This is a genomic window from Brevibacterium sp. FME17 (assembly GCF_014897515.1).
Lineage (GTDB): Bacteria > Actinomycetota > Actinomycetes > Actinomycetales > Brevibacteriaceae > Brevibacterium.
Genome location: NZ_JABUYD010000004.1, coordinates 1 through 113,594, shown reverse-complemented (window position 1 = coordinate 113,594; position 113,594 = coordinate 1). Strand labels below are relative to the sequence as shown.

Sequence of the window (113,594 nt, the reverse complement as noted above, 5' to 3'; positions counted from 1 at the left end):
TCGGTGCTGTCCTTGTGCGCGCTCAGCAGTTTCCTGGCGGCGGGCATCTCGGCGGTCGGGTTGTCCTCCACCCGATAGGTGCCCGCGAGCACGCGCGAGGTCACGCGGTTGTTCTCGACACCGATGAGCAGCTCTGGGGTGGAACCGATCAGGCCGGCGACATCGAAGGTCCAGCAGCTGGGGTAGCTGCGGTTGAGCGCACCCAGCACGGACCGGACGTCGATGTCATCGTCGGTGGTGACCAGCTCATCACGGGCCAGCACGATCTTTCGCAGGGTGGCATCGTCGGCGAAGGCGTCCACCTCGGCGGAATCTCCGACGGGCGTGAGCATGTGCGAGACCTTCGCGACCAGATCTGCCCAGGACGTGCTGTCGAGGTCACCGGGCGAGGACTTCGCCGAGGTGACCTGGCGCAGCGGTTCGGACTTCAGCAGGGGTGGGGTGGGGGTGGCGCCTTCGGCGATGATCGATGTCATCCAGACGCGACCACCTCGGCGTCCGAGAACGAATTCGGGGACGTGGATGAGGGAGTCGACCTCGGATTCGCCCGAGTAGGCGACGGTGGCGAAGCACATGAGGCCCGAGCCGAGCAGGTCGACCTCGTCCTCGATGGTCGCAGCACACGTGATGGCCTTCCACGCGTCGGAGAGCTCGGTGAAGCGATTGGGGCCGCGGGCGCGGATGCGCAGAGTTCGGCCGAACCCGATGAGGCCAGAAGTGTCGCGGACCCAGCAGGAGAACGCCGAGGTGGGCAGCAGCTCCAGCGTCTCTTCGACGGTCGTGGGCAGTCCGGATTCGAAGGGGAAACCGGGCCCCGGTTCGACGTCGTCGACAAAACGTGAGCGCACGTGCAGGCGCGGGGGTGCCGTGCAGATGTCAGAGGTACTGAAGGTCGTAGTCATTTCAGGTCCACTCTAGTCGAGAAATTCGGCTTCCCAACGCGCGCGAATCCACTATCGAGCGCGAGCCAATACGGAAGCGAACAATGTCTGTGGCCAGTTCCACACTGCAAAGAGCGTGGAAACAGGTCCGCGAATTCGCCCCCTGGGTTCAGGTGTTGAGAGAATGGTGGCATGAACCGTGCTCAGCTGGACAAGCAGCCCGACGACGTCGCATCGATGTTCGATGACGTCGCGTCCCGTTACGACCTCACCAACGATGTGCTCACCTTCGGCCTGGCGCGCACCTGGCGTCGGACGGTGGCACACTCGGTGGCTGCCGGACCTGGTGAGCGCGTCCTCGATCTCGCGGCCGGAACCGGAACGTCGTCGATGACGTTCACCCATCACGGCGCCGAGGTGGTCGCCGGCGACATCTCGCAGGGCATGCTCGCCGAGGGGCGTCGCAGGCACCCGAAGATCGACTTCATCTACGCTGACGCGATGGATCTCCCGTTCTCCGATGCCAGCTTCGACGTCGTCACGATCTCCTTCGGCATCCGCAACGTCAACGATGTGGATGCTGCGCTGTCGGAGATGCTGCGCGTGCTACGGCCCGGCGGTCGTCTCATCATCTGCGAATTCTCGACCCCGACATTCGATCCGTTCAGCCTCGTCTACAAGGAATACCTGATGCGGGCACTGCCCGCCGTGGCGAAGGCTGTGTCCTCGAACCCCGAGGCCTACGTCTACCTTGCCGAATCGATCCGCGCCTGGCCTGACCAGGACGAATTCGCTCAGCAGATCCTCGACGCCGGCTTCGACCAGGTCAAGCACCGCAACCTCACCGGCGGGATCGTCGCCGTCCACCACGCACTCAAACCGTGAATAACTTCTCCGCCGAGGTCATCGTCGTCGGGGCAGGCCCTGCCGGTTCGGCCATCGGCACCTACCTCGCGCAGGCCGGCCATGAGGTCATCATCCTGGAGAAATCCGGGTTTCCACGTGACAAGATCTGCGGCGATGCCCTGACCCCACGCGCGGTCAAAGAGGTCGGCTTCTTGGGGATGGACACCCCCGAATCCGAGGGTTGGCACAAGAACAGGGGACTGCGTCTCATCGGCGGCGGTCACCGTCTGGAACTCGACTGGCCGGATATCGAGGGCACCCCGAACTATGGGCTGACGAAGCCGCGGATGGGCATGGACGAGGCCTTCGCCCGCCACGCCCAGCGCAGCGGTGCAAGACTGTTCGAACAGGTCAAAGCCATGTCCCCGGACATCGGCGAGGACGGCTGGATCAGGGGCATCCACGCCTCCGGCACCGACCATCGTGGTCGTCGGGTCGGACCTGAAGCTCATTTCAGCGCCCCGATCGTCATCGCCGCAGACGGTGTGTCATCGCGCTTGGCCGTGTCCATGGGGTTGGAGAAGCGTGATGACCGCCCGATGGGTGTGGCCGTGCGGGCCTATCACACCTCGCCGAGGCATGCCGATGACTACATCGAGAGCTGGGTCGAGATGCGTTCGCGCAATTCGGCGGGCGAGTCCGAGGCTCTGCCCGGGTACGGCTGGCTCTTTCCGCTCGGCGACGGCACGATCAACATCGGGGCTGGTCTGCTGGACTCCTCACCCCAGTTCGGTTCCGTGGACTTCCGCACCATGATGGAACAGTGGATCGCGGACATGGGACTCGAATGGGGCATCGATGAGTCCACCTCGTTGGGCCCGATCAAGTCCGCGGCACTGCCGATGGCCTTCAACCGCACCCCGCATTTCCACAAGGGGCTCCTCCTCGTCGGCGATTCGGGCGGGATGGTCAACCCCTTCAATGGCGAGGGCATCGACTATGCCCTCGAATCCGCTCGATTGGCCGCCGAGGTGATCTCCACCTATTCCCGCTACCCGCAGCATGTGATGCGGGAGAAACTGCAGGAATACCCGGCGCTGGTGGGCGATTCCTTGGGCGGCTATTTCACCCTGGGGCGCGTTTTTTCCGCCATTATCGGCCACCCTGCACTCATGCAGTTCGGAATCAAGTACGGTATGGGTGTTGACGTTGTGATGGAGTTCGTCGTGAAATTGTTGGCGAACCTCTACCGCGACCCGAAGGTTTCTGAGGCCGATCTTATCGACCGGGTGATTTCAGCTCTCACCCGAATCGTGCCGGCTACCAGCAATGTCTGAGCTCACCAGCGACTACAACACTGACTACGATGAATGACGAGGACATGAGCCACCTAGCCTCTCCGGCGACTTTTATCGGTGCCGATGCCCAGCTTGCGGCGGATATCTCCACACAGTTGGAAGCCGTCGAGCGCAGGCTCTACGAAGTGACCGAGCAGACGCGTAAGCTGCCGGACACCACGTCCAAACATCTCCTCGCTGCCGGCGGAAAGCGGGCCCGTCCCAACCTTCTGCTGCTCACGGCCCGCCTCGGCGAGGCCGATTGTGAGGCGATCATCGACGCGGCTGTCGCAGTGGAGCTCATCCACCTGGCCTCCCTCTATCACGATGATGTGATGGACGATGCTCCCGTGCGCCGAGGTGCTCCGGCCGCACATGAGGTGTGGGGCAACTCCGTGGCCATCCTCACCGGCGACCTCCTGTTCTCGAAGGCCTCTGGTGTGACGGCGAAGCTCGGCCCCGAGGCCGTCGCCATCCAGGCTGAGACCTTCGAACGCCTCGTCCTGGGCCAGCTCAACGAATTCGCGGGCCCGCCGGAGGATGCGGATGCGATTGAGCACTACATTCAGGTGCTCGGGGACAAGACCGGATCCCTCATCGCCACCTCGGCGCAGTTCGGTGTCATGTTCTCGCAGGCGGACCAGGCACTGGCCGAGCCCGTGCGGGTGTTCGGTGAACGCGTCGGAATCGCCTTCCAGCTCGCCGATGACATCATCGACCTGACGACCACCTCATCGGTGTCGGGCAAGACCCCAGGTACCGACCTGCGTGAACGGGTTCCGACCCTTCCGGTGCTCTACGTTCGAGCTGCCGCAGCCGCCGGCGACGAAGCCGCCGCCGAAGTGGTCGAGCTGCTCGACGCGGACCTGAATTCGGATGAAGCCCTGGAGTCGGCTCGGGTCGCACTCGCGGCTCACTCGGTGACCGAGAAGGCTCGCGCCGAGGCGGTTCGCTGGGCCGATGACGCGAAGTCGGCGCTTGCGCCCTTGCCCGACGGGCTCGTCAAGGAGTCGCTGTTCTCATTCGCTGATTCCGTGGTCTCGCGCAGCGCCTGACCACCCTGCAGGCACGATTGCGAGGTGGGAATCATGTCAGGTGCAGCACAGGCTCAGCCCGATGAGGCTGAGCCGGTTGAGGCTCAGACCGAACATCGGTCGAGCGTTCGGCGACGGCTGACCCCGGTCGATCGGATCGGATTGGGCGTGCTCCTGCTGTTCCTCGTCGTGGGTCTGAGCTGGTCGAAGTGGATGCCCTATTGGGGCAAGGCGCGGACGATGAGCCAGACCTCGGTCTGGGACGGCAGTCCGCTTTTCGAAGCTGCTGGGGAGACGTTCTCGCTGGCCGGAGCCTGGGACTTCACTCTCGTGTACTTCACTGCGGTGTGGAAGGCGCTGCTCGTGGCGCTGCTCGTGGCGGCGGCCATCGATGCGCTGGTGCCGCGCGATTGGCTGCTGCGCGTGATGAATCGGCCCAGTCACACCGGCCAGTCGCTCGTCGGCGCGGTACTGTCGCTGCCGTCCATGATGTGCACCTGCTGCGCGGCCCCGGTGGCCGCCGGATTGCGGAGCACAGGGGTCAAACGAAGCGCCGCCCTCGCCTATTGGGTGGGCAACCCGCTCCTCAACCCCGCCGTGCTGATATTCCTCGGACTCGTCCTGCCCTGGCAGTATGTGGTGACGCGCCTGGTGTTCGCCGTCCTCATCGCGGTCGGGGCCAGCGCGCTCATCGGTCGTTGGATCAAGGGCCGCACCGAGGTGGTTCCCGCGCAGAGTCCCGAACCGCCGAGGCTGTCGTCGCTTCCGCTGCGTTATCTGCGGTCGCTGGCGCGGTTCACGCTCATCCTCGTGCCCGAGCACCTGGTTCTGGTCTTCGTCGTCGGGCTCATCAGCCCCTGGCTGACCGGCGTCTATGGACTCGAAGCCCAGGTGGGCGCGATTGCGGTCCTCATCGCCGCGGTGGTGGGCACGCTCCTGGTGATCCCCACCGGAGGTGAGATCCCCATCATCATCGCACTGCTCGCCGTCGGAGTGGGTGCAGGCATCACCGGAGCTCTGCTGATCGTCCTTCCTGCACTGAGTATCCCGTCGAAGGTGATGGTCGGAAAGTCCCTTGGCTGGCGCACCACGACTGCGATGGGCATTGCCGTCGCTCTCGGCGGGGTGCTCTCCGGGGTCGTTCTCATGCTCGTGAGCTGAGCCAGCTGTCCCTGCAGATTTTCAGCTCACTATCATACTTTTGACAATGTGTGAGGTGAACCATAGCCTGGAAGCTCTTAGATAACTACAGATGAGCTTTATTTGAGGGGTTCGCGTGAGCTACAGAAAACCATTGTTCGCTGGTCTGGCTATGATCGGGTCCTTGGCCATGGTGGCAGGACTTTCCGCGTGTTCCAGCGGTGAGGACGACGCCGACGCGCCTCTCGAGGACTCATATACCTACGCCACGGACACTTCCTTCGTCCCCTTCGAATTCAAGAAAGATGGAAAGTACGTCGGGTTCGACATCGATATCATCAACGCCGTCGCCGATGAGGCCGGATTCGAGTTGAAGCAGGAAGTCACCAATTTCGACGGCATCATTCCAGGTCTGCAGACCGGCTCCTTCGATCTCGCCGTTGCCGGTATCAGCATCACCGACGAGCGCAAGCAGACGATTGACTTCTCGGCTCCCTATTACAAATCGGGCCTGATCGTGGGCGTTCCAGAGGACAACGACGATATCAAGAGCGTGGACGACCTGGATGGCAAGAAGGTTGCCACTCGCCTGGGTTCGACCAGCGCGGCCTACATCGATGAGAACATCAAGGGTGCGAAGGCCAAGACCTACGAGCAGTTGGATCAGGCCTATCTCGCAGTCGAGTCCGGCAGCGCCGACGCGGTGCTCTACGACCAGCCGAACGTCGCCTACTACATCCGCACCGAGGGCGAGAGCAAACTGAAGACTGTCGGTGACCTCCTGGAAGCTCAGGACTACGGCATCGCGATCTCCAAAGACAACGAGAACCTCGTCACCGCGGTGGATGAGGGACTCGCGACGATCAAGGAGAACGGCACATACGACAAGCTGTACAAGGAATGGTTCGGGGAAGATCCTCCCAGCGAAAACTGACCGCAGCAACTCAGACTCTCATGCGGGCACGGGGCATCTCCCGTGCCCGCTGTTCTGTGGAAGGAACATATGTCCCGGTTAACCCAATTCAACTGGCTCGGCGTCGTCGACTACCTGCCTGCCCTTGCGCTGGGCCTGTACTACACGCTGCTGGTGTCGGTGATAGGTCTGATCATCGGCTTCGTCCTCGGTGCCGTATTCGGCCTCGGTCGGCTCTCACATAAGAAGATCATCTATGGGCTCTCGACCGCCTATGTCGAGCTGCTGAGAGGAACCCCGGTCCTGGTCCAGGCCATCTGGGTGTACTTCGCGCTGCCGCTGATCGTCGGATTCAACATTCCGTCCCTGGTCGCAGGCATCCTGGTGATCGGGCTGAACTCCGGTGCCTACATTGCTGAGATCGTCCGCGGTGCCGTTCAATCAGTGGAGAAGGGACAGTCTGAGGCGGGGCGCTCCCTCGGCCTCTCACAGCATCTGACGATGCGCTATGTGATCTGGCCGCAGGCTTTCAAGAGGATGATCCCACCGCTGGGCAACCAGTTCATCATCAGCATCAAGGACACCTCTCTGCTGTCGGTGATCTTGGTCCCCGAGCTGATCTTCCAGGGCCGACTGGTCGCATCGAATCATTTCAACGCGGTAGAGATCTACACAACCGTGGCGGTGTTCTATCTGGTAGTCACCCTCACTCTGTCCAAAGTCCTTAGCGTTGTGGAGAAGAGGTTGACTCACTGATGATCATCCACGTATCAGACCTGCATAAATCGTTCGGTGACAATGAAGTGCTCAAGGGCATCGACTGTGACGTAGAGGCCAAGGAAGTCGTGTGCGTGATCGGACCCAGCGGTTCGGGCAAAAGCACCTTTCTGCGTTGCCTGAATATGCTCGAGGACATCACCAGCGGAGACGTCGTCATTGACGGGCAGAGCCTGACGGCCCGCGAGACCGACATCAACGCTGTCCGCACAGAGATCGGCATGGTCTTCCAGCAGTTCAACCTCTTCCCTCATATGAGCGTCATCGATAACATCTCACTGGCTCCACGGAAGGTCCGCGGACTCAGCGACGCGGCTGTGCGCGATAGGGCCCTGAAACTCTTGGACAAAGTGGGACTGAGGGAGAAGGCTAATTCCTATCCGAATCAGCTCTCCGGTGGCCAGCAGCAGCGGGTGGCGATTGCCCGTGCCCTGGCCATGGAGCCGAAGATGCTGCTCTTCGACGAGCCCACAAGCGCCCTCGACCCAGAGCTGGTCGGAGAGGTCCTGGCTGTGATGAAGCAGTTGGCTCTTGAAGGAATGACGATGGTCGTCGTCACGCATGAGATGGGCTTCGCGAGCGAAGTCGGGGATCGTGTGCTGTTCATGGACGATGGCGTCATCGTAGAGGAGGGCACTCCCGATCGCATCTTCAAAAATCCGCAGTCGGCGCGGACTGAGGAATTCCTCAACAAGGTGCTCTGAGCACGGCAGGCTAGAGTTTGCGGCGGCTCTGGCGGATCAGGTCTGTGCAGAGCAAGAGCACGGCGATCCAGATGACGAAGAAGCCGATCCACCTCGTCGTCGACATCACTTCTCCGAGGATGAAGACGCCGGTGATGAACTGCATCGTCGGCGTGATGTACTGCAGCATGCCCACCCAGGACAGGGGGATGCGCCTGGCTGCGGCGCTGAAGAGGATCAGCGGAATCGCGGTTGCCGGTCCGGTGACGAGGATGATGATGACATGGCTGGCACCGAAACCTGTGAACGTGGACAGGCCCTGGGCTCCGAGGATGAGGAGATAGATGGCGCTGGGCACGGCCAGCACAGCGGACTCGATCGTCATCCCCTCGAGTGCACCGACTCGATTGCCCACCTTGTTCTTGACGAGTCCGTAGAGTCCGAACGACAGCGCCACAGTGAACGAGAGATACGGCATCCGACCGAGGCCGACACCGACGATGATGACGGCGATCAGGCCGAATCCTGCAGCGGTCCACTGCAGAGGCCGCAGCTTTTCGCCGAGGAAGATGACGCCGAGGCCGATGGAGATGAGCGGGTTGAGATAGTAGCCCAGAGACACCTCGACGAGGTGGCCGGTTTCGACTCCGTAGACGAACGCCGTCCAGTTTATGGCGATGAGGACAGCGGCCAAAGTCAGCAGCCAGAATGTGCGACCGGACTTGATGACCTGCCACGTGCGTGCGACTCCGCCGGTGAAGAGCAGGAGAATGGCGCAGAAGAGCAGTGACCAGATGACGCGATGTGAAACGAGTTCAAGGGCTCCGGTGGGTGCCGCGGCTGCGAAGAGCAGGGGGATGAGACCCCACAGCAGGTAGGCGGAGAGTCCATTGGCCAATCCGGTTTTGCGAATGGCGTTCATGTCGGGGGTTGGATCTGGGTTCACATACAGAGTCTAATGATGCCGAGACACGGCGCGGCCGCCGGTCTGTCAGCTGGGATATGAGTGCGAGTTTCGTCACGTGTTTGTTAGGAGGACCTTCATTGCCGATACAATTGGTGATGACTTACTAGAGAGGTGTGAGAATGACGCGTCCCTTCCGTGTGGCTATTGTGGGTGCCGGTCCTGCCGGGATCTATGCGGCCGATCTGTTGACTAAGGCTGAGCGTGACTTCGAGGTCAGTATTGATCTCTTTGAGCGTTTGCCGACTCCGTTCGGTTTGGTCCGTTACGGTGTGGCTCCGGATCATCCTCGGATCAAGGGCATCATCAACGCTTTGATCAAGGTCCTCGACCGTGGTGATATTCGTTTGTTCTCCAACGTGGAGTACGGGGTAGACATCAATCTCGAAGAGTTGACTGATCGCTATGATGCGGTGATCTTCTCTACCGGTTGCTTCATTGATGCGTCTTTGAATCTGCCTGGTGTGGATCTGCCTGGTTCGTATGGTGCTGCTGATTTCGTGAATTGGTATGACTCGCATCCGGATGTGGCTCAGACCTGGCCGCTGGGTGCTGAGAAGGTTGCTGTCATCGGCAATGGCAACGTTGCTCTCGACGTGGCGCGGGTGTTGGCGAAGCAGGCCGATGATATGCACACGACTGAGATTCCTGATCACGTGTATGAGGGTCTGAAGTCGTCTCGGGTTACGGATGTGCATGTGTTTGGTCGTCGGGGTCCGGCCCAGGCGAAGTTCACTCCGCTGGAGTTGCGTGAGCTGGGGCATGTCAAGGATGTCGATATCATCGTCTATCCCGAGGACTATGAGTTCGATGATGGGTCTTTGGCTGCGATTGAGCCGAATAATCAGACGAAGCAGGTTGCGAAGACTCTGGCTGATTTCACGATGCGTGAACCGGTGGGGGCTAAGCGTCGTCTGCATCTGCATTTCTTGCATTCCCCGGTTGCGATCTTGGGTGAGGATCGGGTGACGGGTCTGCGTACGGAGCGGATGGAGCTTGATGGCAGTGGTGGTGTGGTTGGTGCCGGTACGTTCCATGATTGGGACATCGATGCCGTGTATCGGGCCATCGGGTATGCGGGTACAGCGCTGCCGCAGTTGCCTTTCGACTCGAGCAGGGGAGTTATTCCGAATCATGAGGGTCGTGTCGTCGACGCGGATGATCAGCAGGTCTCTGCGCAGGCGGATGTGGTCCAGGGTGTGTATGCCACTGGTTGGATCAAGCGTGGTCCGGTGGGTTTGATTGGGCATACGAAGGGTGATGCTCTGGAGACGATTGGTCATATTTTGGATGATCGTTCTGCTGGTGTGTTGACTGAGCCGGTGTATCCAGATGACAGTGCCATCGTTGAGTTGTTGGAGTCTAAGGGTGTTGATTATGTGGATTGGGAGGGGTATCACCGTGTGGAGTCGGCGGAGAAGGCTCTGGGTGAGGCTGAGGGGCGTGAGCGGGTGAAGATCGCGACGCGTGAGGGCATGTTGGCTGAGGCGCGCAGTCATCTGCAGGCCGAAGCCGCCAGCCAGCCCGCCTCCGGGCACTGAGTTTAAGTAACTCGATCCAGAAATCTGCGAGCGCGTCACCGTATCGGTGGCGCGCTCGTGGTTTGATGGAAGCAGTGATGAGCCCTGTGACAGAGGAGGTACGTTGAGCCCGGATTCGGCAATGAGGGAAGTAATCTCGCAGGCGTATGCGCAGCGACGCGATGCCTGGGAGTCTGCCGCCGTGCGGATCAAGCGCTGGCTCAAACAGCAGCAGAGGGGTCTGCTGAAGGACAAGGACATCTCTCGCCTGGATGTCGACGGCCATCGAATCAAAGATCCGGCTCGCACCCTGGCCAAGCTCGGCGAAAAGATCGCCGACGACCCGTCGTTGCAGATATCCTCCCCACGCGATGTGGAGAATCACATCCGCGACATCGTCGGGGTGAAGGTGCTGTGCAAATCGCCGCGTGATCAGAAGATGATGTTCGACTCTCTCACGGACCCGCAGCAGCTTGGACCCTTCGTCCTCATCGAGCAGAAGAACTACGTCGACCCGCCCAAACCCAGCGGCTATCGGGCCTGTCACGTGACCTTGCAGATTCCCTCTGATCAGGGGGAGCCGGTCTTTGCGGAGATCCAAGTCAAGACCAGGCTCCAAGACGCCTGGGGCGAGTTGACCCACGAGGACATGTACAAACCCGGCGCGGCAATGAAGCCCAGTGAGCTGCACGGTGAGTTCGCCCGTGCGATGGCGAACATGCTGGCAACCGTTGATGACATGGCCGATACTCTTGCGGTCGAGCTATCTGCATTGACGAACCCCGATCTCGAAACGTCGGTGCCCTCTGCCGCAGACGACACCATCGAGGTCAAGGTCAGGGCCACCGGTCCGAAATACGCTTTGGCTGTCGACACCGATGGCCGACAGGGACTCATCCCTGCCTTCGCAGTCCGCAAGCTCAGCGACTCCAAGGGCACCATAAAAGTCAACGACTTCATCAGTGTCGATGACCGCCTGCGTGTCACCGTCGAAGAGGACTCGAAGGGTCTGTACTACATCCCGATGGCACTGGCCGACGACTGAGCTCCGGCCCAAGGGCTCTTGTGGAGCATCTGCTCCAGAGTTGCTTGTGGAGCAGGCGCTCTATAATGAAAAGGTGGAAGCGAACAACCGCGGTCGACCTCCCGAATTCGACCGGGCCCAGGCCGTGCTCGAGGCCGCACGACTGTTCTGGCGTCGTGGCTACAGCGGTACCTCGACACGGGATCTGACCTCGACGATCGGCATCTCGACCTCGAGCCTGTACTCGGCATTCGACAGCAAGGCGGGTCTGTTCGACGAGACCGTTGGAGTCTACGCGCAGCGGTATACGGCCATCTACGAAAAGGCAATGGCGGCGCAGTCCATCAGCGTGGCCGTCGATGGGCTGTTGAGGTCCTCGGTCCTCGAATTCACTCAGCCAGCCGATTCTCATCCCGGCTGCCTCATCACCAGCGCAGTCATGTCCGATGTCCCCGCAACGCAGAATGCGCGCGGGGACATCTCGACCATGCTGAAGAAGAACGAAGGCCTCCTCCGTGCTCGCATCGGCACGGCGATCGACGAGGGCGAGATCTTGGGCGGAACCGACGCAGATGTCGTCACCGGCTTCGTGCAGGCGAACTGGCATGGGCTGGCTGCCCAATCGCACCACGGTGTCGAACGCAACGAGCTGCTGCGAATCGCTGACTTTTCACAGCGGGCCATGTGGTCGACCTATTCTCGGTGACCCGGTGCTGTGCTGCCCATCCAACAGGTCGTCTCAGGCCCGCACGCTGACTCAGACCAACACGTGGTCTGCGCGGTCACCGGCCAGCACCGCGTCTCGGGCGGCCACCAGATTGGTCAGTGCCTGTCTCACCTCGGGATAGCCGCGAGTCTTCAATCCACAGTCAGGATTGATCCACAGGCGTTCGGCGGCTACGTTGGCCAAAGCTGCCTCGATGAGTTCAGTGAGCTCCGCGACCGAGGGCACACGTGGTGAGTGGATATCGTAGATTCCCGGCCCGATGCCGCGGACGAAGTTGAAATCAGCGATGTCGTTGAGCACCTCCATGCGTGACCGTGCCGCCTCGATGCTCGTGACATCGGCATCGAGCGCATTGATCGCCTCGATGATCTCACCGAATTCCGAATAGCACAGATGTGTATGGACCTGCGTGCCCGCATCGACCTGCGCATTCACCAGGCGGAACGACCTCACCGACCAGTCGAGGTAAGTGGCACGGCTGTCCTCGCGGAGGGGGAGGAGTTCTCGCAGCGCAGGTTCATCGACCTGAATGATCCTGATGCCGGCAGCCTCGAGATCGGCGACCTCATCGGCAAGCGCCAAGGCGATCTGGTCGGCCGACTGTGCCAAGGCCACATCATCGCGGACGAAGGACCAGGCGAGGATCGTCACCGGGCCGGTGAGCATCCCCTTCACCGGGCGGCTGGTTCTCGTGCCGGCATAGGTCGACCATTCGACGGTGATCGCCTCTGGCCGCGAGACATCACCGAAGAGGATCGGCGGTCGGGTGCACCGTGAACCATAGGACTGGACCCATCCGTTGTCCGTGGTCGCGAAGCCGTCGAGATTCTCTGCGAAATACTGGACCATGTCATTGCGTTCGGGTTCGCCGTGGACGATGACATCCAGGCCCAGCTCCTCCTGTAGCCCGACCACACTGTCGATCTCGGCTCTCATCGCAGCAGTGTATTCCTCGGAATCGATGCGCCCAGCACGGTGGTCCGCGCGCGCGAGACGAACCTCAGCAGTCTGCGGGAACGAGCCGATCGTCGTTGTCGGCAGTCGGGGCACATCGAGGGAGGACTGCGCCGCAGCGCGGGTCTCGAAATCCGTGCGGTAGCCAGCGTCCCCGGCCACACCTGCAGTTCGCGCCGCCACCTCGGCGTTGTGGACCCGGGATGATTCCGTGCGAGTCCGCTGCACGCGATCGGCTCTGGCGAACGCCTCCGGGCGTGCATCGGGTCCGTTGGCCAGCGCGGTGGCCAACGCGTCGACCTCGGTGACCTTCTCCTCGGCGAAGGAGAGCCAGGAGGCGACATCGACCGGCAGGTTCTTCTCATCGTTCACGGTGTGGGGGACGTGGAGCAGCGTGGTCGAGGTGGAAACGCTGAGCGACTCACGGCCCAGATCGTCCAATACTTTCAGACTCGTGCGCAGATCATCGGCCCAGACGTTGCGTCCGTCGATGACACCGGCGACGAGGTCGACCGAAGCTGGAACCGTGGAGGCGATGCGGCGCACATAATCCGGATCGATTGCGCGAGTAGCTGCTGAGACATCCACGCCGAGCGCGTCGATGCCCGAATTCGCCAGCGCGGGCAGCCCGGCTCGCAGGCTTCCGTACGGGGCGGTGACGAAGATCTGCGGGTGGGTGCTCGACCCGGTCAGGGCAGCATAGGTGCGCGAGACCGCCTCGGCGAGCTCCTCATCTGTGTGCTCGGTGAAGTCGGTGACGAGGGCCGGTTCGTCCAGCTGGACCCAGTCGACCCCGGCCGCGGCGAGGATGCTGATGACGTCACGGTAGACGGCCGTGAGTTCGTCGAGGCGCTCGAATGCCGAGGTGGTGCTGCCGGGTGCGCTCTTGGCCAGTGCCAGCAGGGTCACGGGCCCGACGAGGACAGGCCGGACGGTGTGACCGGCGGCTCGGGCTTCCGAGACGAGGGAGAGCAGGTGCTGAGGGTGAGCCTTGAAGCTCGTGGAATCCTCGAGCTCGGGCACCAGATAGTGGTAGTTGGTGTCGAACCATTTGGTCATCTCCAGTGGTGAGCGTTGCGCCGTGCCACGTGCCAGGGCGAAGTATTCATCGAGGTCGAAGTCGGTGCCGTTCGTCTCCGAAGCGATGAGTCCGACGCTCAGCGCGGTGTCGAGTACATGGTCATAATGGCTGTAAGAGGCGGGGATCGAATAGTCCTCATCCAGGCCCAGATCCCGCAGTCGGTGGTAGGTGCTCAGCCGCAGTGTGTGCACCGACTGGGCGAACACTTCGGCGTCGATGCGTCCCGCCCAGAAGCTTTCGAGGGCCTTCTTCTGCTCGCGTTTCGGGCCGATGCGCGGATAGCCGGTGATGGTGGCCGTGGGAAATGCGGTGGTCATATCTGTGTGTCCTTCTCTTTCGTGGGTGTGTGGTTCGGTGAGGGCGGCCACCGCCGAGGTGGTGGTGACGGTTGGAACGACGTGAGACTGACTCCCGCACGCTGGAGTGCGGAGAGAAGGTCCTCGGTCGTGTGCAGGTCGTTGAATGTGTAGAAGTGCAGCCCGTGAGCGCCCTGTTCGAGCAGTGCGGCGGTGTGCTCGGCCGTGATTTCAAGGCCGATCCGGCGTGCGGTCGCCTCGTCGTGGGCGCGATCGAAGCGGGCCAGGAGCGATTCGGGGACCGGGAGGCCGGCGAGTCGGCCCATCGTGTGCAGGCGTTTGGCATCGGTGATGGGCAGGATGCCGGGAATGATCGGGATCGTGATGCCAGCGTGATCGGCCCGCCTGCACAGGTCTGCATAGGCGTAGGGGTCGAAGAAGAGCTGGGTGATCGCGAAGTCAGCACCGTTGCGCTGCTTGGCCGCGAGGACGTCGAGGTCTTCGTCCGGGCCTGATGACTCGCAATGCCCCGAAGGGTAGGCCGCGACTCCGATACCCAAGCGGCCTGCGGCCAGGCACGCCACATTGTCCCCTTCGATTTGCCGCAGCAGTTGCACGAGAGCATCGGCATGAGGCAGATGATCGGTGGGCACTGCGCTGACTCCGTCGGGGAAGTCTCCGCGGATGGCGAGGAAGCCGCGCACGCCGACTCCCAGGAGGTGATCGATCCAGCCCAGCAGTTCGGTCTGTGTGCCGGCGGTGCAGGCCAAGTGTGCGAGGGGTCGCAAGGAGGTGTGGGCGCGGATGTGCTCGATGAAGTCTGCGGTGCCCTGCAGCCAGTTGCTCCTCGCCGAGGAGGTCACCGCCAGATAGTCGGGGTTCAGCGAGTCCAGGAAACGCAGGAGCTCGGGCATTCTCGCCGCCTGCGTCGCCGAGCGCGGTGGGATGACCTCGAAGGACAGAGCGCGGCGCAGGCGGTGAGACGGCGCGGGCGCCGGTTCGGCAAGGGTCAGCGGGGCCGAAGCCGAGACCCTTGGTGTGGATGTCGCCGGGGAATAGGTAATGGACATGCCGCCATCCTGCCGCCGAGCTCAGAGCAGTGCGCGAGGGAGGCGCGATCGGCGTCGCAGTCCGTCATGAACGCGTCAGAGAACGACCGAGTCGGTCAAAAGGGGACTTGTTGCGTCATGAAGACTGGGGAGAAGCTGGCTTGGGGTATGGAGATGGGGTCGCGGAGGAGAGGAGCGCTGCCCTGGCTGAGTGCTGAGTCAGGGGTGGCTCAGCGGTAATTGACGAACTGCAGGTCGAGATCGAGGTCCTTGCCCTTGAGCAGGGAGATGACTTCCTGCAGGTCGTCGCGCTTCTTCGAGCTCACGCGCAGCTCCTCACCCTGGATCTGGGCCTTGACGCCTTTGGGACCCTCGTCCCGGATGTACTTCGAAATCTTCTTCGCGTTGTCCTTGTCGATGCCCTCCTTGAGACTGGCATCGATGCGGTATTCCTTGCCCGAGGGGTAGGGCTCGCCGTCGTCAAGGGATTTCAGGGAGATGCCGCGCTTGACCAGTTTGGACTGGAAGACGTCGAGGATCGCCTTGACCCGGTCTTCGCTGACGGCCCTCATTTGGATGGCTTCTCCGGTCCAGGCGATCGAGGCGTCGGTACCGCGGAAGTCGTAGCGTGAGTTGATCTCTTTGGCCGCCTGGTTCAGGGCGTTGTCGGCTTCCTGCCGATCGACCTTGCTGACGACGTCGAATGAGGATTCGCTGGCCATGAATGCTCCTTGTGTGGTGAGTGGATGGACGAGTATCTGGTCACCGAGTGTAGTCGAGACGCATAATTGTGATCTGCGTCTATCGAGTTGGTGATTCCGGGTGCGGGCTTGTAGTATTTTCAAGTGCTCATCGAGCGCACACTGCGGCAGATTGCCCGAGCGGCCAAAGGGAGCTGACTGTAAATCAGCCGGCATTGCCTTCGAAGGTTCGAATCCTTCATCTGCCACGCAGACAGGGGAAGCCCTGTGATCATCACCTGATCACAGGGCTTCTTCGCATTCATCCCCATTGCGCGGACCGAGATACCTGCCTACTGTGGAGGAAAAGCCGAATGGATTTCTCGCCATGACCGAAGAACAGCCTCCCCGCCGCATAGGTTCGATTCAGGATCGCAACGCGATCGTCGAGTCCGCGCTGGACAAAGCGATCAGGCGCGGCGACTTCGAAAACCTCCCCGGCCTTGGCAAACCCCTGACAGGTCTCCACAACTCCGAGGATCCCGATTGGTGGATCAAGCAGAAGATGGAGCGGGAAGAGCTCAGCGGTGTCGCCCCCGCCGCCTTCCAGCTGCGCAAAGAAAACGCAGTCCTCGAAGACACCCTCGATGCGTTCTCAAAAGAGGCCGACGTCCGCGACTATCTCGCCAGCTTCAATGCACGGGTGCGGGAGGCCGTCATGGACCTGCGTGAGGGGCCGCCCGTGTTCACTCCACCACGGAAGGTCGATGAGGAAATCATCGCCTGGCGTCAGCGCCGGGAAGCTCGCCACGAAACGCAGAACCCGCACCGGGCCCCGACAGCCGAACAACCGCCTCGGCGATGGTGGCGCAGAAGGCGCAGTTAGAGTTCCTTGCGCAGTCGTTCCAGGGCCAGGTGGGCCAGCAGTGCTGCCTGATCACCGAGGACGCTGTCGTCGAAGACGACGAAGGGGGAGTGGTTGTCGCCTTGGAGTTCCTCGGGCACGTCGGTGCGTTTGGCACCGAGCATCATGTAGGTGCCCGGAACCTCCTGCAAAACGAACGAGAAGTCCTCACTGGGCATGATCGGATGCGGTGAGACCTCCAAGCGGTCCTCGCCCAACAGGCTGCGGACCTGGTCAACGGTCCATTCTGTCTCTGCCGCGTCGTTGACGGTCACGGGATACTGCACCTGGAAATCCACCTCGGCGGTGCATCCGTGAGCCTCCGCGATACCCCGAGCAAGCTGTTTCGACTGGACCCGCACAATGTCCAATGTTTCCTGGGACAGGGTGCGGACGGTGGCACCCAGGCTCGCCGAGGCGGGGATGACGTTGACCGCTTCACCTGCCTTCAGCTGGGTCACGGACAAGGCGATCGGGTCGAAGGTGCTGATCCGTCGGCTGACCATGTTCTGGAGTGCGGTGACGAGTTCGGCCAGGGCCGGGACCGGGTCCACGGCCGACTGCGGTTGGGAGCCGTGGCCCCCGCGTCCGTGGAGGGTGATGTGAAGGACGTTGGAACCGGCCTGCAGCGTTCCGGGCTTCGTCGACACGAGACCCTTGGGGCCCATGTGAACATGTGCCCCGAAGGCGGCGATCGCACGGGGCCCCGCAACCTCGAGAACGCCCTCGTTGATCATCACGGAGGCGCCGTTGTGGCCCTCTTCGCCAGGCTGGAACATGAAGACGACATCGCCAGCAAGATCCTCGCGGTGGGCATGCAGCAGCAGTGCGGCACCGACGAGTCCCGCGGTGTGCAGGTCATGGCCACAGGCGTGCATGTTCCCATTCGTCGACTTGAACGGCTCCTCGGTCATCTCCTCGACGGGCAGTGCGTCCATGTCCCCGCGCAGCAGGACGGCGGGAGCATACGCGGGCCTATCCGGGTGGGTTCCGCGCAGAACCGCCACCACCGAGGTGGTCCCAACGCCCGTGCTCACCTCCAGATCGAGGCCCTCCAAGGCAGCGAGCACCGTGGCCTGCGTCTGCGGCAGGTCGAGCCCGACCTCGGGGTGGGCGTGCAGGTTGCGTCGGAGTTCCTGCAGCCGAGGCAGGAGGGTGTTCGCCTCGGCCAGTAGGCTGGTCACAGCATTCCGACGAGGACGCTGGCGATGACGACAGAGCCGGCACTGACCGAGGTGAAGCCGCCGACGAGCATCGGCGGCAACATGACGTTGAGGAGTGCTTCCTTCTCATCGTCGTCACGGGCGATCGAGCGTGCGACCTCGTTGGTGAGCAGGTAGTCGGCCGGGAAGCCGTACATGGCGGTCAGGGCCACCGACATTCCCAGCGAAGACTTCCACCTCAGCAGCTTCGTAGCGATGAAGCCACCGACGAGAATGCCGATGCCGCCGATGACGAGGATCGAAATGGTGGGCACGAACGCGTTGATGACGTCTTGCACTGAGGCTGAGACCAGTGGGGCCATGACGATTGCGATCACGCCGGACATGGCCACGCCGAAGGAGTTCGACCGTTCCATCGCCTTGTCCGGGGACAGGCCCGCTGCAGTGGCGGCGATGCCGAGGATGAGCGCGATGATCGATGACGGGATGTGTGTGGGAGCCTCCAGGAGGGTCGCGATCGAACCGCCGACGAGGATGAGGAAGAGCATGAACAGCTGGTTGTCGACGAGAAATGCCGGCAGGGTCACGAGTTTCTTTTTCGTGGCGGCGTCCGCCTCGTCCTCGTGGTGAGCCGCGGCGAGTTCGTGGAGTTCGCCGCTGTCGCGCAGGTTCTTGGCGTAGCGACGAAGCAGGAAGTTCGTCAGCGGCATCGACGGCAAAGACTGCAGCATGAGGACGAGAGCCGGAAGGACGATGATCGCCGAGGCGGCCCCGTGAGCTGTCAGGCCCTCCGTCGTGAGGCTGGTGGCGACGATGCCGCCGGCCAGCGGGCCTGAACCGGCGACGAAGGTCTCGAACCCGAAGATGGGCGCGATGATGAAGAAGATGAGCAGTACGGCCACGAGCATGCCGGAGACGGCGATGATGACCGAACGCCACTGTTTGAGCATCACACGCAGGGGAATGAGCGTACCCATGTGGAAGAGCAGTGGTGCCACGAGAATGGAGTAGACCTGGACGAGCATCGAATCGTCGACGACGGTGTCGGGGACGATGCCGATCTTGGCGAAGATGAAGATACCCAACATCGCCACGAGGAGACTGGGGACGCGGGCCTTGGACCAGATCGAGACCAATTCGCCGATGGCGATGAAGCCGAGCACGATCGCGGCAGCGTAGATGCCTTCCATTGCGATCCTTTCAAAGGTGGTGGGTGGTGTGTGGGGTGCTTCTCATATCTACGACAGTGAAGATATGAAGTAACTCACAGTGAGTACGTTATTGCCTGTTCCGACTTTGCGCCCAGGCCCTTCTCAGCATTCAAGATATTGAAGACACTTCAGGGCCGCGTCACCGTGTCTCTGGTGCGGAACTGGAATGCATTCGGATTGAGACGAGGGCCAGGGCAGGGCATAGTCTGGGCGTATGAGTTTTCTGCAGTTCCTGCACGAACGTGGGATCACCGAACGCCCCGGTTCCTCGAAGCGGCCCTTGGTGATCGCACACCGTGGATATTCCGGGGTGGCCCCGGAGAACAGCCTCGCCGCTGTGGATGCGGCACGAGCCCTCGACGTGGACTTCATCGAAGTCGACACCTCGACGAGCGCCGATGGAGTCCCAGTCATCCTCCATGACCCGGACCTTGACCGGACCACTAACAGGAAAGGTCCGGTCGCGAATCTGACGGCGGAGGAACTCTCCTTCGTCGACGCAGGCTCCTGGATGGGTCCCGGATTCACCGGCGTCCGGATTCCGACGCTGGCGGCCGTGATGCGAGATATTCAGCACCGAGGCGGCGAACTCCTGCTTGAGCTCAAGGGGGAGTGGTCCTCCGGTGCGGTCGCGCAGATCTCCGAGCTCGTCGTCGAGACCGGCACCGCCGATCGGATGGTCGTGCAGTCGTTCAACACTGAGACCCTCGCAGCCTGCCGAGACATGCTGCCGATGGTCTCGCGGTTCTTACTGCGCATGGTCCCGCGGCCCGAGGACATCGAGATCGCACGGGCGCTGGGGGCTGTTGCAATCAACCCCTCGTACAAGGGATTCTCGATGCGCAGGTCCGTCGTCACCGAGATTCGCGACAATGACCTGGGCGTATTCGTCTGGACGGCAGATTCCATGAACGAATGGCGCGAGCTCCTCGATGCCGAGGTCGATGGCATCATCACAAATCAACCCGGCCGTCTGCAGGGGTTCCTGGCGGGCAGATTCGACCCGGTGAAGTGAGGTTCTGCGATCTGTGAGTGACGTCACTGATCGCCGATTTGCCCTCGTTGCGCGAAGCCGTGTAAATTCTTACCTGTTGCCCCGATAGCTCAGTCGGTAGAGCATCTCCATGGTAAGGAGAAGGTCAAGGGTTCGAATCCCTTTCGGGGCTCTCGTGCCGCTTAAATGCGGTGCTGGGGCGGGGTAGCTCAGCTGGTTAGAGCGCACGACTCATAATCGTGAGGTCGGGGGATCGAGTCCCCCTCCCGCTACTCTGACAGAAGAACCTCCATCTAAGGGATGGGGGTTCTTTCTGATTCGCCACTCAAGCCTGTGGTTTCGCAGTGGCATCGTCCTCCGTGAACTTTCGAAGCGAATTGGTCAGCGCCCAGTAGATGGCAGCGGCTACAGGGGCCACGAGGATGACCTGATACCAGGACTGATCTTGTGAGCCCCAGTGAAGAAGTTTGAAGCTGGACAGGACAATTAAGACGAGGACCATCACGATGATGGATTCTCGCAGCTTGCGTCGGCGCTCGGAGATCGGCTCCCTCATAAAAAGCAAGGTTACCTGAGAAATGGAAATTCCTGTGTGATCGGACACGTTCAGATGTTGGACTCGGGGCTGGGGGCGAAGCTACGCTGGCTGTTACTCAATTTGTTGACTAATGGAGCCTGTGATGAACGATCCTCTTCCGCTGCGCTACGTTGCGATCGGTGACAGCTTGTCCGAAGGCGTCGGTGACGAGCCGTGGCCTGATGGCAGCGCGCGAGGCTGGACCGATCGCCTGGCCTCCCTTCTCACCGCGCATTACGGCAATGAACGGCCGATCCACTATGCGAACTTGGCTGTGCGTGGGTACAAGACTGCCCAGGTCGTCGACACTCAAGCTCAGACGGCTACTGATATGCGGCCCGACTTTGTGACCCTCACCGCCGGAATGAATGACATCATGCGGCCCCGGGTCGACTTCGACGCGCTGAAGAGCGACCTCGTGGGGCTCGTCGAGCCCCTCACCTCGGCCGGGGCCAAGGTCTTCGTCGTTCCCATCCCCAACATCGCCGGAGTCTCACCAGCCGGTCCACTGATCAACACCCGTCGACTGCGTCTCAACGCGATCTACCAGTACCTCGCCGACGAATACGGAATCCAGCCGCTCACCAACACCACCAACTCGGTTTTCGAAGATCCCCGTGCATGGGACGATGATCGACTTCACCTCGCCCCGCTAGGCCACGAACGGCTCGCCTGCGCGGCGGCGGAAAGTTTCGGCCTGCCGGTCGACTTCGATGTGCTCAGTGCACCCGAGGGGCCAGCACCGCTGCGCACGGCCAGGACCGAAGCACACTGGTGGTGGACACACGTACGACCGTGGATCTATCGGCGGCTCACTGGCAAATCATCCGGGGACGGCCGGGTGGCCAAGAGACCACACCTCGAGCCGATCGTTGCCGACGGACGCTAAGGGGTTGCAGTCCGGTCGGCGAGAATCGTCAGAACGAACTCGCACCAGCGGATGTTCTCCTGTTCGAAAGTGATGCCTCTGGCCAACGTGAGGTAAGGACCGAGGTGATCCGCCTCGGACAGGAAAGTCTGCTCGCTCCGGCCCTCGAGCAGGTTGCTTTGAGAGCGTTCGTAGCGTTGGAGCTTTGACTCTGAAGCCGCGAGCTTGTCCTGCACATTGGCTGCGATCGCTGCGGCGTCTCCCAGGTTCATGGCCTCGACCTGGACGAGCAGCTCGTCACGGATCGCAGTTGGTTTGGGCGCGCGGACGGTGAAATTGCGCAACTCCTCTCGGCCACGGTCGGTGAGGGAGAACAGTCGCTTGTTCGGTCGCTTCACCTGCTGGACCACTTGAGCCTCGATCAGGCCGGCGGTCTCCATCTTGTCGAGTTCGCGGTAGAGCTGCTGCGGAGAGGCGGTCCAGAAGTTCGAAACAGTCACATCGAAGGCCTTCGCCATGTCGTATCCCGATGACTCGCCATTGGAGAGAGCGGCCAAAATTGCATCCTGAAGTGCCATAGCCGACACCATAGCCCGGTGCCCGGAATGATCACAAAGCTGATTATTCCCCACCTCGGCAATGAACAGATTCGCAGCGCCCGTCATGCCGATACGACGTAGACTCGGGCTCACACACCTGCCCACAGTAAGACACCTGCCGACAGTAGGAAATCAATGATGATTGACACTTCGCTCAGCGACTGGCTTCTGGACTCCGACCCTGCACTGCGCTGGCAGGTCGAGCGCGACCTCTTAGACGTCGACGAAGACACCTGGCAGGAGACTCGGAAACGGGTCCCTGCCGAAGGGTTCGGCCGTGAGCTCCTCAGCCGCCAAGACGCAGACGGGCAGTGGGCGGGAGGCGCGTACTTCCCAGCCGACTTCAGGGGAGAGGGCCCGCAGCCGTGGACGGCCACCACCTGGGCACTCAACGAGCTTCGTGAATGGGGAGTTCCTGCCTCGGCGCTGGAGGGAACCGCGGCACAGCTGGTCCCGGTGAAGTGGGAATACGAGGACATGCCCTACTGGGGCGGGGAGGTCGATGTCTGCATCAACGCGATGACCCTGTCGAACGGCCTGTGGCTCGGTGCCGACGTCGATGAGATCGTGGATTGGTTCCTCGACCACCAGCTCGACGATGGGGGTTGGAACTGCGAATGGGTGGACGGCTCGACAGTGGCTTCCTTCCATTCCACGCTCAATGCCCTGATCGGACTCCTCGACTACCAGGTTCGCACCGGTGACGCCGAGCGGGTCGCGGCCGCGCGTGCCCGAGGAGAGAAGTATCTGTTGCGGCGCGAACTCTTCCGCAGACTCTCGACGGGGGAGCCCTTCTACAGTCGAGTATTCAGCTTCGCCCATCCTCGGCGGGCCTATTACAACGTGCTCGCCGCGGCCGACTACTTTCGGGCGGCGGCAGACGCGGACGGAGCCTCGCCCGACTCACGAATGTCCGTGGCGATCGAGGCCATCAGATCCCAGCGGCAGTCCGACGGGACCTGGCTGCAGGGGCACCGGCTAGACGGCGATGTCTGGTTCCACGTCGACGTGCCGACCGGTGAACCGTCGAAGTGGGTGACCCTCCAAGCCACTCGTGTTCTGAAATGGTGGGACTCGACGCAGTCCGCGCAATGACCTAGAAGTCCACTTCGTCCTTATCGAGCCCGGGGAACTTGACCTCGTACTTGATCATATTGTCTTTGTGATCGACGAGTTTGACCGAGCCGAAGTAGGTCTTCTTCTTCGTATGAACCTCGCAGCTTGTCAGACCCCACCAGCCCATGACCTTCATATCATCACGGCATTCGACCTTCGAGACCTTCATATCGAACTTGTTTGTGAACAGGTCGTCGATATCAGCTTCCAGGGATGCCGTGGGGATCTTTCCATCGCCTTCTTTGTCGACCTTGATCCCGTCATCACTGGCCCAGGACGTGGTCCGCGGGGCATCGGCGAAGAGATCCTTCGATTTGCTCGGCTCGGACTCGGCAGACTTGCTGGGGGCTACGGCTGGCGCACTTTCCGACTCGCTCGGCGCAGCCTTGCCCTGCATGCCGCCCTTCTCTGTCTGCGCGGCCTCATCGGACTTCTTCGCCGGCTCGTCCTTCTCCCCGCCGCCGCAGCCTGTCAGGGCCAGGGCCAGGGCGATACCGGCAGCGGCAGTGATGGTACGGGCTGAGAATGCGGCCTTGGGCATCGATTTCATCGTCATGCTCCTCAGAGAAGTTCGGTGATGGCCTCTCCGGCAACCACGGGCGTTGTGCGTTCACTGACGATTCTGCCATCACTGCGGCGACGACGAAGGATTTCGCTGTTCAGATCCGGAGACACATGTGTCCATCCGGGCACATGACGCAACGCGGTCATCATCGCGGGACGCTCGACTACGATGACCGGATGATCCCCACGACGACAACAGCGAACGGCACGGCCCTTCCTCTCCTCGGGCAGGGCACATGGCATATCGGCGACGACCCTGCGCAGAGGAAAGTCGAGATCGCGGCCCTGCGTGAGGGCATCGAACTAGGCGTGAACCTCATTGACACCGCGGAGATGTATGGCTCCGGACGCTCCGAGAACCTCGTTGGAGAGGCGATCGCACCTGTGCGCGATGACGTGTTTCTCGTCGATAAGGTTCTGCCCACGAATGCCTCGGAATCCGGGACCATTGAAGCCTGCGAACGGTCACTGGCTGTCCTCGGAACCGACCACATCGACCTCTACCTCCTCCACTGGCCCGGCGCCTACCCCGTGGACGAGACGATCGCAGCCTTCGAACAGCTCCGCGAGCGGGGGCTCATCGGCGCCTGGGGCGTGAGCAACTTCGACTCTGACGAGATCATGGAGCTGCCTGCTGTGCCGCAGGTCAACCAAGTTCTGCTCAACCCGTCCCGCCGCGGACCCGAGTTCGATCTTCTGCCCACCCACCGCCGCAACCGTCCGCACATCACGACGATGGCGTACTCGCCCGTCGAACAGGGGCGACTGCTGACGGATCCCACCCTCGCCGAGGTGGCCCGCCGTCACGACGTCACCACCGCCCACATCCTGCTGGCCTGGGCAATCCGGTCAGGGGACGTCATCGCCATACCGAAGGCCTCGACACCAGAACACGTGCGTGCCAACGCCGCTGCAGTCGATATCGAGCTGGGGAGCGGCGACCTGGCTGATATCGATTGTGCTTTCCCTGCACCAAGCTCACCGATGCCACTGGAGGTGATCTGAATGCCGCTGCCATCGATCGGACTCATCTCCCACGGCACATCGTCGGGAGAGGGGCGCAGAGTCATCGAAGCTCTCGCCTCCGCCGTCACCGAAGACCTGCTCTCCCGTGGGCTGGCCCAGGAGGTGATGCTCGGCCACGTGGATGTTCAACAGCCCGATGTCGCCGAGGTGCTCTCGGCGTTGCCCCACGACTCACCGGTGATCCTCGTGCCGCTGCTGCTCTCCCCGGGGTATCACGTGCATGTCGACCTGGCCGAAGCCATCCGTGCCGCGGGAGGCGCAGATGGACGCGGTGCGCAAGGCGGTGGTGAACGCGAAGCGCGAAGAACCTCCGAAAGCCGTGACATCCGACTGACGTCGACTCTGGGACCTGACCCGCGCCTTGCCCAGATTCTGGCCGCGCGTCTGCCGAACCTCGAAGACGAGGACCAGGTGGTGCTAGCAGCCGCAGGATCGAGTGACGACAGGGCCAACGACGCCTGCCTGGAGATGGCTGAATCACTGGCTCATGAGCTCTCGAGGCCCGTCGTTGCGGGGTTCCATGCCGGCGGGGGAGACCGCCTGGGCGATATTGTTGAGCAGAAACGTGGGTCTGGTGGACGTGTAGTGCTCTCGAGCTATCTCCTGGCCCCGGGATTCTTCCAGGACCTCGCCTCGGCGCTCATTGCTGAGTCCCGCGACATCCTCACCCCACCGCTGCTCCTTGACCGCGCGGAGGCCCCGTCATTGCTGGTCGAGATTGTTCGCGATCGGATAATCTCAGCACTCTGACTCGGCGTCAATTCTCTCGACCCGGATCGTCATCGTCCAGACTTATGACGTCATGTGTCACGAAACGACATGATTGGGGACCCTGAGTTGTTGAGCAATCCAATTCTCTTGTAGCGTGACGCACCAAAGGTTCACAGCAGCGTTTGGAGACGACCGTGTCCGCACATGTAGATGAAATCAAGCAAACCCGGGGTTCCGGTGCTTCCGTGAAGCCTGCCCGACAGAAGAAGTCGAATGGTCAGTGGAAGGTCGACGGCTCAGAACCGTTGAACAAAAACGAAATCGATAAGGCCGAAGACAACGGACTCAACGTCCGAACCCGGATCGAAGAGGTGTATTCGAAGGGCGGCTTCGCATCAATCGATCCCACCGATCTGCACGGGCGCTTCCGGTGGTGGGGGCTGTACACACAGCGCAAACCCGGCATCGACGGCGGCCGCACCGCTACGCTCGAGCCACACGAGCTCGAGGATGAGTACTTCATGCTCCGGATCCGCATCGACGGAGGCAAGCTCACCACCGAGCAGCTGAACACCATCGCGGGCATCTCGAACGACTTCGGTCGTGGCAGTGCCGACCTCACCGACCGCCAGAACATTCAGCTCCACTGGATCGAAATCGAGAATGTGCCCGAGATATGGGAGCGCCTCGAAGCCGTGGGCCTGCAGACAACCGAGGCCTGCGGCGACGTCCCACGTGTCATCCTCGGTTCTCCCGTGGCGGGCATCGCAGCGGATGAGCTCATCGACCCGACACCGGCGATCGAAGAGATCTCGCGCCGCTACATCGGCGACCCGAGCCTGTCGAACCTGCCCCGCAAGTACAAGACGGCGATCACCGGCCACCCCAGCCAGGACGTCGTCCATGAGATCAACGACTGCTCGTTCGTCGCCGTCGAACATCCTGAGAAGGGCATCGGCTACGACCTGTGGGTCGGCGGAGCCCTGTCTGTGGTTCCCCGATTCGCCGAGCGACTCGGTGTGTGGGTCGCGCCCGACCAGGTCGTCGAGACCTGGCTCGGGGTGACGGAGATCTTCCGCGACTACGGTTTCCGCCGTCTGCGCAACAAGGCACGTCTGAAGTTCCTCCTCGCCGATTGGGGCCCGGAGAAGTTCCGCGAGGTCCTCGAGACCGAATACCTCGGCTACAAGCTCGCCGACGGTCCCGCCCCGGAGAAGCCTATGACAGCGGGCGATCACGTGGGCGTGCATAAGCAGGCCGACGGAAAGTATTACATCGGAGTCAGTCTCATCGCCGGCCGCGCCTCGGGCACCCTGCTGAACCAGATCGCCGATCTGGCCGAGAAGTTCGGATCCACGCGACTGCGCACGACTCCGCATCAGAAGGTCCTGCTCCTCGATATCGACGAAGCAGACATCGACGAGGTCGTCGCAGGCCTCGATGCCCTCGGCCTCTCCAGCCGTAAGGATCTTTTCCGCCGTTCGACGATGGCCTGCACTGGCATCGAATACTGCAAGCTCGCGATCGTCGAGACTAAGCAGACGGCAGCAGACGCCGTGGCGACGCTCGAAGAGCGCCTCGCGGGTATCGATCTGCCGCACCCGATCAGCCTGCACCTCAACGGCTGCCCGAATTCGTGCGCACGCATTCAGACCGCCGACATCGGGCTCAAAGGCCAGATCGTTACGACAGATGAGGGTGAGCAGGTTCCCGGGTTCCAGGTCCACGTCGGCGGGGGGCTGGCCTCGAAGGACCGCGACGAAGCCGGCCTCGGCCGCACAGTCCGCGGCCTCAAGGTGACGGTCGACAACCTCAGCGACTACGTCGAGAAACTCGTCCGCCGGTTCCTCGACGGTCGCGGCGAGACCGAGACGTTCTCCGAATGGGCACACCGCGTCGACGATGAGGAGCTGGCATGAACACGACACAGTCACACGACACTGCCGCCAGGGCGCGCAGTCTTGATGAGCTCAAGGCCCTCGCCGAGGCCGGGGCGAAGGAACTCGCCGGCGATCCCGATAACGGCGTGGCCGAGGCCAACCCGGCCGACGTCATCCGCTGGGTCTCGCGCAACTTCGACACCTCTTCCTGCGCGGTGGCCTGCTCGATGGCCGACGCCGCACTGCCGCACTATGTCGCCCAGTACCTGCCCGGCGTCGATGTGCTCTTCCTCGACACCGGCTACCACTTCGCGGAGACCTATTCGACCCGCGACGAGGTGGCCAGCAAGGTCGACGTCAACATCGTCGATGTTCTCCCGGAGCAGACCGTGGCCGAGCAGGATGCGGAATTCGGTGCCGAACTCTTCAACCGTGACCCAGGACTCTGCTGTGCCCGGCGCAAGGTCGCACCTCTGAAGAAGTCGCTGGCCGGTTACGAACTCTGGTTCACCGGAGTCCGCCGGGATGAAGCACCGACCCGTGCGAACACGCCGCTGGTGACCTTCGATGAGAAGAACGGACTGGTCAAGGTCAACCCTCTGGCCGCCTGGTCCTTCGACGACCTTCTCGACTACGCCGGTGCGTTCGACGTGCCGGTCAATCCACTGCTGTCGCAGGGCTATCCGTCCATCGGCTGCCAGCCCTGCACCAACCCCGTGGCCGAGGGTGAGGACCCTCGTGCCGGACGTTGGGCTGGAACTAACAAAACAGAATGCGGGCTGCACGTATGAGCATCGATCACACACCTCTGTCTACCCAGAAACCACTGTCCGCCCTTGACGTTCTCGAATCCGAGGCGATCCACATCATCCGCGAGGTCGCGGCTGAATTCGAGAAGCCCGTGCTGCTGTTCTCCGGTGGCAAGGACTCCGTCACTGTCCTCCACCTCGCAGCCAAAGCCTTCTGGCCCGCGAAGATCCCGTTCGGTCTTCTTCACGTCGACACCGGCCACAACTTCCCGGAGATCCTGAAGTTCCGCGACGAGACGGCCGCCCGTTACGGCATTGACCTGAGCGTGGCGAAGGTCCAGGACTACATCGACGACGGCCGCCTGCGCGAACGTGCCGACGGCACCCGCAACACCCTGCAGACCCAACCGCTCATCGACGCGATCGCGGCCGGCGGTTACGACGCGGTGTTCGGCGGTGCCCGCAGGGATGAGGACAAAGCGCGGGCCAAAGAACGCATCCTGTCCCTGCGCGACGAATTCGGCGGATGGGACCCCAGCAACCAGCGCCCCGAACTGTGGAACATCTACAACGGCCGCCATGTGAACGGCGAACACGTGCGAGTGTTCCCGATCTCGAACTTCACCGAACTCGACGTGTGGAGCTACATCGAACGCGAGAACATCGCACTGCCGCACCTCTACTACGCCCACGAACGCGAGGTCTTCAACCGCGACGGCATGTGGTGGTCCACCGGAGAATTCTCGACCCCACGCGCCGGCGAAGACGTCATTCGCAAGTCCGTGCGCTACCGCACCGTCGGCGATATGAGCTGCACCGGTGCCGTGGAATCGGAGGCGAGCGACATCGCCTCCGTCCTCGCCGAGGTGGCTGTGACCACTGTGACAGAACGTGGAGCCACCCGAGCCGACGACCGGATCTCGGCCGCGGCGATGGAAGATCGCAAGAAGGACGGATACTTCTGATGACGACAACACCAGACACCACCGCTGCAACGCAGACGAAGACTCTGCTGCGCTTCGCGACAGCCGGTTCCGTCGACGACGGCAAATCGACGCTCGTGGGTCGCCTGCTCCACGATGCGAAGGCGATCCTCGCCGATCAGCTCGAAGCTGTCACGCGCACCAGCGAAGAGCGCGGCTTCGTCGGCGGCGAGTTCGACTTCGCCCTGCTCACCGACGGTCTGCGCGCCGAACGCGAACAGGGCATCACGATCGACGTCGCTTACCGCTATTTCGCCACCGACAGGCGATCGTTCATCCTCGCCGACTGCCCCGGCCACGTCCAGTACACCCGCAACATGGTCACCGGCGCCACCACCGCCGATGCCGTCGTCGTCCTCATCGACGCCCGCACCGGCGCCACCGAGCAGACACGGCGTCACCTCACCGTCGTGCAGAGGTTGGGCATCCGGCATATCATCGTCGCGATCAATAAGATCGACCTCCTCGACTACGACCACCTAGCCTATGCCAAGGTCGAGCACGAGGTCGAGGAACTCGCCACCGAGATCGGGCTCGACACCGCCCACCTCATTCCGGTCTCGGCACTGGCCGGAGACAACGTCGCCGAAGCCTCGTCCAACACCCCCTGGTACTCGGGGCCGGCCCTGCTCGAACTCCTCGAAACCCTTCCCAGCAAGGAGGAGGACACCGCCGATCTCGAACCCTTCCGCCTCGACGTCCAATCGGTTCTGCGCCCGCAGGGCGGACTGGCACCGGGACTTAACCCCGAGGAATTCCGAGACTACCGGGCCGTGGCCGGACAGGTCACCTCCGGCCGGGTCCACCTCGGCGATGAGATCGATGTCCACCCGGCAGGGATCAGGACAAAGGTCGTCGGCATCGACACCGCCGACGGCCCTCTGGAATCGGCGGGTGCGCCACTGTCGGTGGCGCTGCGACTGGCCGATGACATCGACATGGCCCGCGGAAGCGTGCTGGCCGCGGCCGGAACCCTGCCGATGCCGCGCAAACTTCTGCGTGCCGAGGTCTTCCCGTTCACGACACAGGGCCTGCGCTCGGGTGACAGGGTGCTCGTCAAGGCTGGGACGACGACGGTCAAGGCCCTCGTGACGATCGAATCGAAGCGGAACCTCACGACCTCGGTGTCCGAACCCGCCGAGGTGCTCGCCGGCAATGACATCGGCCTCGCCGAGGTGAAGCTGGCATCCGCACTGCCGCTGGCGGATTTCCGCGAGCATGGTCGGTCCGGCGGCTTCCTCATCATCGACCCGCAGACCGGAGCCACCGTGGCCGCGGGCATCCACACCCCAGCGGAAGAAGGTGCGGAATGAGTCTCTTCACCCGGCAAGTCCCCGGCAGCGTCCTCCTTATCGGGGCCGGCCCCGGTGATCTGGGCCTGCTGACCGTCAAGGGCCTGCGCGCCCTGGAATCGGCCGAGGTCATCGTCGCCGACCGCCTCGGCGCCCGCACGGTCATCGATCAGCTCGAAGTCGAACGGGGCGAAGCGCTCGCAGCCCAGATCATCGACGTCGGAAAGTACCCCGGCCACCATCCGGTGCCACAGACCCGGATCAACGAGATCCTCGTAGAACAGGCGCGACTGGGCAGAAGAGTGGTCCGGCTCAAGGGCGGCGACCCGTTCGTCTTCGGACGCGGCGGTGAAGAGGTCGCCCACTGCAGAGAGGCCGGCGTCGAGGTCCAGGTCGTCCCCGGTGTCACCAGCGCGAACTCGGTCCCCGCCGTCGCCGGGATTCCGTTGACCCACCGCGGTCTGGCCACTGCCTACACCGTCATCACCGGCCACGATCAGCTCGCTGAGCTCGGTGGCTGCCGCGATCACACGGTTGTCGTGCTCATGGGCATCGGCACCTTGGCCCACTCGGCGATGATCCTGGCCCGTGGGAGACGCGGAGGCGACTGCCCCGTCGCGATCATCGAGGACGGGTTCGGCGAGAACCAGCGAGTGACGATCGGGACCTTGAACACGATCGCAGGCCAAGCAGCTCGCCGAGGTGTGCGCTCGCCCGCCATCGTCGTTGCAGGTGATGTCGTGACATTGAGCCCCTACGCCGTCGGTGCCTTCGCCCGGGCGCAGACCTCCGAACCGGAACTCGTGAGGAACCCATGACCTACATCATTGCCCAACCCTGCGTCGACGTGAAGGACCGGGCCTGCATCGACGAATGCCCCGTCGACTGCATCTACGAAGGTGCTCGCTCCCTCTACATCCACCCCGAAGAGTGCGTGGACTGCGGCGCCTGCGAACCCGTGTGTCCCGTCGAGGCGATCTTCTACGAAGACGATGTCCCAGACGAATGGGAGGCCTACTACTCTGCGAACGTCGACTTCTTCGACACCATCGGGTCCCCGGGAGGCGCTGCCGCCCATGGCGTCATCGATTCCGACCATCCCCTGATCGCGGCACTGCCGCCCCAGAACACAGGAGAACTATGACTACGAATCCCTTCCGTGTGGCTATTGTGGGTGCCGGTCCTGCCGGGATCTATGCGGCCGATCTGTTGACTAAGGCTGAGCGTGACTTCGAGGTCAGTATTGATCTCTTTGAGCGTTTGCCGACTCCGTTCGGTTTGGTCCGTTACGGTGTGGCTCCGGATCATCCTCGGATCAAGGGCATCATCAACGCTTTGATCAAGGTCCTCGACCGTGGTGATATTCGTTTGTTCTCCAACGTGGAGTACGGGGTAGACATCAATCTCGAAGAGTTGACTGATCGCTATGATGCGGTGATCTTCTCTACCGGTTGCTTCATTGATGCGTCTTTGAATCTGCCTGGTGTGGATCTGCCTGGTTCGTATGGTGCTGCTGATTTCGTGAATTGGTATGACTCGCATCCGGATGTGGCTCAGACCTGGCCCCTGGGTGCTGAGAAGGTTGCTGTCATCGGCAATGGCAACGTTGCTCTCGACGTGGCGCGGGTGTTGGCGAAGCAGGCCGATGATATGCACACGACTGAGATTCCTGATCACGTGTATGAGGGTCTGAAGTCGTCTCGGGTTACGGATGTGCATGTGTTTGGTCGTCGGGGTCCGGCCCAGGCGAAGTTCCCGCCGCTGGAGTTGCGTGAGCTGGGGCATGTCAAGGATGTCGATATCATCGTCTATCCCGAGGACTATGAGTTCGATGATGGGTCTTTGGCTGCGATTGAGTCGAATAATCAGACGAAGCAGGTTGCGAAGACTCTGACTGATTTCACGATGCGTGAACCGGTGGGGGCTAAGCGTCGTCTGCATCTGCATTTCTTGCATTCCCCGGTTGCGATCTTGGGTGAGGATCGGGTGACGGGTCTGCGTACGGAGCGGATGGAGCTTGATGGCAGTGGTGGTGTGGTTGGTGCCGGTACGTTCCATGATTGGGACATCGATGCCGTGTATCGGGCCATCGGGTATGCGGGTACAGCGCTGCCGCAGTTGCCTTTCGACTCGAGCAGGGGAGTTATTCCGAATCATGAGGGTCGTGTCGTCGACGCGGATGATCAGCAGGTCTCTGCGCAGGCGGATGTGGTCCAGGGTGTGTATGCCACTGGTTGGATCAAGCGTGGTCCGGTGGGTTTGATTGGGCATACGAAGGGTGATGCTCTGGAGACGATTGGTCATATTTTGGATGATCGTTCTGCTGGTGTGTTGACTGAGCCGGTGTATCCAGATGACAGTGCCATCGTTGAGTTGTTGGAGTCTAAGGGTGTTGATTATGTGGATTGGGAGGGGTATCACCGTGTGGAGTCGGCGGAGAAGGCTCTGGGTGAGGCTGAGGGGCGTGAGCGGGTGAAGATCGCGACGCGTGAGGGCATGTTGGCTGAGGCGCGCAGTCATCTGCAGGCCGAAGCCGCCAGCCACGAATTCAGCCCCCGCTGAAGCCCTGAACAGAAAATAGGCGAATAGCCAGGTTCTGCGGCGACGCCGGGCGGGTCAGAGAGGACTGCTCTTTGGCTATGACAACGCCCGGCGTTTCACTGCATAAGAATCATCGCGGTACCTACTGTCCCGAGGGTCCGCACGGCTTCCCGCTGCTCGTCGCCGCCCACCCTGGACCGCCTTCGTCGCCCTGACCGGAGTGGTGCTGGCGATCACCGGCGCCGAAGCACTGTTCGCCGATATGGGTCACTTCGGTCGCCTGCCCATCTCCCGGGCCTGGCTCTTCATCGTCCTGACGGCACTCGTCCTCAACTATCTGGGATAGGTCGGCCTGGACCTGCGCACACCGGGGGACATCGGCCATCCCTCCTTCGACCTCGTTCCCGACTGGGCGATGATCCCTGCAGCGGTCCTTGCGACCATGGCCACGGTCATCGCCTCACAGACTGTCATCGCTGCGGCCTTCTCCGCGATCCAACAGGCCGGACGACTGCAGCTCCCTCCACCGTTCGGCGTCGTGCGCGTGTCCCAGTTTTCACCCGGTCAGATCTACGTTCCGCTCGTCAACGCACTGCTCGCCGTCGCCGTCATCGCCGTCGTCGTGGTCTCCAACCTGACGAAGTTCCTTTCCTGCGGTTGGCTGCCGATCGCCATCGGCCGCGTCATCTTCGTCGGTGGTCTGGCCGGGCCGAGGGCACCCACCAGGATGCCCGGCACCGCGGTGTACCAGTGCCACTCCGTGAAGCTCGTTCCCGCGGCCATGCAGACCCTGATCAGACATCAGTCGGTCGTCCATGAGAGGGTGCTCATCGTCAAGATCATGACCGGGCACAAACCGTTCACCACCGAGGCGAGGCTCATCGAGCGAGGGCATGGAGTCACCACCATCGAACTGGACGACGGTTTCAGCCTGCCGCCCAAGGTGCCCGACCTCCTCAATCGAATTGAGCAGGCACAGTCGCGGCCGGCCGGCTCGCCGAGTGTGGCCGACGCGGTGTACTTCGTCCCCGAGGTCGCCCCTATCCGGGGGAGAACTCTCCGATGCGCCGCTGGCAGCGGGCCATCTTCATCAACTTCATGCGACTGCGTCCGGATCTGCTCAACCAATACCACCTGTCGCGTGATCACAGCATCGTGGTCAACCGCGAGGTCCCGATCTGAGCCGTCCCTTCGCACCGCAGCAGGGAAGCGCAGGGAGTACTGTCAGTCCAAGAGCAGGAAACCCTCTGACCGGAAGGACACCGCCCATGAGCGAAACCAGTGCACGCGTCGCCGTCATCGGCAGCGGAATCGCCGGAGCCAGCGTTGCCTTCGGGCTGGCTTCACGCGATGTTGCGGTCACCGTCTTCGACGATGCCATGGCCGGTCAGGCGACCGCCGCCAGTGCCGGGATCATCGCGCCGTGGGTCTCGACGAGCACCGGCGCCTACTACGAGACCTACGCCGCCGGCGGCAATTTCTACCCCGAATTCCTCGACCGGCTCAGCGCGCTCGGGATCCCCGAGCTGGGCTACCGCCGGTCCGGCGCCCTAGTCGTCAACGAGGATCCCACTTTCCTCGCCGAGGCGGCCCATCTCATCCGTGATCGCATCGCGGCTGCCGGGGCAGTCGCAGGCGAGGCGCATGAGTGTGACTCCGCGAATCTCAGGGAGCTGTTCCCACCGATCGCAGCGGACATGTCCGGGCTCTTCATCAGCGGGGGAGGCCGGGTCGATGGGCGCACCCTGCGCGACGCGGTCCTCACCGGGGCGAAGGCCTACGGGGCCGGACTCGTCGCGGACACGGCCCGAACGATCACCGCTGGAACTTCGGGCACATGGTCCGTGGGGACCACCTCGGCGGTGGAGGACTTCGACGCCATCGTCATCGCCGGTGGCGCGCGCAGCTCGGAGATCCTGGAGCGCCTGGGCCATACGGTGGCGATCACAGCGCAGCGCGGGCAGCTCATCCATCTGGGCCTGCACGGGGCCAACACCTCGTCGTGGCCGACGCTGCATCCGCTCGACCACCATTACATCACGCCCTTCGACGGCGGCAGAGTCGTCATCGGCGCCACCCGTGAGGACGGTGTCGGCTTCGACGTGCGCACAACGGCGGCGGGGCAGAAGCAGGTCCTCGATGACGCCCTGAGAATCGCTCCCGGGCTGGCCGAGGCGACGATTCTGGAGACAAGAGTCGGAGTCAGGCCCATGTCCACGCGTCCCAGTGGGCTGCCCTACGCCGGAGCCGTTCCAGGGGCACCTGGGCTGTGGCTGGCCTCAGGCTTCGGCGCCGGCGGGTTGACGATGGGTCCGCTCATCGGCGACGGCCTAGCCGCAGCGATCCTCGGACAGGAGGCACCGGCGATCGCACACCTGGGGCTGTGACCTGCGGCACGTCTGGCTTGGTAGTCTGAGGTCATGAAACCGGTGCTGCCCCGAGCCTTCCGATGGTTCTGGGCGGGCGAAGCCGTCTCCGGATTCGGTACCTGGATCACATTCCTCGCCCTGCAGGTCATCATCGTCGACCACTTGCACGCAGGAACCGTGGGCCTGGGCTGGATGAACGCCGCGAGGTGGCTTCCGTACCTGCTCTTCGGACTCATCCTCGGTGCACTCATCGACCGAGTCCGACGTCGACCCGTCATGATCGCAAGCGACCTTCTTCGAGCTCTGCTGCTGTGTGCGATCCCGGCGCTGTGGGCACTTGGCCTGCTCAGCCTGGTACCGCTGCTCCTCATCGTGGCCATCCTGGGAACGGCAACGTTGGTCAACGACAGTGCTTCGCAGGCATTCGTGCCCCGGCTCGTTCCCGTCGGCGGCCTGCAGGCGGCTCACGCGCGAATCGATGGCACGAACGCGGTTGCCCAGACCGCGGGGCCAGCTCTGGGCGGCGGGCTGCTTGCCGTCATCGTGGCACCGGTCGCTGTGTCGGTCAACGTGGTGACCTATCTGTTCTCCGCCGTCGTCGTCTCCCTCATCCGTGTAGACGAGCCGAGGAGCTCGCGCACGGAGGATTCTGTGAGACCGAATCTGCGCAGGGAGATCTGGGCAGGGCTGAAGTGGGTGTACCTGACGCCGAGTCTGCGTGACCTCGCGGTCTGGACGCATGTCTGGTTCGGCGCCCAGGCTATTCTCGCCGCGGTCAGCGCCGACTACTTCCTCGGAGCCATCGGCATCGACGCCCTCTGGTTCGGCATCGTCATGGCCGGAGGCGGGCTGGGGGGAATCATCGGCGCACTGATCTCACCACGCGCAGGGGAGAAACTGGGCAGTGGGCGAGTCGTCATCTTCGCCCACCTGTGCTCGGCCGCTGGCGCACTCATCCTGTTCGCGGCCACACCGCTCGCGGGCCAGCTGCACGGCGAGATGAGTTCGGTGGTCGTTCTCTTCGCGGGGGTGGGCCTGCACGGATTCGCCATCGGTCTGAGCAATTCACACGAGATGGCCTACCGGCAGTCGATCACCCCGGACGCGTTCCAGGCGCGGACGAATACGACGATGCGTTCAATGAATCGGGCCGTGATCGTCGTCGCCTCACCGTTGGCGGGAATATTCGCTGCCCTCACCAGCACGCAACTGATGTTGGTTATCGCTGCGGTGATCTTCGCACTGAGTGCGATCGGTCTTTGGTTCTCTCCGTTTCGCACGGCGAGAATCGGTACCTGAACCGCACAGGCCCTGTGTAGGGCACGATCAGTCGACGAATGGTGTGGTGACCGCCTTCGCCAGGGCATCGAAGGCACGGATCGTGGGGAAGAGCTTGGCAGCATCCTGCGGCAGGCCCCAGCTGGAGAGCTTGACGCCGACGAAGTTGGCTCCTGGGTTCATGTAGATCATCTGTCCGTGGATGCCCAGGGCGAGGAAGGCGTGCGAATCAGGAAACGGGAACCAGAACTGGTTGCGATACATTCCACCGGGCATCCGATTGTCATCGGGGCCCTCGGCGAAGGCCTTCCTGGTGTCGACATCGCCGGTGAGGGTGTCGCCGATCCACGAGGTCGGTGCCACCTGTTCACCTGTCAGGGAGACTCCGCGGTTCGCATACAGATACCCGAAGCGGGCAAGGTCGCGCAGAGTGGTGTTGATGCCGCCGTCGAACATGCCCACGCCGTACTGGTCGGTGGCGATGAGCGCATCGCGTTCGGCCCCGATCCGAGACCACAACACCCGCGACATGAGGGTCTGCATGCTCTCGTCTGCGATCTTTTCGCACACCCACCCCAGCACATCGGTCTCACACGAGCGGTATTCGTAGACTCCGCCGTGCTCGGACTTCGCGTCGAGCGTGGTCAGGAACTCATACATTCCCTTCGCTTGCCCCTCGGGGGTCTGCTCCGACCAACCGATCGACTCCTCGATCTGCCTGACCTCTGACTTCGGGTCGAGATAGTTCTCCGAGAACCTGATGCCCGAGCGCATGTCCAGGATGTGGCGCACAGTGGCTCCGGCATAGCCGGAAGAGGCGAGCTCGGGGACATAGTCGGTGATCAGACGATTCGGATCGAGATCCCCGGAACCGACGAGGACACCGGCGACCGTGCCGACCAACGACTTGCTCACCGACATCAGCAGATGCTCGGTGTCCGGGCGCATCGTGGAGAAATACTCCTCGGCGAGCACTGTGCCGTTGTGCAGGACCATCCACGCATCCGTGTCGCTGGCCTCGATGACGCTGCGCACACTGCGAGCCGCGGAGAACTCGGTCTTCGGAACCTCGACGTTGCCCAGGTCCTGCAGATCAGCGGGCAGTTCTGCCACAGGTCCGATCCCGCGCGAGATCGGCGTCGTGGGCAGCACCTGATCGACGTGCTGAAACGACCAGCGGACATTGTCGGCTTCCTGCCAGTTGTCCTTGTCGATGACAGGGGCCACGGGCACGGTCTGGTCCGGCGACGTCTCAGTCACTGTCCACCTCTTCGCAGTCGTTTCGGGTCGTCCGTGACGAGATTATCACCACAGACAGAAGTCAATCACCCTTCGCTCCAGGCCCGCCCAACGCCGGAGAGGGATCTTCTGCTGCGACTGGAACGCCGGCGTACATCGCACGGATGGAATCGATGAAGTGCTTGGCCCGGATGCTCAGGGCGTTCGGGCCCCCGGCCTTGGTCTGCAGCGGGTTCTTCGTCACGAGCACACCGAGGTCGGCGCCCTTCCACCGGTATTCGCCGGCCCCGTAGATGCGCAGGAAGAACACCTCGTTGCCGTTCTGCAGGGGATGCCAGTCAAGAGCGGCGCGCTTGTAGGTCAGAGTCCCGTACTGGTCGAGGTAGTACTGACCGGTCAGCGGTGAGTGGGTGATATATTCGGTGATGTCAGCGGTCTCCTTGATGACCATCTGGCTCCACTCATCAGCACCGGAGAGCTCTTCCCACCGCTCGTTGATCTCGGCGACATCGAGATCGAATTCGACGTCGAGGTACTCGAGCAGATGGAACAGGAACAGGGGGACGTCGGCGTAGGCGCCGGCGGTGACGTTGGTGATCGCTGAGGCACCGGAGATGCGCGGGTTGAGCTCACCGAGCCACACGTCGTCCGTGTCGAGGTCGACGAGCACATCGACTTCGAAGAAGCCGCGGTAGCCGCGTTTGCGCAGTCCCTCACCCATGCGCCGCACCAGCTCCCTGGCACGGGTGCGCTGGTCCGCGGTGAGCACGTCGGGGGTCATCTCATTGCCGCACCAGCCGCCCTTGTACGGAGTCAGCTCAGCGAAGCCGGCCAGCTCGGTGAGGAACGGGCCGACGACGACTCCGCTGCTGGTGATCACGGCCTCCACGGCCACGGGTGTGTTGTTGATGCGCTTCATGATCTTCAGCTCTTCGCCGATGATGTCGTGCTTGTGCCGGTTCCAGTCCTCCTCGGCGGCGATGAAGAACGTCGTCTTCCCTGAATCGCCGTAGGGGGTCTGGACGACGAGGTCGGTGCCCAGGTTCTCCTTCTTCGCCTCTGCGTTCAACTGCGCATAGGTGTCTGCAGTGGTGAGCACATTGGGCACGGAGTAGGCGCCGGCCTCGTTGCCGAGCTTCGTCGTCTCGATCTTCGAATCGAGCTGATTGCGCAGCGTCGCCGAGGGCAGGATGAGGTCGTAGCCGAGTTCACGGCAGATCCGCTCGGTCTCCTCGTCGAAGAAGACCATGGCGACCTTGGGCCTCTCACCGTGGGGCACATTCGTCGTCATATGGGCGCGCACCTCGGCGTTGAGGAGGAGCCAGTTGTTGATCGCTTCGCCGCTGTCGAATTCGACGAACGGCTTGTACCGCGGGGAGAAGACACGGGGGTGCCCGCCGTCCCAGCCGTCGTAGTACGTGATGTAGGAGAAGTTGCGGACCCATCGGTCGAGACCGAGGAGGTTGAATGGGGTCGCGCCGATGAAATAGATCGGCGTGATGTTGGTGCGGAAGAAGTGGCGCACCTCTGAGATGTTGCGCAAGGGCCGTCGCAACTGGGCCCGCTCCGCTTCTTCACCTGTGTAGGCGGCATCGGTGCCGACATGGACCTCGACATCGCCCGGATCCGGCGCCGAGGCGGTAGCCGGGGCAGGAGCCGGCACTGCAGAGGGAGCGCCTGCAGCGGCATCGGGAATGCGAGCCTCGGCCGTATTCACTGGTCGACCGGTGCCGGGAACTGCAACCGCGTCTTTGACCACACGCCGGTTTGCGCCTGCAGGATTGTTCGTCATCGCACTACTCCTTATGAAGACATCTGCTCTATCTGCTCGCACGTCCGTCCGCGTCATCGCGGCGATGATGCGAAAGGCCGAACGTCAAATGTGATGTGGACAACAACCTATACCAGTTTTCGGGGGCTGAGGACGATGGTGCACCAATTGAGTGAACCCGATGCGAATTCGGCGTCAAATCCGTGCTCTGAGCCATCGGTCGGGGCAATTCCCCGCGCATGGTGAGAGGCCGCTAGGCTGGGTTCACGACGTCTTTTCGAAAGAGAGCCACTATGCCGGTGAATACCGATAAGCAGGGAACCAGCTATTCCCTGCCTCGTCCCTACGAGGTGTCGAGGGAGGCGGTCGCGGAATTCGCGTTGGCCACCAATGCGAAGGCCGACTACCACTTCGACACCGGGGCGGCGACCGCCCTGGGCTATCACGACGTCGTGGCACCGACCACCTTCGCCGTGATCATCGCGCAGAAGTCTGAAGCGGCCTATATCAGTGACCCTGAGTCCGGCATCGACTTCTCCAAGGTCGTCCACGGCTCTGAGCAGTTCAGCATCACCCGCCCCATCGTCGCCGGCGACAGCCTGTCCGCCACGACCTACGTCGACGGCGTGCGCGCCGCGGGCAGCAACGCTATGATCACCACCCGCACCGAGATCACCGACGCTGCGCAGCAGCCGGTCGTCACAGTGACCTCGACCATCGTTGTGAGAGGAGACGGAGAATGAGCGTCACCGACCTGTCCCAGCTGACCATCGGAGACACCGTCGTCGAAGCCGAGATTCCCCTGTCACGGGCGTCGCTAGTCGACTATGCCGGCGCTTCAGGTGATCACAACCCGATCCACTGGTCCGAACGTTTCGCCAAGGAGGTCGGCCTGGACGGCGTCATCGCCCACGGCATGCTCTCGATGGCTGTCGTCGTTGCTCCTATCGTCGAGTGGATCGGCGATCCCGGCGCGATCGTCGACTACCGGACACGGTTCTCCGCGCCGGTGCTCGTCCCCGACGCCGAATCCGGCACCCCGGCCGCCCCCACCGCGACCCTGTCGATGACCGGAGTCGTCGGCGCCGTCGACGCTGCTGTGGGCACCGCTCGCATCGATGTCACGGTGAAGTCCGGAGACCAGGATGTGCTCAGCCGCACCCAGATCCGAGTCTCGCGGTGACGAAGGATCTGGCAGATTTCACGACATTCCATCTCGGTGGTCCTGCGGCCAATCTGCACATCGCGGAGACCAGGAACGAGCTTGTCGAGTTCTCTCGTGAACATCCCCTGAGTCTGTCGGCTCGCCCCGCTGCCGATGTCCTCTTCATCGGCGGCGGGTCGAACCTCCTCGTCTCCGATGCCGGTTTCGATGCCGACGTCTGCGTGGTCGCCACTAAGGGTGTGACGATGACCGATACCTCGGAGACCGAAACCCGTGTCACCGCCGAGGCGGGGGAGAACTGGGACGAATTCGTCGCCTACACCCTCGGCTGCGGACTCTCCGGTCTCGAAGCCCTGTCCGGGATCCCCGGCTCCGTCGGAGCGACCCCGATCCAGAATGTGGGTGCCTACGGGACAGAGGTCGCCGAACTCATCACCTCGGTCGAGGTCTTCGATCGTCTCGCCGGTCAGGTCCGCCACCTCAGCGCTGTCGAACTCGAATTCGGCTACCGGACCTCGGCGTTGAAGCGGGCGCAGCAGAGAACCGGAACAGCCCAGTACCTGGTGCTGTCGGTGACCTTCGATCTGCACCGCAGCTCAGACTCCCTGCCGGTGCGCTACTCACAGCTGGCCTCGGCGTTGGACATCGAGATCGGGGAGTCGGTGCCGGCTACGTCGGTGCGCACCAGCGTAATCTCCCTGCGCAGGTCCAAGGGCATGGTCTTAGACCCTCAGGACCACGATACCTGGTCAGCGGGTTCGTTCTTCACGAACCCGATCGTGGACGATCCGGCCAAGTTGCCCACCGAAGCCCCCCGCTATCCGGTCACCGACCCGCTGAGCGGATCAACGATCGAAGGACAGACGAAGACCTCCGCCGCCTGGCTGATCGAACATGCCGGTTTCTCCAAAGGCTTCAGCGTCGGAGCAGGCCGAGCGAGCCTGTCGACCAAGCACACCCTGGCGCTGACGAATCGCGGCGAAGCGGCGACAGACGACGTTCTCGAACTTGCCCGCACCGTGGTCGACGGGGTGAATGAGAGGTTCGGCATCGTCCTCGAGCCGGAGCCCACGTTCATCGCCTGCTCACTCTGAGTCGGGTGTCTCCCGTGTCACCTCGTCGGAGAACCGCAGCTCTGCTCATCCTCCTAGCTGTCGTCGCAGTCGTGACCCTGCCATGGGCACTGTTCTCTGCCCGTGCAGATCTCAGCTTCGGGCCGCATGAAGCCCGCTATCAGATCACGTCCGACTCTCGGCTGACCGTCGACTTCGGTCCGCTGGGCAAACTGCTCGTGCCTGCGGGTGACTATCTGCCGCTGGGGCTGGGACTGACCGTCGATATCGGCCAGATCCCAGTCTCCGGAGCCGAGGAGGATGAGGGTGGCTCCGAACGGCGGTCTGATCGGGATGCCGCCGAGGAATCGGACCCGGGAACCGGGGGAGGGGCAGTCGATGCTCTGGGCGGCGACATCGCCTCCTACGCCTCCCTGTTCTCAGCCCCGCAAGCGCAGGTCAACGAGGTCGTCGACGGCCTGACCACTGAGATCCTCTCTCGGTGGGCCCTGGCCGTGTGCTTCATCAGCGGTGTGGCCGTGGCCACGGCGTTCATCCTCGGACCTGTACGGATCGCAGGAATCGGGAGGGCCTTCGTCGGTAAAGAACTCATCGCCATCGGCCTGGTCGCCATCCTCGTTCTTACCAGTGTGGGCACCGCCGTGCTCACCCGACCCAAACCCCTCGTAGCCGATCCCGCCTTCGACGGGACACCGCTGGCGGGCGCCCAGGTCACGGGTCGCCTCGGCGGGGTCATCGATACAGCGTTCACAGCCGTCAAAGACTTCTCCGACGACAACGACGCCTTCTACGACCAGGTGCTGGTGAACCTGCGCAAGCAGTGGAACTCACGGCCCCTGAGCGGCAACTGGTCGGATCAGGGGATGGTGCCCCCTCACGTGGAAGACGATCGGGCGCTGAAGGCCGACGTATCGACGTTCGTGTTCGGCTCGGACCTGCACTGCAATATCGGCATGGCCCGGGTGGTCGGCGCGGTGGCCGGGATGAGCGACGCCGATGCCTACATCGACGGAGGCGACGTGACGATGACGGGCACCACGGCGGAGAACTACTGCCTCGACGTCCTCGACGACGAACTGCCGCAGAAGCTGCCGAGGATGATAGTCAAGGGCAACCACGACTCCACCGAAACCACGAAGCATGCGAGAAGTCAGGGCTGGAAGGTTCTGGACGACACGAGCGCAGAGATGAGCGGCGTGACCTTCTTCGGCGGACCCGACCCCAGGCGGACCGTGTTCGGATCCGGCCCGCAGCTCGAGACAGATCTCACAGCCGATCAGTATGCGCAGAAGCTCAGCGACGACGCCTGCGCGAGCGACTTCGACATCATGCTCATCCACGATGCGCGGATCGGGGCGCCGTCCCTGCGGTCCGGATGTACCCAGTACAGCCTCAGCGGACACTGGCACAAGCGAGTAGGCCCGGAGACCCTGGGCCAGGGAGTCCGCTACCTGAGTTCGACGACAGGGGGAGCCCTGGCGAACGCTCTGACCCCGGGGCCGCTGAAGATGAACGCGGAACTGAGCATCCTGCGTGTGGACAATCGGACCAAACGGCCCATCGACGTCCAGATCGTCACCGTCAGGCCGGATGAGACAGTCACCATCGAGCCCTGGAAGACCTTCCCGGCGCCGGTCCCTCTTATCGCTCAGCCACCCGAGACTGACCCCGTGAGCACAGACGGATGAGGGGGCAGAAGATCGAATTCCGGCAGAGGAGGGCGGCCGGTTCGACTAACGGCGGTCACAGACGGTATGCTCGTTTCTCGTGGTTGGACACGACTCGAGGAACACGAATCGAGGGTGTCGAATCGAAGGGGTGTGGCGCAATTGGTAGCGCAACGGTCTCCAAAACCGTAGGTTGCAGGTTCGAGTCCTGTCACCCCTGCGCAGTTGATATCTGCTTGAGTCATATCGGCGAAACGCCGTCCTCGACGGGCTTGAACAATTGTGCTGTCCCAATGGAACCGACCGAGTGAGGATGTGTGAGCGACACACCGGCAAAGAAGACTGGAGATTCGCCTAAGGGCGCCAGTCGTAAGCAGCTCGGGTTCTTCGGACGAATCCTGCAGTTCTTCCGCGAAGTCATCGCAGAGCTGAAGAAGGTCGTCACCCCGACACGTAAGCAACTGGTCAATTACACCCTGGTTGTGCTGGGCTTCATCATGTTCATGATGCTTCTCGTGGTGGTTCTCGACCTCGTGTTCGGCAAGCTCGTCGGATTCGTCTTCGGCGGAACACCGCTGTGGCCATTGTGGTGACTCACCCCCAGCGGTGACCATCAGGATTTCAAACACGTTGCAGACCCTTCACTCCCATATGGGAATCACTACACGCGAAGCGAGGAATTGATCGGTGTCGGATACCAGTTCACCTGAGCAGGAAACCCCTGAGACACAGAACGCCACTCCAGAGGAGTCGAGCGCTGCACCAGTGGGGGAAGACGTGGAGAACGAAACCTCCGCTGTGAGCGCCGACGACGCATCGACCGACGATGCTCCCACTGACGAGACACCAGACGAAGACGCCGCTTCGGGCGAAGGCGATGCTGAAGCATCTGACGATTCCGCATCGACCGACGATGACAGCGCCGCAGCCGATTCCGATGACACGGAAGAGGCGCCGGCCGAAGACGAGGTCGATCCGGCCGAGGAGTTCAAGTCGGAACTGCGCATGCTGGAGGGTGACTGGTACGTCATCCATTCCTACGCAGGCTACGAGAACCGCGTCAAGCAGAACCTTGAGAATCGTTCCATCAGCCTCAATCTCGAAGAGTTCATCTTCGAGTCGCAGGTGCCGATGGAAGATGTCGTTGAGATCAAGAACGGCCAGCGCAAGCAGGTCCGTCGTGTGCGCATCCCGGGCTACGTGCTCGTGCGCATGGAACTCACCGATGAGTCCTGGGGCGCGGTTCGCCACACCCCAGGTGTGACCGGATTCGTCGGCAACGCCTACGACCCCACTCCTCTGTCCATCGACGAGGTCTTCACGATGCTCGCTCCGATCTTCGAAGAGCGCCAGGCTGAAGCCGCCGCCGCTGAGGGAGTGCAGGCCGAGCAGGCCGCCAAATCCGCACCCATCACCGAGGTGGAGTACGAGGTCGGCGAGTCTGTGCTCGTCAAGGAAGGCTCCTTCGAGGGCCACCCTGCAACGATTCAGGAGATCCGTCCGGAATCGCAGAAGCTCACCGTGCTGCTGTCGATCTTCGAACGCGACGTTCCCGTCGAGCTCAGCTTCGACCAGGTGTCCAAGCTCTGAGCTGATCTGCCACATGCGAAAGGGCCCGGTGAATACCGGGCCCTTTCGCCATTCGCGCCAGGTGATGCCTGTCACCGACATTTGCTCCAGGGTCTGCAGGCATGGAATACTGGTGTGGTTTGATCTCGGCTCTCATCGGAGGCCGTTTTCGAACGATGTGCCGTATTTCTCTGGCGCATCGAAACTTCAATATTAAGGACCGTATATGCCTCCCAAGAAAAAGGTAGCCGGCCTCGTCAAGCTCCAGATTCAGGCAGGTGCCGCTAACCCGGCGCCTCCGATTGGTCCGGCGCTTGCCCAGCACGGCGTCAACATCATGGAATTCTGCAAGGCTTACAACGCCGCCACAGAGTCCCAGCGCGGGAACATCGTTCCCGTTGAGATCACTGTGTTCGAAGACCGTTCGTTCACCTTCATTCTCAAGACCCCACCGGCTGCAGAACTCATCAAGAAGGCTGCAGGCGTGAAGTCAGGCTCGGCAACTCCGCACACCGACAAGGTTGCTCACCTGAGCGCCGACCAGGTGCGCGAGATCGCCACCACGAAGATGCCAGACCTCAACGCCAATGACCTGGATCAGGCTGACCGCATCATCGCCGGCACCGCTCGCTCCATGGGCGTAACCACCGACGTCGAGGCCTGAGGCCAGACATTTCACTGTGGTAGGGCTCGCGCAGCCCGCACCACGACTGCAAGGAGATAAGCAGATGGCAAAGCGTTCAAAGGCCTATGAGGCCGCGGCAGAGAAGATCGCCGCAGATGTGACATACGAACCGGCTCAGGCAATCGCCTTGGCCAAAGAGACCACGGTGGCAAAGTACGACGCCACCGTCGAGGTCGCTCTCCGCCTGGGCGTTGACCCACGTAAGGCGGACCAGATGGTGCGCGGCACCGTCAACCTTCCGCATGGTACCGGTAAGACCGCTCGGGTCCTGGTGTTCGCTGCCGGCGACCGTGCAGAAGCTGCCCGTGAAGCAGGTGCTGACTTCGTCGGCTCCGATGACCTGCTGGAGAAGGTGGCCAATGGCTTCACCGACTTCGACTCGGCTGTAGCCACCCCTGACATGATGGGCAAGGTCGGACGTCTAGGTAAGGTGCTGGGTCCTCGTGGCCTGATGCCGAACCCCAAGACCGGCACCGTGACCATGGATGTCGCTAAGGCCGTCACCGAGATCAAGGGCGGAAAGATCGAATTCCGCGTCGACAAGCACTCGAACCTGCACTTCATCATCGGGAAGGTCTCCTTCTCCGAGGAAGCGCTGCAGGAGAACTTCGATGCAGCCATCGACGAGATCCTTCGTCTGAAGCCGAGCTCCTCAAAGGGCCGCTACATCTCGAAGGCGACCGTGACGACATCGAACGGTCCTGCCGTTCCGATCGACGGTTCGGCGATGCGCGTGATCTGATCCCTTGAGGGATTGAACCGCAGTCAGCAGTTCTGGGCGGGAAGTGAGTCAATCACTTCCCGCCCTTTCTGTTTCCTGAGAACCGACATACGGTCTTGCCCGGATTGGGTATCGCGGATAGATTGTGAGCACCGAAGACCACTGTGTGACAACCGCCGATGGGGGTGGACAGCTCCGCTATGCATTCGACTCCGCTGCTTCACGATGACTATCAGCGCATTGTTCGCCGCGCCCATGACAATCTGGCGTCCCTGACCGTTCCGGAGACTTCGGGCCCCGGAGTCCGTCCAGCCGTCCTCGAGTCCTGGAACCGATCTCTCGGCCGTCTTCGTGATCCGGGTGGAGTACGTGTGCGCATGGCCTATGAGGCAGATCAGCTCGCCGAGGTGAGGCGTCGTCATCCGTTCCACTCCATCATGGGTCTGCTGCAGTCGCATCTGATCGAGCCGGCCAAGGAGGCGGGACTGCTCGTGGCACTCGGTGATGAGCAGGGGCGTCTCCTGTGGGTCGAGGGTGAGCGCGCCGTGCGCAACCGTGCCGAGTCCATGGGTTTCGTGCCGGGCACCGACTGGTCGGAAGACGTGATGGGGACCTCCGCTCCCGGACTCGCTCTGCGCTCGCGCACTGCCGTGCAGATCAGTCAGGCCGAACACTTCTCCGCCGAGGTGCACTCGTGGAGCTGCAGTGCAGTGCCAGTGACTCATCCGCTGACCGGTCAGGTCCTTGGCATCATCGACGTCACCGGCGGTGATGACGCGGTATCGTCCATCGTCCTGCCGTTGCTGAATTCCACGGCTCAGGCCGCCGGCGCCGGATTGTCGAAGCTCTACACCCCGGACTCCGGTGGACTGTCTCCTGTCGGTACAGGTGACGGTGCCTATCTCGAAGTCACCGGGGCCCGTCCCCAGCTCTCGAGCCCTGACGGCACTCGAATCACGCTGTCGGGACGACATGCTGAGATCCTGCTGCTTCTGGCGCGCAACCCCGGCGGCATCAGCAACGCCGGGCTCGCCGACCGGCTGTGGGCGCTCGGTGGAAGTGAAGTCACTGTCCGGGCGGAGATCGCGCGTCTGCGCAGAACGATTGACCACCTCGGCGACCTGCACCTCGATGCCCGCCCCTACCGACTGCGGGGAGACATCGACAGCGACGTCGAGCGCACGCACCGGGGCCTGGCCCAAGGGGACGTGGAGACCGCGCTCAACTTCTATCAGGGGCAGGTGCTGCCCGATTCCGATGCGCCCGGCGTCCGGGAGATCGGTGCTGAGCTGCAGGCGCTGATCCGAGAGAGTCTGCTGCAGAACGGAACCTGGCAGCAGCTGTGGCGCTATGCGGGGTTGGCCGAAGCTCGCGAGGATTCGGAAGTGCTGATGTCGGTGCTGCGTCTGGCCCCACCCGAAGCACCCGAACGCAACGTTGCCGTCGTGCGACTCGAAGCCCTCGGATACTGAATACGAGGACCTGGAACTGGCAGCTCTTCCTATGTGATGCAACCCACATGCAACGTTGCCCTGCGTAGTGTGCGGAGCAATCGGAGATAGACATCCGATCGCCGCATACGCATCAAAGGAGTTGCAATGACTGTTTACGCTCAGCCTGGTCAAGACGGATCGCTCGTCACCTTCAAGTCACGGTACGAGAACTTCATCGGCGGACAGTGGGTCGCTCCCGTCAACGGGAACTATTTCGAGAACCCGACACCGATTACGGGCAAGGCGTTCTGTGAAGTGCCCGCCAGCACCGCAGAAGACATCGAACTCGCACTCGATGCCGCCCACAAGGCGGCTCCGGCCTGGGGCAAGACCTCGCCCGCGGAGCGCGCAGTGATCTTGAACAAGATCGCTGACCGGATCGAGGAGAACCTCGAGATGATCGCGGTGGCCGAGACCTGGGACAACGGCAAGGCAGTCCGCGAATGCCTCAACGCCGACATTCCCCTGGCCATCGATCACTTCCGCTACTTCGCCGGGGCGATCCGGGCACAGGAGGGCGGCCTCTCTCAGATCGATGACGACACGGTGGCCTATCACTTCCACGAGCCGCTCGGCGTCGTCGGCCAGATCATTCCCTGGAACTTCCCGATCCTCATGGGCGTGTGGAAGATCGCTCCAGCCCTGGCCGCAGGCAACGCCATCGTCCTGAAACCTGCCGAACAGACTCCGGCCTCGATCCTCGTCCTCATGGAACTCATCGGCGACCTGCTTCCTGAAGGGGTCCTCAACGTCGTCAACGGCTTCGGCCTCGAAGCGGGCAAACCCCTGGCCTCGAACAAGCGGATCAAGAAGATTGCCTTCACCGGCGAGACGACCACCGGCCGCCTCATCATGCAATACGCCTCGCAGAACATCATTCCGGTGACCCTGGAGCTGGGAGGTAAGTCCCCGAACATCTTCTTCGATGACGTCAATGCCAAGGACGACGCCTACTGGGACAAGGCTCAAGAGGGCTTCACCATGTTCGCGCTCAACCAGGGCGAGGTCTGCACCTGCCCATCACGCGCACTGATCCAGGAATCGATCGCCGATCCCTTCCTCGAAGCGGTGGCAGAACGGACGAAGAAGATAGTGCAGGGCAACCCTCTGGACACGGACACCATGATGGGTGCCCAGGCATCGAACGACCAGTTCGAGAAGATCATGTCCTACCTCGACATTGGGAAGCAGGAAGGTGCTGAGGTCCTCACCGGGGGAGCCCGCGCAGACCTCGGCGGGGACCTGTCCGGCGGCTACTATGTGCAGCCGACGATCTTCAGAGGCAACAACAAGATGCGGATCTTCCAGGAGGAGATCTTCGGGCCAGTCGTCTCGGTGGCCACCTTCAGCGACTACGACGACGCAATTTCCACGGCGAACGACACCCTCTACGGACTGGGTGCCGGAGTCTGGTCGCGCAACGGCAGCACCGCCTACCGCGCGGGCCGCGACATCCAGGCCGGCCGTGTGTGGGTCAACAACTACCACGCCTACCCGGCGCATGCGGCCTTCGGCGGCTACAAGGCGTCGGGCATCGGACGTGAGAACCACCTGATGATGCTCGACCACTACCAGCAGACGAAGAACCTGCTGGTCAGCTACTCGGAGAACGCCCAGGGCTTCTTCTGAGTCCGTGCGACGCGGCCACAACGGCAACGACGCAGTCAATACATTCAACACACCACCAGCACAGTCAACATCACCACAAAGGAGTCAATGATGTCGGTAATGAAAGCAGCAGTAGTTGAGGGATTCGGACAGGATCTCGTCGTCGGAGACAACGAGATCCCCGAGCCCGGACCCGGCCAGGCATTGGTCAAACTCATCGCCTCGGGGGTCTGCCATACCGACCTGCACGCGGCACACGGCGACTGGCCGGTCAAACCGAAGGTTCCTCTCATCCCCGGCCACGAAGGTGTCGGAACCGTCGAGAAGGTCGGGCCCGACGTCACAGATGTCAAGGTCGGGCAGATGATCGGAAACGCCTGGCTGTGGAGCGCCTGCGGAACATGCGAGCACTGCCGTCAAGGGTGGGAGACGCTCTGCGAGCAGCAGGTCAACGGCGGCTACGGAATCGACGGATCGTTCGGTGAGTACATGCTCGTCGACACGAAGTTCGCCGCCATCATCCCGGAGGGGTCCGACCCATACGAGATCGCACCCGTGCTGTGTGCCGGCGTCACCGTCTACAAGGGACTCAAGCGCACCGAGGTGAAGCCTGGGCAATGGGTCGTCATCTCCGGCATCGGCGGGCTCGGCCACATCGCCGTGCAGTATGCGGTGGCGATGGGGATGCGCGTCATCGCCGTCGACGTCGCCGATGACAAGCTGGCGTTGGCGAAGAAGCACGGAGCGGAGATCACGGTCAATGCCTTTGCTGAGGAGCCGGCCGACATCATCCAGGAGAAGGTCGGAGGCTCACACGGAGTGCTTGTCACAGCGGTGCATCCGAAGGCATTCGGGCAGGCGATCTCGATGACCCGCCGAGGCGGCACGATCGTCTTCAACGGGTTGCCTCCAGGTGAGTTCCCGGCTCCCATCTTCGACATCGTCCTCAAAGGACTGACGATCCGCGGTTCGATCGTCGGCACCCGTCAGGACATGGTGGAGGCCTTGGAATTCTACGCAGCCGGCAAGATCCATCCGACCTACAGCAAGCGTCCGCTCGAGGACATCAACGCGATCCTCGATGAGATGATCCACGGCAAGATCGACGGCCGAGTCGTCATCGAATACTGACCCGCTCGCCGGCTCAGCCACCTTCCGGGCGCTGCGCAACCTGTCTGCAGGTTGCTCAGCGCCCGGAATGTTGCCGAAGCGGCAGTGAGGGGCGTGGGGTGGGACGCAGGGAGTGGGCAAGGGTATGTGTCCAGCATCTCCGCGGTCGATTGGACTTGGTGGGAACACCTTCGATAGACTTCAACTACCCAAGACCGTCGGTCTTTTCGGTACCAACAGAATTCGCAATCGGATCCTGTTGCCCGGAAACGAAGACTCCAATCGAGTGACCTGCGCAGGTGAGCACGAGATTCTTTGTGATGAGTTCCTATGAACTCATCATTCGAAGCGTTTCACGCATACCTGCGTGGAGCGCTTTTTTGGTGTCGGACACGATCGGCGACTGTACGAAAGGAACTACCATGGCGAGGCCAGACAAGGCAGCCGCAGTAGAGGAGCTCAAACAGCAGTTTGAGTCTGCCGATGCTGTGTTGCTGACCGAGTACCGCGGTCTCACCGTTGCGCAGATGAAAGATCTGCGCGTTTCACTCGGTGAGAACGTCAGCTACGCCGTGGTAAAGAATACGCTCACTGCTATTGCAGCCAAAGAAGCCGGAATCAACGATCTCGATGAGTTCCTCAATGGACCCACAGCGATCGCATTCGTCAACGGTGAACCACCAGAGGCTGCAAAGGCATTGCGTAACTTTGCCAAGGCGAATTCTCAGCTCGTATTGAAGGGCGGCTACTGGGATGGCGCCGTCCTCAGTGCTGAGAATGTCAACAAACTCGCCGACCTCGAACCACGCGAAGTGCTGCTTGCAAAGGCAGCTGGTGCAATGAAGGCAAGCCTCCACCAGGCGGCTTACCTGTTCACCGCTCCGATGGTCAAGGCCGTGCGCACCGTCGACGCTCTCCGCGAGAAGCAGGACAACGCTCCTGCTTCAGACGCCTGAGCATCACCCCATAAACCCGGTCGCTCAATGTGACCACCAAAGGAAGGACTGGCCACCATGGCTAAGCTCACCCCCGAAGAACTCATTGAAGGTTTCAAAGAGCTCACACTGATCGAACTCTCCGACTTCGTCAAGAAGTTCGAAGAGGTCTTCGAAGTTGAAGCTGCTGCACCTGCTGCAGTTGCTGCTGCTCCTGCCGCCGGCGGAGACGCTGAGCCTGCTGAAGAGCAGACCGAGTTCGACGTCATCCTCGAATCGGCCGGCGAGAAGAAGGTTCCTGTCATCAAGGAAGTTCGTGGGCTCACCTCCCTCGGACTGAAGGAAGCCAAGGACCTCGTCGACGGCGCTCCTAAGGCTGTCCTCGAAGCAGTGTCCAAGGACGCAGCCGACAAGGCCAAGGAAACACTCGAGGGCGCGGGCGCAACCGTCACCGTCAAGTGATTTTCTCGGCAGCAGTCTGACTGCTGCCACAGCGAAGACCCCACAGCTGATGCTGTGGGGTCTTCTGCATTCAGTCGCAGGGGAGATGTTCCCAACTTGGAACGCCGCGGATTAGGGCCGGTGATCGGCCCATATTAATCTTGTGAGGTGACTGAGAAGACTGACGCGCAGACTCGCCTGCTCAAGGCGCTGCGCGCCCGCATCCGTGTGGGATGGGACCACGATCCGCTCTTCATCGATCGATCCATCGAACCGGGCCTGACCCCGCGCCAGAAGTCATCTCTGTCCCGCGCCTCGGCGGATGCGTCGACATCGGGAATTCCACATTTCATCGCGATCGTGCCCGGCCTTTCGAACTCAGATCAAGCGCAGGAAGGCTGGCCGCGGTTCACCACGGACCTCGCCTACTCGATGTTCGAGAGTTCCGGCGCCTCCCAGGTCATCGTCATCTTCGCCGAGGCAGGATACTCGGCCCGTACCTTCTCCTACATCGTCGACGACACCGGACCGACGATCCCGCCGGGCGCCGATGAGCTGGCGCGCTCGAAGACCGACCGCTTCCTGCCCGTCGAAATCGCAGTCCCGTACCATCTGAGCCTGCTCGTCGCGACGGTCAAGGACACCAAGCCGCCGCCCCCGCCGGACTTCGACCCGAGGAACGGCAGGACGGAAGACCTGGACTACATCGATGCCAACGATCTCCAATACGGTGATCCTGACGGCTTTGTATTCAAGGCCACGGCAGCGGCCGCATTCGGACTGGGTGCATGGCTTCTTCTGCGACGAAGCAAGTACTCCTGGCGGCAGAACCTCACACACAGTCCAGAGCTGGTGCGACGACGCCGGCTGCCTCAGGCCGTCGACTCGGCCCTCCGTGACCTGCCCGATCCCGCGGCCCCGTCCGAGGAGAGCTGGGAACTTCACGACCGGGGCCGACGCGTCCAAGCGGCGATCTCTGCGATCGTCGATGCTCATCCCGACTGGGCCAGTGACCCCGACTTCTCCCACCGCCATGCAATTGCGGCTCTGGTCGACACAGATCGCTGGGTGCGCAGGACCCTGCAGCAGACTCCGACGTCGAAGAAGGCATCGACGTCGCAGAAGAATCGGAAACCAGACGAGGAGCCGGACTTCTGCTTCTTCTTCCCGACTCACGAAGGTCCGATCGAATCATTTGTCTGGAAACAGTCGACGACCGTCCTGACGATCAGCATCTGCAGCGCCTGCCGAGCCGACCTCAACGCCGGACACGAACCGGAGTGTCTGATGGTGCCGAAGAATCCAGGAAGGAAGAGAGTGCGTCCGATACCGTACTATCAGCGCGACGACGCCTATGCGGTCTCGGGCTTCGGAAGCTTCACGGCTCTTGAGGACTCGATCGTCGCCACAGGAGCGCAGGCAGGCAGTGGTCGACGATGAGCACGTGGCACAGGTCGATCATCGCAGTCATCATCTTCGCAGCCGTCGCGGTCGGCGCGACCATGATCAGCATGTACCGATTCGACGATGCGAAGCAGACACGGATCGAAGAAGCGAAGAGTGACGAGATCAAGGTCGACTCGGTCTACGACGACCGCATCAAGAGCGGACTCGACCCGAACTACGACCGCTCCGCCTATCGCGAACTGGCGAAGAAACTCGAAGCGGACACCATCCACGTCGATGACTACCTCGCATTCGACGTCGACGACGCCGGCCTGGAAGCCGTCCGCAGCGAAGTCACGGACCTCGACTCGCCCATCTATGTGGCCTTCGTCAACCACACCATGCTCGATGACACCGATGCGAATCTGAACCTCAAGGCCGCACGCATCGCCCATGAACTCTCCGTCGACGAAGCCACCGTGCTCGTCGTCAGCCCAATCGGACAGGGAGTCGGATCGAAAGGCATCGAACGCAAGCTGCAGGACTATCCGGAGATGGGCTCCGATGACTCGCTGACCGAGACTGCTCTGATCTGGGAGCGGGCACTGAAGAAGACCCAGCCGCTGGAGGCGAGCGAAGCCGAGCCCCTTGTGGCCGAAGACAACTCGGACGATTGGCGCGAGCTCACGTACTCACCGAGTTCAGCATTCGGCGGCGCCGGTCTCGGCCTCATAGTCGGTGCAGTCATCGCCGTCATCGGCGTTGCCATCCTGGGCTATCTCCGTCGCGAGAAAGAGGCGACCGCGCAGGCGATGAGCCGCAGGTCCGTCAATCACCGGAACCGAAGGAAGTGACCGTGGACGCACATCAGATCGCCGAATCTCTCAAGGCGGATCCCTTCTACGTGGACGAGTCCGCGGCGGGCACCCTCGACGCTCGCCTCTTCGACAAGGCGAAGACCACCGCGGACGGACTGGACTTCAAGGTCTACGTCATCGCCGTGGACGATGAGGCAGTCGACCTCCAGCTGCTCAGGGACGTGGCGGCCGACCATGGAGGGCAGGGCTCCTTCATCATGGTCAGCAACACATCCGATCTCTACACCGAGGTGAAGCTCGATGCCGATCATGATCTGTCATATCAGGTGATGGATCAGTACTCCATCGCCCGGGAGCAGTGGAACGTCGGGTCGCCGTCTCTGTCGAAGCTGAACAAACTCCTCAACCTCTACGCCGACCCGCAGACGCGCACGGAGTCTGGCGAATCGACTACCGGGCAGGAAGAACCCGGCAGCGACTTTGCCGAGGACAGCAATGCGGACGGATTCTCTCCGCTGTTCCTCGGGGGAGCGGTCCTCGTGCTCGCTCTCGTCATCGCAGGGCTCTACCTGGTCCGCACGATCAAGGCGAGAGCGGCGGAGACGCGCAGACACCACGAATTCCGTCTGCCCAGCAAACTGCTGGACCGGGTCGACACTCTGCAGCGCGAGTCTCTGCGAGAGGACATCAACGACGACACGAATCGGATTGCGGAGAAGATCGATCATCTCCAGACCCAACGCCTCGATGGAGTCAAAGCCGCCAAGGTTGCGAAGGCGCTCGATGCCTATCAGATTGCGCGCCGGATCGTCGACGACGAGTCATCGGAGCGCATCGACCTTGCCGGAGCCATGGTCCTGCTCCGGCAGGCAGGACGTGAGATCGCCGAGGTGGGTTCCGGTCAGACGAAGAAGGCCGGCAACCGGGGACGCAGCAAGCTCCCGCAGAGTCTGTGCACTATCAATCCGTTACACGGAGAAGCGCGGTCGACGACGCGCCTCGATGCGGATGGCTCAGGGGTTCGGGTGCCCGTGTGCGGCAGCTGCCAGCACGATCGGCAGGCCGGCAATCGGCTCCAATGGATCTTCGACGGGAACAAACCCTACGTCGAGGGCGACAGCATCTGGGCGCAGACCCTGTTCGGAGCCATCGGCGGAGATCTCGTCACCGCGCTGCAACGCTCAGCCGGCTGACGTCTCCAGAGGGAGCGTGATCTCCCGGGGCAGACTCCGGTCATGGTCACCTGGCATGACACGAGCGGGCAGAGCCACCTCGGCGTCGGCCTGATTCATCCGCAGGCCATCGATATCGGCAAGCTGACGCTCCACGAATGCCCGGTCCACGGGCACGCCGTGGCCGGGGACGAAGAGAGCGGCCTCGGGGAAGGACAGCAGCGTCTGCAGGCTGCTCACCCACTCGCTCAATGATGCGTCGTTGCCCGCCTGTGGGGGATCGCCCTCCTCGACCAGGTCACCAGCGAACACGATTCCCTGATCGATCAAACGCACGACGAGGTCCGCGGTGGAATGTCCGCCGAGCACGTGGAATTCGACCCGGCAGTCACCGAGGTCGAGCCTGCTCGTCGACTCGGCCGCGTCGACGGGAGAGACGGTGACGATGAGGGAGTTGGGGTCTTCCGGCAGCTCAGATGCGAACTCGGCGGTCTCGGGCGCAGTGCGGACGGCGTCGAGTGCGATCCAGGCCGTCGCCTCCTGGTCTCGGGCGAACGAATCGGAGACGTGGAAGGTCTCCACCCCCTCTGCTGCCAGTGTGGAACTGCCGAAGAAATGGTCCCAATGATCGTGGGTGATGGCCGCATCGAGGGGATTCTCCCGGCCGTTCTCTGCAGTGCTCAGCTCCTGCGCCCGCTGGATGAGCCGCCGGCCCGTGCTGGGACCGGGCCCCGAATCGATGATGAGGCTGTACTGGGATCCGGTGACGATCCCGCAGTTGACCGCGGCCGGATTCTGAGAGAGAACACTGACATTGACCATGGGAGCAGTCTAGAATGTCAGCTCATGGAGATCACCCACATTCCGGCCGGGTCTCGCACTGATGATGAGATCGAAGGTATCCTCGCCGAGGTGGTCGACTTCGACACGCTCATCAACCGGGCATCGGGGCTCGGCACCGATTTCGACCCCCGGTCAGACGAAGTGCGCCAGGAGCTGGTCTCAGCCAACGAATATGTGACACATCAGACGTGGATCGGCCGCAGCGGTGGGGCCATCGTGGCCAAGGGCATCGCGTACCTCACTCTGCAGGACAATGTCGATGTCGCTGAGGTGTGGTGCTCGGTTCATCCGGGCCTGCGCAGACAGGGATTGGGATCCGAGCTGCTCCTCGCCATGGAGGCGTCCCTGGCCGACCAGGGACGCACCCAGCTGACCAGTTATTGCGAGATCCCGGCATCGGCTCGTGACGGAGATCTTCGGGGTGCGCACCTGGCCGCCGAATCCGGAGCGGGCAGTCTGCCGGTCGAGCACCCGGGCGTCGCATTTCTGCTCCGGCACGGATTCGCGTTCAAACAGCTCGAGCGGTGCTCCGTGGCGCAGACCACCACGGCGGCGAAGCTGCCCGCCGCCGAACTCGATGAGGGCTACACGATTGAGACATGGAGTGGGCCGACCCCCGAACACCGGCTTGACGCGATCGCCCTCTTACACCAGCGGATGTCCACGGATACCCCCGGTGCCGAAGAGTTCGGGGAGGAGGAGAAGTGGGACGCCGCGCGAGTCCGCGCCCTCAACGCGACACGAAGCGAGGGGCACGAGCGCCTCGGCACGGCTCTAGCTCTCAAAGGTGACGCCGCCGCCGGCTTCACCGAGGTCGCTCACTTCGAGGAGCGGCCAGTGGTGGGATGGCAGGGTTCGACTCTTGTGGCCCGTGAACACCGTGGACACGGACTCGGCACGGCGCTGAAGATCGCCAATCATGTGGCTCTGGGTGAGCGCGCCAGCGTGGAACGGATCTACACGTGGAACGCGGTGGAGAACTCGTGGATGCTTCTCATCAATGACAGGGCTGGATTCGCAACCTGGGCCTGGGTCGGTCTGTGGAAAAAACACCTTGCATGACTTGACCGATTGCTATAGGCTTGATATTTGCGTTGATCTGCCTGTGGCGTGCCTTCATATAGCGGGGGGCACCTCATTTCCACTCAAGTGAACCACGTTGTCGCCCGGTGTCGAAATCTGACACACCTGGGACTGTCGATGTGACTTCGGGTGGACAGTCAACCTATCAATTGGTGAAGCATTCGGAAGGACCCCATTGGCCGCCGCCAACGATAACACCAGGACCGCTAACGCCCCCAAGAGAATCTCCTTCGCGAAGATTCGCGAACCGCTCGAGGTTCCCGATCTGCTCGGTCTGCAGACCGACAGCTTCGATTGGCTCATCGGCTCAGAAACGTGGCAGGACCGCGTAGCCGAAGCCATCGAAATCGGAGACGATTCCGTCGCTACCACTTCGGGACTCGAAGATATCTTCGAAGAGATCTCACCGATCGAGGACTTCGGTGGATCGATGTCGCTGTCGTTCCGGGAGCACCGGTTCGAAGCTGCCAAGTACTCCATCGATGAGTGCAAGGAACGCGACATGACCTATTCGGCGCCACTTTATGTGACCGCCGAATTCATGAACAACAACACAGGCGAGATCAAGAGCCAGACGGTCTTCATGGGTGATTTCCCACTCATGACCGACAAAGGCACGTTCATCGTCAACGGCACCGAGCGCGTCGTCGTCTCGCAGCTTGTGCGTTCGCCCGGCGCCTACTTCGAGTCCAGCGTCGACAAGACCACGGACAAGGACATCTTCACTGCGAAGATCATCCCGTCACGTGGTGCATGGTTGGAATTCGAGGTCGACAAGCGCGACCAGGTCGGCGTGCGTCTCGACCGCAAGCGCAAGCAGTCCGTGACTGTGCTGCTCAAGGCCCTCGGTTGGTCCGAAGCGAAGATCCTCGAGGAGTTCGGCGAGTTCGAGTCGATCCGCGAGACCATGGCAAAGGACACGGTCAGCACACAGGACGAAGCGCTGCTCGACATCTACAAGAAGCTGCGCCCGGCAGAACCCGCGACCGCTGAAGCGGCACGTAACCTGCTCAACAACCTGTACTTCAACCCCAAGCGCTACGACCTGGCCAAGGTCGGCCGCTACAAGGTCAACCGCAAGCTGGGCGTCGATGCACCGCTGAGTGACTCGGTCCTCTCGACTGATGACGTGGTTGCGACCATCCGTTACCTCGTGTCCCTGCACGCCGGTGTCGAAACCTCCAAGGGCATCCGTGAGGGCGAGAACATCGAGCTCAACGTGAAGCTCGACGACATCGACCACTTCGGCAACCGTCGCATCCGCGCGGTCGGCGAGCTCATCGAGAACCAGGTCCGCACCGGACTCTCTCGTATGGAGCGCGTCGTGCGTGAGCGCATGACGACCCAGGACGTTGAAGCGATCACACCTCAGACCCTGATCAATATCCGCCCCGTGGTGGCTGCGATCAAGGAGTTCTTCGGCACCTCGCAGCTCTCGCAGTTCATGGATCAGAACAACCCGCTCGCGGGTCTGACTCACAAGCGTCGTCTGTCCGCACTGGGACCTGGCGGTCTCTCTCGTGACCGTGCCGCCATGGAAGTCCGTGACGTTCACCCGTCGCACTACGGACGTATGTGCCCCATCGAGACTCCCGAAGGCCCGAACATCGGTCTGATCGGTTCGCTGGCGTCCTACGCCCGCATCAACCCATTCGGATTCATCGAAACGCCGTACCGCAAGGTCATCGACGGCGTCGTCACCGATGACACCGAGTACCTGACTGCCGACGATGAGCTCGAGTTCAACATCGCGCAGGCCAATGCGCCGCTGACCGAAGAGCAGCGCTTCGCTGAAGTCGAAGTTCTTGCTCGTCCTAAGGGCGGCGGCGGCGAAGCCGAGCTGGTTCAGTACGACACGATTGACTTCATGGACGTCTCTGCACGTCAGATGGTCTCCGTTGCGTCCGCACTGATTCCGTTCCTCGAGCACGATGACGCGAACCGTGCCCTCATGGGTGCGAACATGCAGCGTCAGGCTGTGCCGCTGGTGATGTCGGAGTCCCCAGTCGTGGGCACCGGCATGGAATACCGCGCTGCTGTCGACGCCGGCGATGTCATCACTGCCGATCGCCCAGGCGTCGTCACAGAGGTGTCCGCTGACTTCGTCACCGTGCTGGCTGACGATGGCACGATGCAGACCTACCGTGCGTCGAAGTTCAAGCGTTCCAACCACGGAACCTCGTACAACCAGCGCATCATCGTCGACGAAGGCGATCGCGTCACACCAGGCACGGTTCTGGCTGACGGACCGTCCACTGAGAACGGTGAGATGGCTCTGGGCAAGAACCTTCTCGTGGCATTCATGTCCTGGGAAGGCTACAACTTCGAGGATGCGATCATCCTCTCCCAGCGCCTCGTCCAGGATGATGTTCTGTCCTCGATCCACATCGAGGAGCACGAGGTCGATGCTCGCGACACCAAGCTCGGTGCCGAAGAGATCACCCGCGACATCCCGAACATCTCGCCGGACGCCCTGGCAGACATCGACGACCGCGGAATCATCCGCATCGGCGCCGAAGTCACCGACGGCGACATCCTCGTCGGCAAGGTCACCCCGAAGGGTGAGACCGAGCTGACACCGGAAGAGCGCCTGCTGCGCGCGATCTTCGGTGAGAAGTCCCGCGAAGTCCGCGACACCTCACTGCGTGTGCCTCACGGCGAGATCGGAACCGTCATCGGTGTCCGCGTCTTCGACCGCGAGGAAGACGATGAGCTCTCGCCGGGCGTCAACCAGATGGTCCGCGTCTACGTCGCTCAGCGTCGTAAGATCACCATCGGTGACAAGATGGCCGGTCGTCACGGCAACAAGGGTGTCATCTCGACCATCCTGCCCGTTGAGGACATGCCGTTCCTGGCCGACGGAACACCCGTCGACATCATCCTCAACCCCCACGGTGTTCCCCGTCGTATGAACATCGGACAGGTCTTCGAAGTCCACCTCGGGTGGATCTCGAAGCAGGGTTGGAAGATCGAAGGCAACCCCGAGTGGGCTGCCGACCTTCCTGCTGCGGCCCGCGAGGCCGAAGCAGGCACCAACTTGGCCACCCCGGTCTTCGATGGTGCGCATGAGCAGGAGCTGCGCGGACTGCTGGACTCCACGACTCCGAACCGCGATGGGGACCGCCTCATCGACTCTTCGGGCAAGGCCCAGCTGTTCGACGGTCGCTCCGGTGAGCCGTTCCCGTACCCGATCGCTGTCGGTTACATGTACATGCTCAAGCTCCACCACCTCGTCGACGACAAGATCCACGCGCGTTCGACCGGTCCGTACTCGATGATCACCCAGCAGCCGCTCGGTGGTAAGGCGCAGTTCGGCGGCCAGCGCTTCGGTGAGATGGAAGTGTGGGCCCTCGAGGCCTACGGTGCGGCGTACACGCTGCAGGAACTGCTGACGATCAAGTCCGATGACATCCCGGGCCGTGTGAAGGTCTATGAGGCCATCGTCAAGGGAGAGAACCTGCCCGATCCGGGAATCCCCGAGTCGTTCAAGGTCCTCATCAAGGAGATGCAGTCCCTGTGCCTCAACGTTGAAGTTCTGTCTTCGGACGGCGCCGAGGTTGAGATGCGTGACGGCGAGGACGAGGTCTACCGGGCAGCTGAAGAGCTCGGCATCGACTTGTCACGCCGTGAAGCCCAGACCGTAGAAGAAGTCTGAGGACTTCCACTTCAACCGACACAACTTCGCGGTGAACGAGACGTTCACCGCCAGGAAAGAGGATTTACGTGCCTGACGTCAATTTCTTTGATGAGCTACGTATCGGTCTTGCTACCGCGGAATCCATCCGCGGCTGGTCACACGGTGAGGTGAAAAAGCCTGAGACCATCAACTACCGCACACTCAAGCCCGAGAAGGACGGACTCTTCTGCGAGAAGATCTTCGGACCCACTCGCGACTGGGAGTGCGCCTGCGGCAAATACAAGCGTGTCCGCTTCAAGGGCATCATCTGTGAGCGCTGCGGCGTCGAGGTGACCCGCGCCAAGGTTCGCCGTGAGCGCATGGGACACATCGAGCTGGCCGCACCGGTCACTCACATCTGGTACTTCAAGGGCGTTCCTTCGCGCTTGGGCTACCTGCTGGACCTGGCACCGAAGGACCTCGAGAAGGTCATCTACTTCGCTGCCTACATGATCACCTCGGTGGATGAGGATTCTCGTCACCGTGATCTGCCCAGTCTGCAGAACAAGATCGACATCGAAAAGCAGCAGATCGGCACTCGCCGTGACGCCGACATCGACCGTCGTGCCAAGAAGCTCGAAGAGGATCTGGCAGCTCTCGAGGCCGACGGCGGCTCTGCCCCGGCCAAGAAGAAGCTGCGCGATGTCGCCGAGAAGGAAATGGAGAAGCTGCGCAAGAACGCCGACCGCGAGGTCGACCGTCTTGACCAGGTGTGGGACCGGTTCAAGAGCCTCAAGGTCAACGACCTCGAAGGCGACGAGAGCCTGTACCGCGAGATGTTCCACCGTTTCGGTCTGTACTTCACCGGTGCCATGGGCGCCGAGGCGATCCAGAAGCGGCTGCTCGACTTCGACCTCGAGGCCGAATCGGAGAAGCTGCGTGAACTCATCGCCACGGGCAAGGGTCAGCGCAAGACCCGTGCCCTGAAGCGTCTCAAGGTCGTAAACGCGTTCTTGACCACTGATAACAACCCCGAGGGCATGGTCCTCGACGTTGTTCCGGTTGTGCCGCCTGAGCTGCGCCCCATGGTGCAGCTCGACGGTGGACGTTTCGCCACGTCTGACCTCAACGACCTCTATCGTCGTGTGATCAACCGCAACAACCGCCTCAAGCGTCTGCTCGATCTCGGTGCACCCGAGATCATCGTCAACAACGAGAAGCGGATGCTGCAGGAAGCCGTCGACTCGCTGTTCGACAACGGCCGTCGCGGTCGTCCTGTGACCGGACCGGGCAACCGTCCGTTGAAGTCGCTGTCGGACATGCTCAAGGGCAAGCAGGGACGTTTCCGTCAGAACCTCCTGGGCAAGCGTGTGGACTACTCGGGCCGTTCGGTCATCGTGGTCGGTCCGCAGCTGCACCTGCACCAGTGTGGTCTGCCCAAGACCATGGCTCTGGAATTGTTCAAGCCCTTCGTGATGAAGCGCCTGGTCGATCTCAACCATGCGCAGAACATCAAGTCGGCCAAGCGGATGGTCGAACGTCAGCACCCTCAGGTGTGGGACGTGCTCGAAGAGGTCATCACCGAACACCCGGTGCTGCTCAACCGTGCACCGACCCTGCACCGTCTGGGCATCCAGGCGTTCGAACCTCAGCTCATCGAGGGTAAGGCCATCCAGCTGCACCCGCTCGTCTGTTCGGCGTTCAACGCTGACTTCGACGGTGACCAGATGGCAGTCCACCTGCCGCTGAGCCCCGAGGCTCAGGCTGAGGCACGCGTGCTCATGCTCTCCGCCAACAACATCCTCAAGCCTTCGGACGGCAAGCCCGTGACCATGCCCTCACAGGACATGATCATCGGTCTGTACCACCTCACCTCCGAACGCAAGGGACTGGCCGGCGAAGGGCGCTCCTTCTCCGGTCTCGGCGAAGCCATCATGGCCTTCGACCGTGGCGAGCTGGATCTGGGTTCGAACATCACGATCCGCCTTGAGAACGTCGTCCCCGGTGACGATCTCGAGACTCCTGAAGGTTGGGAAGCCGGCGATCCGCTGGACGTGCAGACCACCCTGGGTCGCGCACAGTTCAATGACTACCTGCCTGCTGACTACTCGTTCGTGAACTCTACGATCGACAAGAAGGCACTCAGCCGCATTGTGAACTACCTGGCCGAGGAATACCCCAAGGTCGAGGTTGCACACACCTTGGACAACTTCAAGGCCGGCGGCTTCTACTGGGCGACTCGTTCGGGCATCACTATTTCGATGTCCGATGTGGTCTCACCTGTGGCCAAGCCGGAGATCATCGACCACGCCGAGGCTCTCGATACGAAGGTTCAGCAGCAGTACGAACTCGGTGCGCTCACCGACGACGAACGCCGCAACGAACTGGTCAAGCTCTGGACCGAGACGACCGAGAAGGTCGACCAGGTCATGCGCACGAGCTTCCCAGAGGAGAACTCGGTTATGCGTCTGGTGGAGTCCGGTGCATCCGGTAACTGGATGCAGGTCCGCCAGCTGGCCGGTATGCGTGGCCTGGTGACGAACCCGAAGGGTGAGATCATCCCTCGCCCGATCGTTTCGAACTACCGTGAGGGTCTTTCGGTGCTCGAGTACTTCATCGCCTCGCACGGTGCTCGTAAGGGTCTGGCCGATACCGCTCTGCGTACCGCTGACTCCGGTTACCTGACCCGTCGTCTCGTCGACGTGTCACAGGACGTCATCGTGCGCACCGCTGAGGCCGATTCCAATAAGGGCATCACTCTGCCTGCAGCCGAGCGTGACCACGAGGGCAACCTCGTGCCGCACGAGTATGCAGAGACCAGTCTCTACGGTCGCCTCACGGTCTCAGACGTCTCCGACGCCGATGGCAATGTCATCGTCCCGGCGAAGACCGACGTGACCGCAGACACGATCGATACGCTGGTCGCAGCCGGAATCGAAGAGCTCAAGGTTCACTCCGTGCTCACCGCAGATTCCGATACGCAGATCTCGGCCATGCATTACGGCCGTTCGATGGCCACCGGAAAGCTCGTCGACATCGGCGAAGCCATCGGTACCGTCGCTGCCCAGTCGATCGGTGAGCCGGGAACCCAGCTCACCATGCGTACCTTCCACACGGGTGGTGCGGCGGCTGCTACGGGTGACATCACCCAGGGTCTGCCGCGTGTGACCGAGCTCTTCGAAGCTCGCACACCGAAGGGCTTTGCTCCCATCGCCGAGGCGACCGGACGTGTCAAGGTCGATGACAGCCGCAAGACCCGCTTCGTCGTCATCACCCCCGATGACGGTGGCGAAGAGATCGAGCACGCAGTGTCCAAGCGTGCCCGTCTCCTCGTTGAGGACGGACAGAACGTCAAGGCCGGCGAACAGCTGGTCGTCGGTGCTGTCGATCCCAAGCAGGTGCTGCGCATCCGTGGTCGTCGTGAAGCTGAGCGGTTCCTCGTCGAGCAGGTGCAGAAGGTGTACCGCTCGCAGGGCGTGGGCATCCACGACAAGCACATCGAGGTCATCGTCCGGCAGATGCTGCGTCGCGTGACCGTGATCGAGTCGGGCGACACGAACCTGCTGCCCGGCGAGCTGGTCGACCGTGGTCGCTACCAGGGCGAGAACCGCCGTGTGGTTGCCGAAGGCGGCCAGCCGGCATCGGCTCGTGACGAGCTCATGGGTATCACGAAGGCCTCTCTGGCCACCGATTCGTGGCTGTCCGCCGCGTCCTTCCAGGAGACGACACGCGTCCTCACCGAGGCCGCTATGGAAGGCAAGTCGGACACACTGCTCGGACTCAAGGAGAACGTCATCCTCGGTAAGCTCATCCCTGCGGGCACCGGCCTGCAGACACACCGCGACATCGTGGTGGAGCCGACGGAGGAGGCGAAGGCCGAGATGTTCACGAACAGCTACGGCGACTTCTACGCAGGCATCGGCTCCGATTCCGGATCCGCCATCCCGCTGGAAGACTACGACTACGGTGCGTTCAGCTGAAGCTGAACGCATGAGGCTGAGGTCCGCTGCGGAGTCCTAGGACTCCGGCCAGGAGGCCTCAGCCAGCAGTCACAGCAAGAGGGGCACCCGCCAATTGGCGGGTGCCCCTCTTCGCCTATTCACGTGCAGAAGGTTTACTGGGCGACACACTTCCCTCATGAATCACGCGCAGAGAGAACGCGCTGCCCTAAGTCTGACTGCTGTGGGTCCCTCCCGAACGCCGTGGGGTGGCTCCCGAACGGCGTGGTCGCCTCCGGAACGGCGGTTCGTGCCAACGGTTGGTAGGTCTGCTTCGAAAATCGTCTTCGATTCGCGACAGACTTACCAACCGTTGCTGATTCGAGGCGAACCGTCCGTGAAGGCGTGCATGAAGGCGTCCGTGCAGGACGGGTCTTCAGCCGAAGAGGACCTGAGCCTCTTCCCAGCGCTGAAGCGGGACCGACTTGAGACGGTCGACGGCCGATGCCATATCGACCGAGTGGATCTCCGTGCCCCTGAGGCTCGCCATCTTGCCCCAGTCGCCGCTCTGAGCAAGGTCCGCCGCGGCCATCCCCAGCCGGGTCGACAGGACCCGGTCATAGGCGGTGGGGGAGCCCCCTCGCTGCAGATGACCGAGGATGGTGGCACGCGATTCGATTCCCGTGATCTCTTCGATCTTCGGAGCCAGGAAATCCGCAATCCCGCCGAGGCGGGTCCGTCCTTTGTTGTCGACACCGCGATCGGACACCTGCTCGTCGAGCCCCTCGGGAATGAAGCCCTCGGCCACGACGACGATCGGGGCACGGCCGCGGTCCCTGGCCGATGTCACCCATTCCTCGATCTGGTCGAAGGAGACGGGAAACTCCGGCATGAGGATAGCGTGAGCGCCACCGGCCATTCCCGCATGCAGTGCGATCCATCCGACGTTGCGGCCCATGACCTCGATGACCATGCATCGATGATGGGACTCCGCCGTTGTGCGGAGCCGATCGATGGACTCGGTCGCGATGGCCTGGGCGGAGTCGAAGCCGAAGGTGTAGTCGGTGCCGCTGAGATCGTTGTCGATGGTCTTAGGGACTCCGATGATGTTGAGTCCCTCCTCGGTCACGAGTCGAGAGGCGCCTGCCAGTGTGCCTTCGCCGCCGATCGCAATGATGGCGTCAATGTCGTGGGAGGCCATGACCTCGCGCATCCGATTCGGTCCGCCGCCCTCGTACGGGTGGGTGCGGGAGGTGCCGAGGATGGTGCCGCCTCGTCCTGAGAGTCCACGGACGTCGAGCATCGTCATGTCGAACATGTCGTCTTCGAGCAGGCCGCGCCAACCATCGCGGATTCCGACAAACGTATCCTCGTGGGAGCGGATGCCCTTGCGGACGATTCCGCGGATGACCGCGTTGAGTCCGGGGCAGTCGCCGCCGGAGGTGAGTACACCTATCTTCATTCGAGTTGCCCCTGATCCTTTGCTCGGTAGCCTTTGGCCAAATGCACGTCATGGCCGGCCATGAAGGAGACTCCTTTGAGAATGAGCGTCCCGTTGGATCCGTCGCCTTTGGCGGAGCCGCGGATCTCATTTCCGGCCATGATGTTGATCGTATCGTCGCGGATGCGCACACCTGGCGGCACGTAGATGTCGTGGCCTGCCATCATAGAATACGACGTCAGCGACACGGCGACTCCCGGTCCCATGACGTCGCACAGGTCGATGTTGTCGCCGCCCATGAGTGAGTAGGTCGTCACCTCGGCCGTGCCTGCTGGCACATCGAGTTCGCGCCCGGACATGATCGCCACCGAGTTCATCGGCTCCGCTGTGCCCGGTTCCGCCATCGGAGCCAGCGAGGTGGGCCCGTCGCTGCGGGCGAGTGATGTCCCCGCGGTCGTTCCGCCGGTCTGCCGCTGCAGGGACCGGTAGAGGTCATGACCTTCGGGGAGATCGTGGATGAGCGGCATCAGTTCGTCGAGGTACTTCGCCGAAATCGCCTCATCCTGGCGTTCGGCGGTCTCGTCCGGGTCGAGCCGACCGTTGCTGACCGCGTCGGTGATGACTCCGAGAACGGCGTCGCGGTCCTTGTCAGAGGCTCGGATGCGGGGCGCTGGCGAGTGCGGGGAATCGTCTGTGACCATGGTGACCAGTGTAGCGGGGGACGCATATCGCGAGACACGACTGTGCCCCCGCCGCATTGGCAGGGGCACAGTCATGAGCGCTCAGAACACTCGGCGGAGGAGGTCTCCGTCAGCGGTGCAGGTCGAAGCGGTCTGCTTCGACGAGCTTGCTCCAGGCCTTGACGAAGTCGTTGACGAACTTCTCCTGGGCATCATCGGAGGCGTACACCTCGGCGATGGCGCGCAGTTCGGAATTGGCACCGAAGAGCAGATCGATCCGGCTGCCGGTCCACAGCTTCTCTCCTGCGGGGGAGAAGCACTCGTAGACGTTGGCGGACTCGGACGGCCCGACCGGTTTCCAGACGTTGCCCAGCTCGAGCAGGTTGACGAAGAAGTCGTTCGTCAGCTCGCCCGGACGGTCGGTGAAGACACCGAGTTCGGAATCCTGGTAGTTCGCGCCGAGGACGCGCAGCCCACCGATGAGCACGGTCATCTCCGAGGGAGTCAGACCGAGCAGGCTGGCCCTGTCCAGAAGGAGGAACTCGGCCGACAGGGGCAGATCCTCTGTCAGATAGTTACGGAATCCGTCGTGTGTCGGCTCCAGGTACGAGAACGAATCGACATCGGTCTGCTCCTGGGTCGCGTCACCGCGGCCGGTCGTGACCGGAACGCTGACATCATGGCCTGCGGCCTTCGCCGCGGTTTCGATGCCGACGCCGCCAGCGATCGCCAGGACATCGGCGAACGTTGCTCCGGTGTCCGCTGCGATGCGTTCGAGGACTGTGATGACCTCGGCCAGCTTCGCGGGCTCGTTGACTTCCCAGCTCTTCTGCGGTTCGAGGCGCAGGCGTCCGCCGTTGACTCCGCCGCGGAAGTCGGAGACACGGTGGGATGATGCTGCGGCCCAGGTGGTTGAGACGAGCTGGGAGACGCTCAGTCCGGATTCGCGCACTGCAGCCTTGACGGCCTCGAGCTGGCTCGCATCGAGCGGTGTGCCGGCCGGGACCGGGTCCTGCCAGATGAGCTCTTCGCTGGGGACCTCGGGTCCGAGATAGCGAGTGGAGGGGCCCATGTCACGGTGAGTGAGCTTGAACCAGGCGCGGGCGAAGGCATCCTCGAAGGCCTTCTGGTCGTCCTTGAAGCGGCGCGAGATCTCACCATAGATGGGATCGAAACGCAACGAAAGGTCGGTTGTGAGCATGCGGGGCTCACGGCGTCCGTCGCCCTGAGCCATCGGAACCATGTCATCGCCGCCGCCGTCGACTGGGCGCCACTGCAGATGTCCGCCTTCGTTCTCGAAGACCTCCCATTCGTAGGCGAAGAGGATGTGGAAGAACTCGTTGTCCCACCGGGTGGGGTGGTAGGTCCACGTGACCTCGATGCCGCTGCCGACGGTGTCATTGCCCTGGCCGGTGCCGAAATCGGACTTCCAGCCCAGGCCCTGCTCCTCGATCGGTGCGGCTTCCGGATCTCCGCCCTTGTGCGACTCGGGTGCTGCGCCGTGGGTCTTGCCGAAGGTGTGTCCACCTGCGATGAGAGCGACTGTCTCCTCGTCGTTCATGGCCATGCGACCGAAGGTCTCGCGGATGTCGATGGCTGCGGCCAGCGGATCCGGCTTGCCCTCTGGGCCCTCAGGGTTGACGTAGATGAGGCCCATGGTCGTTGCCGCCAGCGGCTTCTGCAGTTCGCGGTTGCCCACATAGCGCTTGTCAGTGCCCAGCCATTCGGTCTCGGAGCCCCAGTAGACGTCATTGTCGGGTTCCCACACGTCCTTGCGGCCACCGGCGTAGCCGAAAGTCTTGAAGCCCATGGACTCGAGACCTACGTTTCCGGCGAGAATGAATAGATCAGCCCAGGAGATCTTCTTGCCGTACTTCTTCTTGACCGGCCAGAGCAGACGACGTGCCTTGTCGAGACCCACGTTGTCGGGCCAGGAATTCAGAGGTGCAAAACGCTGCTGCCCTTCGCCGCCGCCGCCGCGTCCGTCCTGGACTCGGTAGGTGCCGGCGGAGTGCCAGGCCATGCGGATCATGAACGGGCCGTAGTGACCGAAATCGGCTGACCACCAGTCGGCGTTCGTCTTCTGCAGCTCTTCGATATCGGCCTTGAGCGCGTAGTAGTCGAGGCTGGCGAACTCGGCGTCGTAGTCGAAGCCTTCGTCCATCGGGTCGCGGGCAGGCTGGTTCTTGGCCAAGATCTTGAGGTTGAGGCGATTCGGCCACCAATGCGAATTGGCATCGCCCTGGCTGGGATCGACCAGCGAGTCGGCATCGGGCGTCGTCGCCGCTGCCGAGGTGGTGTGGGCGACTGGACAGCCGCCGGCGGTGGAAGTATCGGTCATAATATTCCTTTCACTTTCGAGTCCCGTCAGGACCCGGTTGAAGACAAAGGTGTGGCTTTGTCATTGGGTGGATCGGCTCAGACCGCCGAGGCGGGTTCGGTGCTGCCCGAAGGCGCTGCAGACACAGCGCAGTCAGGACAAAGACCCCAGAACGTGACTTCGGCCTGTTCGACGACGAATCCAGCGTCGAGTGAAGGGGTCAAGCAGGGGGCCTGCCCGACCGCACAGTCGACGTCGACGATGAGGTTGCACGAGCGGCACACGAGGTGGTGATGATTGTCCCCGATGCGTCTCTCGTAACGGGCCACGGACCCGGACGGCTGAATGCACCGCACGAGTCCGACTTCGGTGAGTGTGTGCAGCGAGTCGTACACTGCCTGATGCGATACCTCGGGGAGGTTCTCCCGGACGGCGCGGATGACGGTCTCGGTGTCTGCATGCTGGTGGTCGCACACAGCCGCGAGAACCGCGACTCTCTGTTTCGTCACGCGAAGGGAACTCTCCCGCAGTGCAGCGGTCGGTTCCCATTCGTGCCTATCCTTGTTCTCAGCCACAGCAACAGCTTGCCGCCTTTTCTTGAATGAGTCAAGGAAGCGACAGTCCATCGGACGCCGTGATCGCCGGTCAGCGGCCTCGTATTTCGGTCCGTGAAGATGCCCGAGCCGGAGGAGTGGCGGTTGTGTCGTGAAGCGCACAGGCGCTGGTTTTGACCAGATGCCCGCGACCACGATATTCTAGGATGCGACTGATTGTGTTTCCTGCGTTCGCGAATGATCATGCCGGATGTTTTGTGAGATCCGGACCGCTGTGTGAATTCGTCAGAAGCAGGCCGCCGACGTGTCATTCTGCATAGGTTGTGTGTCATTGCGACACACCCGAGTGCAGGGTTCACTGCGTCGCGCGAATACTGGCATCGGGCGTGAAGCTTCACCCGGTGTTCAGTCGGATATGTCCCACGGTTCACAAATATGGCTGATGCCATGGCCAGTGTGGGAATTAGGTTTATCGAGAAGCAAATGGAGAACGCTTAGTGCCGACAATCCAGCAGCTCGTCCGCAAGGGACGACATGTCAATTCAGCAGGATCCGACGCTCCTGCTCTGAAGAGCAGCCCGCAGCGTCGTGGAGTGTGCACCCGTGTGTACACCACTACACCTAAGAAGCCGAACTCGGCTCTTCGCAAGGTCGCTCGTGTCAAGCTTTCGAGCCAGATCGAAGTGACTGCCTACATCCCAGGCGAAGGACACAACCTGCAGGAGCACTCGATCGTGCTCGTGCGCGGTGGTCGTGTCAAGGACCTGCCAGGTGTGCGCTACCGAATCGTTCGCGGTTCGCTTGACACCCAGGGTGTCAAGGGCCGCCAGCAGGCACGCAGCAAGTACGGTGCGAAGAGGGAGAAGAAGTAATGCCACGTAAAGGTCCTGCACCCAAGCGACCGATCGTCATTGACCCGGTCTTCAGTTCGCCGATCGTCACGCAGTTGATCAACAAGATCCTGCTCGATGGAAAGCGTTCGACCGCTGAGCGCATCGTCTACGGTGCACTTGAAGGTACCCGTGAGAAGAACGGCAATGACCCAGTTGTCAACCTGAAGAAGGCTCTCGACAACATTCGCCCATCCCTCGAGGTTCGCTCTCGCCGTGTCGGCGGCGCAACCTACCAGGTTCCGGTCGATGTTCGTCCGGTTCGTTCGACGACTTTGGCACTGCGCTGGCTCGTAGCTTATTCCCGCCAGCGTCGTGAGAAGACGATGACCGAACGCCTCATGAATGAGATTCTCGATGCGAGCAACGGCCTCGGCGCTGCTGTGAAGCGTCGCGAAGACACCCACAAGATGGCCGAGTCCAACAAGGCCTTCGCCCACTACCGCTGGTAATCGTTCCTCCCCGGACACTTGGCTGGCAGGCGTCATGCGGCGCCTGCCGGCCAGGCAGCGGGGGAGTCGATCACATCATCGAGTGAGAGAGAGACACCGTGGCACTTGACGTGCTCACCGACCTGAACAAGGTCCGCAACATCGGCATCATGGCCCACATCGATGCCGGCAAGACCACCACAACCGAACGCATCCTTTACTACACCGGTGTGAACTACAAGATCGGCGAGACCCACGACGGTGCCTCGACGATGGACTGGATGGATCAGGAGCAGGAACGCGGCATCACGATCACGTCGGCTGCCACCACCTGCTACTGGCACGACAACCAGATCAACATCATCGACACCCCGGGCCACGTCGACTTCACCGTCGAGGTTGAGCGCTCACTGCGCGTCCTCGATGGCGCCGTCGCCGTCTTCGATGGCAAGGAAGGCGTTGAGCCGCAGTCCGAGACCGTGTGGCGTCAGGCTGACAAGTACGACGTGCCTCGCGTGTGCTTCGTCAACAAGATGGACAAGCTCGGTGCTGACTTCTACTTCACCATCGACACCATCCGGGAACGTCTCGGAGCCAAGCCGCTGGTCATTCAGCTGCCGATCGGTTCCGAGTCGGACTTCGCCGGAGTCGTCGACCTTCTTGAGATGAAGGCCTACATCTGGCCTGATGAGTCCAAGAAGGGTCAGGACATGACCGAGATCGAAATCCCAGAGGATCTCAAGGACAAGGCCGTGGAATACCGCGCCAAGCTCGTCGAGGATGTTGCTGAAGCAACCGACGAACTCATGGAGAAGTACCTTGAGGGCGAAGAGATTTCGATCTCTGAGATCAAGGACGGCATCCGTTCGCTCGTCGTCAACTCGACAGCTTTCCCTGTCATGTGTGGTTCGGCTTACAAGAACAAGGGCGTCCAGCCCATGCTCAATGCCGTCATCGACTACCTCCCTTCGCCTCTCGAAGTTCCTCCCATGGTCGGAGAGAACCCTCGTGATGAAGACGAGAAGCTTACTCGCAAGCCTTCCGTCGACGAGCCTTTCTCGGCTCTGGCGTTCAAGGTGGCTACCCACCCGTTCTTCGGCACGCTGACGTACGTTCGCGTGTATTCGGGCCAGGTCAAGTCGGGTGAGCAGGTTCTCAACTCCACGAGTGGTAAGAAGGAGCGCGTGGGCAAGCTCTTCCAGATGCACTCCAACAAGGAGAACCCTGTCGAAGAGGCCATTGCCGGTCACATCTATGCGTTCATCGGTCTCAAGGAGACAACCACCGGTGACACGCTCTGTGACTCCAGTCACCCGATCGCTCTCGAATCGATGACATTCCCTGAGCCGGTTATCTCTGTGGCGATTGAGCCCAAGACCAAGAGCGACCAGGAGAAGCTGTCAGCAGCCATCCAGAAGTTCGTCAGGGAAGACCCGACATACCGGGTTGAACTGGACGTGGAGACAGGTCAGACTGTCATCCGCGGAATGGGCGAGCTTCACCTCGACATCCTCGTTGACCGTATGCGCCGCGAGTTCAAGGTCGAGGCGAACGTCGGCAAGCCGCAGGTCGCCTACCGTGAAACCATTCGTCGCACTGTCGAGAAGTACGATTACACCCACAAGAAGCAGACGGGTGGATCGGGACAGTTCGCGAAGGTCCAGGTCACCTTCGAACCCCTCGAGGTCGAAGGCGATACGATTTACGAATTCGAGAATGCTGTCACGGGCGGTCGTATTCCGCGCGAGTACATTCCGAGCGTCGACGCCGGTATCCAGGACGCCATGCAGCTTGGTGTCCTCGCCGGTTATCCGATGGTGGGCGTCAAAGCCACACTCATCGACGGCGCCTTCCACGATGTCGACTCTTCGGAGATGGCATTCAAGATCGCCGGCTCGATGGTCTTCAAGGAGGCCGTTCAGAAGGCGAAGCCGGTTCTGCTGGAACCGGTCATGGACGTCGAGGTGCGTACCCCAGAGGAATACATGGGTGACGTCATCGGCGACCTCAATTCCCGACGTGGCCAGATCCAGTCGATGGACGATGCTTCCGGTGTGAAGGTCGTCAAGGCTGTGGTCCCGTTGTCGGAGATGTTCGGTTACATCGGTGATCTGCGGTCGAAGACCCAGGGCCGTGCGGTGTACTCGATGACTTTCTCCAGCTATGCGGAGGTCCCCAAGGCAGTTGCTGAGGAGATCGTCCAGAAGATGCGTGGCGGAGAGTAATCTCCGGTCCCCGGTCGCCACGGTGAGCAAGAACATGCTCACCGAAATGAAAGATAACCAACAAAGGTCTAAGATATGAACCGCATATCTTTTGCCAACCACGAGGAGGAACCCAGTGGCAAAGGCTAGTTTCGATAGGACTAAGCCGCACGTCAACATTGGCACCATCGGCCACGTTGACCACGGAAAGACCACCTTGACCGCCGCAATCACCAAGGTGTTGGCGGACAAGTACCCAGATCTCAATGAGGCTCGCGCCTTCGACCAGGTGGATAACGCACCTGAGGAGAAGGAGCGCGGCATCACGATCAACGTCTCGCACGTTGAATACCAGACCGAGAAGCGTCACTACGCTCACGTCGATGCCCCTGGTCACGCCGACTACATCAAGAACATGATTACCGGTGCTGCTCAGATGGACGGCGCAATCCTCGTGGTTGCCGCTACCGACGGTCCGATGCCGCAGACTCGCGAGCACGTTCTGCTCGCCCGTCAGGTTGGCGTGCCTTACATCGTTGTCGCACTGAACAAGTCCGACATGGTTGATGACGAGGAGCTCATTGAGCTCGTCGACTTCGAGGTCCGCGATCTGCTCTCGAGCCAGGACTTCGACGGCGACAACGCTCCCGTCATTCCTGTTTCCGCTCTCAAGGCGCTGGAAGGCGACGAGAAGTGGGTCAAGAGTGTCGAGACCCTCATGGAAGCCGTTGATGACAACGTTCCTGAGCCAGAGCGCGACATCGACAAGCCATTCCTCATGCCCGTCGAGGACGTCTTCACGATCACCGGTCGTGGAACCGTCGTCACCGGTCGTGTGGAGCGCGGCGTCCTGCTGCCTAACGATGACATCGAAATCGTCGGCATCAAGGAGAAGTCGTCCAAGACGACCGTCACCGCAATCGAGATGTTCCGCAAGACTCTGCCTGACGCACGTGCAGGTGAGAACGTCGGACTGCTCCTGCGCGGAACGAAGCGCGAAGATGTTGAGCGCGGACAGGTTATTGTGAAGCCTGGTTCGATCACGCCTCACACCAACTTTGAAGGCCAGGTCTACATTCTGAGCAAGGACGAGGGTGGACGTCACAACCCGTTCTACTCGAACTACCGTCCTCAGTTCTACTTCCGCACCACGGACGTCACCGGTGTCATCACGCTGCCTGAGGGCACCGAGATGGTCATGCCTGGTGACAACACCGACATGACGGTCGAGCTGATCCAGCCGATCGCTATGGAAGAGGGCCTCCGCTTCGCTATCCGCGAAGGTGGACGTACCGTCGGCGCTGGTCGAGTCACCAAGATCACCGCCTGATACATCTCGATCGCTGAGGCTTCGGCCTCGATATCGGAGCTTCGGCCTCGAGTGATTGGCGCAGAACCCCGGTCCGCAAGGGCCGGGGTTCTGTGTATTCACCGCCGGGAACTGCTCAGGCGCCCACAACGGCTGGACATGAAATGCCTCACAAGGGCCTTCCCTGGAATTGCGCCGATGAAGCGCTATATGACAAGATAGTGAAGTTGCGTTTTGGACGTTGACCCCTGCACTGCGGTAGCAATACCGCGAACAGTCCGGAACACTATCGGATCGATGAATCTGCGTGAAAGCGGGTTCGGACCGAGCAGCCAATGAGTAAAAGCGCCGTCGGCCCTTCAGGAGAATTGGAAAATTCTCCGACAGGATTAGCCGACACGCCCGACCTCGGGGGTCGGTCATGGTCAGCCGGCACAGACCACAGACGATTTTGATCGACTGCTGGTTGATGGCCGGAAGTAACTAAAGAAAGAGACGACGCCATGGCGGGACAGAAAATCCGCATTCGGCTCAAGTCGTACGACCATGCTGTGATTGACAGTGCTGCACGAAAGATCGTGGACACCGTCACTCGCGCAGGTGCGACTGTTGTGGGCCCCGTGCCGTTGCCAACGGAGAAGAACGTGTACTGCGTCATCCGTTCGCCACACAAGTACAAGGACAGCCGTGAGCATTTCGAAATGCGCACGCACAAGCGTCTGATCGACATCGTCGATCCGACGCCGAAGGCAGTCGACTCGCTGATGCGTCTCGACCTCGCTGACGACGTCAACATCGAGATCAAGCTCTAAGGGAGGCAAACATGGCGAACAATCGTTCATCAGCTCTCCCTACCACCCGCAAGGTCAAGGGCCTTCTGGGAACCAAGCTGGGCATGACCCAGGTTTGGGATGAGCAGAACAATCTCGTACCGGTGACCGTAGTGGCCGCCGGCAGCAACGTCGTGACGCAGATCCGCAATGAGGAAACCGACGGTTACCCCGCACTGCAGATCGCGTTCGGCGAGATCGATCCTCGCAAGGTCAACAAGCCCACTGCAGGCCACTTCGAGAAGGCCGGCGTGACACCACGCCGTCACCTTGTCGAGCTGCGCACCGCAGATGCTGCTGACTACGCACTGGGTCAGGAGCTCGGAGTCGACACGTTCGACGCCGGGATCAAGGTCGACGTGACCGCAAAGACCAAGGGTAAGGGAACCGCCGGTGTCATGAAGCGTCATGGCTTCGCTGGCGTCGGTGCCTCCCACGGACAGCACCGCAACCACCGTAAGCCGGGTTCAATCGGCGGAGCCGCGACTCCCGGTCGCGTGTTCAAGGGTATGCGCATGGCTGGCCGTATGGGTGCAGTCAAGCACACCACCCAGAACCTCACGATCCACGCCGTGGACACCGAGAACAACTTCCTGCTTATCAAGGGGGCCGTACCTGGTCCCAAGGGTGCAGTCGTTCTCGTTCGCTCGGCCGCTAAGGAGGGCTGAACGTTATGACTGATGTCAAGACAGTTGACGTTGTCGATGCCGCTGGTGCGAAGACCGGATCCGTTGAGCTGCCTGCCGAGATCTTCGGCGTGCAGACCAATGTGCCGTTGATCCACCAGGTTGTTGTCGCACAGCTGGCAGCAGCCCGTCAGGGTACACACAAGACAAAGACCCGCTCCGAAGTACGCGGTGGCGGTCGCAAGCCCTACCGCCAGAAGGGTACCGGTAACGCTCGTCAGGGCTCGATCCGTGCTCCTCAGTACAACGGTGGTGGAGTCGTGCACGGGCCGGTTCCTCGCGATTACTCGCAGCGGACCCCCAAGAAGATGAAGGCTGCTGCACTGCGCGGCGCCCTCTCTGATCGTGCACGTCTCGATCAGGTCTTCGTTGTGAAGAACCTGATCACCGGCGAAGCACCGTCGACCAAGCAGGCGAAGCTCGCTCTCGCAGGCCTCTCCGATCGCAAGAACACCCTCGTGGTGCTCAACCGTGACGATGAGCTCACCGAGCGCAGCGTTCGCAACCTGCCTCACGTTCACGTGCTCACCTCCGATCAGCTCAACACATACGATGTGCTGATCGCAGATGACATCGTGTTCACCGAGTCAGCGCTGGAGACCTTCCTGGGCGGATACCGCAAATCGGAGGACGCATCATGAGTCTGAACTTCAAGGACCCACGCGACATCATCGTCGCTCCGGTCGTCTCGGAAAAGACCTACAGCCTGATGGACGAAGGAAAGTACACCTTCATCGTCGATCAGGGGTCGAACAAGACTGAGATCAAGAATGCCATTGAATCGATCTTCAATGTGCAGGTTGCCAAGGTCAACACCCTGAATCGCCAGGGTAAGCGCCGCCGCACTCGTACCGGTTGGGGGAAGCGCAAGGACACCAAGCGTGCCATTGTCGCCCTCAAGGACGGTTCGATCGACATCTTCGGTGGATCGCTCTAAGCGATTCTTCGTAGAAGAAGGACAAGACTCATGGGAATCCGTAAGCACAAGCCGACGACCCCGGGCCGTCGTGGCTCATCGGTCGCCGACTTCGTCGAAGTGACCCGGTCTACACCGGAGAAGTCACTTCTGCGCCCGCTGCCTAAGCGCGGTGGCCGTAACAGCCAGGGACGCGTGACCACTCGCCATCAGGGCGGCGGCCACAAGCGTCAGTACCGTGTCATCGACTTCCGCCGCCATGACAAAGATGGCGTACCCGCGAAGGTCGCACACATCGAATATGACCCGAACCGCACTGCGCGGATCGCTCTTCTGCATTATGCAGATGGCGAGAAGCGCTACATCCTCGCCCCGCAGAACCTCAAGCAGGGCACACAGGTTGAAGCTGGTCTGGGCGCAGACATCAAGCCGGGCAACAACCTTGCCCTGCGCAACGTCCCAGTCGGCACCGTTCTGCACGCAGTTGAAATGCGTCCAGGCGGCGGTGCCAAGATCGCTCGCTCTGCCGGTTCGTCCGTGCAGCTCGTAGCGAAGTACGGGCGGTTCGCTCAGCTGCGGATGCCTTCTGGCGAAATCCGCAATGTTGATGCGCGCTGCCGTGCGACGATCGGCGAGGTCGGCAATGCCGAGCAGTCGAACATCAGCTGGGGCAAGGCAGGCCGCATGCGTTGGAAGGGCAAGCGCCCATCCGTCCGTGGTGTCGTCATGAACCCGGTCGACCACCCACACGGTGGTGGCGAGGGCAAGACTTCGGGTGGACGTCACCCAGTCAGCCCGTGGGGTCAGCTAGAAGGCCGCACACGCCGGCCGAACAAAGAGAGCGACAAGTACATCGTGCGCCGTCGCCGGACCGGCAAGAAGCGCTGATTGGAGTACTGACTTATGCCTCGTAGCCTCAAAAAGGGTCCTTTCGTCGATGAACACCTGTACCAGAAGGTGGCTCGTCAGAACGAGAAGAACTCTAAAAACGTAATCAAGACATGGTCTCGTCGCTCGATGATCATCCCGGACTTTCTGGGACACACCATCGCAGTACATGACGGTCGCAAGCATGTTCCAGTCTTCATCACTGAAGCCATGGTCGGACATAAGCTTGGCGAGTTCGCACAGACACGGACGTTCCGTGGCCACGAAAAGGACGATCGCAAGGGTCGCCGCCGCTGACGCGGGGGCACTCTTACGATCCTAGACAAGAGAGAAGGAAGCGATGGAAGCCAAGGCTAAGGCGCGTTACCTGCGCGTCACGCCTCGCAAGGCTCGGCGCGTCATCGACCTCATTCGTGGTCAGCAGGCGACCGAAGCACTTGCAGTGTTGAAGTTTGCAGAACAGTCGGCATCAGATCCGATTTACAAGCTCGTTGCCTCAGGTATCGCCAATGCGCGTACCCGGGCTGACGAGGAGGGCATTGCGTTCGACGAGAACGAACTGGTCATCTCTGAAGCATTTGTGGACGAGGGACCAACCATGAAGCGGTTCCGCCCGCGAGCACAGGGTCGCGCTTTTCGCATCGAGAAGCGCACAAGCCACGTTTCAGTGGTCCTGGCCAGCGGTGACGACCTGCCTCAGCGCAAGAGCCGGAAGGGGAACCGTTAATGGGCCAGAAAATCAATCCGAACGGATTCCGACTCGGAATCACCACGGATCACAAGTCAAAGTGGTTTGCTGACTCGACTAAACCGGGACAGCGCTACAGCGACTACGTGCTCGAAGATGTGAAGATCCGACAGATGATGACCAAGGGCCTTGAGCGCGCTGGCATCTCCAAGGTGAACATCGAACGCACACGTGACCGTGTCCGAGTCGACATCCACACTGCCCGTCCGGGCATTGTCATTGGACGTCGTGGAGCCGAAGCCGATCGCATTCGCGGTCAGCTTGAAAAGCTCACCGGCAAGCAGATTCAGCTCAACATCCTTGAGGTGAAGAACGCTGAGATCGACGCGCAGCTCGTTGCTCAGGGAGTTGCCGAGCAGCTCGCAAGCCGCGTGGCCTTCCGCCGCGCGATGCGCAAGTCGATCCAGAGCGCTCAGCGTGCAGGTGCCAAGGGCATCCGCGTGCAGTGCTCCGGCCGCCTCGGCGGTGCCGAAATGAGCCGTTCCGAGTTCTACCGCGAAGGTCGTGTGCCTCTGCACACCCTGCGTGCGAACATCGATTACGGTTTCCACGAAGCACACACCACCTTTGGTCGCATCGGCGTCAAGGTGTGGATCTACAAGGGCGACATGACCGACAAGGAGCTTGCTGCCGAGCAGGCGAAGGCTCCAGCTGCTCGTGGCCCTCGTGGCCGTGGGCGTGGTCGTGGAGGCCGTGGCCGCGGTCAGGAAGGTGCAGCAGCACCGCGTCGTAACGACGCAGCGCCGAAGACCGAGAACAATGCCGAGGCCCCCGCGGCTGAGGCCGGATCGGAGGGCTGACACATGCTGATCCCTCGTCGGGTTAAATACCGCAAGCAGCACCACCCCAAGCGGGGCGGCGCAGCTAAGGGCGGCACCAAGGTGTCGTTCGGTGACTACGGCATCCAGGCCACAGAGCCTGCCTACATCACCAACCGGCAGATCGAGGCCGCACGTATTGCCATGACGCGCTACATCAAGCGTGGTGGCAAGGTGTGGATCAACATCTACCCAGATCGACCACTGACGAAGAAGCCTGCCGAGACCCGCATGGGTTCCGGTAAGGGTTCGCCGGAGTGGTGGGTCGCCAATGTCAAGCCGGGTCGGGTCATGTTTGAACTCGCCGGTGTGTCCGAGGAAGTTGCACGTGAGGCGCTGCGCCTCGCGATCCACAAGCTTCCGCTGAAGGCCCGTATCGTGGCCCGCGAAGGTGGTGAGTGAGTATGGCAATCGGTTCCAAGAACCTTTCCATGGACGCACTTGACGGTTATGACAACGAGCGTCTGCTCGAGGAGCTCAAGAAGGCTAAGGCCGAGCTGTTCAACCTGCGCTTCCAGTCGGCCACCGGCCAGCTGGAGAGCCACGGTCGGCTCAAGGCCGTGCGTCGCGACATCGCTCGTATCTACACCGTGCTCAACGAGCGGGAATTGGACATTCGTTCGAACCCCGCTGCTGCTAAGGAAGAGGACAAGTGATGGCGGAGACCACCAAGCCCGAGGCAACGCCTGCGGACCGTAACTCCCGCAAGACCGCGCGTGGTTACGTTGTTTCCGACAAGATGGAGAAGACCATCGTCGTTGAGGTGGAGGAGCGCAAGACGCACCGCCTGTACGGCAAGGTTCTTCGCCAGTCGGTGAAGTACAAGGTTCACGATGAGGAGAACGCTGCTGGTGTCGGCGACCTCGTCCTCGTGTCCGAAACGCGGCCGGTTTCGTCCGCGAAGCGTTGGCGGCTCGTCGAAATCATCGAACGCGCCAAGTAAGCTGACGCCACCCCTCCCACCCGGTCCCGCCCACGGTCTCCAGCAGATCGTGGGCGGCTACCGGGAACGGGGTGAAATGTCATTAATCCGTTCCGCAAGGCTCATCCAATCGTGTGAGAACCGGCGCGACGACAGGAGAAAATAGTGATTCAGCAAGAGTCGCGACTCAAGGTCGCCGACAACACTGGTGCCAAGCAGATCCTGGCAATCAGGATTCTGGGTGGTTCCGGTCGGCGTTATGCCTCGATCGGTGACACCATCGTGGCAACCGTCAAAGACGCAATTCCTGGTGGCAACGTGAAGAAGGGTGACGTCGTCAAGGCTGTCATCGTTCGGACCTCCAAGGAACGCCGTCGTCCCGATGGTTCGTACATCAAGTTCGACGAGAATGCAGCAGTCATTCTCAAGACTGATGGCGAACCACGCGGAACCCGTATCTTCGGACCCGTGGGACGCGAATTGCGTGATAAGAAGTTCATGAAGATCGTCTCCCTGGCACCGGAGGTGTTGTGAGCATGGCGAACAAGCTCAAGATCAAGAAGGGCGACCTCGTCCAGGTGATTGCAGGCGCCCGTCAGTCACGGGGTGGCGATCGTGGGAAGCAGGGCAAGGTTCTTGCCGTGTACCCGGAACGCAACCGCGTCCTCGTTGAGGGCATCAACCGCGTGATCAAGCATAAGAAGGCAACGCAGACTCAGGCCGGTGGCACCGCCGGCGGCCGCGAGACTCACGAAGCCCCAATCCACGTGTCCAACGTGGCGCTCGTTGATCCTAAGGACAACAAGCCCACCCGCGTCGGATACCGCGAGGAAACTGTGGAACGCGATGGTCGCAACAAGACCGTTCGTGTCCGCGTCTCGCGTCGCACCGGGGAGGAGATCTGATGACGGAAACAACAACGAGCCGTCCAGCGCCACGCCTCAAGCAGGTTTACCGCGATGACATCGTGGCCAAGCTGCAGGACGAGTTCAACTACGCAAACCCCATGCAGGTTCCCGGTCTGACCAAGGTCGTCGTGAACATGGGTGTGGGTGACGCAGCACGCGATTCGAAGCTGATCGAAGGCGCAATCAACGATTTGACTCTGATCACCGGTCAGAAGCCGATCGTGACTCGGGCGCGGAAGTCCATCGCCCAGTTCAAGTTGCGCGAGGGTCAGCCCATTGGAGCCCACGTCACCATGCGTGGCGCCCGTATGTGGGAATTCGTCGACCGTGTCATCTCACTGGCTCTTCCGCGTATCCGCGACTTCCGCGGCCTCTCGGATCGTCAGTTCGACGGGAACGGTAACTACACCTTCGGTCTCACGGAGCAGTCAATGTTCCACGAGATCGATCAGGACCGGATCGACCGCGTCCGAGGTATGGATATCACAGTTGTGACTACAGCGAACACCGACGACGAGGGACGTGCACTTCTGCGCCACCTCGGGTTCCCGTTCAAGACCAAATAATCGCTACGTTGCAGGTCCAAGCGCGCACTGCGCGGGCGGAAACCGTAACGAGGAAGGGCTAGAGCCCAAATGACAATGACTGATCCAGTCGCAGACATGTTGACACGTCTGCGGAACGCCAACTCGGCTTATCACGAGGACGTCAGCATGCCGTTCTCGAAGCTGAAATCCAACATCGCTGAGATTCTCAAGAGCGAGGGCTACATCACCGGTTGGAGCGTCGAAGACGCTCAGGTCGGTAAGACCCTGCTCATGGACCTCAAGTTCGGTCCTAACCGTGAGCGTTCGATCGCCGGCCTGCGCCGTGTGTCGAAGCCCGGACTGCGCGTTTACGCGAAGTCGACCAACTTGCCTAAGGTCCTCGGTGGACTCGGTATCGCCATCCTGTCGACCTCGTCAGGCCTCCTGACCGATCGTCAGGCCGCCAAGAAGGGTGTGGGTGGGGAAGTCCTCGCCTACGTCTGGTAAGGAAGGAGAGAAGAATATGTCACGTATTGGCAAGAACCCGATCTCCGTCCCGAATGGCGTAGAGGTCAAAATCGATGGCCAGGTTGTCGCCGTCAAGGGACCCAAGGGCGATCTGTCCGTCGCTATCGCAGAGCCGATCACCGCATCGCTCGACGAAGGCGTTGTGACGGTGACCCGTCCGGACGAGGAGCGCGAATCGCGTTCGCTCCACGGACTGTCCCGCACGATGATCAACAACATGATCGTCGGTGTGACCGAGGGCTACTCCAAGGCTCTCGAAATCGTCGGCACCGGTTACCGCGTGCAGGCCAAGGGATCGAACCTCGAGTTCGCTCTGGGCTACAGCCACTCGATCACCGTCGAACCACCCGAGGGAATCTCCTTCACGGTTGACGGACAGACCAAGCTGGCCGTTCACGGCATCGACAAGCAGCTGGTCGGAGAGACCGCTGCCAACATCCGGAAGCTGCGTAAGCCTGAACCTTACAAGGGCAAGGGCGTTCGCTATGTCGGAGAAAATGTCCGTCGCAAGGTCGGAAAGGCTGGTAAGTAGAGATGGCCTTTGGCAAAAAGGAAAACTACGGCAAGGGCAGGGCTGCGGCCCGCAAACGTCGTCACGCTCGTCTGCGCAAGCATGTCAGCGGTACGCCGGAACGTCCTCGCCTGTCAGTGACTCGCTCCACGCGCCACGTCTTTGTCCAGGTCATCGACGACACCGTCGGCAAGACCTTGGCATCGGCCTCCACCATGGAAGCCGACCTGCGTACACACGAGGGTGACAAGACCGGCAAGGCCCACAAGGTCGGCGAGCTGGTAGCCCAGCGCGCTAAGGAAGCCGGTATCGAAGCCGTCGTATTCGACCGTGGCGGCAACGCCTACCACGGCCGTGTGCAGGCAATCGCCGAAGGTGCACGTGAAGGAGGATTGGCCCTATGAGCACTGAAGAGAACAAGGAACAGCAGCCAGCTGCTGAAACCCGTACCGATAGCAACAGTGATCGCTCCTCACGTGGTCGCGGTCAGGGTGGTCAGGGCGGCCAGAATCGTGGACGCGGCGAAGGCCGTGGGCGCGGTGGTCGTGCTGAAGAGAAGAGCCAGTTCATCGAGCACGTCGTCACGATCAACCGCGTGTCGAAGGTCGTCAAGGGTGGACGTCGGTTCTCCTTCACCGCCCTCGTCGTCGTCGGTGACGGAGACGGCATGGTCGGCATGGGCTACGGCAAGGCTAAGGAAGTTCCCGCAGCCATTGCCAAGGGTGTCGAGGAGGCGAAGAAGAACTTCTTCCGCGTCCCACGCATCCAGAAGACCATTCCGCACCCGATCCAGGGTGAAACCGCCGCCGGTGTAGTCATGCTGCGCCCGGCTGCTCCTGGTACTGGTGTTATCGCCGGTGGCCCGGTGCGTGCGGTCCTCGATGCTGCCGGCGTTCAGGACATCCTGTCCAAGTCGCTGGGTTCAGCTAACGCAATCAACATCGTTCGCGCGGCGATCAAGGCTCTCCAGGGCCTCGAACGCCCCGAGCAGGTCGCGGCACGCCGTGGTCTGCCTGTGGACGAGGTCGCTCCTCACGCATTGCTGCGGGCGGCTGCCGAAAGCGGGGCGAAGTCCTGATGGCTAAGCTCAAAGTTACCCAGCGCAAGTCCGACATCGGTGGCAAGCCGAACCAGCGTGCAACGCTGCGTTCGCTTGGACTGAAGCGGATCGACGATGTGGTGGTGTGCGAAGATCGTCCGGAACTCCGGGGAATGATCAACGTCGTGCGTCACCTCGTGACTGTGGAAGAGGTGGATTGATATGTCGAACGATGACTCACTCAAGGTCCACGATCTCCGTCCTGCCCCAGGAGCAAAGACTGCCAAGACCCGTGTCGGTCGTGGTGAAGCTTCGAAGGGCAAGACAGCCGGACGCGGAACCAAGGGCACACACGCCCGCTACCAGGTTCCTCACGGCTTCGAGGGTGGACAGACTCCGATGCACATGCGTCTGCCTAAGCTGCGCGGGTTCAAGAACCCCGCAAAGGTGACGTTCCAGGTTGTCAATCTTGACAAGCTGTCGTCCTTGTTCCCAGAAGGCGGCGATGTCACTGTCGCCGATCTGGTGGCCAAGGGTGCTGTGCGTCCTAAGCAGCCCGTGAAGGTTCTGGGCACCGGTGAGATCACCGTTGCTCTGAACATCACTGCTGACAAGGTCTCGGGTTCAGCACTCGAGAAGATCATGGCAGCAGGCGGCAGCGTCAACGAAGCCTGAGCAGCTCCCGCACAGCGGGGCTGATATCTGAGGCGTCACTCGAAGGGGCGGTCACGCAAGTGACCGCCCCTTCGTCGTGCCCGAATCCTCGGCCGAGTTGCCTGGGTCGAGACACCTCGGTTGCCCGGTCAGACACCGCTGCGTCGGTTTCGAGACAGTCCCAACGACAATCGGCAGTGTCCGGCGTCCACGTGGCCTCTCGGTTTCAGCCTGACGGTCATACCCTGGTAGTCTTTTGCAGGTATTTGTCTCATTCGCGAGGTCGTATCTGCGACCCTGACTTTTTCATCCCCCAATGAGGAGGACGCTTGATCGGCGCAATACGGAGGGCCTTCAGAACGCCCGACCTGAGGAACAAACTCCTCTTCACCCTGGGCATTCTTGTCATCTTCCGGCTTGGCTCATTCATTCCCTCGCCCGGAATCGACTACACCCAGGTTCAGGAGTGCGTGGCGTCCCCCCAGCTGAACGAGGGCGGGTTCGCAATGATCAACCTGTTCAGCGGTGGCGCACTGCTGCAGCTGTCGATCTTCGCTCTGGGCATCATGCCCTACATCACCGCCAGCATCATCGTTCAGCTTCTGCGCGTGGTCATTCCGCGCTTCGAGTCACTCCACAAAGAGGGAGCCTCGGGCCAGGCGAAACTGACTCAGTACACGCGCTACCTGACCATCGGGCTGGCCGTGCTCAACGCAACGACCCTCGTGGCCACTGTGCGTACGGGCGCTCTCTTCGGGGGCATCGAAGGCTGCGACAACCTCATCACCAATGACACCTGGTGGGGCATCACCGTCCTTGTCATCACTCTGGTAGCAGGCACCGGCCTCATCATGTGGCTGGGCGAGCAGATCACCGAACACGGAGTCGGCAACGGTATGTCGCTGCTCATCTTCACCTCGGTGGCCTCGGCTTTCCCATCATCGCTGGGTGCAATCCTGCGCGAACAGGGCGTCGACATCTTCCTCATCGTCATCGCCGTCGGTCTGGTGCTCGTGGCGCTCGTCGTCTTCGTCGAGCAGTCACAGCGACGTATTCCGGTGCAGTACGCCAAGCGCATGGTTGGTCGACGGATGTTCGGCGGCACCTCGACCTACATTCCGATCAAGGTCAACATGGCTGGTGTGATCCCCGTGATCTTCGCATCATCGGTTCTCTACCTGCCCAGCCTGATCTCGCAGTTCTTCGCCCCAGAGAGCAAGTGGGTGGAATGGATCAACACCTACTTCACACGTGGTGACCACCCGATCTACATCGCCACCTATGCAATGCTGACGATCTTCTTCGCATACTTCTACGTCGCGATCACCTTCAACCCGGAGGAAGTCGCTGACAACATGAAGAAGTATGGTGGCTTCGTCCCCGGCATCCGTGCCGGACGCCCTACCGCCGATTACCTGAGCTTCGTGCTCAGCCGCATCAACTTCCCGGGCTCGCTCTACCTGGCTTTCATCGCACTGATTCCGCTGATTGCACTGGTCCTCATCAACGCGAACCAGAACTTCCCGTTCGGCGGCACCTCGCTGCTGATCGTGGTGGGAGTCGGTCTCGAAACCGTCAAGCAGATCGACGCACAGATGCAGCAGCGCCATTACGAAGGTCTGCTGCGCTGACCGACCCCGACCGCGGACATCCATTGGAAGGACACACCTTATGAGTTCACGTATCATCCTGATCGGCCCACCCGGTGCCGGCAAAGGCACTCAAGCCGCTCGACTGTCAGAGGCGCTGAACATTCCGGCGATATCGACCGGTGACATCTTCCGTGCGAACGTGAAGGGCGAGACCGAACTCGGCAAACTCGCAAAGCGCTACATGGACGCCGGCGAATACGTCCCCGACGAAGTGACGAACTCGATGGTCGCAGATCGTCTGGCCCAGGACGACGCCGCCAAGGGCTTCCTCCTCGATGGCTACCCGCGCACCAGCGCACAGGTGGACGAGCTTGACAGGATCCTCGCGGTCGAGGGCCACGAGATCGAACAGGTCGTCGAGCTCACCGCTGACATCGACGAGGTCGTCGCCCGCCTCCTGGCACGTGCACAGACCGAAGGCCGCAGCGATGACAGTGAAGATGTCATCCGTCATCGCCTCGACGTCTATGCAGAGCAGACCCAGCCTCTGACAGACATCTACCGCGAACGCGGCCTGCTGCGCCAGGTCGACGGACTCGGCGAAGTCTCGGATATCACTGACCGAATCCTCGACTCCATTCGATGATCTTTGGTCCCCGGATCGAGCTTAAGTCTCCCGAACAGCTGGTGACGATGTGTCGCGCAGGACTGCTCACGAGCGCAGTCTTGCAGGCGGCCCGTGAAGCAGCCGTCCCGGGTGCCACCACCGCCGATGTGAATGCTGCGGCCGAGTCCGTCATCACCGAGGCGGGGGCTCTGTCCAACTTCAAGGGCTACCAGGGATTCCCCGCTGTCGTGTGCATCTCGGTGAACGAAGAGATCGTGCACGGGATACCCGGTGAGAGAGTCCTTGAATCCGGGGATCTCGTGTCGATTGACGGCGGCGCAATTGTCGATGGCTTCCACGGTGATTCGGCGTTCACCATGATCGTCGGCGGTGACGCCGCCGGCTCAGAGGCAGACATCGCGCTGTCTCAAGCGACAGAGAAGGCCATGTGGGTCGGCATCGCGGCCTTCGCCGCCGGAAACAAGGTCAGCGACATCGGTGACGCGATCGACGATCATGTCTCCCGAGAAGCCGCGGAACTGGGACTCGTGGAGGAATTCACCGGTCATGGCATCGGCACTGCCATGCATATGCCGCCCGAGGTGCTGAACTATCGAGCCCGGTCGAAGGGGCCGAAGATCAAGTCGGGAATGTGCCTCGCGATCGAACCTATGCTCACCGCGGGCAGCAGCGAGACCATCACCTTGGACGACGACTGGACTGTCGTGACTGATGATGGCTCGCGTGCGAGCCATTGGGAGCACAGCGTCGCCAAGCATGATGGGGGAGTCTGGGTACTCACTGCTGAAGATGGGGGAGTGGCCGGACTGGCACCCTTCGGAATCACACCGGTGCCTCCTGCAGGTGCCTGAGCCGACTCAGTCATTCATGGCTGAGGCGTTTGCTGCCTCCGCCTGAGCTCGATGGTCGTGAGGATGTGCATGACGACGAACAGCGCCGACGCTGACATCAGACTCAACGCGAACATCCACGCTGCAGTGACGTGAATGTCGAAGCCTGCGATCATGAAGGATGCGAAGGTGATGATAGCCGTGATCGATCCGGTCAGGACCGCAGAGGTCCTGGCCTTTTGAAATACCCGTAGACTCGTTTCGTATGCCTCGTCGTCCATGACGCTGCTCCCTTGAACTTGTGACCGTCGTTATCGACTTTCGTCAGGATCCTTGTGTTTTCACGTTAGGATCTGCTCTTGGCGGGTGTCCACGATCACACGAAACGTTCGGCAGCTGTGCCCGATCGCTATCGTCTGATCCTCATCGCCTTCGATGTCATCTCGGCGTTCGGGTGTCTCCAAGCGCAGGGTCTGCCCGGCCCCGTCATCGTCGGAGTCTTGGCCGAACACGGCTATTCGTCCTCGAACGTGCGCAATCAGCTGGTGGGGATGGTCCACCGGGACATTCTGAGCAGCGAAAGGCTGGGACGAGTCTCGTTCTGCCTCTTGAGCCCGCGTATCCTCTCAGGTCTCATGGGCATTGCGGGAGATCGGGACGCGCCCAGCTTCGAAGGTCATTTTCATGCCGCGCTGTATTCGATTCCCGAGTCGGCACGGATGCTGCGCGATCGGCTCCGATATGTCGCCAGGATGCTCGGTTACCGACAGCTGCGCCCCGGAGTTCTGCTGTCCTTCGCCGACCTCTCCCACGAACTGTCCGGGCAGCTGTCTGGAATGCTCGAGCCAGGGTGGTGTGAATACGCGACGATCGAACCCGAGGCCATCGCCACAGCCCGACGAATGACTTCGCGAGCTAGACCGCGTCGCTTGAGCTGCCACCGCTGGAGAGCGCATTGGCTGCTTTGAGCGTCAACGGCAGTCAGCCAGGTGGTGGACAACCCGAGATGTCGCTGGTGAAGTTCTTCGACATCTATTTTCAAGTTGGGCGTGCGGTCATGACGTACCCGATTCTTCCAGCCGAACTGGTGGGCCCCGAACAGCCGGCACTGCGTTTCCGCACTCTTATGGACCGATGCAACCTGGAGCACTACCTGCGGTTCGACCAGCAGATACTGGAATGTGCCGGCCCCAATCCGTCCTTCGGCCTCATCGAATGGCTCCCGAGCAGCTGAGCTCTGCCTCCCCGGAGTGAGACTGTCACTTTACACTGCGGAGGCGATGCGTTCGATTGCTTCGGTCAGGAGAGGTCGGGGGAGTGCGAAGTTGAGGCGGATGTGACCTGCACCGACCTCACCGCAGAGGCGGCCCTCGGTGATCGCGACGTGAGCTTCGGTGTTGAAATGTTCGGCCAGTTCGGATTTGAGGCCGTACCCGCGCAGGTCCAACCACGCCAGGTATGTTCCTTCAGGCGCAAGGTACGTGGCGTTGGGCAGGTGGGTGGCGATGAGATCTGTCAGGAGCTCACGGTTGCCCTTGAGATAGGCGGTGATCTCGTCCAACCACTCACCCGACTGGGTGTATGCCGCGGTGGTGGCGAGGATGCCGGGGTTCGACGCGGCGCCAGAGACGAAATTGCCCTTCTGCGCCCAGATCGCGCGATCATCGGCACTGCTGAGAATGAGCTGTGCGCACTTGAGCCCTGGGATGTTGAACGCCTTGGAGGCCGCGGTAGCGGTGGCCGTATGCGATGCCGTCGTCTCATTCAGGCTCGCATAGGGAATGTGACGGGCCGGTTCGAAGACTAACGGGGCGTGGATCTCATCGGAGAACACGCGTGCATCATTGCGCTCAACCACCTCGGCGAGTTCCAGGAGCTCGCTCTCCGTGTACACCTTGCCGATGGGGTTATGGGGATTGCACAGGACCAGGGTGGAGCCAGGCACCAGCGCGGCGTCGACCGCGGCGAGGTCGACCGACCAGCCGGTCTCCGATCGGATCATCGGCACCTGGATGAGCTCTCGTCCCGTGACCTTGGCGACATCGAAGAAGGGCATGTAAGCGGGGGTCGGAAGGACGAGCGGAGTACCGGCAGGAGTCAGGTGGGTGAGGATGCCCAGGAAACTCGCGATGACATCACTGGCCAGGTCGACGTGCTCGTCCGGGAACTGCCATCCGTACTGTTCGGCGCAGAACGCGGAGGTGGCCGACTTGAGGTCGGAGACGATGGCTTGCGGCGCATAGCCGAAGAGATCTCGCTCATCGACATCACGCAATGCCTCGCGCACGCCGGGAGCGACACCGAAGTCCATCTCTGCGATGAATGCGCCGAGGCTGCCCGGGAAGGTCGACCACTTCCGGCCGCCCTTGGCGATGAGTGATTCTTCTGTGATGGAATCCAGGTCCTGCACGTGATGCTCCTTTGCTGGCCATTGCGAACTTGCGGGGTATTGGGTGACTGTCGCATTTCACGCTAGCAGGGGAGGCCCTGAGTGCGTGCTGCGTTCCGACATGCACGGTCACGGACTACAGTGGAACCGGCGATGCGAGCCGGATCCGATGATTGAGACCGTTGAGAGGCAGAGGTTGCGATGGGTGGACACCCGCAGTCGATCTTCCGCCGGAATCAGTGGGCGCTGAGCCTGGCCCAACTGTTCTCCGGCATCGGCATCGTCACCGGATTCGCCGTCGGTGGGATCCTCGCGGAGCGTCTGACCGGCCGCACGGAACTCGCGGGATTCGCGCAGACGGCGTCCATCCTCGGCGCCGGGCTCCTCGCGCTTCCACTTGCAAAACTGGCCGAGGCCAGAAGTCGTCGGCTGGCACTGGCCAGCGCCTACGCGATCGCCCTCTGCGGGGCCATTCTCATCGTGGCCGCGATCCTGTTCGGCATCGACCTCGCCTTCTTCATCGGCATGGGCTGCTTCGGGGCCGCGACAGCAGCAGGGCTGCAAGGACGTTATGCGGCCACGGATGCGGCTCCCGACCACCTCAAGGGCTCCGCGATGTCCGTGGTCGTCTGGGCCACCACGATCGGCTCTGTCATCGGACCCAACCTGTCAGGACCCGGTGCCGACCTCGGCCGAGCCCTGAGCCTCGATCCGCTGTCAGGGCCATTCGTCATCGCGATCGCCGGCTTCGCACTTGCCCTCCTCAGCGTCTTGTTCCTGCGCCGAGTCACACCCGCCACGCGAGATGCGACCTCGCCCTCCCCTCGCCGAGGTGGCACCTGGCAGGCCATCAGACGTTCCCCGAGCGCGCTCATGGGGCTGCTGTCCGTGGTCACGGGGCACATGATCATGGTGGCAACAATGGTGATGACACCACTTCACATGGACCACCATGGGCTCGGCCTCGAACTGATCGGCATCACGATCGGCGGCCATATCCTCGGCATGTACGGACTCTCCCCGGTCTTCGGCTACCTCACCGACAGGTACTCCGCCGGTCGGGTGATTCTCCTCGGCCACGGACTGTTCGCCGTGTCCTTGGTCCTCGGGTGCATCGATGCTCTCGGTGAGTCATCGTTCACCAGGCTTTCAGTGGCGCTGTTCCTCTTGGGCTTGGGCTGGAGCGCATGCCTCATCGCCGGGTCAACACTTCTGACCAAAGAGATCGATCCCGCGCATCGTATGTCGGTGCAGGGACTCTCCGACGCAGGAATGAACTTCGGGGCCGCCGCGTTGGCGGCACTGTCCGGGCCGCTGCTGGCCTTCGGCGGATTCGCATCGATCACCCTGATGGGCTTCGTCGTGCTCGCGATCGCCGTCATCGCGAGCATCCGGGCCGGGTACGGAACTCGACACGTGACCTGACCTTGGGACCACCTCAGCGAGGGAGAGAACGATTGTAAGGGACTTCACCCCCGTAAGCCAGCACCGTGTGGAAGAATCTTCGGCCATAGTGTAGGGTTGTTGATTGGTCTGTTCTCACTCAACTCACCCTTTTTCTGTTGTGGGCGGCATTTGCCATCCGCAACTTTTCATGTGGTGAGGTGAGCCGCAGACCATGGGGTCGTCGGGGTAAATCGACGATACACGATTACGTCGAACGCGAAGTTTTCGCGGGAATACGAGGTTAGCGAACGATATGGCCAAAAAAGAAGGGGTCATTGAGATCGAAGGCGCCGTTGTCGAAGCCCTCCCGAACGCATCGTTCCGGGTCGAGCTGAGCAATGGGCACAGGGTGCTTGCGCATATCTCAGGAAAAATGCGACAGCACTACATTCGAATTCTCCCTGAGGACCGGGTCATCGTGGAGCTGTCTCCATACGATCTTTCGCGTGGGCGAATCGTTTACCGCTACAAGTAAGGATCTTCGATCATTCGTACCCGCCCCTGCGCAGGGGTAAGGGTCGGAAGAAGGAAAAACCATGAAGGTTAAGCCAAGCGTCAAGAAGATCTGCGAGAATTGCCAGATTACCCGCCGTCACGGCCGGGTCATCGTCATCTGCTCCAACCCGCGCCACAAACAGCGCCAGGGTTGAGCAGCTCTTCGAGCAGACAGAGGCACCCGCAAGGGGCTTCAGCAGCACCACACCCGCGCAGACCTCGCCATCTGCATTGCCGTTAGAGCAGTGACAGGACGATACCTTCGGTCGGGGGCCGAGGACCTTGGGAAACCAAGGACAGGTCTGCATCAGCACCTCCGGAACTACAACAGGAGATAGTACCTATGGCACGACTTGCCGGAGTCGACATCCCGCGTGAAAAGCGCGTGGAAGTCGCCTTGACTTACATCTACGGTGTGGGCCGCACCCGTGCGCGCCAGACCCTGACGGAAACGGGAATCAGCCCTGACACCCGTGTGAAGGACTTGAGCGATACCGAGCTCGTCCAGCTGCGTGACTTTATCGAGGGCACATTCCAGGTTGAGGGTGACCTCCGACGTGAGGTTGCTGCCGACATTCGCCGCAAGGTGGAAATCGGAAGCTATGAAGGCCTGCGTCACCGCCGCGGTCTGCCGGTTCGCGGACAGCGGACCAAGACGAATGCGCGTACCCGCAAGGGACCGAAGCGCACCGTGGCCGGTAAGAAGAAGTAACATACTCACCCGGTTGACCAGCATCAGCCACCTCGATCAGGAGTAAAACACATGCCTCCCAAGTCACGCGCCGCTACAGTGCGCAAGCCTCGCCGCAAGCTCAAAAAGAATATTGTTGCTGGCCAGGCACACATCAAATCAACGTTCAACAACACCATCGTGTCGATCACTGATCCGACCGGTGCTGTCATCTCCTGGGCATCCTCAGGAGAGGTCGGCTTCAAGGGTTCGCGCAAGTCGACCCCTTACGCCGCACAGATGGCTGCGGAATCCGCTGCTCGTCGTGCGCAGGAGCACGGCCTGAAGAAGGTCGACGTCTTCGTCAAGGGACCAGGTTCGGGACGCGAAACCGCGATCCGTTCGCTGCAGGCCGCCGGTCTGGAACTGGGCACCATTCAGGATGTCACTCCAGTTCCGTTCAACGGCTGCCGTCAGACCAAGCGCCGCCGCGGCTGATCCTTCCGTGTCTCTGCCACCGATGACGGGCTATGTCCCGGCATCAGTTGCAGAACGAATTCCACGATAAACCGAACCGTTCTTCATGGCTACGGCCATGACGTGCAGTGCGAACGTCATATAGCGGATGTTCGCTGAAAGGAAGCCCACGTGCTCATTGCACAGCGCCCAACGCTCACGGAAGAAGTCGTCTCCGAGAATCGCTCACGGTTCGCCATCGAACCACTTGAGCCAGGATTCGGCTACACCCTCGGCAACTCGCTTCGTCGTACCCTGCTGTCGTCGATTCCAGGTGCCGCCGTCACATCAATCCGGATCGACGGTGTGCTCCACGAGTTCAGCACCGTTCCAGGAGTCAAGGAGGATGTCACTGAATTCATCCTCAACCTGAAGTCCCTGGTCGTGTCCTCGGAATTCGACGAACCGGTCGTTGCCTACCTGCGCAAGCAGGGCCCAGGCACCGTGACTGCCGCCGATGTCTCTGCTCCTGCCGGAGTTGAGATCCATAACCCGGATCTGCATATCGCCACATTGAATGGTGAAGGCCGTCTGGATATGGAGCTGACCATCGAACGTGGACGCGGTTACGTATCGAGCGCTCAGAACAAGAACGCGGATGCAGAGATCGGTCGGGTCCCCGTTGACTCGATCTACTCGCCGGTTCTCAAGGTCACCTACAAGGTCGAGGCTACTCGTGTTGAGCAGCGCACCGACTTTGATCGCCTGGTGCTCGACATCGAGACCAAGCCGTCGATGACCCCACGCGATGCGATCGCATCTGCGGGTAAGACACTGGTCGAGCTATTCGGCCTGGCTCGGGAACTCAACGTCGAAGCTGAAGGCATTGAGATCGGACCATCGCCGGTTGACGCAGCGCTGGCTGCCGATCTGGCCCTGGCCATCGAAGATCTCGATCTGACCGTGCGCTCCTACAACTGCCTCAAGCGCGAAGGTATCCACACGGTCGGCGAACTCGTTGCTCGCAGCGAAGCCGATCTCATGGATATCCGCAACTTTGGTTCGAAATCGATCGACGAAGTGAAGGCCAAGCTCAACGAGCTCGGCCTGAGCCTCAAGGACAGTCCCGCCGGGTTCGAAGCCGGTCTCGTTGATGAGGACCAGTCCTACGTCGAAGACGAACAGTACTGATTAAGACCTAGGAGTAAGACACTATGCCAACCCCAACCAAGGGTCCTCGTCTCGGAGGCTCCCCAACACACGAGCGCATGATGCTCAACAACATGGCTGCCGCCCTGTTCGAGCACAAGAAGATCACCACGACCGTAACCAAGGCCAAGCGCCTGCGTCCGGTGGCGGAGCGCATGATCACTCACGCCAAGAAAGGCGACCTTGCCGCCCGTCGTCGCGTGCTCGGAAAGATCGGCGACAAGTCAATCGTTCACGAGCTCTTCACCTCGATCGCCGAAACCATGGCCGAGCGTCCCGGTGGATACACACGTATCACCAAGATCGGTCCTCGTCCCGGTGACAACGCGCCGATGGCCGTCATCGAACTCGTTCTCGAGCCCTACTCGCCCAAGCAGGCAACTGTGAAGGAAGCCGAGCAGGCCACCGAGACCGCAGCGTCGAAGAAGAAGACCGAAGAGGTCGTCGAAGAGGCTCCTGCAGAGTCCACAGAGGGGGCAGCCGACTCGGCCGCAACCGACGAGGTCGCTGATGAAGTAACTGACGAAGGTGCTGAAGAGACCAAGTAAGGACTCTTTTACGCAGTATCTCAGGCGGGCACCCGACGGGTGCCCGCCTGAAGTGTATTCACACCGCTGTGTTTATGAGCCGAGACGTGTGCGCTGCTGCGCCGGGTCCGCGGCAGACGTACATTCACTCCCTACCAGTCGCAGGGGTACGCACTGGCACACGGGCGAGAAACACTCGGCGGCTATTCCTCCCTGTGTTGCAGGAGGAATAGCCGCTGAGTGTAGGACGTAGTGACGGAATTGCTGAGTGCGGCCCCGCTGGGCGGCCGTGTGGCCGTCAGTCGAGCCGCTGGGCCGTCACTGGATGCGCGAGAACTCTACCGACTCGTCGAATTCGCGGTCTGTGTCCGCGTTGGGCTTGTACGTGAACTTGCTGACCACGATAGCGACAATCAAGTTCACGGCGAATCCGGGGATGATCTCGTAGAGCGAATCGGTGACCGGGGTGCTGACCTGTCCCCAGACGAATGCCACGACTGCACCGGAGATGAGTCCGAAGAGAGCGCCCCAGTTGGTGAGCTTCTTCCAGAACAGGGTCAGCAGCACGATCGGCCCGAAGGAAGCACCGAAGCCGGCCCATGCGAAGGCCACCAGATCGAGGATGTTGTTCGACGGCGAGATCGCCAACAGCACGGCGATGATGGCGATGACCAGGATGCCGAGGCGCCCCAGCAGAACATAGGTCTTGTCCTGCAGCGTGCGCTTCGATCCGGTGCGCAGAGCAACGATCTTGTAGAGATCTTCGATGAGTGCCGAGGATGTGACGACGAGCTGCGAGGAGATCGTTGACATGATTGCGGCGAGCACCGCAGCCAGGACCAGTCCCGCAATGAACGGATGGAACAGGATCTGAGCGAGATCCAGGAAGACTGTCTCGGAGTCGGCCGGCTCCATGTTGGCGTGTTCGGAAAAGTACGAGATGCCCACAATCGCCGTCGCGACGGCACCGAGGGCGGAGATGCCCATCCAGCCGACACCGATTCGCCGAGCAACTTTGGCATCGGAGGGCGTCCGCAACGCCATGAACCGCACGATGATGTGCGGCTGTCCAAAGTAGCCCAAGCCCCACGCGAGTGCGGAGATGACAGCCAGGTAAGTACCACCGGCCCAGAATGGTCCACTGCCGAAGACATTGAGCAAGCTGGGGTCGATCTCCTTGACGTTGGAGATCACGGTTGCCGGACCGCCGGCATTGAACACGGCGACGACCGGGACGGCTACGAGTGCCGCGAACATGAGCAGTCCCTGGGCGACGTCGGTGAGGGTGGCACCGAGGAACCCGCCGAACAAGGTGTAGACCATGGTGATGGCAGCGACGATGAGCATTCCGGCTAGATAGTTCAGTCCGAAGCTTGACTCGAAGAACTTGCCGGCAGCGACCATTCCGGACGAGACGTAGAAGGTGAAGAACACCAAGATGATGACACCGCAGACGATGCGCAGCAGACGCGTATTGTCCTTGAGACGCTGCTCGAAGAAGCTGGGAATCGTGATCGAGTCACCGGCCTTCTCGGTGAAGGCACGCAGACGAGGTGCCACGAGCTTCCAGTTCACCCAGGCCCCAACGGTCAGGCCCACTGCCATCCAGGCTTCTACCAGTCCACCTATGTAGATGGCACCGGGCAGGCCCATGAGGAGCCAACCCGACATGTCCGAGGCTCCTGCACTCAGGGCGGCCACGCTGGGACGCAGCCCGCGGCCTGCCAGCATGTAGTCGTCGAGGTTGTTCTTGGTTTTGCGGTATGCGAACCAGCCGATGGCGAGCATTCCCACAAAGTAAAGGACGATGGCAATTGTGCGGAAAGTGGTTTCCGTCATTATTAGATCTCTCCTTTTGTAAACCGGGGAGACCCTACAACAGATTGCGCAAAATGTGTGAATTGCCTAAGAGAACACTACAAGCACATTCATGGACGCCGAGGCGCTGCGATCAGTTGAAGACGACCGTGCGGTGACCGTCCATGAGGACCCGCCCTTCCGCATGCCAGGCCACGGCCCGTGCGAGCACGGCTGCTTCGACATCCTGTCCGCGCTGGACGAAGTCGGCGATGTTGCGGTTGTGGTCGACCCGAGCCACGTCCTGCTCGATGATCGGGCCCTCGTCGAGATCGGGGGTGACGTAGTGGGCGGTGGCGCCGATGATCTTCACCCCGCGAGCATGCGCCTGGTGGTAGGGCTTGGCACCCTTGAAACTGGGCAGGAACGAATGGTGGATGTTGATGACACGGCCCTCAAGCCGTGCGCACAGATCGGGGGAGAGGATCTGCATGTACCGCGCGAGGACGATGAGTTCGACGTCGAGCTCAGCAACAAGGTCGCTCAACCTCGTTTCGGCTGCGTCCTTGGTCTCTGAAGTGATCGGAATATGGTGGAAGTCGTGACCGTGGAATTCCGCCAGCGACCGCAGAGAGTCATGGTTGCCGGCCACCCCCACGATGTCGATGGGCAGCTGTCCCGAGCTCTGCTGGAACAGCAGAGTGTTGAGGCAGTGTGCGGCCTTGGACACGAGAACGAGGGTTCTCGTCTTCTTCTCCACGGGCTGGAGGCTCAGCGTCATATCGAAACGTTGGGCTGCCTCGGCGAGGGCAGACTCCAGGGTTTCGGCATCGGAATCCGTGGTCGTGACGAACTGGACTCGCAGGAAGAACTGCAGCGAATCGGGGGAGGAGAACTGCTGGGATTCGGTGATGTTCGCACCGAGTGATGCGAGGACCCCTGTCACGGCGTGGACGATTCCGGTTGCGTCCGGGCAGGTGACTCGCAGGATCCATTCTCTACTCATGGCCTCGATTCTAATGGTCGAACCCGGTGCGCACTGATACCGGCCCAGGATCCGTATGTCGAGAGGCCCGACGGCGTGAACTGGTTCGCTGTTAGCATTGTTTTCGGGTACTCGCGGAGCCGATCGCGGCGTCCCTCTCATCACTTTGGATGCCACAGGAGTGTATACATGACTGATAATTCGATGCAGGCCTCGCTTGCAGACATCGATCCACAGATCGCGGAAGTCCTTGACCAGGAATTGGGCCGCCAGCGTTCGACTCTCGAGATGATCGCCTCGGAGAACTTCGTGCCGCGCGCCGTGCTGCAGGCACAGGGCTCAGTGCTGACGAACAAGTATGCCGAAGGTTACCCCGGGAAGCGCTACTACGGTGGCTGCGAATACGTCGATGTCGCTGAGACTTTGGCCATCGACCGGGCCAAGAGCCTCTTCGGTGCCGAATACGCGAACGTGCAGTCGCACTCCGGCGCCTCCGCCAACGCTGCTGTGATGCACGCCCTGGCCCGCCAGGGTGACAAGATGCTCGGCCTCTCACTGGCCCACGGCGGTCACCTCACCCACGGCATGAAGATCAACTTCTCGGGTCGCCTCTACGACGTCGCCTCCTACGAAGTCGATCCTGACACGTACCGGATCGACATGGACAAGGTGCGTGAGCGTGCGCTCGAACATCGTCCAGAGGTCATCGTCGCAGGCTGGTCAGCCTACCCGCGTCAGCTCGACTTCCAGGCCTTCCGCGACATCGCCGACGAGGTCGGAGCGAAGCTCTGGGTCGACATGGCACACTTCGCCGGCCTCGTCGCAGCCGAACTGCACCCCAACCCGGTGCCCTTCGCCGATGTTGTGTCATCGACGGTGCACAAGACCATCGGCGGACCACGCTCCGGCTTCATCCTCGGCAAGGAGGAGTACGCGAAAAAGTTGAACTCCGCGGTCTTCCCAGGTCAGCAGGGTGGACCACTCATGCACGTGATCGCGGCCAAGGCTGTGGCATTCAAGCTCGCCGCCTCCGAAGAGTTCAAAGCCCGCCAGGAACGGACCGTGCGCGGTGCCCAGATCCTGGCCGAGCGCCTCATGTCCGATGACGTCGCCAAGGCTGGAGCCACGGTCCTGACCGGCGGCACCGACGTCCACCTGGTCTTAGTCGACCTGCGCAACTCAGCTCTGGACGGACAGCAGGCAGAAGACCTGTTGCACGAGGTCGGCATCACCGTGAACCGCAACGCCGTTCCGTTCGACCCCCGCCCGCCCATGGTGACCTCCGGTCTGCGCATAGGCACCCCTGCCCTGGCTACCCGCGGGTTCGGCGATGCCGAGTTCACCGAGGTCGCCGATGTCATCGCCGAGGCGCTCAAGCCCGGTGCGAACGTCGACGCACTCGGCGCTCGGGTGAAGAAACTCAGCGAGAACTTCCCCCTCTACGAAGATCTGGAGCAGTTCTGATGGCAGCACGGATCCTTGACGGCAAGGTCTGTGCGAAGGCGATCAAGGACGAGCTGCGGACCACCGTCGAGAACCTGGCACAGCGGGGCATCGTCCCCGGCTTGGCCACGGTCCTCGTCGGTGAGGATCCGGGTTCGAAGTGGTATGTGGCGGGCAAGCACCGTGACTGCGCCGAGGTGGGCATCCATTCCATACGACGTGATCTTCCGGAGTCGGTGAGCCAGGAGGAACTCCTGACGGTCATTGACGAGCTCAACGCCGATGACGAATGCACCGGATACATTGTGCAGCTGCCGTTGCCCTCACACATCGACACGGACACCGTCCTCGAACGCATTGATCCTGCAAAGGACGCGGACGGGCTGCATCCGACCAACCTCGGCCGGCTGATGCTCAACGTCAACCGTGAGATCACCACCCCGCTGCCGTGCACCCCACGTGGAGTCATCGAACTGATGCAGCGCAATGGGATCGAATTGGCTGGCAAGCACGTTGTGGTCGTGGGTCGCGGTGTCACCGTCGGCCGGTCGATCGGTGCGCTGCTTACTCGTCGTGAGTACAACGCCACGGTGACGCTGACGCACACCGGAACGACGAATCTGCCCGAACTGTTGGCTCAGGCCGATATCATCGTCGCCGCCGCAGGGTCGGCCCGGATTGTGACCGCCGACTCGGTCAAACCCGGTGCGGTCGTCCTCGACGTCGGAGTCTCGCGTGAAGAGGATCCGGAGACGGGAAAGTCGAAGATCGTTGGAGACGTGGATCCTGGTGTCGCCGAGGTGGCGGCTTGGGTCTCACCGAATCCCGGCGGAGTTGGGCCCATGACTCGTGCACTGCTGTTGAAGAACGTCGTCGACGTGGCCGAGCGGGCGGCTGCACTCGCCTGAGCGTACATCTTCTGAAACGGACGGCCTCCCACACATCTGTGTGGGAGGCCGTCAGTCTCTGTTCTGGTGGTCACACCAGCTTGGTTCATTCTTCGATGATCAGTTCACTCTTCGAGGAGCTTGAGTTCGAAGAACACGCGAGGATCTCCTGCGCCCGCATAGTCGGAGATGAGTTCACCAGTGAACCCGAGCGAGGAATGGAAGGAGATCGCTGCCGAGGAATCCGGCAGGGTTGTCGCCTGCACCGATGAGACACCCAACTTCCGCGAGTGTTCGATGAAGTGCTGGTACAGACGTCGACCGATTCCCTGATGGCGGAAATCCGACCGAGCAGCAACCAGGTGGATATACGCCGGGCCGTCATGGGGGATGACGCCGAGCAGATAGCCGACGATCTCCGAACGGTATCTGGCAACCATTCCCGAGCTCACAAACTGGTGGAACCAATAGGCGTCGTGATCGCCGCTCAGGTCCCGGTCTCCCCAGAAGTTCTCCTGCGCGCCGAGTAGGAACTCTCGCATCTCACGGGCGTCTACTTCGTCGAGCGGGCTGATGCTCAGCTGCTCAGAATCGAAAGTCTCGTCTACAGCCATTACGCCTCCTGAAATATGCTTCTTTCCATCACTGTATAACGCCCAGGCCCGGATGAGTAGTGCGCTCATGCCATGATAGAACACATGATTCGAATTGCATCAGTCAACGTCAACGGAGTTCGAGCAGCATGGAGAAAGGGGATGCCCACCTGGGTAGACAGTGCCAAACCTGACTTCATCACACTGCAGGAAGTCCGGGCCGCCAACGACATCGCCCTGAAGGTGCTCGAGGACACCGGGTACACCACGATCAGCCACGACGCCGAGGCGAAGGGGCGTGCCGGGGTCGCAGTCATGGCTCGTACGCAGCCCGTCGAGGTCCGCGAAGGACTCGGTGCAGATGAGTACTTCGATCGGGCTGGTCGGTGGCTGGAAACGGACTATCGGCTCGGCGACGGGTCGTTGCTGACACTCGTGTCGGCTTACGTCCATTCCGGTGAGGTCGACACCCCCAAGCAGGAGGACAAGTACCTTTTCCTCGATCGGATGACGGTACGTCTGCCAGAGCTTGCGAAGCACGCCGATCACGTACTGATCACCGGTGACCTCAACGTCTGCCACACCGAACGAGACTTGAAGAACTGGAAAGCCAACCGCAAGAAGTCCGGTTTCCTACCCGAAGAGCGCGCCTACTTCGACGGCTTCTTCGGCGATGTCGGCTTCGTCGACGTCCACCGGTCACTCAGCGGCGATGTCGACGGACCCTACACCTGGTGGTCCATGCGTGGGCAGGCCTTCGACAACAACGCCGGATGGCGCATCGATTATCAGATGGCGACACCGGCACTCGCCGAGGCGGCTGTGAAGGCCACGGTCGACAAGGCCGACAGCTGGGCCGAGCGTTGGTCAGATCACGCCCCACTGGTCATTGACTACGACCTTCCCGGTCCGAAGTAATACCACCGTCTCAGCAACCCTCCGGGCGCTGGGCAACTGCAGGGGACCAGTCCACTTAATGTTGCTCAGGGCCCGGAGGGTTGCCGTGTTTCAGCAGGCCGGTCGTTTAGGCGTATGAGGAGCCGAGCTCGATGAGCAGCACGCCGATGAGGATGAGACCGATACCGACGAGCATCTTCCGTGTCAGCTTCTCTTTGAAGAGTGCGCGGCCGGCCAAAGCAGTCAGCGCGACTCCGGTGGCGGCCCAGATCCCGTAGGCCACGCCCAGGGGAATGCCGGTGCGCAGAGTCAGGCTGAGCAGGCTGAAGGAGACGAAGTAGCCGGCGCCGACACCGGCATACCACCACCTGCTGCCGCCGACCGATGCCATTCGCAGACAGATTGTGGCAGCAACCTCGAGGACGATCGCGATGGCGAGCAGAATCCAGCCGATGATCATGACTCGTCTCCAGGTGCACTCAAGTCTTCGTCTCCTGGGCGACCACGATCGCTCTCCGGAGCGTCCGGCAGAGTCTGACGCGCATCGTCATCCCGGTTGCCGACCTCGACGAGGATGACGCCGGCCATGATGAACACGATTCCGGTGATCATGACGGGGGTCAGCGGTTCCGCGAAGAGGACAAGAGACAGAACTGCTGTGAGTGCGACTCCCGCGGCGCCCCAGATTCCATAGGCAATGCCCAACGGCATGCCGACGCGAAGAGTGAGGCTTAAGAAGACGAACGCTGCGGCATAACCGAGGCCGACGAGGACGTAGAGGGCGGGGGAGTCAAGGGCTCCCTTCAGCGCCAGCGTGCCAGTCACCTCGGCGATGACGGCGCCCATCAGAAATAACCATTTGCGCACCAGGCAATTATCGAGCATGGTCATCTGGCAGGGAAATCGTGTCCCTTCCGATCAGACGACGAAGGCCCGGGTCCGGGCGGAGAAAGCTCCACACGGACCCGGGCTCCCAATGCTCAGCAGCACCGAACGTCACGAACACCGATTTACAGAAGCACCGAGTGTCAGCAGCACCGAACCTTCGGGTTGCGGTCCTGCTCATCGGTGAGATCGCGCCAGAACTCCTTCTCACCCATGGCACCCTCGCGAGTGCCGTGGCGGCGCTCGTAGGACTCCATGTAATGGATGTAGGCGTTCTCGCCCATGACCTCTTTGAGGTACCACAGCAGCCCTGCCGCGCCCCGACGAAGCGAACCCCAAAGGTCCTTCACGAGACGCTCGAGCGGATGTGTGCTTGCACTGGTCATGCTGTCTCTCCTTTCGGTGTCGTCGTCACGGTGCTCAGAACACGATCACGGTCGTTTGAGCGGGGACTGCTCGTCCCACTGTGCCTGGACCTCGCGTTCGGCCTTACGTGCGATGAGACCTGCCGGGGCAAACATCTTCGTCTCAGTGTAGGGCTCTTCAGAAGTGGGCAGCGACCCCTTCTTGATGGCTTCGATGGACTTCCATACGGCCATGACGACAACCATCGCTACAAGCAGCGCGAAGACGATCGAGAGCGTGCCCTGCACAAAGGTGTTGCGGACGACGGCACCCATCGCCGCCGCCCCCTCGGTGTTGCCCAAGGAGGTTTCCCCGGACGCCAAGGCATCCTTATAGGCGAAGTGCTGTGCCCAGTAGCCGAGGGCGGGATCCGAGGAGAAGATCTTCTGCCAGGACGCGACCATGGTGACCACGAGGTCGATCACAAGCGGTATGCCCGGGATCCATGCCCAGCGGGCCAGACCCATCTTGCACACGATGGCGAATACCACCGCCAGGGCAATGGCCGCCAACAATTGGTTGGAGATGCCGAAAAGCGGGAACAGTGTGTTGATGCCGCCGAGAGGGTCGGTGACCCCCATCAGCAGGATCGACCCCCAAGCCGCGACCATGATGAACGTCGTCAGCCACGCACCCGGAGTCCATGACGGATCACGGAACTTCTTTGAGAAGTTGCCGAGGGCGTCGCTGAGCATGAAGCGGGCCACGCGGGTGCCGGCATCGATCGTGGTGAGGATGAACAGAGCTTCGAACATGACTGCGAAGTGGTACCAGAATGACATCCATGCTGGTCCGCCGAAGATATTGTGGAGAATGTGCGCCATACCCATTGCCAAGGTGGGGGCACCGCCGGTGCGGGAGACGATGCTCTCTTCGCCGACGTCCTTGGCCGCCTGCTCGAGGATCTCGGGACTCGTCGTGACGCCGGACATGCCCAACGAGTTGCTGATGAAGTCCGATGCTCCTTGGGCAGTTCCACCTGTAAGCGGTTCGGCGGCGTTCATCGCGAAGTACAGTCCCTTGTCGAGGCAGATCGCGGCCACCAGAGCCATGATTGCGACGAAGGACTCCATGAGCATTCCGCCGTAGCCGATGAGGCGGGCCTGGGATTCCTTTTCGATCAGCTTAGGTGTGGTGCCCGAGGAGATCAGCGCGTGGAATCCCGATAGAGCCCCGCAGGCGATGGTGATGAAGAGGAATGGGAACAGAGCTCCGGCGAAGGCAGGGCCCTCGGAGTTGAAGGCGAACTCGGTCACGGCCGGCATCTGCACGCTCGGGTTGACGATGATGATGCCGACGGCCAGCAGGATGATGGTGCCGAGCTTCATGAATGTTGACAGGTAATCGCGCGGTGCCAGCAGCACCCACACCGGCAGGACGGCGGCGAGGAAGCCGTAGATCATCAGGCACCAGGCCAACGTCACCTTGTCGAGATGGAAGATCTCGGACCAGACGGGCGAATTGTGGACCCAACCGCCAGCCACGATGGCCAGGAGCAGGAGGATGATGCCGATGACCGAGACCTCGACGACCTTGCCTGGGCGCAGGTAGCGCATGTAGACGCCCATGAACACGGCGATCGGAATCGTCATCGCGATGGAGAAGACGCCCCAGGGGCTTTCGGCCAGCGCGTTGATGATGACGACCCCGAGGACGGCGATGAGGATGACCATGATGAGGATGATGCCCAGCGAGGCGATGATTCCGCCCGTACGTCCCAGCTCATCGCGAGTCATCTGTCCCAGCGAGCGGCCGTTACGGCGCATCGAGAAGAACAACACCAGGTAGTCCTGAACGCCGCCGGCGACGATGACGCCGAGGACGATCCACAGAGTGCCGGGCAGGTAGCCCATCTGGGCAGCGAGAATCGGTCCGACCAGAGGGCCGGCACCGGAGATGGCGGCGAAGTGGTGACCGAAGAGAACGCGGCGGTCGGTGGGCGCGAAGTCACGTCCATTGTCGTTGAGCTCTGCGGGGGTGGCCCGTTTCGGGTTGGGGCGGCAGATCTTCCATTCGATGAACTTCGCGTAGAAGCGGAATGCGATGAGGTAGCTGCCTACTGCAGCGGCGACGAACCAGCTGGCCGACATCTCTTCTCCGCGCACGAACGCAATCATCGCCCACCCGGCGGCCGCGACCAGCGCGATGAGCACCCAGATGACGATCTTCACCGGGGTCCATCGTGGCTTCTCGACCACAGCCACCGGCGGCAGCCCCTCTTCGGTTCTGACATATTCGACCGACAAGATTTCCTCCTCGTTGAGCTCGATGACGGCGCACCGAATCTTCGTTGCCCATGATCACCGGGCTCGGGCCCACCGCTGACGGTAGACCGAACCATGTGAGATACCTCGATGAATCATGTGATCTGCATCGTCACTATACCGTTTGCCGATGGTGTGGAGGTGGCGGAGGTCACCAAAACAGCCGAGCTTGTTCCGAACGTCGTTTCAGCTGGTGTTCCCTGATTCCGACGGTTCAGCAGCGCCAGTGTCGTTCACTCGTCTGCGCAAGTCTTGTCCGAGTCCCCGGCACGCACGGAGTGGTCTGCGAAGACGCGGCGATGAAGTGGCATCATAGTTCTATGATGACTTCTTCTCTGCCACGCACAGTTTCCGGCATCCAGGCCACCTCGGACTCCCTGCACCTGGGTAACTACATCGGAGCTCTGCAGCAGTTCGTGGCGCATCAGGAGTCACATGATGCCTTCTACTTCATCGCGAACATGCACGCCATCACCGTCGAACAGGACCCGACTGACCTGCGCGCGCGGACCCTGCGCACAGCGGCGCAGTTCATTGCGGCAGGCATCGATCCGGAGAAGTCGACGATCTTCGTGCAGTCTCAGGTCCCCGCCCACCCTCAGTTGTCGTGGGTCCTCGAATGCACCACGTCGATGGGCGAGGCCAGCCGGATGACGCAGTTCAAGGACAAGTCGTCCAAGCAGGAGCATGTATCCCTGGGCCTGCTCACCTACCCGGCGCTGATGGCTGCCGACATCCTCCTCTACAACCCGCAGATGGTGCCCGTGGGCGAGGACCAGCGCCAGCATCTCGAGCTGACCAGGAACCTGGCCGAACGCTTCAACTACCGGTTCGGTGAGACTTTCGTCGTCCCCGAGGCACAGATCCTGAAGGCCACCGCGAAGATCTATGACCTGCAGAACCCCGCAGCGAAGATGTCGAAGTCTCTGCCCAGCCCGCTGGGCCGCATCGACATCCTCGACGACGCGAAGTCGCTGACGAAGAAGATCAAGTCCGCGGTCACCGACGATGGCAAGGAAATCGCTTTCGATCCGGAGGCCAAGCCCGGAGTCTCGAACCTGCTCACGATCTACTCCTCGCTGACATCGAGGTCAGTCGATGACATCGTCGCAGACTACGAAGGCAAGATGTATGGTCACCTCAAGGTCGACCTGGCCGAGATCGCCGTCGAAGCCCTGACCCCAGTGCGTGAACGCACCAATGAACTCCTGCAGGACCGGGCACAGCTCCAGTCCATCCTCGATGCGGGTGCGGCTAAGGCCAATGAGATCGCCGAGGTGACCCTGCGAGACGTCTACGACAAGGTCGGTTTCGTCTGAGCTGGCCTCACCCCGATCCGACCTGCCGTGCGATGAGTGTGAAGGAAGAACCGTGGCGAAGAAGAAACCCGAAGAGGGACCGCTGAATCTGACTCCGGACATGCTGCACACCGCGGCACGGATGGAAGACCGCTTCAACGGCTGGCTGCAGAATCGGGCCACCGACCACACTTATCAGCGCACGGTCATCGCCTATGACACATACGGGGGAACCGGCTGGGTGAGGGTGCTCGGCCGTTTGGTCCTGACTCCAACCGGTCAGCCTGCGGCGGATCTGCAGGCGAGCATCCGGGGGTGGAAGTCCTTCGTCAGTGTGCCTCTGCCCAATGACGCGGCTTGGGTGCGCGTCAATGACGAGGAGCACATGGTCACCGCCGACCGGGGCGGCATCATCGACACGGTCATTCCCGGTGACTTTCAGCCCGGTGAGACCGAGATTGAACTGTGGACCGATGGGTCGCTCGTAGATTCGGCTGCGGTGACGATCATCGGCGAGGACTCGACGTTCGGCATCATCTCCGACATCGACGACACCGTCATGGTCACCTCACTGCCGCGGCCGTTCCTGGCAGCGTGGAACACCTTCGTTCTCAGCGAGCATGCCAGGTCGCCGGTGGCGGGAATGGCCGTTCTCTACGACCGGATCACCTATATGCGCCCGAATTCTCCGATGGTCTATCTGTCCACGGGAGCCTGGAATTCGGCCCTGACGATCAAACGGTTCCTCTCCCGCAACTTGTACCCGATGGGGCCCCTGCTTCTCACCGACTGGGGGCCGACGACGACTCGGGCCTTCCGTTCGGGCAAGGAGCACAAACGCAATTCCCTTGAGCGCCTCTCGCGTGAGTTCCCGTGGATGAAATGGCTGCTCATCGGCGATGACGGGCAGAAGGACGAAGAGGTCTACGGAGAGTTCGTGGACAATCACCCCGACAATGTCGCCGCCGTCGCCATCCGTCAGCTCACCGTCGGTGAAGCGGTCTGGGCCGGCGGTCGTTCGAAGCGCCACGGTCGCGGGCAGGGTGTGCCGTGGATCTATGCCCCGGACGGTGCAGGGCTGTCCTCGCGCCTGACCGAACGGGGCATCATCTCCACGATCTGAGTGCTCTTTGACTCAGCCGACGCGTTCGGAAGTGCGTACTCGAGAGTCGAGTTCCATCTTCGCAGCCTCGAACTGTGTGGCCAGGTCGTCGACCAGTTCGCCAGTGGTGCTCTTGGAGCTGAGCACGCCGATTCCCTGACCCGATCCCCAGATGTCCTTCCAGGCCTTCGAGTCCGAGCCGTCGCTTGTTCCGAAGTCCATCTTCGTCGGATCGGCCTCGGGGAGGTTGTCGGGATCGAGGCCGGAAGCGGTGATGGAACCGCGCAGGTAGTTGCCTTTGACTCCGGTGAAGTAGCTGGAGTAGACAACATCCTCGGCGGCGGAGTCGACGATCATCTGCCTGTAGTCTTCGGTGACGTTGGCTTCGGCCGTCGACAGGAATGCGGAGCCGACGTAGGCGCAGTCAGCACCGGCTGCCAGTGCAGCGAGGATCGACCTGCCATGCGCAATCGCTCCCGAGAGCAGCAGCGGTCCGTCGAACCAGGACCGGATCTCCTGGACCAGAGCAAATGGTGAGAGCGCTCCGGCGTGGCCACCGGCGCCGGCAGCGACGGCGATGACGCCGTCGGCGCCCTTCTCCACTGCCTTGTGTGCGAATTTGTTGTTGATGACGTCGTGGAGGACGATGCCGCCGTAGGAGTGGACGGCTTCATTGACCTCTTCACGTGCACCCAGAGAGGTGATCACGATGGGCACCTGGTGGCGAACCACCTCGGCGAGGTCCTCTTCCAACCGGTTATTCGAGCGGTGGACGATGAGGTTCACGGCGTACGGCGCGGCCGGCTGAGCCGGATTCGCGGCTGTGAACGCGGCGTTGGACTCGGAGATCTCGTCGAGCCAGTCGGTGAGCATGGATGCCGGGCGGGCGTTGAGTGTGGGGAAGGACCCGATGATGCCGGACTGGCACTGGGCTTTGACCAGCTCAGGACCGGATGCGATGAACATGGGGGAGCCGAGCACCGGAAGCCGCAGCTGGGAGAGAAGATTGTCGAAAGAATTCATTGTGACTCCTTTGGGTGGATGAACATTCCTACTCTAACTGAACGATTGTTAAAAGTGGTCGATCAGGCAGAGACAAAGATGGCGCAGACGAGTCGATTCGTCTGCGCCATCGAACCTGCCTGTGTCAGCAGATCCGTGTCATTGCGGGGTGGATCAGGAATCCGTGAAGTTCGCGTCCCGCTTCTCCACGAATGCGGCCATTCCCTCGGACTGGTCGTTCGTGGCCAGAGTGGAATGGAAGAGGCGCCGTTCGTAACGCAGTCCCTGTTCGAGTGTCGTTTCGAATGCGGTGTTGACCGCTTCCTTCACCATCGCCGAGGCGATGCGGGACTTGGATGCGATCGTCTGCGCGATCTCGTTGGCCGTGGCAATCAGTTCATCGGGCTCGACGATGCGTGCCACGAGGCCCGAGCGCTCGGCTTCTTCGGCATTCATCATGCGTCCGGTCAGGCACATGTCCATTGACTTGGCCTTGCCGATGGCGCGGGTCAGTCGCTGGGACCCGCCCATGCCCGGCAGGACGCCGAGGTTGATCTCGGGCTGGCCGAACTTGGCCTTCGTCGACGCGACGAGGATGTCGCCCATCATGGCCAGCTCACAGCCGCCGCCGAGGGCGAAGCCGTTGACAGCGGTGATGACTGGCTTGCGCACGTTCGTGAGGCGGGTCCAACCGGCGAACCAGTCGGCTTTGAAGGCGGTGGCGAAGTCGAGGTTGGACATCTCCTTGATGTCGGCACCCGCGGCGAAGGCCTTGCCGCTGCCGGTGATGATGATCGCTTTGACCTCATCGTCGGCGTCGAATGCGGTGGCTGCGTCTGTGATGTCGGTGAGCACCTGCATGTTCAGCGCATTGAGCGCCTTCGGGCGGTCGATCGTAATGGTGGCGACGCCCTGGTCGACGGCTGTGAGGATGGTTTCGTAATTGCTCATGAGAACACCTTCTCTTCGTGGACGGTGGTGAGAATGTCGTTGACCGTTTCGTCGCTGACTTCGTCGAGCGAAGCCGGCGACCACTGGGGGTTGCGGTCCTTGTCGATGACCTGCGCGCGAATGCCCTCCTTGAGATCCGGGCGACGGGTCAGTGCGACGGCTGCGCGGTAGTCCTGTTCGAGGACCTCGGCCAAGGACATGTTCTTAGCCTTGCGTACGGCGGCCAGGGTCACCTTCACCGAGGTGGGGGCCTTGGAGCCGATCAGTTTCCCGGCAGCGTTGGCATCGGGGTTCGCATGCGCGGCAAGCGCTGCGACGATGTCTTCTGCTCTGTCTGCGGTATAGCATTCGTCGATCCAGCTTGCGGCCTCGGCGAGTTCGTTCTCCGGAGCATCGGCGGCGTAGCGCCCGATCACGGTCTCAACGTCACCACCTGCTTCGAGGTCGGCGATGAGTGCCGGCACATCTGCGTCGGTGACGTAGTAGTCGGCCAGGCCCATGGCCAGCGCGGCTCCTGCTCCGACCGGCAGACCCGTCAGTGCCAGGTGGGTTCCGAGCTGGCCCGGGGCATTGGCCAGCAGGTGGGTGCCGCCGACGTCCGGGAACAGTCCGATTCCGGTTTCTGGCATCCCGATCTTCGTGGAGTCGGTGACGATGCGGTGTGTACCGTGGCCCGAGATTCCGACTCCGCCGCCCATTGTGATGCCATTCATGATCACGACGTAGGGCTTCGGGAACTGCGAGATCTCATAGTTCATCTTGTATTCGCGATTCCAGAATCGGGCGTTCTCATCGGTTCCGGCCACAATGTCGTTGTAGACGGCCTTGATGTCGCCTCCGGCGCACAGTCCGCGTTCGCCGCGTCCGGTGACCAGGACAGCCTTGATCGTCTCATCGTCGCGCCAGCTCTTGAGAGCGTCATCGATGGCGCCCACCATGTCCTGGCCCAGTGCATTGATCAGTTTCGGTTTGTTGAGTTCAATCCGTCCCACCCCGTTGTGACTCGAGGTGATGACGGAGGGTTCGCCCGGCGTTGCCGCAGCTTCAGTCGTCATATCAGCCCACTCCTGTGCTCTTGCGCGAAATGATTACGCGCATGATTTCGTTGGTGCCTTCCAGAATCTGGTGGACGCGCAGGTCACGCACCAGCTTCTCAATTCCATACTCTGTCAGATAGCCGTAGCCGCCGTGCAACTGGAGTGCCCTGTTGGCGACATCGAAGCCCGAATCCGTGGCTGTCAGTTTGGCCATCGCAGAGAGCAGCGAGGTGTTCGGATCGCCCGCATCGTAGGCGTTGGCGGCCCGCCACAGGAGGGAGCGAGCGGCCTCGAGTTTGGTCTGCATCTCCGCGACTTCGAATCGCAAGGCTTGGAATGCGGAGAGCTCGGTTCCGAAGGCCTGTCGTTCGCCCATGTAGTCGATGGCCTTCTCCAGCGCGGACTGCCCACCGCCGAGTGAGCATGCTCCGATGTTGAGCCGTCCACCGTCAAGACCGGACATGGCGATCTTGAAGCCCTGACCTGGTTCACCGAGGAGGTTCTCCTTCGGTACACGCACGTTTTCCATGATGACCTGGCGAGTCGGCTGAGCGCGCCAGCCCATCTTCTGTTCGTTGGGGCCGAAGGAGAGGCCTTCCATGCCCTTTTCGAGGATGAAGGCGGAGATTCCGCGCGAACCGTCCTGACCGGTGCGTGCCATGACCAGGTATGTTTCGGAGGTGCCGGCACCGGAGATGAACTGTTTGACGCCATTGAGTACATAGGAGTCACCGTCTTCCCTCGCCGAGGTGCGCAGAGCAGCAGCATCGGAACCGGCGTTGGGCTCAGTCAGGCAGTAGCTGCCGAGGTGTTCCATGGCGACCAGGGGAGCGAGGTACTTCGACCTCTGCGAGTCATCTCCGTATTTGTCGATCATCCACGCCACCATGTTATGGATGGAGATGTATGCAGCGACCGAGGGGCAGGCTGTCGACATAGCTTCGAAGATGAGGGCAGCATCCATGCGACCCATTCCTGTACCGCCGGCTTCTTCGCTGACGTAGATTCCGCCCATGCCCAGGTCGGCGGACTTCTTGATGACGTCGACGGGGAAGTGGTGCTCGGCGTCCCACTCCAGCGCATGCGGAGCGATCTCGGAGTCGGCGAATTCGCGCACCATACCGGAGATTGTCTGTTGTTCTTCGGTGAGGCCGAACGGCAGGGCAGCTGCTGTGCTGCGGGACATGATTCCTCCACGGTTAGGGCTATTCACGATTGAGGCTTGTCGCATACGTGATGACGTTCACGACGATACGGAGAAATTACTTGGACGTCCAACTAATTAAAGTCAGTCTGTTCCATCATGTGCAGTTAACAGGGGAGGGTGGAGAACCGCTCAGCGGCAGAGTCAGGCGTGGTCTTCGAGCTCGGACCGCAGTGATTCAAGGTGGGGGAGGAGTTTGCCCAGATCGGCCCCCGACAGCGCGGGTGAGCTGAATACCTCGTCGTTGAGCGCGGAAGTCGCGCGTGCAGAAAGCTCGCGACCGACTTCGGTGAGCTCTACGAGCGTGGTGCGACGGTCATCGGGGTGACTGCGCCTCTTCACGAGGCCGGCCTTCTCGAGTCGATCAACCGAGTTTGTCGTCGACGTGGCGTGGACTTGGAGGCGGGCCGAAATCTTCGACATCGGCAAAGTCCCCGACTTGGTGAAGGAGAGGAGAGTGAGGACTTCATACCGGGAGAATGTCAGCGCAAATGGTTTCAGGGCGGCATCGACCTTGGCCAGAAACAGCTGATGGACTCTCATCACCGAGATCACGGTCGTCATGCCATCGGTGGAATCGTGCCAACCGTGGGCGAGCCACTGCTTCCTGGACTCCTCGATCGGGTCGAGTCTGCTCGCTGATGTCTTTTCCGCCGCCATTGTCGACAGTGTAGTGAAGTGAGAAGATAAGCGCATGTGTGGTCGACTCAATATGTCTCTCGATCCGGCAGATCTTGCCGATGAGCTCCGCCTCGACGTCATTTCCTATGACTACACGCCCAGGTACAACGTACCTCCGGGGTCTTTCGTGCCGATCGTTGTGGAGCGACTGGATGATGAAGGACAGTTGACGCGTCGACTGGAGACTGCTTCGTGGGGATTGGTCCCTGGGTGGGCGAAGGACACGAAGATCGGGTTCAAGGCATTCAATGCACGCTCGGAGACAGTTCTTGAGAAGCCGATGTTTCGGCAGTCCATCAAGAGGCGTCGCTGTGCACTTCCGATTCCCGGGTATTACGAGTGGGAGACCACTGAGGATGGCAAGCAGCCATGGATGATGTCGGCTGCCGGTAAGGACCCGCTGTTCATGGCTGGCCTGTTCGAATTTTGGAAGCAGCCAGACCAGTCCTGGTTGGTGTCGACGACGATACTGACGATGGAAGCCGCCGGACACCTGAGCGATGTCCATCATCGGATGCCGGTCTTCCTTGATCGTGGAGCAGTTGACGGATGGATCGACCCCGCGGTCCCGAGCGCCGACGTTCCCCCACTGTTGGAAACGGCTCTCGCGCAGGTCGACCCCGCGAGCGTGACCCGCCATAAAGTGGGCAAGAGCGTGGGAAACGTTCGCAATGACGGGCCAGAACTCACCGCCCCCGTGGGGTGAGTGACTTCTGCGCATCCGCCGAAAACGCCGTGCGATCAGCGCCCGGGAGCGGGGCCAACGGGCCGACACCAGTTCGTTTTGCGCACCGCGCTGGATGTGTGTAGTGTGTACCGAGTTGCCAGCCCGCAAGGAACGGCAACGGTTACTCTGATCAGGTTTGATCCCAGCAAAATGAAGATGAACTTCAAGTTGCGAAGGCCCAAACAACACTGTAGAGTTAACATCCGCTGGTACGGCGGGCCGCAAGGCAGAACGTGCACAATTGAAACTGACACCCCTGGTGTACACGCCCTTTTTGGGGGTTGTGGTGACGGGTGAGTGTTTGTGGTTTGAGAATCCAATAGCGT

118 protein-coding genes, 4 tRNA genes and 2 pseudogenes (1 of these 124 running past the window's edge) are annotated in these 113,594 nt (G+C 61.7%); 92 read left to right on the top strand and 32 right to left on the bottom strand.

Annotated elements, in window-relative coordinates:
* Positions 1-902, bottom strand: the 5' portion of a protein-coding gene (locus tag INT40_RS05770) for an isochorismate synthase MenF (protein WP_101570489.1). The gene continues 469 nt to the left of window position 1, outside the view; only the first 902 of its 1,371 coding nucleotides appear in the window; its start codon is at positions 900-902; the stop codon falls past the left edge of the window.
* 171 nt (positions 903-1,073) lie between these two features.
* On the opposite strand from INT40_RS05770, the gene INT40_RS05765 reads away from it, so the two are divergent.
* From INT40_RS05765 to INT40_RS05735, 7 genes are all read left to right on the top strand, one after another.
* On the top strand, positions 1,074-1,766 hold the full coding sequence (locus tag INT40_RS05765) for a demethylmenaquinone methyltransferase (RefSeq protein WP_101570488.1): 693 nt from the start codon (positions 1,074-1,076) through the stop codon (positions 1,764-1,766).
* Positions 1,763-3,064: a geranylgeranyl reductase family protein gene (locus tag INT40_RS05760; RefSeq protein ID WP_193072153.1), complete on the top strand. Its 1,302-nt coding sequence runs from the start codon at positions 1,763-1,765 to the stop codon at positions 3,062-3,064. Before INT40_RS05765 ends, INT40_RS05760 begins: the two co-directional genes overlap by 4 nt.
* 29 nt (positions 3,065-3,093) lie before the next feature.
* On the top strand, positions 3,094-4,119 hold the full coding sequence (locus INT40_RS05755) for a polyprenyl synthetase family protein (protein ID WP_226830863.1): 1,026 nt from the start codon (positions 3,094-3,096) through the stop codon (positions 4,117-4,119).
* 33 nt (positions 4,120-4,152) lie between these two features.
* Positions 4,153-5,259, top strand: coding sequence for a permease (locus tag INT40_RS05750; RefSeq protein WP_193072151.1), 1,107 nt, complete (start codon positions 4,153-4,155; stop codon positions 5,257-5,259).
* A 115-nt stretch (positions 5,260-5,374) separates the two neighbouring features.
* Entirely contained in the window at positions 5,375-6,172 is a 798-nt protein-coding gene (locus INT40_RS05745; protein ID WP_319020919.1) for a transporter substrate-binding domain-containing protein, read from the top strand.
* Positions 6,173-6,241: 69 nt separating this feature from the next.
* On the top strand, positions 6,242-6,907 hold the full coding sequence (locus INT40_RS05740; protein WP_101570484.1) for an amino acid ABC transporter permease: 666 nt from the start codon (positions 6,242-6,244) through the stop codon (positions 6,905-6,907).
* Positions 6,907-7,632: an amino acid ABC transporter ATP-binding protein gene (locus tag INT40_RS05735; RefSeq protein WP_226830862.1), complete on the top strand. Its 726-nt coding sequence runs from the start codon at positions 6,907-6,909 to the stop codon at positions 7,630-7,632. The genes INT40_RS05740 and INT40_RS05735 overlap by 1 nt, the downstream gene beginning before the upstream one ends.
* Before the next feature lie 10 nt (positions 7,633-7,642).
* Here the strand turns inward: INT40_RS05735 and rarD are convergent, their stop codons facing one another.
* Complete coding sequence (gene rarD, locus INT40_RS05730) at positions 7,643-8,557, bottom strand: EamA family transporter RarD (protein ID WP_319021949.1); 915 nt, start codon at positions 8,555-8,557, stop codon at positions 7,643-7,645.
* A 140-nt stretch (positions 8,558-8,697) separates the two neighbouring features.
* Here rarD and INT40_RS05725 point away from each other — a divergent pair, with 140 nt between their 5' ends.
* The 3 genes from INT40_RS05725 to INT40_RS05715 all read left to right on the top strand — a co-directional run bounded on the left by INT40_RS05725 (position 8,698) and on the right by INT40_RS05715 (position 11,825).
* A complete protein-coding gene (locus INT40_RS05725) occupies positions 8,698-10,116 on the top strand; it encodes an FAD-dependent oxidoreductase (protein WP_193095718.1) in 1,419 nt (472 codons plus the stop codon).
* A 121-nt stretch (positions 10,117-10,237) separates the two neighbouring features.
* On the top strand, positions 10,238-11,140 hold the full coding sequence (locus INT40_RS05720) for a GTP pyrophosphokinase family protein (protein ID WP_226830861.1): 903 nt from the start codon (positions 10,238-10,240) through the stop codon (positions 11,138-11,140).
* 73 nt (positions 11,141-11,213) lie between these two features.
* Positions 11,214-11,825 carry a TetR/AcrR family transcriptional regulator gene (locus INT40_RS05715; protein ID WP_101574914.1) on the top strand — a complete coding sequence of 204 codons (612 nt, stop codon included), beginning with the start codon at positions 11,214-11,216 and terminating at the stop codon, positions 11,823-11,825.
* Between the two features lie 51 nt (positions 11,826-11,876).
* Here the strand turns inward: INT40_RS05715 and metE are convergent, their stop codons facing one another.
* The 3 genes from metE to INT40_RS05700 all read right to left on the bottom strand — a co-directional run bounded on the left by metE (position 11,877) and on the right by INT40_RS05700 (position 15,948).
* Complete coding sequence (gene metE, locus INT40_RS05710; protein ID WP_101574874.1) at positions 11,877-14,198, bottom strand: 5-methyltetrahydropteroyltriglutamate--homocysteine S-methyltransferase; 2,322 nt, start codon at positions 14,196-14,198, stop codon at positions 11,877-11,879.
* Positions 14,195-15,247, bottom strand: a complete 1,053-nt coding sequence (locus tag INT40_RS05705) for a methylenetetrahydrofolate reductase (RefSeq protein WP_193095716.1) — start codon at positions 15,245-15,247, stop codon at positions 14,195-14,197. Before INT40_RS05705 ends, metE begins: the two co-directional genes overlap by 4 nt.
* 209 nt (positions 15,248-15,456) lie before the next feature.
* Entirely contained in the window at positions 15,457-15,948 is a 492-nt protein-coding gene (locus INT40_RS05700; RefSeq protein WP_180959104.1) for a YajQ family cyclic di-GMP-binding protein, read from the bottom strand.
* A gap of 145 nt (positions 15,949-16,093) precedes the next feature.
* Here INT40_RS05700 and INT40_RS05695 point away from each other — a divergent pair.
* Positions 16,094-16,175, top strand: a tRNA-Tyr gene (locus INT40_RS05695).
* Between the two features lie 119 nt (positions 16,176-16,294).
* Complete coding sequence (locus INT40_RS05690) at positions 16,295-16,792, top strand: DUF1992 domain-containing protein (protein ID WP_193095715.1); 498 nt, start codon at positions 16,295-16,297, stop codon at positions 16,790-16,792.
* Here the strand turns inward: INT40_RS05690 and INT40_RS05685 are convergent.
* Entirely contained in the window at positions 16,789-17,994 is a 1,206-nt protein-coding gene (locus INT40_RS05685; protein ID WP_193095714.1) for a M20 metallopeptidase family protein, read from the bottom strand. The two genes, INT40_RS05690 and INT40_RS05685, sit on opposite strands and share 4 nt — an antisense overlap.
* A complete protein-coding gene (locus tag INT40_RS05680) occupies positions 17,991-19,163 on the bottom strand; it encodes a hypothetical protein (protein ID WP_101574878.1) in 1,173 nt (390 codons plus the stop codon). The genes INT40_RS05685 and INT40_RS05680 overlap by 4 nt, the downstream gene beginning before the upstream one ends.
* 235 nt (positions 19,164-19,398) lie before the next feature.
* On the opposite strand from INT40_RS05680, the gene INT40_RS05675 reads away from it, so the two are divergent.
* From INT40_RS05675 to INT40_RS05665, 3 genes are all read left to right on the top strand, one after another.
* Complete coding sequence (locus tag INT40_RS05675; protein ID WP_101574879.1) at positions 19,399-20,199, top strand: glycerophosphodiester phosphodiesterase; 801 nt, start codon at positions 19,399-19,401, stop codon at positions 20,197-20,199.
* A gap of 78 nt (positions 20,200-20,277) precedes the next feature.
* Positions 20,278-20,350 (top strand) — tRNA-Thr (locus INT40_RS05670).
* A 26-nt stretch (positions 20,351-20,376) separates the two neighbouring features.
* Positions 20,377-20,450 (top strand) — tRNA-Met (locus INT40_RS05665).
* 53 nt (positions 20,451-20,503) lie between these two features.
* Here INT40_RS05665 and INT40_RS05660 read toward each other — a convergent pair.
* Positions 20,504-20,734, bottom strand: a complete 231-nt coding sequence (locus INT40_RS05660; protein ID WP_193073171.1) for a hypothetical protein — start codon at positions 20,732-20,734, stop codon at positions 20,504-20,506.
* 124 nt (positions 20,735-20,858) lie between these two features.
* Between INT40_RS05660 and INT40_RS05655 the strand changes: the two genes are divergently transcribed.
* Positions 20,859-21,644, top strand: coding sequence for an SGNH/GDSL hydrolase family protein (locus INT40_RS05655; RefSeq protein ID WP_193073170.1), 786 nt, complete (start codon positions 20,859-20,861; stop codon positions 21,642-21,644).
* Here the strand turns inward: INT40_RS05655 and INT40_RS05650 are convergent.
* Entirely contained in the window at positions 21,641-22,201 is a 561-nt protein-coding gene (locus INT40_RS05650) for a PadR family transcriptional regulator (RefSeq protein WP_193073168.1), read from the bottom strand. The genes INT40_RS05655 and INT40_RS05650 overlap by 4 nt on opposite strands.
* 156 nt (positions 22,202-22,357) lie before the next feature.
* Here INT40_RS05650 and INT40_RS05645 point away from each other — a divergent pair, with 156 nt between their 5' ends.
* The gene (locus tag INT40_RS05645; protein ID WP_413463174.1) at positions 22,358-23,317 is read left to right on the top strand and encodes a squalene cyclase; all 960 of its coding nucleotides are present in this window, start codon (positions 22,358-22,360) and stop codon (positions 23,315-23,317) included.
* A 1-nt stretch (position 23,318) separates the two neighbouring features.
* Here INT40_RS05645 and INT40_RS05640 read toward each other — a convergent pair whose 3' ends face one another.
* Complete coding sequence (locus INT40_RS05640; protein WP_226830860.1) at positions 23,319-23,894, bottom strand: hypothetical protein; 576 nt, start codon at positions 23,892-23,894, stop codon at positions 23,319-23,321.
* Between the two features lie 137 nt (positions 23,895-24,031).
* Between INT40_RS05640 and INT40_RS05635 the strand changes: the two genes are divergently transcribed.
* The 10 genes and pseudogenes from INT40_RS05635 to INT40_RS20550 all read left to right on the top strand — a co-directional run.
* Positions 24,032-24,907, top strand: coding sequence for an aldo/keto reductase (locus INT40_RS05635; protein ID WP_308298084.1), 876 nt, complete (start codon positions 24,032-24,034; stop codon positions 24,905-24,907).
* The gene (locus INT40_RS05630) at positions 24,908-25,678 is read left to right on the top strand and encodes a sirohydrochlorin chelatase (RefSeq protein ID WP_101575028.1); all 771 of its coding nucleotides are present in this window, start codon (positions 24,908-24,910) and stop codon (positions 25,676-25,678) included.
* A gap of 155 nt (positions 25,679-25,833) precedes the next feature.
* Positions 25,834-27,558, top strand: coding sequence for a nitrite/sulfite reductase (locus INT40_RS05625; RefSeq protein WP_413463173.1), 1,725 nt, complete (start codon positions 25,834-25,836; stop codon positions 27,556-27,558).
* Positions 27,555-28,310, top strand: a complete 756-nt coding sequence (locus INT40_RS05620; RefSeq protein ID WP_193073165.1) for a phosphoadenylyl-sulfate reductase — start codon at positions 27,555-27,557, stop codon at positions 28,308-28,310. The genes INT40_RS05625 and INT40_RS05620 overlap by 4 nt, the downstream gene beginning before the upstream one ends.
* On the top strand, positions 28,307-29,233 hold the full coding sequence (cysD, locus tag INT40_RS05615; protein ID WP_193073164.1) for a sulfate adenylyltransferase subunit CysD: 927 nt from the start codon (positions 28,307-28,309) through the stop codon (positions 29,231-29,233). Before INT40_RS05620 ends, cysD begins: the two co-directional genes overlap by 4 nt.
* Entirely contained in the window at positions 29,233-30,564 is a 1,332-nt protein-coding gene (locus INT40_RS05610) for a sulfate adenylyltransferase subunit 1 (RefSeq protein ID WP_193073162.1), read from the top strand. The genes cysD and INT40_RS05610 overlap by 1 nt, the downstream gene beginning before the upstream one ends.
* Entirely contained in the window at positions 30,561-31,361 is an 801-nt protein-coding gene (gene cobA, locus INT40_RS05605; protein WP_193073157.1) for a uroporphyrinogen-III C-methyltransferase, read from the top strand. The genes INT40_RS05610 and cobA overlap by 4 nt, the downstream gene beginning before the upstream one ends.
* The gene (fdxA, locus tag INT40_RS05600) at positions 31,358-31,687 is read left to right on the top strand and encodes a ferredoxin (RefSeq protein WP_101575022.1); all 330 of its coding nucleotides are present in this window, start codon (positions 31,358-31,360) and stop codon (positions 31,685-31,687) included. The genes cobA and fdxA overlap by 4 nt, the downstream gene beginning before the upstream one ends.
* Positions 31,684-33,105 carry an FAD-dependent oxidoreductase gene (locus INT40_RS05595; RefSeq protein ID WP_193095713.1) on the top strand — a complete coding sequence of 474 codons (1,422 nt, stop codon included), beginning with the start codon at positions 31,684-31,686 and terminating at the stop codon, positions 33,103-33,105. Before fdxA ends, INT40_RS05595 begins: the two co-directional genes overlap by 4 nt.
* 199 nt (positions 33,106-33,304) lie before the next feature.
* Positions 33,305-33,652 (top strand): annotated as a pseudogene (locus INT40_RS20550) (KUP/HAK/KT family potassium transporter); the annotation flags it as partial.
* A 2-nt stretch (positions 33,653-33,654) separates the two neighbouring features.
* Here INT40_RS20550 and INT40_RS05580 read toward each other — a convergent pair.
* The gene (locus INT40_RS05580) at positions 33,655-33,867 is read right to left on the bottom strand and encodes a hypothetical protein (protein ID WP_193072609.1); all 213 of its coding nucleotides are present in this window, start codon (positions 33,865-33,867) and stop codon (positions 33,655-33,657) included.
* Here INT40_RS05580 and INT40_RS21320 point away from each other — a divergent pair.
* The 3 genes and pseudogenes from INT40_RS21320 to INT40_RS05570 form a co-directional block, all read left to right on the top strand.
* Positions 33,812-34,057, top strand: a pseudogene (locus INT40_RS21320) (KUP/HAK/KT family potassium transporter); the annotation flags it as partial. The gene INT40_RS05580 and the pseudogene INT40_RS21320 sit on opposite strands and share 56 nt — an antisense overlap.
* A gap of 295 nt (positions 34,058-34,352) precedes the next feature.
* The gene (locus INT40_RS05575) at positions 34,353-35,471 is read left to right on the top strand and encodes an NAD(P)/FAD-dependent oxidoreductase (protein WP_193072608.1); all 1,119 of its coding nucleotides are present in this window, start codon (positions 34,353-34,355) and stop codon (positions 35,469-35,471) included.
* A gap of 33 nt (positions 35,472-35,504) precedes the next feature.
* Positions 35,505-36,752 carry an MFS transporter gene (locus tag INT40_RS05570; RefSeq protein ID WP_226830858.1) on the top strand — a complete coding sequence of 416 codons (1,248 nt, stop codon included), beginning with the start codon at positions 35,505-35,507 and terminating at the stop codon, positions 36,750-36,752.
* Positions 36,753-36,779: 27 nt separating this feature from the next.
* Here INT40_RS05570 and INT40_RS05565 read toward each other — a convergent pair whose 3' ends face one another.
* Both INT40_RS05565 and INT40_RS05560 read right to left on the bottom strand, forming a co-directional pair.
* Entirely contained in the window at positions 36,780-37,991 is a 1,212-nt protein-coding gene (locus INT40_RS05565) for a serine hydrolase domain-containing protein (RefSeq protein ID WP_193072607.1), read from the bottom strand.
* 61 nt (positions 37,992-38,052) lie between these two features.
* Positions 38,053-39,762, bottom strand: a complete 1,710-nt coding sequence (locus INT40_RS05560) for a biotin carboxylase (RefSeq protein ID WP_226830857.1) — start codon at positions 39,760-39,762, stop codon at positions 38,053-38,055.
* Positions 39,763-40,034: 272 nt separating this feature from the next.
* Between INT40_RS05560 and INT40_RS05555 the strand changes: the two genes are divergently transcribed.
* From INT40_RS05555 to INT40_RS05475, 17 genes are all read left to right on the top strand, one after another.
* The gene (locus tag INT40_RS05555) at positions 40,035-40,484 is read left to right on the top strand and encodes a MaoC family dehydratase N-terminal domain-containing protein (RefSeq protein WP_193072605.1); all 450 of its coding nucleotides are present in this window, start codon (positions 40,035-40,037) and stop codon (positions 40,482-40,484) included.
* Positions 40,481-40,924, top strand: coding sequence for a MaoC/PaaZ C-terminal domain-containing protein (locus INT40_RS05550; RefSeq protein WP_101574474.1), 444 nt, complete (start codon positions 40,481-40,483; stop codon positions 40,922-40,924). Before INT40_RS05555 ends, INT40_RS05550 begins: the two co-directional genes overlap by 4 nt.
* Positions 40,921-42,000 carry a UDP-N-acetylmuramate dehydrogenase gene (locus INT40_RS05545; RefSeq protein ID WP_193095712.1) on the top strand — a complete coding sequence of 360 codons (1,080 nt, stop codon included), beginning with the start codon at positions 40,921-40,923 and terminating at the stop codon, positions 41,998-42,000. Before INT40_RS05550 ends, INT40_RS05545 begins: the two co-directional genes overlap by 4 nt.
* A 5-nt stretch (positions 42,001-42,005) precedes the next feature.
* A complete protein-coding gene (locus tag INT40_RS05540) occupies positions 42,006-43,667 on the top strand; it encodes a metallophosphoesterase (RefSeq protein ID WP_319021948.1) in 1,662 nt (553 codons plus the stop codon).
* 126 nt (positions 43,668-43,793) lie between these two features.
* Positions 43,794-43,866: transfer RNA gene (locus INT40_RS05535), tRNA-Trp, on the top strand.
* 97 nt (positions 43,867-43,963) lie between these two features.
* A complete protein-coding gene (gene secE / locus INT40_RS05530) occupies positions 43,964-44,239 on the top strand; it encodes a preprotein translocase subunit SecE (protein WP_101574476.1) in 276 nt (91 codons plus the stop codon).
* A 94-nt stretch (positions 44,240-44,333) separates the two neighbouring features.
* The gene (gene nusG, locus INT40_RS05525) at positions 44,334-45,236 is read left to right on the top strand and encodes a transcription termination/antitermination protein NusG (RefSeq protein WP_193095711.1); all 903 of its coding nucleotides are present in this window, start codon (positions 44,334-44,336) and stop codon (positions 45,234-45,236) included.
* A 205-nt stretch (positions 45,237-45,441) separates the two neighbouring features.
* Positions 45,442-45,879: a 50S ribosomal protein L11 gene (gene rplK, locus INT40_RS05520; protein WP_101574478.1), complete on the top strand. Its 438-nt coding sequence runs from the start codon at positions 45,442-45,444 to the stop codon at positions 45,877-45,879.
* Positions 45,880-45,943: 64 nt separating this feature from the next.
* Complete coding sequence (gene rplA / locus INT40_RS05515; protein ID WP_101574479.1) at positions 45,944-46,642, top strand: 50S ribosomal protein L1; 699 nt, start codon at positions 45,944-45,946, stop codon at positions 46,640-46,642.
* A gap of 179 nt (positions 46,643-46,821) precedes the next feature.
* Positions 46,822-48,093, top strand: a complete 1,272-nt coding sequence (locus INT40_RS05510) for a GAF domain-containing protein (protein WP_226830856.1) — start codon at positions 46,822-46,824, stop codon at positions 48,091-48,093.
* Positions 48,094-48,219: 126 nt separating this feature from the next.
* Complete coding sequence (locus INT40_RS05505) at positions 48,220-49,743, top strand: aldehyde dehydrogenase family protein (protein WP_101574481.1); 1,524 nt, start codon at positions 48,220-48,222, stop codon at positions 49,741-49,743.
* 90 nt (positions 49,744-49,833) lie between these two features.
* A complete protein-coding gene (adhP, locus tag INT40_RS05500; RefSeq protein WP_193095749.1) occupies positions 49,834-50,853 on the top strand; it encodes an alcohol dehydrogenase AdhP in 1,020 nt (339 codons plus the stop codon).
* Positions 50,854-51,254: 401 nt separating this feature from the next.
* Positions 51,255-51,788 carry a 50S ribosomal protein L10 gene (gene rplJ / locus INT40_RS05495; protein WP_101574483.1) on the top strand — a complete coding sequence of 178 codons (534 nt, stop codon included), beginning with the start codon at positions 51,255-51,257 and terminating at the stop codon, positions 51,786-51,788.
* Between the two features lie 57 nt (positions 51,789-51,845).
* Complete coding sequence (gene rplL / locus INT40_RS05490; RefSeq protein WP_101574484.1) at positions 51,846-52,229, top strand: 50S ribosomal protein L7/L12; 384 nt, start codon at positions 51,846-51,848, stop codon at positions 52,227-52,229.
* Positions 52,230-52,376: 147 nt separating this feature from the next.
* Positions 52,377-53,648 carry a hypothetical protein gene (locus INT40_RS05485; protein WP_193072599.1) on the top strand — a complete coding sequence of 424 codons (1,272 nt, stop codon included), beginning with the start codon at positions 52,377-52,379 and terminating at the stop codon, positions 53,646-53,648.
* Positions 53,645-54,448, top strand: coding sequence for a hypothetical protein (locus INT40_RS05480; protein WP_193072598.1), 804 nt, complete (start codon positions 53,645-53,647; stop codon positions 54,446-54,448). The genes INT40_RS05485 and INT40_RS05480 overlap by 4 nt, the downstream gene beginning before the upstream one ends.
* Before the next feature lie 2 nt (positions 54,449-54,450).
* Positions 54,451-55,605 carry a hypothetical protein gene (locus INT40_RS05475; RefSeq protein ID WP_226830855.1) on the top strand — a complete coding sequence of 385 codons (1,155 nt, stop codon included), beginning with the start codon at positions 54,451-54,453 and terminating at the stop codon, positions 55,603-55,605.
* On the opposite strand, the gene INT40_RS05470 is transcribed toward INT40_RS05475, so the two are convergent.
* Positions 55,594-56,406 (bottom strand): MBL fold metallo-hydrolase, encoded by an 813-nt coding sequence (locus INT40_RS05470; protein ID WP_193072595.1) that lies wholly within the window; start codon positions 56,404-56,406, stop codon positions 55,594-55,596. The two genes, INT40_RS05475 and INT40_RS05470, sit on opposite strands and share 12 nt — an antisense overlap.
* A gap of 24 nt (positions 56,407-56,430) precedes the next feature.
* On the opposite strand from INT40_RS05470, the gene INT40_RS05465 reads away from it, so the two are divergent.
* From INT40_RS05465 to INT40_RS05455, 3 genes are all read left to right on the top strand, one after another.
* Positions 56,431-57,489, top strand: coding sequence for a GNAT family N-acetyltransferase (locus INT40_RS05465; protein ID WP_193072593.1), 1,059 nt, complete (start codon positions 56,431-56,433; stop codon positions 57,487-57,489).
* Between the two features lie 196 nt (positions 57,490-57,685).
* Positions 57,686-61,165, top strand: a complete 3,480-nt coding sequence (gene rpoB / locus INT40_RS05460) for a DNA-directed RNA polymerase subunit beta (protein ID WP_193095709.1) — start codon at positions 57,686-57,688, stop codon at positions 61,163-61,165.
* A 68-nt stretch (positions 61,166-61,233) separates the two neighbouring features.
* Positions 61,234-65,106: a DNA-directed RNA polymerase subunit beta' gene (locus tag INT40_RS05455; RefSeq protein WP_101574491.1), complete on the top strand. Its 3,873-nt coding sequence runs from the start codon at positions 61,234-61,236 to the stop codon at positions 65,104-65,106.
* A gap of 394 nt (positions 65,107-65,500) precedes the next feature.
* Here the strand turns inward: INT40_RS05455 and INT40_RS05450 are convergent, their stop codons facing one another.
* From INT40_RS05450 to INT40_RS05435, 4 genes are all read right to left on the bottom strand, one after another.
* Positions 65,501-66,526, bottom strand: coding sequence for a 6-phosphofructokinase (locus INT40_RS05450; protein ID WP_101574492.1), 1,026 nt, complete (start codon positions 66,524-66,526; stop codon positions 65,501-65,503).
* On the bottom strand, positions 66,523-67,206 hold the full coding sequence (locus INT40_RS05445) for a DUF1707 domain-containing protein (RefSeq protein ID WP_193095708.1): 684 nt from the start codon (positions 67,204-67,206) through the stop codon (positions 66,523-66,525). Before INT40_RS05445 ends, INT40_RS05450 begins: the two co-directional genes overlap by 4 nt.
* A 109-nt stretch (positions 67,207-67,315) precedes the next feature.
* Positions 67,316-69,526 carry a catalase/peroxidase HPI gene (gene katG, locus INT40_RS05440; protein ID WP_101574494.1) on the bottom strand — a complete coding sequence of 737 codons (2,211 nt, stop codon included), beginning with the start codon at positions 69,524-69,526 and terminating at the stop codon, positions 67,316-67,318.
* A gap of 77 nt (positions 69,527-69,603) precedes the next feature.
* The gene (locus INT40_RS05435; protein ID WP_101574536.1) at positions 69,604-70,080 is read right to left on the bottom strand and encodes a Fur family transcriptional regulator; all 477 of its coding nucleotides are present in this window, start codon (positions 70,078-70,080) and stop codon (positions 69,604-69,606) included.
* 476 nt (positions 70,081-70,556) lie between these two features.
* Between INT40_RS05435 and rpsL the strand changes: the two genes are divergently transcribed.
* From rpsL to map, 27 genes are all read left to right on the top strand, one after another.
* Entirely contained in the window at positions 70,557-70,931 is a 375-nt protein-coding gene (gene rpsL / locus INT40_RS05430; protein ID WP_101574495.1) for a 30S ribosomal protein S12, read from the top strand.
* A complete protein-coding gene (gene rpsG, locus INT40_RS05425) occupies positions 70,931-71,401 on the top strand; it encodes a 30S ribosomal protein S7 (RefSeq protein ID WP_009883572.1) in 471 nt (156 codons plus the stop codon). The genes rpsL and rpsG overlap by 1 nt, the downstream gene beginning before the upstream one ends.
* A 98-nt stretch (positions 71,402-71,499) precedes the next feature.
* Positions 71,500-73,605, top strand: coding sequence for an elongation factor G (fusA, locus tag INT40_RS05420; RefSeq protein ID WP_101574496.1), 2,106 nt, complete (start codon positions 71,500-71,502; stop codon positions 73,603-73,605).
* A gap of 115 nt (positions 73,606-73,720) precedes the next feature.
* Positions 73,721-74,914 carry an elongation factor Tu gene (tuf, locus tag INT40_RS05415; protein ID WP_101574497.1) on the top strand — a complete coding sequence of 398 codons (1,194 nt, stop codon included), beginning with the start codon at positions 73,721-73,723 and terminating at the stop codon, positions 74,912-74,914.
* Positions 74,915-75,396: 482 nt separating this feature from the next.
* Positions 75,397-75,705, top strand: coding sequence for a 30S ribosomal protein S10 (rpsJ, locus tag INT40_RS05410; protein ID WP_009379191.1), 309 nt, complete (start codon positions 75,397-75,399; stop codon positions 75,703-75,705).
* 11 nt (positions 75,706-75,716) lie between these two features.
* Positions 75,717-76,391, top strand: coding sequence for a 50S ribosomal protein L3 (gene rplC, locus INT40_RS05405; RefSeq protein WP_096161008.1), 675 nt, complete (start codon positions 75,717-75,719; stop codon positions 76,389-76,391).
* 5 nt (positions 76,392-76,396) lie between these two features.
* Positions 76,397-77,050 (top strand): 50S ribosomal protein L4, encoded by a 654-nt coding sequence (gene rplD, locus INT40_RS05400; protein ID WP_101574498.1) that lies wholly within the window; start codon positions 76,397-76,399, stop codon positions 77,048-77,050.
* Positions 77,047-77,346 (top strand): 50S ribosomal protein L23, encoded by a 300-nt coding sequence (gene rplW / locus INT40_RS05395; RefSeq protein WP_009883567.1) that lies wholly within the window; start codon positions 77,047-77,049, stop codon positions 77,344-77,346. The genes rplD and rplW overlap by 4 nt, the downstream gene beginning before the upstream one ends.
* 30 nt (positions 77,347-77,376) lie before the next feature.
* The gene (rplB, locus tag INT40_RS05390; protein ID WP_101574499.1) at positions 77,377-78,213 is read left to right on the top strand and encodes a 50S ribosomal protein L2; all 837 of its coding nucleotides are present in this window, start codon (positions 77,377-77,379) and stop codon (positions 78,211-78,213) included.
* A gap of 15 nt (positions 78,214-78,228) precedes the next feature.
* Positions 78,229-78,510, top strand: coding sequence for a 30S ribosomal protein S19 (rpsS, locus tag INT40_RS05385; protein ID WP_009883565.1), 282 nt, complete (start codon positions 78,229-78,231; stop codon positions 78,508-78,510).
* A gap of 43 nt (positions 78,511-78,553) precedes the next feature.
* On the top strand, positions 78,554-78,940 hold the full coding sequence (gene rplV, locus INT40_RS05380; RefSeq protein ID WP_009883564.1) for a 50S ribosomal protein L22: 387 nt from the start codon (positions 78,554-78,556) through the stop codon (positions 78,938-78,940).
* Entirely contained in the window at positions 78,940-79,761 is an 822-nt protein-coding gene (gene rpsC, locus INT40_RS05375) for a 30S ribosomal protein S3 (protein WP_101574500.1), read from the top strand. Before rplV ends, rpsC begins: the two co-directional genes overlap by 1 nt.
* 3 nt (positions 79,762-79,764) lie before the next feature.
* Entirely contained in the window at positions 79,765-80,181 is a 417-nt protein-coding gene (gene rplP, locus INT40_RS05370; RefSeq protein ID WP_009883562.1) for a 50S ribosomal protein L16, read from the top strand.
* A 2-nt stretch (positions 80,182-80,183) separates the two neighbouring features.
* Positions 80,184-80,435 carry a 50S ribosomal protein L29 gene (gene rpmC, locus INT40_RS05365; RefSeq protein ID WP_319021947.1) on the top strand — a complete coding sequence of 84 codons (252 nt, stop codon included), beginning with the start codon at positions 80,184-80,186 and terminating at the stop codon, positions 80,433-80,435.
* Entirely contained in the window at positions 80,435-80,722 is a 288-nt protein-coding gene (rpsQ, locus tag INT40_RS05360) for a 30S ribosomal protein S17 (RefSeq protein WP_101574502.1), read from the top strand. Before rpmC ends, rpsQ begins: the two co-directional genes overlap by 1 nt.
* A 144-nt stretch (positions 80,723-80,866) precedes the next feature.
* A complete protein-coding gene (rplN, locus tag INT40_RS05355; protein ID WP_193095707.1) occupies positions 80,867-81,235 on the top strand; it encodes a 50S ribosomal protein L14 in 369 nt (122 codons plus the stop codon).
* Between the two features lie 2 nt (positions 81,236-81,237).
* The gene (gene rplX, locus INT40_RS05350; RefSeq protein ID WP_009883558.1) at positions 81,238-81,606 is read left to right on the top strand and encodes a 50S ribosomal protein L24; all 369 of its coding nucleotides are present in this window, start codon (positions 81,238-81,240) and stop codon (positions 81,604-81,606) included.
* The gene (rplE, locus tag INT40_RS05345) at positions 81,606-82,175 is read left to right on the top strand and encodes a 50S ribosomal protein L5 (RefSeq protein ID WP_096161012.1); all 570 of its coding nucleotides are present in this window, start codon (positions 81,606-81,608) and stop codon (positions 82,173-82,175) included. The genes rplX and rplE overlap by 1 nt, the downstream gene beginning before the upstream one ends.
* Before the next feature lie 69 nt (positions 82,176-82,244).
* Positions 82,245-82,643 carry a 30S ribosomal protein S8 gene (rpsH, locus tag INT40_RS05340; RefSeq protein ID WP_009883556.1) on the top strand — a complete coding sequence of 133 codons (399 nt, stop codon included), beginning with the start codon at positions 82,245-82,247 and terminating at the stop codon, positions 82,641-82,643.
* A 16-nt stretch (positions 82,644-82,659) separates the two neighbouring features.
* Positions 82,660-83,196, top strand: a complete 537-nt coding sequence (gene rplF / locus INT40_RS05335) for a 50S ribosomal protein L6 (protein WP_101574503.1) — start codon at positions 82,660-82,662, stop codon at positions 83,194-83,196.
* 2 nt (positions 83,197-83,198) lie between these two features.
* Entirely contained in the window at positions 83,199-83,579 is a 381-nt protein-coding gene (gene rplR, locus INT40_RS05330) for a 50S ribosomal protein L18 (protein WP_101574504.1), read from the top strand.
* Positions 83,576-84,253, top strand: a complete 678-nt coding sequence (rpsE, locus tag INT40_RS05325; protein WP_101574505.1) for a 30S ribosomal protein S5 — start codon at positions 83,576-83,578, stop codon at positions 84,251-84,253. Before rplR ends, rpsE begins: the two co-directional genes overlap by 4 nt.
* Positions 84,253-84,435, top strand: coding sequence for a 50S ribosomal protein L30 (gene rpmD / locus INT40_RS05320; RefSeq protein WP_101574506.1), 183 nt, complete (start codon positions 84,253-84,255; stop codon positions 84,433-84,435). The genes rpsE and rpmD overlap by 1 nt, the downstream gene beginning before the upstream one ends.
* Position 84,436: 1 nt before the next feature.
* The gene (rplO, locus tag INT40_RS05315) at positions 84,437-84,889 is read left to right on the top strand and encodes a 50S ribosomal protein L15 (RefSeq protein WP_101574507.1); all 453 of its coding nucleotides are present in this window, start codon (positions 84,437-84,439) and stop codon (positions 84,887-84,889) included.
* Positions 84,890-85,197: 308 nt separating this feature from the next.
* On the top strand, positions 85,198-86,499 hold the full coding sequence (gene secY, locus INT40_RS05310) for a preprotein translocase subunit SecY (RefSeq protein WP_193095706.1): 1,302 nt from the start codon (positions 85,198-85,200) through the stop codon (positions 86,497-86,499).
* Positions 86,500-86,539: 40 nt separating this feature from the next.
* Positions 86,540-87,106, top strand: a complete 567-nt coding sequence (locus INT40_RS05305; RefSeq protein WP_101574509.1) for an adenylate kinase — start codon at positions 86,540-86,542, stop codon at positions 87,104-87,106.
* On the top strand, positions 87,103-87,939 hold the full coding sequence (gene map, locus INT40_RS05300) for a type I methionyl aminopeptidase (protein ID WP_193095705.1): 837 nt from the start codon (positions 87,103-87,105) through the stop codon (positions 87,937-87,939). Before INT40_RS05305 ends, map begins: the two co-directional genes overlap by 4 nt.
* 14 nt (positions 87,940-87,953) lie before the next feature.
* Here map and INT40_RS05295 read toward each other — a convergent pair whose 3' ends face one another.
* Positions 87,954-88,199 (bottom strand): hypothetical protein, encoded by a 246-nt coding sequence (locus tag INT40_RS05295; RefSeq protein ID WP_193095704.1) that lies wholly within the window; start codon positions 88,197-88,199, stop codon positions 87,954-87,956.
* A gap of 78 nt (positions 88,200-88,277) precedes the next feature.
* On the opposite strand from INT40_RS05295, the gene INT40_RS05290 reads away from it, so the two are divergent.
* Together INT40_RS05290 and INT40_RS20545 are read left to right on the top strand one after the other, a co-directional pair.
* Positions 88,278-88,886, top strand: a complete 609-nt coding sequence (locus INT40_RS05290) for a hypothetical protein (RefSeq protein WP_226830854.1) — start codon at positions 88,278-88,280, stop codon at positions 88,884-88,886.
* Positions 88,874-89,152: a hypothetical protein gene (locus tag INT40_RS20545; protein ID WP_226830853.1), complete on the top strand. Its 279-nt coding sequence runs from the start codon at positions 88,874-88,876 to the stop codon at positions 89,150-89,152. Before INT40_RS05290 ends, INT40_RS20545 begins: the two co-directional genes overlap by 13 nt.
* 30 nt (positions 89,153-89,182) lie before the next feature.
* Here the strand turns inward: INT40_RS20545 and INT40_RS05285 are convergent, their stop codons facing one another.
* A complete protein-coding gene (locus tag INT40_RS05285) occupies positions 89,183-90,328 on the bottom strand; it encodes a MalY/PatB family protein (protein ID WP_193095703.1) in 1,146 nt (381 codons plus the stop codon).
* A gap of 180 nt (positions 90,329-90,508) precedes the next feature.
* On the opposite strand from INT40_RS05285, the gene INT40_RS05280 reads away from it, so the two are divergent.
* The 7 genes from INT40_RS05280 (at position 90,509) to rplQ (ending at position 95,131) form a co-directional block, all read left to right on the top strand.
* Positions 90,509-91,732 (top strand): MFS transporter, encoded by a 1,224-nt coding sequence (locus INT40_RS05280; protein WP_193095702.1) that lies wholly within the window; start codon positions 90,509-90,511, stop codon positions 91,730-91,732.
* Between the two features lie 274 nt (positions 91,733-92,006).
* Positions 92,007-92,228, top strand: a complete 222-nt coding sequence (infA, locus tag INT40_RS05275; protein ID WP_101574514.1) for a translation initiation factor IF-1 — start codon at positions 92,007-92,009, stop codon at positions 92,226-92,228.
* Between the two features lie 61 nt (positions 92,229-92,289).
* Positions 92,290-92,403: a 50S ribosomal protein L36 gene (rpmJ, locus tag INT40_RS05270; protein ID WP_009884960.1), complete on the top strand. Its 114-nt coding sequence runs from the start codon at positions 92,290-92,292 to the stop codon at positions 92,401-92,403.
* Positions 92,404-92,591: 188 nt separating this feature from the next.
* Positions 92,592-92,960: a 30S ribosomal protein S13 gene (gene rpsM / locus INT40_RS05265; RefSeq protein WP_101574515.1), complete on the top strand. Its 369-nt coding sequence runs from the start codon at positions 92,592-92,594 to the stop codon at positions 92,958-92,960.
* A gap of 51 nt (positions 92,961-93,011) precedes the next feature.
* On the top strand, positions 93,012-93,416 hold the full coding sequence (rpsK, locus tag INT40_RS05260; RefSeq protein ID WP_101574516.1) for a 30S ribosomal protein S11: 405 nt from the start codon (positions 93,012-93,014) through the stop codon (positions 93,414-93,416).
* A gap of 150 nt (positions 93,417-93,566) precedes the next feature.
* A complete protein-coding gene (locus tag INT40_RS05255) occupies positions 93,567-94,565 on the top strand; it encodes a DNA-directed RNA polymerase subunit alpha (protein ID WP_009884957.1) in 999 nt (332 codons plus the stop codon).
* 23 nt (positions 94,566-94,588) lie between these two features.
* Positions 94,589-95,131, top strand: coding sequence for a 50S ribosomal protein L17 (gene rplQ / locus INT40_RS05250; protein WP_193095701.1), 543 nt, complete (start codon positions 94,589-94,591; stop codon positions 95,129-95,131).
* A gap of 297 nt (positions 95,132-95,428) precedes the next feature.
* On the opposite strand, the gene putP is transcribed toward rplQ, so the two are convergent.
* The gene (putP, locus tag INT40_RS05245; RefSeq protein WP_193095700.1) at positions 95,429-96,949 is read right to left on the bottom strand and encodes a sodium/proline symporter PutP; all 1,521 of its coding nucleotides are present in this window, start codon (positions 96,947-96,949) and stop codon (positions 95,429-95,431) included.
* Positions 96,950-97,061: 112 nt separating this feature from the next.
* Positions 97,062-97,913 carry a formyltetrahydrofolate deformylase gene (purU, locus tag INT40_RS05240; protein WP_193095699.1) on the bottom strand — a complete coding sequence of 284 codons (852 nt, stop codon included), beginning with the start codon at positions 97,911-97,913 and terminating at the stop codon, positions 97,062-97,064.
* Positions 97,914-98,081: 168 nt separating this feature from the next.
* Here purU and glyA point away from each other — a divergent pair, with 168 nt between their 5' ends.
* The gene (gene glyA, locus INT40_RS05235) at positions 98,082-99,356 is read left to right on the top strand and encodes a serine hydroxymethyltransferase (protein ID WP_319021946.1); all 1,275 of its coding nucleotides are present in this window, start codon (positions 98,082-98,084) and stop codon (positions 99,354-99,356) included.
* Complete coding sequence (locus tag INT40_RS05230) at positions 99,356-100,243, top strand: bifunctional methylenetetrahydrofolate dehydrogenase/methenyltetrahydrofolate cyclohydrolase (protein ID WP_101574521.1); 888 nt, start codon at positions 99,356-99,358, stop codon at positions 100,241-100,243. Before glyA ends, INT40_RS05230 begins: the two co-directional genes overlap by 1 nt.
* Positions 100,244-100,347: 104 nt before the next feature.
* Here INT40_RS05230 and INT40_RS05225 read toward each other — a convergent pair whose 3' ends face one another.
* On the bottom strand, positions 100,348-100,836 hold the full coding sequence (locus INT40_RS05225) for a GNAT family N-acetyltransferase (RefSeq protein WP_101574522.1): 489 nt from the start codon (positions 100,834-100,836) through the stop codon (positions 100,348-100,350).
* Positions 100,837-100,920: 84 nt separating this feature from the next.
* Between INT40_RS05225 and INT40_RS05220 the strand changes: the two genes are divergently transcribed.
* Positions 100,921-101,733, top strand: coding sequence for an exodeoxyribonuclease III (locus INT40_RS05220; protein ID WP_180959074.1), 813 nt, complete (start codon positions 100,921-100,923; stop codon positions 101,731-101,733).
* A gap of 106 nt (positions 101,734-101,839) precedes the next feature.
* Here the strand turns inward: INT40_RS05220 and INT40_RS05215 are convergent, their stop codons facing one another.
* From INT40_RS05215 to INT40_RS05200, 4 genes are all read right to left on the bottom strand, one after another.
* Positions 101,840-102,166: a DMT family transporter gene (locus tag INT40_RS05215; protein ID WP_101574537.1), complete on the bottom strand. Its 327-nt coding sequence runs from the start codon at positions 102,164-102,166 to the stop codon at positions 101,840-101,842.
* 2 nt (positions 102,167-102,168) lie between these two features.
* On the bottom strand, positions 102,169-102,579 hold the full coding sequence (locus INT40_RS05210; protein ID WP_219618919.1) for a DMT family transporter: 411 nt from the start codon (positions 102,577-102,579) through the stop codon (positions 102,169-102,171).
* A gap of 161 nt (positions 102,580-102,740) precedes the next feature.
* Positions 102,741-102,983, bottom strand: coding sequence for a YbdD/YjiX family protein (locus tag INT40_RS05205; protein WP_193095698.1), 243 nt, complete (start codon positions 102,981-102,983; stop codon positions 102,741-102,743).
* A gap of 45 nt (positions 102,984-103,028) precedes the next feature.
* Positions 103,029-105,248 carry a carbon starvation CstA family protein gene (locus INT40_RS05200; protein WP_101574525.1) on the bottom strand — a complete coding sequence of 740 codons (2,220 nt, stop codon included), beginning with the start codon at positions 105,246-105,248 and terminating at the stop codon, positions 103,029-103,031.
* Positions 105,249-105,586: 338 nt separating this feature from the next.
* On the opposite strand from INT40_RS05200, the gene trpS reads away from it, so the two are divergent.
* The gene (gene trpS / locus INT40_RS05195; RefSeq protein WP_101574526.1) at positions 105,587-106,585 is read left to right on the top strand and encodes a tryptophan--tRNA ligase; all 999 of its coding nucleotides are present in this window, start codon (positions 105,587-105,589) and stop codon (positions 106,583-106,585) included.
* 52 nt (positions 106,586-106,637) lie between these two features.
* The gene (locus tag INT40_RS05190; RefSeq protein WP_101574527.1) at positions 106,638-107,687 is read left to right on the top strand and encodes an App1 family protein; all 1,050 of its coding nucleotides are present in this window, start codon (positions 106,638-106,640) and stop codon (positions 107,685-107,687) included.
* A 12-nt stretch (positions 107,688-107,699) separates the two neighbouring features.
* On the opposite strand, the gene INT40_RS05185 is transcribed toward INT40_RS05190, so the two are convergent.
* The 5 genes from INT40_RS05185 to INT40_RS05165 all read right to left on the bottom strand — a co-directional run bounded on the left by INT40_RS05185 (position 107,700) and on the right by INT40_RS05165 (position 112,520).
* Positions 107,700-108,689 (bottom strand): NAD(P)H-dependent flavin oxidoreductase, encoded by a 990-nt coding sequence (locus INT40_RS05185; RefSeq protein ID WP_193072588.1) that lies wholly within the window; start codon positions 108,687-108,689, stop codon positions 107,700-107,702.
* Between the two features lie 153 nt (positions 108,690-108,842).
* The gene (locus INT40_RS05180; protein ID WP_193095697.1) at positions 108,843-109,619 is read right to left on the bottom strand and encodes an enoyl-CoA hydratase; all 777 of its coding nucleotides are present in this window, start codon (positions 109,617-109,619) and stop codon (positions 108,843-108,845) included.
* Positions 109,616-110,674, bottom strand: coding sequence for an enoyl-CoA hydratase/isomerase family protein (locus INT40_RS05175; RefSeq protein ID WP_101574530.1), 1,059 nt, complete (start codon positions 110,672-110,674; stop codon positions 109,616-109,618). Before INT40_RS05175 ends, INT40_RS05180 begins: the two co-directional genes overlap by 4 nt.
* A 1-nt stretch (position 110,675) precedes the next feature.
* On the bottom strand, positions 110,676-111,842 hold the full coding sequence (locus tag INT40_RS05170; protein ID WP_193095696.1) for an acyl-CoA dehydrogenase family protein: 1,167 nt from the start codon (positions 111,840-111,842) through the stop codon (positions 110,676-110,678).
* Positions 111,843-112,004: 162 nt separating this feature from the next.
* Positions 112,005-112,520 carry a MarR family winged helix-turn-helix transcriptional regulator gene (locus tag INT40_RS05165; RefSeq protein WP_101574539.1) on the bottom strand — a complete coding sequence of 172 codons (516 nt, stop codon included), beginning with the start codon at positions 112,518-112,520 and terminating at the stop codon, positions 112,005-112,007.
* Positions 112,521-112,572: 52 nt separating this feature from the next.
* On the opposite strand from INT40_RS05165, the gene INT40_RS05160 reads away from it, so the two are divergent.
* Positions 112,573-113,247 (top strand): SOS response-associated peptidase, encoded by a 675-nt coding sequence (locus INT40_RS05160; protein WP_413463170.1) that lies wholly within the window; start codon positions 112,573-112,575, stop codon positions 113,245-113,247.
* The last annotated feature ends 347 nt before the right edge of the window (positions 113,248-113,594 follow it).

Bases quoted from the DNA above. Each gene is read 5' to 3' on its own strand.
- rplW (WP_009883567.1), top strand. From the start codon at position 77,047: ATGAGTCTGAACTTCAAGGACCCACGCGACATCATCGTCGCTCCGGTC.
- rplC (WP_096161008.1), top strand. From the start codon at position 75,717: ATGGCGAACAATCGTTCATCAGCTCTCCCTACCACCCGCAAGGTCAAG.
- INT40_RS05295 (WP_193095704.1), bottom strand. From the start codon at position 88,199: ATGGACGACGAGGCATACGAAACGAGTCTACGGGTATTTCAAAAGGCC.
- INT40_RS05700 (WP_180959104.1), bottom strand. From the start codon at position 15,948: ATGGCCAGCGAATCCTCATTCGACGTCGTCAGCAAGGTCGATCGGCAG.
- rplD (WP_101574498.1), top strand. From the start codon at position 76,397: ATGACTGATGTCAAGACAGTTGACGTTGTCGATGCCGCTGGTGCGAAG.
- rplL (WP_101574484.1), top strand. From the start codon at position 51,846: ATGGCTAAGCTCACCCCCGAAGAACTCATTGAAGGTTTCAAAGAGCTC.
- rpmJ (WP_009884960.1), top strand. From the start codon at position 92,290: ATGAAGGTTAAGCCAAGCGTCAAGAAGATCTGCGAGAATTGCCAGATT.
- rpsQ (WP_101574502.1), top strand. From the start codon at position 80,435: ATGGCGGAGACCACCAAGCCCGAGGCAACGCCTGCGGACCGTAACTCC.
- INT40_RS05655 (WP_193073170.1), top strand. From the start codon at position 20,859: ATGAACGATCCTCTTCCGCTGCGCTACGTTGCGATCGGTGACAGCTTG.
- INT40_RS05170 (WP_193095696.1), bottom strand. From the start codon at position 111,842: ATGTCCCGCAGCACAGCAGCTGCCCTGCCGTTCGGCCTCACCGAAGAA.
- INT40_RS05735 (WP_226830862.1), top strand. From the start codon at position 6,907: ATGATCATCCACGTATCAGACCTGCATAAATCGTTCGGTGACAATGAA.
- INT40_RS05630 (WP_101575028.1), top strand. From the start codon at position 24,908: ATGCCGCTGCCATCGATCGGACTCATCTCCCACGGCACATCGTCGGGA.
- INT40_RS05175 (WP_101574530.1), bottom strand. From the start codon at position 110,674: ATGACGACTGAAGCTGCGGCAACGCCGGGCGAACCCTCCGTCATCACC.
- glyA (WP_319021946.1), top strand. From the start codon at position 98,082: ATGACTGATAATTCGATGCAGGCCTCGCTTGCAGACATCGATCCACAG.
- INT40_RS05225 (WP_101574522.1), bottom strand. From the start codon at position 100,836: ATGGCTGTAGACGAGACTTTCGATTCTGAGCAGCTGAGCATCAGCCCG.
- INT40_RS05570 (WP_226830858.1), top strand. From the start codon at position 35,505: ATGAAACCGGTGCTGCCCCGAGCCTTCCGATGGTTCTGGGCGGGCGAA.
- infA (WP_101574514.1), top strand. From the start codon at position 92,007: ATGGCCAAAAAAGAAGGGGTCATTGAGATCGAAGGCGCCGTTGTCGAA.
- INT40_RS05635 (WP_308298084.1), top strand. From the start codon at position 24,032: ATGACGCAACGCGGTCATCATCGCGGGACGCTCGACTACGATGACCGG.
- INT40_RS05220 (WP_180959074.1), top strand. From the start codon at position 100,921: ATGATTCGAATTGCATCAGTCAACGTCAACGGAGTTCGAGCAGCATGG.
- rplA (WP_101574479.1), top strand. From the start codon at position 45,944: ATGGCAAAGCGTTCAAAGGCCTATGAGGCCGCGGCAGAGAAGATCGCC.
- INT40_RS05465 (WP_193072593.1), top strand. From the start codon at position 56,431: ATGGAGATCACCCACATTCCGGCCGGGTCTCGCACTGATGATGAGATC.
- purU (WP_193095699.1), bottom strand. From the start codon at position 97,913: ATGAGTAGAGAATGGATCCTGCGAGTCACCTGCCCGGACGCAACCGGA.
- fdxA (WP_101575022.1), top strand. From the start codon at position 31,358: ATGACCTACATCATTGCCCAACCCTGCGTCGACGTGAAGGACCGGGCC.
- INT40_RS05445 (WP_193095708.1), bottom strand. From the start codon at position 67,206: ATGGTCACAGACGATTCCCCGCACTCGCCAGCGCCCCGCATCCGAGCC.
- rplP (WP_009883562.1), top strand. From the start codon at position 79,765: ATGCTGATCCCTCGTCGGGTTAAATACCGCAAGCAGCACCACCCCAAG.
- INT40_RS05165 (WP_101574539.1), bottom strand. From the start codon at position 112,520: ATGGCGGCGGAAAAGACATCAGCGAGCAGACTCGACCCGATCGAGGAG.
- rplO (WP_101574507.1), top strand. From the start codon at position 84,437: ATGTCGAACGATGACTCACTCAAGGTCCACGATCTCCGTCCTGCCCCA.
- INT40_RS05505 (WP_101574481.1), top strand. From the start codon at position 48,220: ATGACTGTTTACGCTCAGCCTGGTCAAGACGGATCGCTCGTCACCTTC.
- INT40_RS05755 (WP_226830863.1), top strand. From the start codon at position 3,094: ATGAATGACGAGGACATGAGCCACCTAGCCTCTCCGGCGACTTTTATC.
- INT40_RS05305 (WP_101574509.1), top strand. From the start codon at position 86,540: ATGAGTTCACGTATCATCCTGATCGGCCCACCCGGTGCCGGCAAAGGC.
- metE (WP_101574874.1), bottom strand. From the start codon at position 14,198: ATGACCACCGCATTTCCCACGGCCACCATCACCGGCTATCCGCGCATC.
- rplX (WP_009883558.1), top strand. From the start codon at position 81,238: ATGGCGAACAAGCTCAAGATCAAGAAGGGCGACCTCGTCCAGGTGATT.
- INT40_RS05620 (WP_193073165.1), top strand. From the start codon at position 27,555: ATGAACACGACACAGTCACACGACACTGCCGCCAGGGCGCGCAGTCTT.
- putP (WP_193095700.1), bottom strand. From the start codon at position 96,949: ATGACGGAAACCACTTTCCGCACAATTGCCATCGTCCTTTACTTTGTG.
- INT40_RS05645 (WP_413463174.1), top strand. From the start codon at position 22,358: ATGATGATTGACACTTCGCTCAGCGACTGGCTTCTGGACTCCGACCCT.
- rplR (WP_101574504.1), top strand. From the start codon at position 83,199: ATGGCCTTTGGCAAAAAGGAAAACTACGGCAAGGGCAGGGCTGCGGCC.
- cobA (WP_193073157.1), top strand. From the start codon at position 30,561: ATGAGTCTCTTCACCCGGCAAGTCCCCGGCAGCGTCCTCCTTATCGGG.
- rplK (WP_101574478.1), top strand. From the start codon at position 45,442: ATGCCTCCCAAGAAAAAGGTAGCCGGCCTCGTCAAGCTCCAGATTCAG.
- INT40_RS05160 (WP_413463170.1), top strand. From the start codon at position 112,573: ATGTCTCTCGATCCGGCAGATCTTGCCGATGAGCTCCGCCTCGACGTC.
- INT40_RS05550 (WP_101574474.1), top strand. From the start codon at position 40,481: ATGAGCGTCACCGACCTGTCCCAGCTGACCATCGGAGACACCGTCGTC.
- INT40_RS05555 (WP_193072605.1), top strand. From the start codon at position 40,035: ATGCCGGTGAATACCGATAAGCAGGGAACCAGCTATTCCCTGCCTCGT.
- INT40_RS05580 (WP_193072609.1), bottom strand. From the start codon at position 33,867: ATGGCCGCGGGAACGAGCTTCACGGAGTGGCACTGGTACACCGCGGTG.
- rpmD (WP_101574506.1), top strand. From the start codon at position 84,253: ATGGCTAAGCTCAAAGTTACCCAGCGCAAGTCCGACATCGGTGGCAAG.
- INT40_RS05575 (WP_193072608.1), top strand. From the start codon at position 34,353: ATGAGCGAAACCAGTGCACGCGTCGCCGTCATCGGCAGCGGAATCGCC.
- map (WP_193095705.1), top strand. From the start codon at position 87,103: ATGATCTTTGGTCCCCGGATCGAGCTTAAGTCTCCCGAACAGCTGGTG.
- INT40_RS05740 (WP_101570484.1), top strand. From the start codon at position 6,242: ATGTCCCGGTTAACCCAATTCAACTGGCTCGGCGTCGTCGACTACCTG.
- rpmC (WP_319021947.1), top strand. From the start codon at position 80,184: ATGGCAATCGGTTCCAAGAACCTTTCCATGGACGCACTTGACGGTTAT.
- INT40_RS05230 (WP_101574521.1), top strand. From the start codon at position 99,356: ATGGCAGCACGGATCCTTGACGGCAAGGTCTGTGCGAAGGCGATCAAG.
- INT40_RS05750 (WP_193072151.1), top strand. From the start codon at position 4,153: ATGTCAGGTGCAGCACAGGCTCAGCCCGATGAGGCTGAGCCGGTTGAG.
- INT40_RS05675 (WP_101574879.1), top strand. From the start codon at position 19,399: ATGAGTTTTCTGCAGTTCCTGCACGAACGTGGGATCACCGAACGCCCC.
- rplB (WP_101574499.1), top strand. From the start codon at position 77,377: ATGGGAATCCGTAAGCACAAGCCGACGACCCCGGGCCGTCGTGGCTCA.
- rplF (WP_101574503.1), top strand. From the start codon at position 82,660: ATGTCACGTATTGGCAAGAACCCGATCTCCGTCCCGAATGGCGTAGAG.
- INT40_RS05595 (WP_193095713.1), top strand. From the start codon at position 31,684: ATGACTACGAATCCCTTCCGTGTGGCTATTGTGGGTGCCGGTCCTGCC.
- INT40_RS05705 (WP_193095716.1), bottom strand. From the start codon at position 15,247: ATGTCCATTACCTATTCCCCGGCGACATCCACACCAAGGGTCTCGGCT.
- INT40_RS05450 (WP_101574492.1), bottom strand. From the start codon at position 66,526: ATGAAGATAGGTGTACTCACCTCCGGCGGCGACTGCCCCGGACTCAAC.
- cysD (WP_193073164.1), top strand. From the start codon at position 28,307: ATGAGCATCGATCACACACCTCTGTCTACCCAGAAACCACTGTCCGCC.
- trpS (WP_101574526.1), top strand. From the start codon at position 105,587: ATGATGACTTCTTCTCTGCCACGCACAGTTTCCGGCATCCAGGCCACC.
- INT40_RS05690 (WP_193095715.1), top strand. From the start codon at position 16,295: ATGACCGAAGAACAGCCTCCCCGCCGCATAGGTTCGATTCAGGATCGC.
- INT40_RS05725 (WP_193095718.1), top strand. From the start codon at position 8,698: ATGACGCGTCCCTTCCGTGTGGCTATTGTGGGTGCCGGTCCTGCCGGG.
- rpsG (WP_009883572.1), top strand. From the start codon at position 70,931: ATGCCACGTAAAGGTCCTGCACCCAAGCGACCGATCGTCATTGACCCG.
- INT40_RS05185 (WP_193072588.1), bottom strand. From the start codon at position 108,689: ATGAATTCTTTCGACAATCTTCTCTCCCAGCTGCGGCTTCCGGTGCTC.
- rpsC (WP_101574500.1), top strand. From the start codon at position 78,940: ATGGGCCAGAAAATCAATCCGAACGGATTCCGACTCGGAATCACCACG.
- rplV (WP_009883564.1), top strand. From the start codon at position 78,554: ATGGAAGCCAAGGCTAAGGCGCGTTACCTGCGCGTCACGCCTCGCAAG.
- INT40_RS05650 (WP_193073168.1), bottom strand. From the start codon at position 22,201: ATGGCACTTCAGGATGCAATTTTGGCCGCTCTCTCCAATGGCGAGTCA.
- rpsJ (WP_009379191.1), top strand. From the start codon at position 75,397: ATGGCGGGACAGAAAATCCGCATTCGGCTCAAGTCGTACGACCATGCT.
- INT40_RS05680 (WP_101574878.1), bottom strand. From the start codon at position 19,163: ATGGAAGGCATCTACGCTGCCGCGATCGTGCTCGGCTTCATCGCCATC.
- INT40_RS05180 (WP_193095697.1), bottom strand. From the start codon at position 109,619: ATGAGCAATTACGAAACCATCCTCACAGCCGTCGACCAGGGCGTCGCC.
- rplJ (WP_101574483.1), top strand. From the start codon at position 51,255: ATGGCGAGGCCAGACAAGGCAGCCGCAGTAGAGGAGCTCAAACAGCAG.
- INT40_RS05660 (WP_193073171.1), bottom strand. From the start codon at position 20,734: ATGAGGGAGCCGATCTCCGAGCGCCGACGCAAGCTGCGAGAATCCATC.
- INT40_RS05480 (WP_193072598.1), top strand. From the start codon at position 53,645: ATGAGCACGTGGCACAGGTCGATCATCGCAGTCATCATCTTCGCAGCC.
- INT40_RS05560 (WP_226830857.1), bottom strand. From the start codon at position 39,762: ATGACGAACAATCCTGCAGGCGCAAACCGGCGTGTGGTCAAAGACGCG.
- rpsM (WP_101574515.1), top strand. From the start codon at position 92,592: ATGGCACGACTTGCCGGAGTCGACATCCCGCGTGAAAAGCGCGTGGAA.
- rpsS (WP_009883565.1), top strand. From the start codon at position 78,229: ATGCCTCGTAGCCTCAAAAAGGGTCCTTTCGTCGATGAACACCTGTAC.
- rplQ (WP_193095701.1), top strand. From the start codon at position 94,589: ATGCCAACCCCAACCAAGGGTCCTCGTCTCGGAGGCTCCCCAACACAC.
- INT40_RS05205 (WP_193095698.1), bottom strand. From the start codon at position 102,983: ATGACCAGTGCAAGCACACATCCGCTCGAGCGTCTCGTGAAGGACCTT.
- INT40_RS05510 (WP_226830856.1), top strand. From the start codon at position 46,822: ATGCATTCGACTCCGCTGCTTCACGATGACTATCAGCGCATTGTTCGC.
- INT40_RS05765 (WP_101570488.1), top strand. From the start codon at position 1,074: ATGAACCGTGCTCAGCTGGACAAGCAGCCCGACGACGTCGCATCGATG.
- rpsH (WP_009883556.1), top strand. From the start codon at position 82,245: ATGACAATGACTGATCCAGTCGCAGACATGTTGACACGTCTGCGGAAC.
- rpsE (WP_101574505.1), top strand. From the start codon at position 83,576: ATGAGCACTGAAGAGAACAAGGAACAGCAGCCAGCTGCTGAAACCCGT.
- katG (WP_101574494.1), bottom strand. From the start codon at position 69,526: ATGACCGATACTTCCACCGCCGGCGGCTGTCCAGTCGCCCACACCACC.
- INT40_RS05720 (WP_226830861.1), top strand. From the start codon at position 10,238: ATGAGGGAAGTAATCTCGCAGGCGTATGCGCAGCGACGCGATGCCTGG.
- rplE (WP_096161012.1), top strand. From the start codon at position 81,606: ATGACGGAAACAACAACGAGCCGTCCAGCGCCACGCCTCAAGCAGGTT.
- adhP (WP_193095749.1), top strand. From the start codon at position 49,834: ATGTCGGTAATGAAAGCAGCAGTAGTTGAGGGATTCGGACAGGATCTC.
- INT40_RS05640 (WP_226830860.1), bottom strand. From the start codon at position 23,894: ATGACGATGAAATCGATGCCCAAGGCCGCATTCTCAGCCCGTACCATC.
- INT40_RS05280 (WP_193095702.1), top strand. From the start codon at position 90,509: ATGGGTGGACACCCGCAGTCGATCTTCCGCCGGAATCAGTGGGCGCTG.
- INT40_RS05470 (WP_193072595.1), bottom strand. From the start codon at position 56,406: ATGGTCAATGTCAGTGTTCTCTCTCAGAATCCGGCCGCGGTCAACTGC.
- rpsK (WP_101574516.1), top strand. From the start codon at position 93,012: ATGCCTCCCAAGTCACGCGCCGCTACAGTGCGCAAGCCTCGCCGCAAG.
- INT40_RS05610 (WP_193073162.1), top strand. From the start codon at position 29,233: ATGACGACAACACCAGACACCACCGCTGCAACGCAGACGAAGACTCTG.